The 113,759-nt window shown below is 68.3% G+C and carries 107 protein-coding genes, 1 tRNA gene and 3 pseudogenes (2 of these 111 cut by a window edge); 55 read left to right on the top strand and 56 right to left on the bottom strand.

Features of this window, described 5'->3' with window-relative positions; all coding sequences use genetic code 11:
* A protein-coding gene (locus tag LKD76_RS22615; RefSeq protein ID WP_227983404.1) for a LysR family transcriptional regulator crosses the window boundary here: on the top strand, positions 1–402 show its 3' end. Its footprint begins 504 nt before the window's first position; only the last 402 of its 906 coding nucleotides appear in the window; its start codon lies off the left edge, out of view; it ends in the stop codon at positions 400–402.
* A gap of 50 nt (positions 403–452) precedes the next feature.
* Here the strand turns inward: LKD76_RS22615 and LKD76_RS22610 are convergent, their stop codons facing one another.
* Entirely contained in the window at positions 453–875 is a 423-nt protein-coding gene (locus LKD76_RS22610; protein ID WP_227983403.1) for a VOC family protein, read from the bottom strand.
* 97 nt (positions 876–972) lie between these two features.
* Here LKD76_RS22610 and LKD76_RS22605 point away from each other — a divergent pair, with 97 nt between their 5' ends.
* Positions 973–1,947, top strand: coding sequence for a helix-turn-helix transcriptional regulator (locus LKD76_RS22605; protein WP_227983402.1), 975 nt, complete (start codon positions 973–975; stop codon positions 1,945–1,947).
* Between the two features lie 72 nt (positions 1,948–2,019).
* Here the strand turns inward: LKD76_RS22605 and LKD76_RS22600 are convergent, their stop codons facing one another.
* Positions 2,020–3,015 carry a hypothetical protein gene (locus LKD76_RS22600; protein ID WP_227983401.1) on the bottom strand — a complete coding sequence of 332 codons (996 nt, stop codon included), beginning with the start codon at positions 3,013–3,015 and terminating at the stop codon, positions 2,020–2,022.
* Positions 3,016–3,171: 156 nt separating this feature from the next.
* Here LKD76_RS22600 and LKD76_RS22595 point away from each other — a divergent pair, with 156 nt between their 5' ends.
* Positions 3,172–4,245, top strand: a complete 1,074-nt coding sequence (locus tag LKD76_RS22595; RefSeq protein ID WP_227983400.1) for a nitrilase-related carbon-nitrogen hydrolase — start codon at positions 3,172–3,174, stop codon at positions 4,243–4,245.
* 5 nt (positions 4,246–4,250) lie between these two features.
* Here the strand turns inward: LKD76_RS22595 and casG are convergent, their stop codons facing one another.
* Both casG and LKD76_RS22585 read right to left on the bottom strand, forming a co-directional pair.
* A complete protein-coding gene (casG, locus tag LKD76_RS22590) occupies positions 4,251–5,912 on the bottom strand; it encodes a steroid-24-oyl-CoA synthetase (RefSeq protein WP_227983399.1) in 1,662 nt (553 codons plus the stop codon).
* Positions 5,913–6,006: 94 nt separating this feature from the next.
* Positions 6,007–6,807 (bottom strand): IclR family transcriptional regulator, encoded by an 801-nt coding sequence (locus LKD76_RS22585; RefSeq protein WP_227983398.1) that lies wholly within the window; start codon positions 6,805–6,807, stop codon positions 6,007–6,009.
* Between the two features lie 289 nt (positions 6,808–7,096).
* On the opposite strand from LKD76_RS22585, the pseudogene LKD76_RS22580 reads away from it, so the two are divergent.
* Positions 7,097–7,839: pseudogene (locus LKD76_RS22580) on the top strand (SDR family NAD(P)-dependent oxidoreductase).
* A gap of 4 nt (positions 7,840–7,843) precedes the next feature.
* On the opposite strand, the gene LKD76_RS22575 reads toward LKD76_RS22580, so the two are convergent.
* Positions 7,844–8,938: an FAD-dependent oxidoreductase gene (locus LKD76_RS22575; RefSeq protein WP_227983397.1), complete on the bottom strand. Its 1,095-nt coding sequence runs from the start codon at positions 8,936–8,938 to the stop codon at positions 7,844–7,846.
* A 51-nt stretch (positions 8,939–8,989) separates the two neighbouring features.
* Between LKD76_RS22575 and LKD76_RS22570 the strand changes: the two genes are divergently transcribed.
* The 6 genes from LKD76_RS22570 to LKD76_RS22545 all read left to right on the top strand — a co-directional run bounded on the left by LKD76_RS22570 (position 8,990) and on the right by LKD76_RS22545 (position 11,502).
* Positions 8,990–9,445 (top strand): MarR family winged helix-turn-helix transcriptional regulator, encoded by a 456-nt coding sequence (locus tag LKD76_RS22570; RefSeq protein ID WP_227983396.1) that lies wholly within the window; start codon positions 8,990–8,992, stop codon positions 9,443–9,445.
* Between the two features lie 4 nt (positions 9,446–9,449).
* A complete protein-coding gene (locus LKD76_RS22565) occupies positions 9,450–9,614 on the top strand; it encodes a hypothetical protein (RefSeq protein ID WP_227983395.1) in 165 nt (54 codons plus the stop codon).
* 106 nt (positions 9,615–9,720) lie between these two features.
* A complete protein-coding gene (locus tag LKD76_RS22560; protein ID WP_227983394.1) occupies positions 9,721–9,897 on the top strand; it encodes a ribbon-helix-helix domain-containing protein in 177 nt (58 codons plus the stop codon).
* A 1-nt stretch (position 9,898) separates the two neighbouring features.
* Positions 9,899–10,246 (top strand): VOC family protein, encoded by a 348-nt coding sequence (locus tag LKD76_RS22555; protein WP_227983393.1) that lies wholly within the window; start codon positions 9,899–9,901, stop codon positions 10,244–10,246.
* 38 nt (positions 10,247–10,284) lie between these two features.
* The gene (locus LKD76_RS22550) at positions 10,285–11,097 is read left to right on the top strand and encodes a class I SAM-dependent methyltransferase (RefSeq protein WP_227985368.1); all 813 of its coding nucleotides are present in this window, start codon (positions 10,285–10,287) and stop codon (positions 11,095–11,097) included.
* Positions 11,098–11,127: 30 nt separating this feature from the next.
* Complete coding sequence (locus LKD76_RS22545) at positions 11,128–11,502, top strand: ACT domain-containing protein (RefSeq protein WP_227983392.1); 375 nt, start codon at positions 11,128–11,130, stop codon at positions 11,500–11,502.
* A gap of 4 nt (positions 11,503–11,506) precedes the next feature.
* On the opposite strand, the gene LKD76_RS22540 is transcribed toward LKD76_RS22545, so the two are convergent.
* Positions 11,507–13,147 carry an HNH endonuclease gene (locus LKD76_RS22540; protein ID WP_227983391.1) on the bottom strand — a complete coding sequence of 547 codons (1,641 nt, stop codon included), beginning with the start codon at positions 13,145–13,147 and terminating at the stop codon, positions 11,507–11,509.
* An 89-nt stretch (positions 13,148–13,236) separates the two neighbouring features.
* On the opposite strand from LKD76_RS22540, the gene LKD76_RS22535 reads away from it, so the two are divergent.
* Positions 13,237–13,710, top strand: coding sequence for a hypothetical protein (locus tag LKD76_RS22535; RefSeq protein WP_227983390.1), 474 nt, complete (start codon positions 13,237–13,239; stop codon positions 13,708–13,710).
* Positions 13,711–13,729: 19 nt separating this feature from the next.
* Here LKD76_RS22535 and pabB read toward each other — a convergent pair whose 3' ends face one another.
* The gene (pabB, locus tag LKD76_RS22530; RefSeq protein ID WP_227983389.1) at positions 13,730–15,985 is read right to left on the bottom strand and encodes an aminodeoxychorismate synthase component I; all 2,256 of its coding nucleotides are present in this window, start codon (positions 15,983–15,985) and stop codon (positions 13,730–13,732) included.
* A gap of 77 nt (positions 15,986–16,062) precedes the next feature.
* On the opposite strand from pabB, the gene LKD76_RS22525 reads away from it, so the two are divergent.
* Entirely contained in the window at positions 16,063–17,127 is a 1,065-nt protein-coding gene (locus LKD76_RS22525) for a phosphotransferase family protein (RefSeq protein WP_227983388.1), read from the top strand.
* A 75-nt stretch (positions 17,128–17,202) separates the two neighbouring features.
* On the opposite strand, the gene trpB is transcribed toward LKD76_RS22525, so the two are convergent.
* The 3 genes from trpB to LKD76_RS22510 form a co-directional block, all read right to left on the bottom strand.
* On the bottom strand, positions 17,203–18,450 hold the full coding sequence (trpB, locus tag LKD76_RS22520; RefSeq protein ID WP_227983387.1) for a tryptophan synthase subunit beta: 1,248 nt from the start codon (positions 18,448–18,450) through the stop codon (positions 17,203–17,205).
* A gap of 133 nt (positions 18,451–18,583) precedes the next feature.
* On the bottom strand, positions 18,584–19,774 hold the full coding sequence (locus LKD76_RS22515) for a serine hydrolase domain-containing protein (protein WP_227983386.1): 1,191 nt from the start codon (positions 19,772–19,774) through the stop codon (positions 18,584–18,586).
* 51 nt (positions 19,775–19,825) lie between these two features.
* Positions 19,826–20,596 (bottom strand): alpha/beta fold hydrolase, encoded by a 771-nt coding sequence (locus tag LKD76_RS22510; RefSeq protein WP_227983385.1) that lies wholly within the window; start codon positions 20,594–20,596, stop codon positions 19,826–19,828.
* Positions 20,597–20,641: 45 nt separating this feature from the next.
* Here LKD76_RS22510 and LKD76_RS22505 point away from each other — a divergent pair, with 45 nt between their 5' ends.
* The 3 genes from LKD76_RS22505 (at position 20,642) to LKD76_RS22495 (ending at position 22,546) form a co-directional block, all read left to right on the top strand.
* On the top strand, positions 20,642–21,034 hold the full coding sequence (locus LKD76_RS22505) for a MerR family transcriptional regulator (protein WP_227983384.1): 393 nt from the start codon (positions 20,642–20,644) through the stop codon (positions 21,032–21,034).
* A gap of 54 nt (positions 21,035–21,088) precedes the next feature.
* Positions 21,089–21,922, top strand: coding sequence for a serine hydrolase domain-containing protein (locus LKD76_RS22500; protein ID WP_227983383.1), 834 nt, complete (start codon positions 21,089–21,091; stop codon positions 21,920–21,922).
* 96 nt (positions 21,923–22,018) lie between these two features.
* On the top strand, positions 22,019–22,546 hold the full coding sequence (locus LKD76_RS22495) for a DUF3145 domain-containing protein (RefSeq protein WP_227983382.1): 528 nt from the start codon (positions 22,019–22,021) through the stop codon (positions 22,544–22,546).
* A 2-nt stretch (positions 22,547–22,548) separates the two neighbouring features.
* On the opposite strand, the gene LKD76_RS22490 is transcribed toward LKD76_RS22495, so the two are convergent.
* The 9 genes from LKD76_RS22490 to aceE all read right to left on the bottom strand — a co-directional run bounded on the left by LKD76_RS22490 (position 22,549) and on the right by aceE (position 37,324).
* Positions 22,549–25,941 (bottom strand): WXG100-like domain-containing protein, encoded by a 3,393-nt coding sequence (locus LKD76_RS22490; protein WP_227983381.1) that lies wholly within the window; start codon positions 25,939–25,941, stop codon positions 22,549–22,551.
* A 234-nt stretch (positions 25,942–26,175) separates the two neighbouring features.
* Positions 26,176–26,616: a YbaB/EbfC family nucleoid-associated protein gene (locus LKD76_RS22485; RefSeq protein WP_227983380.1), complete on the bottom strand. Its 441-nt coding sequence runs from the start codon at positions 26,614–26,616 to the stop codon at positions 26,176–26,178.
* Between the two features lie 35 nt (positions 26,617–26,651).
* Positions 26,652–28,289 (bottom strand): WXG100 family type VII secretion target, encoded by a 1,638-nt coding sequence (locus LKD76_RS22480; RefSeq protein ID WP_227983379.1) that lies wholly within the window; start codon positions 28,287–28,289, stop codon positions 26,652–26,654.
* Between the two features lie 251 nt (positions 28,290–28,540).
* Positions 28,541–29,986: an acyl-CoA carboxylase subunit beta gene (locus LKD76_RS22475; RefSeq protein ID WP_227983378.1), complete on the bottom strand. Its 1,446-nt coding sequence runs from the start codon at positions 29,984–29,986 to the stop codon at positions 28,541–28,543.
* Between the two features lie 136 nt (positions 29,987–30,122).
* Positions 30,123–31,373, bottom strand: coding sequence for a KasA/KasB family beta-ketoacyl-ACP synthase (locus LKD76_RS22470; protein ID WP_227983377.1), 1,251 nt, complete (start codon positions 31,371–31,373; stop codon positions 30,123–30,125).
* A gap of 12 nt (positions 31,374–31,385) precedes the next feature.
* On the bottom strand, positions 31,386–31,688 hold the full coding sequence (acpM, locus tag LKD76_RS22465; protein ID WP_227983376.1) for a meromycolate extension acyl carrier protein AcpM: 303 nt from the start codon (positions 31,686–31,688) through the stop codon (positions 31,386–31,388).
* A 129-nt stretch (positions 31,689–31,817) separates the two neighbouring features.
* Positions 31,818–32,732 (bottom strand): ACP S-malonyltransferase, encoded by a 915-nt coding sequence (locus LKD76_RS22460; protein ID WP_227983375.1) that lies wholly within the window; start codon positions 32,730–32,732, stop codon positions 31,818–31,820.
* A 128-nt stretch (positions 32,733–32,860) separates the two neighbouring features.
* Complete coding sequence (locus tag LKD76_RS22455) at positions 32,861–34,126, bottom strand: PucR family transcriptional regulator (protein ID WP_255661939.1); 1,266 nt, start codon at positions 34,124–34,126, stop codon at positions 32,861–32,863.
* Positions 34,127–34,411: 285 nt separating this feature from the next.
* The gene (aceE, locus tag LKD76_RS22450) at positions 34,412–37,324 is read right to left on the bottom strand and encodes a pyruvate dehydrogenase (acetyl-transferring), homodimeric type (RefSeq protein WP_372466005.1); all 2,913 of its coding nucleotides are present in this window, start codon (positions 37,322–37,324) and stop codon (positions 34,412–34,414) included.
* Between the two features lie 246 nt (positions 37,325–37,570).
* Here aceE and LKD76_RS22445 point away from each other — a divergent pair, with 246 nt between their 5' ends.
* The 4 genes from LKD76_RS22445 to LKD76_RS22430 all read left to right on the top strand — a co-directional run bounded on the left by LKD76_RS22445 (position 37,571) and on the right by LKD76_RS22430 (position 39,444).
* The gene (locus LKD76_RS22445; RefSeq protein WP_227983372.1) at positions 37,571–38,128 is read left to right on the top strand and encodes an Rv2240c family protein; all 558 of its coding nucleotides are present in this window, start codon (positions 37,571–37,573) and stop codon (positions 38,126–38,128) included.
* A 198-nt stretch (positions 38,129–38,326) separates the two neighbouring features.
* Positions 38,327–38,749: a DUF3052 domain-containing protein gene (locus LKD76_RS22440; RefSeq protein ID WP_227983371.1), complete on the top strand. Its 423-nt coding sequence runs from the start codon at positions 38,327–38,329 to the stop codon at positions 38,747–38,749.
* A gap of 79 nt (positions 38,750–38,828) precedes the next feature.
* A complete protein-coding gene (locus LKD76_RS22435; protein WP_227983370.1) occupies positions 38,829–39,293 on the top strand; it encodes a peroxiredoxin in 465 nt (154 codons plus the stop codon).
* A 79-nt stretch (positions 39,294–39,372) separates the two neighbouring features.
* Positions 39,373–39,444: transfer RNA gene (locus LKD76_RS22430), tRNA-Val, on the top strand.
* A 183-nt stretch (positions 39,445–39,627) separates the two neighbouring features.
* Here the strand turns inward: LKD76_RS22430 and LKD76_RS22425 are convergent.
* The 4 genes from LKD76_RS22425 to LKD76_RS22410 form a co-directional block, all read right to left on the bottom strand.
* Positions 39,628–40,071, bottom strand: a complete 444-nt coding sequence (locus LKD76_RS22425) for a hypothetical protein (RefSeq protein WP_227983369.1) — start codon at positions 40,069–40,071, stop codon at positions 39,628–39,630.
* A 14-nt stretch (positions 40,072–40,085) separates the two neighbouring features.
* On the bottom strand, positions 40,086–40,583 hold the full coding sequence (locus LKD76_RS22420) for a DUF4232 domain-containing protein (protein ID WP_227985367.1): 498 nt from the start codon (positions 40,581–40,583) through the stop codon (positions 40,086–40,088).
* A 412-nt stretch (positions 40,584–40,995) separates the two neighbouring features.
* Positions 40,996–41,379 carry an Rv0313 family protein gene (locus LKD76_RS22415; RefSeq protein ID WP_227983368.1) on the bottom strand — a complete coding sequence of 128 codons (384 nt, stop codon included), beginning with the start codon at positions 41,377–41,379 and terminating at the stop codon, positions 40,996–40,998.
* A gap of 445 nt (positions 41,380–41,824) precedes the next feature.
* A complete protein-coding gene (locus tag LKD76_RS22410) occupies positions 41,825–42,124 on the bottom strand; it encodes a hypothetical protein (RefSeq protein ID WP_227983367.1) in 300 nt (99 codons plus the stop codon).
* 498 nt (positions 42,125–42,622) lie between these two features.
* Here LKD76_RS22410 and LKD76_RS22405 point away from each other — a divergent pair, with 498 nt between their 5' ends.
* Positions 42,623–43,750 carry an XdhC family protein gene (locus tag LKD76_RS22405; RefSeq protein ID WP_227983366.1) on the top strand — a complete coding sequence of 376 codons (1,128 nt, stop codon included), beginning with the start codon at positions 42,623–42,625 and terminating at the stop codon, positions 43,748–43,750.
* Positions 43,751–43,811: 61 nt separating this feature from the next.
* Here LKD76_RS22405 and LKD76_RS22400 read toward each other — a convergent pair whose 3' ends face one another.
* The 6 genes from LKD76_RS22400 to LKD76_RS22375 form a co-directional block, all read right to left on the bottom strand.
* Complete coding sequence (locus LKD76_RS22400; RefSeq protein WP_227983365.1) at positions 43,812–44,291, bottom strand: nucleoside deaminase; 480 nt, start codon at positions 44,289–44,291, stop codon at positions 43,812–43,814.
* A complete protein-coding gene (locus LKD76_RS22395) occupies positions 44,291–45,379 on the bottom strand; it encodes a hypothetical protein (protein WP_227983364.1) in 1,089 nt (362 codons plus the stop codon). The genes LKD76_RS22400 and LKD76_RS22395 overlap by 1 nt, the downstream gene beginning before the upstream one ends.
* Before the next feature lie 47 nt (positions 45,380–45,426).
* On the bottom strand, positions 45,427–46,398 hold the full coding sequence (locus tag LKD76_RS22390; protein WP_227983363.1) for an antibiotic biosynthesis monooxygenase: 972 nt from the start codon (positions 46,396–46,398) through the stop codon (positions 45,427–45,429).
* 13 nt (positions 46,399–46,411) lie between these two features.
* Complete coding sequence (locus LKD76_RS22385; protein ID WP_227983362.1) at positions 46,412–49,129, bottom strand: molybdopterin-dependent oxidoreductase; 2,718 nt, start codon at positions 49,127–49,129, stop codon at positions 46,412–46,414.
* Positions 49,126–49,944: an FAD binding domain-containing protein gene (locus tag LKD76_RS22380; protein ID WP_227983361.1), complete on the bottom strand. Its 819-nt coding sequence runs from the start codon at positions 49,942–49,944 to the stop codon at positions 49,126–49,128. The genes LKD76_RS22385 and LKD76_RS22380 overlap by 4 nt, the downstream gene beginning before the upstream one ends.
* Before the next feature lie 304 nt (positions 49,945–50,248).
* Positions 50,249–51,391: an FG-GAP repeat domain-containing protein gene (locus LKD76_RS22375; protein WP_227983360.1), complete on the bottom strand. Its 1,143-nt coding sequence runs from the start codon at positions 51,389–51,391 to the stop codon at positions 50,249–50,251.
* A 262-nt stretch (positions 51,392–51,653) separates the two neighbouring features.
* On the opposite strand from LKD76_RS22375, the gene LKD76_RS22370 reads away from it, so the two are divergent.
* From LKD76_RS22370 to LKD76_RS22330, 9 genes and pseudogenes are all read left to right on the top strand, one after another.
* On the top strand, positions 51,654–51,854 hold the full coding sequence (locus LKD76_RS22370) for a hypothetical protein (protein WP_227983359.1): 201 nt from the start codon (positions 51,654–51,656) through the stop codon (positions 51,852–51,854).
* A gap of 128 nt (positions 51,855–51,982) precedes the next feature.
* On the top strand, positions 51,983–54,604 hold the full coding sequence (gene rph / locus LKD76_RS22365; protein ID WP_227983358.1) for a rifamycin-inactivating phosphotransferase: 2,622 nt from the start codon (positions 51,983–51,985) through the stop codon (positions 54,602–54,604).
* 62 nt (positions 54,605–54,666) lie between these two features.
* Positions 54,667–54,798 (top strand): annotated as a pseudogene (locus LKD76_RS22360) (dihydrodipicolinate reductase); the annotation flags it as partial.
* A gap of 93 nt (positions 54,799–54,891) precedes the next feature.
* A complete protein-coding gene (locus LKD76_RS22355) occupies positions 54,892–56,442 on the top strand; it encodes an HD domain-containing phosphohydrolase (RefSeq protein WP_227985366.1) in 1,551 nt (516 codons plus the stop codon).
* Positions 56,443–56,503: 61 nt separating this feature from the next.
* Complete coding sequence (locus LKD76_RS22350; RefSeq protein ID WP_227983357.1) at positions 56,504–57,256, top strand: hypothetical protein; 753 nt, start codon at positions 56,504–56,506, stop codon at positions 57,254–57,256.
* Positions 57,257–57,270: 14 nt separating this feature from the next.
* Positions 57,271–57,525 (top strand): nickel-binding protein, encoded by a 255-nt coding sequence (locus LKD76_RS22345; RefSeq protein WP_227983356.1) that lies wholly within the window; start codon positions 57,271–57,273, stop codon positions 57,523–57,525.
* A 92-nt stretch (positions 57,526–57,617) separates the two neighbouring features.
* Positions 57,618–58,358, top strand: coding sequence for a methanethiol S-methyltransferase (gene mddA / locus LKD76_RS22340; RefSeq protein ID WP_372466004.1), 741 nt, complete (start codon positions 57,618–57,620; stop codon positions 58,356–58,358).
* Positions 58,359–58,477: 119 nt separating this feature from the next.
* On the top strand, positions 58,478–58,738 hold the full coding sequence (locus LKD76_RS22335; RefSeq protein WP_227983354.1) for a hypothetical protein: 261 nt from the start codon (positions 58,478–58,480) through the stop codon (positions 58,736–58,738).
* Positions 58,739–58,847: 109 nt separating this feature from the next.
* Positions 58,848–59,693: a YhjD/YihY/BrkB family envelope integrity protein gene (locus LKD76_RS22330; protein WP_227983353.1), complete on the top strand. Its 846-nt coding sequence runs from the start codon at positions 58,848–58,850 to the stop codon at positions 59,691–59,693.
* 24 nt (positions 59,694–59,717) lie between these two features.
* Here LKD76_RS22330 and LKD76_RS22325 read toward each other — a convergent pair whose 3' ends face one another.
* The 4 genes from LKD76_RS22325 to LKD76_RS22310 are packed head-to-tail and all read right to left on the bottom strand — an operon-like array spanning position 59,718 to position 62,483.
* On the bottom strand, positions 59,718–60,254 hold the full coding sequence (locus tag LKD76_RS22325; protein WP_227983352.1) for an OmpA family protein: 537 nt from the start codon (positions 60,252–60,254) through the stop codon (positions 59,718–59,720).
* Between the two features lie 47 nt (positions 60,255–60,301).
* Positions 60,302–61,696: a hypothetical protein gene (locus tag LKD76_RS22320; protein WP_227983351.1), complete on the bottom strand. Its 1,395-nt coding sequence runs from the start codon at positions 61,694–61,696 to the stop codon at positions 60,302–60,304.
* Between the two features lie 41 nt (positions 61,697–61,737).
* Positions 61,738–62,022, bottom strand: a complete 285-nt coding sequence (locus LKD76_RS22315; RefSeq protein WP_227983350.1) for an SHOCT domain-containing protein — start codon at positions 62,020–62,022, stop codon at positions 61,738–61,740.
* A 35-nt stretch (positions 62,023–62,057) separates the two neighbouring features.
* On the bottom strand, positions 62,058–62,483 hold the full coding sequence (locus LKD76_RS22310) for a DUF6325 family protein (RefSeq protein ID WP_227985365.1): 426 nt from the start codon (positions 62,481–62,483) through the stop codon (positions 62,058–62,060).
* A 471-nt stretch (positions 62,484–62,954) separates the two neighbouring features.
* Here LKD76_RS22310 and LKD76_RS22305 point away from each other — a divergent pair, with 471 nt between their 5' ends.
* Positions 62,955–64,334, top strand: coding sequence for an MFS transporter (locus tag LKD76_RS22305; protein ID WP_227983349.1), 1,380 nt, complete (start codon positions 62,955–62,957; stop codon positions 64,332–64,334).
* 32 nt (positions 64,335–64,366) lie between these two features.
* Positions 64,367–64,903 carry a hypothetical protein gene (locus LKD76_RS22300; protein WP_227983348.1) on the top strand — a complete coding sequence of 179 codons (537 nt, stop codon included), beginning with the start codon at positions 64,367–64,369 and terminating at the stop codon, positions 64,901–64,903.
* 43 nt (positions 64,904–64,946) lie between these two features.
* On the opposite strand, the gene LKD76_RS22295 is transcribed toward LKD76_RS22300, so the two are convergent.
* Complete coding sequence (locus LKD76_RS22295) at positions 64,947–65,369, bottom strand: DUF7144 family membrane protein (RefSeq protein ID WP_227983347.1); 423 nt, start codon at positions 65,367–65,369, stop codon at positions 64,947–64,949.
* A gap of 313 nt (positions 65,370–65,682) precedes the next feature.
* Positions 65,683–66,201: a winged helix-turn-helix transcriptional regulator gene (locus tag LKD76_RS22290; RefSeq protein WP_227983346.1), complete on the bottom strand. Its 519-nt coding sequence runs from the start codon at positions 66,199–66,201 to the stop codon at positions 65,683–65,685.
* A gap of 71 nt (positions 66,202–66,272) precedes the next feature.
* Here LKD76_RS22290 and LKD76_RS22285 point away from each other — a divergent pair, with 71 nt between their 5' ends.
* Positions 66,273–67,040, top strand: coding sequence for a class I SAM-dependent methyltransferase (locus LKD76_RS22285; RefSeq protein ID WP_227983345.1), 768 nt, complete (start codon positions 66,273–66,275; stop codon positions 67,038–67,040).
* Positions 67,041–67,149: 109 nt separating this feature from the next.
* The gene (locus tag LKD76_RS22280; protein WP_227983344.1) at positions 67,150–69,045 is read left to right on the top strand and encodes an alkyl/aryl-sulfatase; all 1,896 of its coding nucleotides are present in this window, start codon (positions 67,150–67,152) and stop codon (positions 69,043–69,045) included.
* A 66-nt stretch (positions 69,046–69,111) separates the two neighbouring features.
* Here the strand turns inward: LKD76_RS22280 and LKD76_RS22275 are convergent, their stop codons facing one another.
* Positions 69,112–70,197 (bottom strand): NAD(P)H-dependent amine dehydrogenase family protein, encoded by a 1,086-nt coding sequence (locus LKD76_RS22275; protein WP_227983343.1) that lies wholly within the window; start codon positions 70,195–70,197, stop codon positions 69,112–69,114.
* Positions 70,198–70,252: 55 nt separating this feature from the next.
* Positions 70,253–71,302 carry a Rieske 2Fe-2S domain-containing protein gene (locus tag LKD76_RS22270; protein ID WP_227983342.1) on the bottom strand — a complete coding sequence of 350 codons (1,050 nt, stop codon included), beginning with the start codon at positions 71,300–71,302 and terminating at the stop codon, positions 70,253–70,255.
* A 171-nt stretch (positions 71,303–71,473) separates the two neighbouring features.
* Between LKD76_RS22270 and LKD76_RS22265 the strand changes: the two genes are divergently transcribed.
* From LKD76_RS22265 to LKD76_RS22250, 4 genes are all read left to right on the top strand, one after another.
* Positions 71,474–72,091, top strand: coding sequence for a TetR/AcrR family transcriptional regulator (locus LKD76_RS22265; protein WP_227983341.1), 618 nt, complete (start codon positions 71,474–71,476; stop codon positions 72,089–72,091).
* 331 nt (positions 72,092–72,422) lie between these two features.
* Positions 72,423–73,649: an esterase/lipase family protein gene (locus LKD76_RS22260; protein ID WP_227983340.1), complete on the top strand. Its 1,227-nt coding sequence runs from the start codon at positions 72,423–72,425 to the stop codon at positions 73,647–73,649.
* A 434-nt stretch (positions 73,650–74,083) separates the two neighbouring features.
* On the top strand, positions 74,084–74,842 hold the full coding sequence (locus LKD76_RS22255; RefSeq protein WP_227983339.1) for a GntR family transcriptional regulator: 759 nt from the start codon (positions 74,084–74,086) through the stop codon (positions 74,840–74,842).
* 124 nt (positions 74,843–74,966) lie between these two features.
* Positions 74,967–75,959: an LLM class F420-dependent oxidoreductase gene (locus tag LKD76_RS22250; protein ID WP_227983338.1), complete on the top strand. Its 993-nt coding sequence runs from the start codon at positions 74,967–74,969 to the stop codon at positions 75,957–75,959.
* A 7-nt stretch (positions 75,960–75,966) separates the two neighbouring features.
* On the opposite strand, the gene LKD76_RS22245 is transcribed toward LKD76_RS22250, so the two are convergent.
* The 3 genes from LKD76_RS22245 to LKD76_RS22235 form a co-directional block, all read right to left on the bottom strand.
* Complete coding sequence (locus LKD76_RS22245) at positions 75,967–76,806, bottom strand: SDR family NAD(P)-dependent oxidoreductase (protein ID WP_227983337.1); 840 nt, start codon at positions 76,804–76,806, stop codon at positions 75,967–75,969.
* 10 nt (positions 76,807–76,816) lie between these two features.
* Positions 76,817–77,320 carry a nuclear transport factor 2 family protein gene (locus tag LKD76_RS22240; RefSeq protein WP_227983336.1) on the bottom strand — a complete coding sequence of 168 codons (504 nt, stop codon included), beginning with the start codon at positions 77,318–77,320 and terminating at the stop codon, positions 76,817–76,819.
* Positions 77,321–77,384: 64 nt separating this feature from the next.
* On the bottom strand, positions 77,385–77,921 hold the full coding sequence (locus LKD76_RS22235) for a hypothetical protein (protein WP_227983335.1): 537 nt from the start codon (positions 77,919–77,921) through the stop codon (positions 77,385–77,387).
* Between the two features lie 126 nt (positions 77,922–78,047).
* On the opposite strand from LKD76_RS22235, the gene LKD76_RS22230 reads away from it, so the two are divergent.
* Positions 78,048–78,596, top strand: a complete 549-nt coding sequence (locus LKD76_RS22230) for a TetR/AcrR family transcriptional regulator (protein WP_227983334.1) — start codon at positions 78,048–78,050, stop codon at positions 78,594–78,596.
* Positions 78,597–78,626: 30 nt separating this feature from the next.
* The gene (locus LKD76_RS22225) at positions 78,627–79,433 is read left to right on the top strand and encodes a methyltransferase domain-containing protein (RefSeq protein ID WP_227983333.1); all 807 of its coding nucleotides are present in this window, start codon (positions 78,627–78,629) and stop codon (positions 79,431–79,433) included.
* A 57-nt stretch (positions 79,434–79,490) separates the two neighbouring features.
* Here the strand turns inward: LKD76_RS22225 and LKD76_RS22220 are convergent, their stop codons facing one another.
* Entirely contained in the window at positions 79,491–80,408 is a 918-nt protein-coding gene (locus LKD76_RS22220; protein WP_227985364.1) for an MSCRAMM family protein, read from the bottom strand.
* Positions 80,400–81,848, bottom strand: a pseudogene (locus tag LKD76_RS22215) (MFS transporter); the annotation flags it as partial. The gene LKD76_RS22220 and the pseudogene LKD76_RS22215, both read right to left, overlap by 9 nt.
* Positions 81,849–82,166: 318 nt before the next feature.
* Between LKD76_RS22215 and LKD76_RS22210 the strand changes: the two are divergent.
* On the top strand, positions 82,167–83,534 hold the full coding sequence (locus tag LKD76_RS22210; protein WP_227983332.1) for a lipase family protein: 1,368 nt from the start codon (positions 82,167–82,169) through the stop codon (positions 83,532–83,534).
* A gap of 17 nt (positions 83,535–83,551) precedes the next feature.
* Here LKD76_RS22210 and LKD76_RS22205 read toward each other — a convergent pair whose 3' ends face one another.
* Positions 83,552–84,895, bottom strand: coding sequence for an LLM class flavin-dependent oxidoreductase (locus LKD76_RS22205; RefSeq protein WP_227983331.1), 1,344 nt, complete (start codon positions 84,893–84,895; stop codon positions 83,552–83,554).
* A gap of 230 nt (positions 84,896–85,125) precedes the next feature.
* On the opposite strand from LKD76_RS22205, the gene LKD76_RS22200 reads away from it, so the two are divergent.
* The 3 genes from LKD76_RS22200 (at position 85,126) to LKD76_RS22190 (ending at position 88,510) form a co-directional block, all read left to right on the top strand.
* Positions 85,126–86,724, top strand: a complete 1,599-nt coding sequence (locus LKD76_RS22200) for an FAD-dependent oxidoreductase (RefSeq protein WP_227983330.1) — start codon at positions 85,126–85,128, stop codon at positions 86,722–86,724.
* Complete coding sequence (locus LKD76_RS22195; protein ID WP_227983329.1) at positions 86,724–87,062, top strand: 4Fe-4S dicluster domain-containing protein; 339 nt, start codon at positions 86,724–86,726, stop codon at positions 87,060–87,062. Before LKD76_RS22200 ends, LKD76_RS22195 begins: the two co-directional genes overlap by 1 nt.
* Before the next feature lie 152 nt (positions 87,063–87,214).
* Entirely contained in the window at positions 87,215–88,510 is a 1,296-nt protein-coding gene (locus tag LKD76_RS22190) for an NtaA/DmoA family FMN-dependent monooxygenase (protein ID WP_227983328.1), read from the top strand.
* An 18-nt stretch (positions 88,511–88,528) separates the two neighbouring features.
* On the opposite strand, the gene LKD76_RS22185 is transcribed toward LKD76_RS22190, so the two are convergent.
* Positions 88,529–89,359 (bottom strand): class I SAM-dependent methyltransferase, encoded by an 831-nt coding sequence (locus tag LKD76_RS22185; protein WP_227983327.1) that lies wholly within the window; start codon positions 89,357–89,359, stop codon positions 88,529–88,531.
* 146 nt (positions 89,360–89,505) lie between these two features.
* Here LKD76_RS22185 and LKD76_RS22180 point away from each other — a divergent pair, with 146 nt between their 5' ends.
* Entirely contained in the window at positions 89,506–90,315 is an 810-nt protein-coding gene (locus LKD76_RS22180) for a nuclear transport factor 2 family protein (RefSeq protein ID WP_227983326.1), read from the top strand.
* Positions 90,316–90,363: 48 nt separating this feature from the next.
* Here the strand turns inward: LKD76_RS22180 and LKD76_RS22175 are convergent, their stop codons facing one another.
* On the bottom strand, positions 90,364–90,993 hold the full coding sequence (locus LKD76_RS22175; protein WP_227983325.1) for a TetR/AcrR family transcriptional regulator: 630 nt from the start codon (positions 90,991–90,993) through the stop codon (positions 90,364–90,366).
* A gap of 146 nt (positions 90,994–91,139) precedes the next feature.
* On the opposite strand from LKD76_RS22175, the gene LKD76_RS22170 reads away from it, so the two are divergent.
* Both LKD76_RS22170 and LKD76_RS22165 read left to right on the top strand, forming a co-directional pair.
* Positions 91,140–92,645, top strand: a complete 1,506-nt coding sequence (locus LKD76_RS22170) for an MFS transporter (protein WP_227983324.1) — start codon at positions 91,140–91,142, stop codon at positions 92,643–92,645.
* Between the two features lie 26 nt (positions 92,646–92,671).
* A complete protein-coding gene (locus tag LKD76_RS22165; RefSeq protein ID WP_227983323.1) occupies positions 92,672–93,322 on the top strand; it encodes a hemerythrin domain-containing protein in 651 nt (216 codons plus the stop codon).
* 463 nt (positions 93,323–93,785) lie between these two features.
* Here LKD76_RS22165 and LKD76_RS22160 read toward each other — a convergent pair whose 3' ends face one another.
* Entirely contained in the window at positions 93,786–95,006 is a 1,221-nt protein-coding gene (locus LKD76_RS22160; protein WP_227983322.1) for a cytochrome P450 family protein, read from the bottom strand.
* A gap of 240 nt (positions 95,007–95,246) precedes the next feature.
* On the opposite strand from LKD76_RS22160, the gene LKD76_RS22155 reads away from it, so the two are divergent.
* Complete coding sequence (locus LKD76_RS22155) at positions 95,247–96,932, top strand: bifunctional metallophosphatase/5'-nucleotidase (protein ID WP_227983321.1); 1,686 nt, start codon at positions 95,247–95,249, stop codon at positions 96,930–96,932.
* Positions 96,933–96,994: 62 nt separating this feature from the next.
* Entirely contained in the window at positions 96,995–98,812 is a 1,818-nt protein-coding gene (locus LKD76_RS22150) for an Eco57I restriction-modification methylase domain-containing protein (RefSeq protein ID WP_227983320.1), read from the top strand.
* Between the two features lie 16 nt (positions 98,813–98,828).
* On the opposite strand, the gene LKD76_RS22145 is transcribed toward LKD76_RS22150, so the two are convergent.
* From LKD76_RS22145 to LKD76_RS22130, 4 genes are all read right to left on the bottom strand, one after another.
* Positions 98,829–99,449: a TetR/AcrR family transcriptional regulator gene (locus LKD76_RS22145; protein ID WP_227983319.1), complete on the bottom strand. Its 621-nt coding sequence runs from the start codon at positions 99,447–99,449 to the stop codon at positions 98,829–98,831.
* A gap of 113 nt (positions 99,450–99,562) precedes the next feature.
* Positions 99,563–99,742 (bottom strand): hypothetical protein, encoded by a 180-nt coding sequence (locus LKD76_RS22140; RefSeq protein WP_227983318.1) that lies wholly within the window; start codon positions 99,740–99,742, stop codon positions 99,563–99,565.
* Between the two features lie 129 nt (positions 99,743–99,871).
* Positions 99,872–100,390, bottom strand: coding sequence for a gamma carbonic anhydrase family protein (locus LKD76_RS22135; RefSeq protein WP_227983317.1), 519 nt, complete (start codon positions 100,388–100,390; stop codon positions 99,872–99,874).
* On the bottom strand, positions 100,371–101,351 hold the full coding sequence (locus tag LKD76_RS22130; protein WP_227983316.1) for a GlxA family transcriptional regulator: 981 nt from the start codon (positions 101,349–101,351) through the stop codon (positions 100,371–100,373). The genes LKD76_RS22135 and LKD76_RS22130 overlap by 20 nt, the downstream gene beginning before the upstream one ends.
* A 71-nt stretch (positions 101,352–101,422) precedes the next feature.
* On the opposite strand from LKD76_RS22130, the gene LKD76_RS22125 reads away from it, so the two are divergent.
* Both LKD76_RS22125 and ald read left to right on the top strand, forming a co-directional pair.
* Positions 101,423–102,190 carry an MBL fold metallo-hydrolase gene (locus LKD76_RS22125; protein ID WP_227983315.1) on the top strand — a complete coding sequence of 256 codons (768 nt, stop codon included), beginning with the start codon at positions 101,423–101,425 and terminating at the stop codon, positions 102,188–102,190.
* A gap of 90 nt (positions 102,191–102,280) precedes the next feature.
* Complete coding sequence (ald, locus tag LKD76_RS22120) at positions 102,281–103,390, top strand: alanine dehydrogenase (RefSeq protein ID WP_227983314.1); 1,110 nt, start codon at positions 102,281–102,283, stop codon at positions 103,388–103,390.
* 40 nt (positions 103,391–103,430) lie between these two features.
* Here ald and sigJ read toward each other — a convergent pair whose 3' ends face one another.
* Positions 103,431–104,360: an RNA polymerase sigma factor SigJ gene (sigJ, locus tag LKD76_RS22115; protein ID WP_227983313.1), complete on the bottom strand. Its 930-nt coding sequence runs from the start codon at positions 104,358–104,360 to the stop codon at positions 103,431–103,433.
* Positions 104,361–104,523: 163 nt separating this feature from the next.
* Here sigJ and LKD76_RS22110 point away from each other — a divergent pair, with 163 nt between their 5' ends.
* A complete protein-coding gene (locus LKD76_RS22110; protein WP_227983312.1) occupies positions 104,524–105,522 on the top strand; it encodes a cobalamin biosynthesis protein in 999 nt (332 codons plus the stop codon).
* Here the strand turns inward: LKD76_RS22110 and LKD76_RS22105 are convergent.
* Together LKD76_RS22105 and LKD76_RS22100 are read right to left on the bottom strand one after the other, a co-directional pair.
* The gene (locus LKD76_RS22105; RefSeq protein ID WP_227983311.1) at positions 105,501–106,544 is read right to left on the bottom strand and encodes an SURF1 family cytochrome oxidase biogenesis protein; all 1,044 of its coding nucleotides are present in this window, start codon (positions 106,542–106,544) and stop codon (positions 105,501–105,503) included. The genes LKD76_RS22110 and LKD76_RS22105 overlap by 22 nt on opposite strands.
* On the bottom strand, positions 106,541–107,041 hold the full coding sequence (locus LKD76_RS22100) for a low molecular weight protein-tyrosine-phosphatase (RefSeq protein ID WP_227983310.1): 501 nt from the start codon (positions 107,039–107,041) through the stop codon (positions 106,541–106,543). Before LKD76_RS22100 ends, LKD76_RS22105 begins: the two co-directional genes overlap by 4 nt.
* A 181-nt stretch (positions 107,042–107,222) precedes the next feature.
* On the opposite strand from LKD76_RS22100, the gene cobC reads away from it, so the two are divergent.
* A complete protein-coding gene (gene cobC / locus LKD76_RS22095) occupies positions 107,223–108,230 on the top strand; it encodes an Rv2231c family histidinol phosphate aminotransferase CobC (protein ID WP_504828452.1) in 1,008 nt (335 codons plus the stop codon).
* 93 nt (positions 108,231–108,323) lie between these two features.
* The gene (locus LKD76_RS22090) at positions 108,324–109,460 is read left to right on the top strand and encodes a Nif3-like dinuclear metal center hexameric protein (protein ID WP_227983309.1); all 1,137 of its coding nucleotides are present in this window, start codon (positions 108,324–108,326) and stop codon (positions 109,458–109,460) included.
* Positions 109,461–109,474: 14 nt separating this feature from the next.
* On the opposite strand, the gene LKD76_RS22085 is transcribed toward LKD76_RS22090, so the two are convergent.
* Positions 109,475–109,918, bottom strand: a complete 444-nt coding sequence (locus tag LKD76_RS22085; protein ID WP_227983308.1) for an OsmC family protein — start codon at positions 109,916–109,918, stop codon at positions 109,475–109,477.
* 228 nt (positions 109,919–110,146) lie between these two features.
* Here LKD76_RS22085 and LKD76_RS22080 point away from each other — a divergent pair, with 228 nt between their 5' ends.
* Positions 110,147–110,884: a zinc ribbon domain-containing protein gene (locus LKD76_RS22080; RefSeq protein ID WP_227983307.1), complete on the top strand. Its 738-nt coding sequence runs from the start codon at positions 110,147–110,149 to the stop codon at positions 110,882–110,884.
* Between the two features lie 11 nt (positions 110,885–110,895).
* On the top strand, positions 110,896–112,155 hold the full coding sequence (locus LKD76_RS22075; RefSeq protein ID WP_227983306.1) for a bifunctional RNase H/acid phosphatase: 1,260 nt from the start codon (positions 110,896–110,898) through the stop codon (positions 112,153–112,155).
* Between the two features lie 47 nt (positions 112,156–112,202).
* On the opposite strand, the gene LKD76_RS22070 is transcribed toward LKD76_RS22075, so the two are convergent.
* Both LKD76_RS22070 and LKD76_RS22065 read right to left on the bottom strand, forming a co-directional pair.
* Entirely contained in the window at positions 112,203–113,090 is an 888-nt protein-coding gene (locus LKD76_RS22070) for an alpha/beta hydrolase (protein ID WP_227983305.1), read from the bottom strand.
* 62 nt (positions 113,091–113,152) lie between these two features.
* Positions 113,153–113,759, bottom strand: the 3' portion of a protein-coding gene (locus LKD76_RS22065) for an alpha-hydroxy-acid oxidizing protein (protein ID WP_227983304.1). Its footprint extends 557 nt past the window's final position; 607 of the gene's 1,164 nt are visible here — the last part of the coding sequence; its start codon lies beyond the right edge, outside the window; the stop codon is at positions 113,153–113,155.

Below are 113,759 nucleotides of genomic sequence, written 5' to 3'. Positions count from 1 at the left end.
CGAGTTCTCGCGGTTCCGGCCGGTCATCCGCTCGCCGCGCGCGACAGCGTCTCGGTCGAGGATCTCGCCTCCGCGCCGTTGATCCTGCCCGAGGGAATTCCCGAAGTCGTGCTCGACGCCCACTTCCCGCGGCACACACCCGCGGGCCGCCCGATTCCGCGCGGCCCGATCGCCGCCGGCTGGCAGGAGATGCTGTCGCTGATCGGCGCGGGCCGAGGGGTCACCCTGACCTGTGACTGGGCCACCGACTACTACGCCCGTCCGGATGTGGCCTTCATCCCGTTCGACGACGCCGGACCCGTCGACCAGGCATTGATCAGGTCGGCGGCCCGCGACACCGTCGCGATCCGAATCTTCACCGACATCGTCCTCGCGCAGGCCGGGACCGACGCGGGTTCCTGACCAGGTGACCCGAGGGTGAGCGAGGATTCCCCCCGCCCACCCGTGCGAACCTAGGCGCTGTAGTCGCTGACCACGTCGAGGACCCAGACGACCCCGAAGCGGTCGCGGACCATTCCGTAGGCGCGCGCCCAACCGGACGGGCCGAGGGGGACCACGACCGTCGAATCGGCGGCGAGCGCGTCCCAGTAGCCGGTGATCTCCTCGACGGTTTCACCGCGCACGGAGACGAACGACGCGTTCCGGCCCTGATCGTAGGGCAGCGACGCGGGCACGTCGTAGGCCATGACGTGGAAGCCGTCGGTGCTGTGGACCTGACCCCACAGCACCTGATCGGCTTCGGACTCCCGGGCGGCGTTTCCGGCGTCGGCGTAGGTGACGACGGCGAGGTCGCCGCCGAAGACGCGACGGTAGAACTCCAGCGCCGCTCGGGCGTCGCCGCGGAAGTTCAGATGGGTCGTGGTCGTGAGGGACACGATCGGCTCCTTGTTCTCGTATCGAATGCCGGACCGGAGTAACGGTCGCAGCGGTAGCGGACAGGAAGTGACCTCTACTTCGGGCAGAATTCGGATCATGCCGAAGACCTCCGCGCGACTGCTGGCCCTGCTGTCGTTGCTGCAGGCGCGCCGGGATTGGCCGGGCGCGCTGCTGGCACAGCGACTCGAGGTCAGCGCGCGCACCGTGCGCCGCGATATCGACCGCCTTCGCGACCTCGGCTATCCGATCGCGACCACCAAGGGACCGGACGGCGGCTACCGGCTGGGGGCGGGCGCCGAGATGCCGCCGTTGCTGTTCGACGATGAGCAGGCCGTCGCCCTCACCGTCGCACTGCGGACCGCCGCGGCGAGCGGCGCCGGGATCGCGGAGGCCGCCGTCCGCGCGCTGAACACGGTCCGCCAGGTCCTGCCCGCGCGGCTGCGCCATCGGGTCGACGTCTTCGACCTCACCGCTGTCGAGCGGCCGCGTCCGCCGGTCGACGCGCAGGTGCTGCTGGTGCTCGGCGCCGCCGTGCACGCGTGCGAGGTGCTGCGCTTCGACTACGAGTCGCCGTCGGGCCCGGCCGGGGCGCCACCGCGCCGAGTCGAACCTCACCACCTCGTGATCCGGGGCGGGCGCTGGTATCTCGTCGCCTGGGATCTCGACCGCGAGGATTGGCGAACCTTTCGCGCCGACCGGCTGGTCCCGCGCATCCCGACCGGACCACGTTTCACCCCGCGCGAGATTCCCGGCGGCGAGGTGGCCGCCTTCGTCGCGGCCCGTTTCCGTGGCGCCGAGGGCACCGGCGACTGGCCCTGTCGCGGTGAGGTGATCGTGGCTGTGCCGGCGGCCGAGGTCGTGCCGTTCGCCGGTGACGGCATCGTCGAGGAACTCGGTGCGCACCGGTGCCGGCTCACCCTCGGTTCCTGGTCGTGGCCGGCGCTGGCGACCGCCATCGGCAGATTCGACGCCGATATCGACGTCGTCGGCCCGCCGGAACTGAGGGATGCGTTCGCCGACCTGGCCCGGCGCTGCGCCCGTGCCGCGACCGGCGAGCACTCGTCGGCGTGATTCAGCGCGAGTAATGCGGCGCCGCAGCGTGATTCGAGCCGACGGCGCCGAGGGATCCGGTACTCGGGAGTCCTACGGTGTCCGGTCCAGTACGAGGTCCGACAGGCGTATCGCGTACATCGACACCAGGACGGCTTCGTCGTAGCCGGGTCCGCCTTGCGGTAGTTGGGCACGGACGGTCTCGGTCTCGGCCATCAGGTCGAGTAGTGCGGCGCGCAGCGCCTCGGGCCGGGGCGAGGTGCCCAGGGTCTGGTAGCTGTGGCGCCAGCGATAGTCGTCGATCAGTCGCGCCAGCCGTTCGGCCTCGACTACATGGTGGTATCGCACCTCCTGGGAGTGCGAATCCAGTGCGACGAGCAGTTGCTCGACTTCGGCCAGCCGGTCGTCGATGTCTACGGGACCGGCGTCGTAGGCGATCTCGCCGGAGTGCAGCACAGCCTCCGCGCACGCGTGCGGCAGCATCCACGGCAACGACAGCTGGGATTCCGATTCCGCCTCCGGCCCCGGCCAGTAGGGGCCCGGGCCGGAGTCCAGCCCGAACAGGACCGCGTAGGGGTACCCCGCGCGGTGCAGTGGCTCGTTGTCGTGCCACGCCGGTTGCCGTGCCACGTAGTCCAGCATCCGGCGGCGCAGCCGATACATCGTGCCCAGCACCAGATAGCGATCTGCCCGGGTCCAGCGGAAACCGTTGGCGGCCAGCTGTCGTCGCACGGTCGCGGTCAGCCGATCCCATCCGGGGCCGTCGGTGCACGCGGCGATTCGAACGGAGTAACCGTTGCCGAACAGGTGGCGAAGAAGCTGGCGCTCTTCCTCGGCCGCCGGTTCGGGAGGTCCGGGCAGCAGTACCGCGCGCAGTGAGCTCGACCCGACGAAGCCGTCGCTACCGACGTGCAGACTGATCCGGCCGCGGATCGCGAGCGCGGCCAGTTGGGCGGCGACGATGCGGCCGTAGCGGGCGGCGCCCTGCTCCTGCATCGTCGTCGCGAACAACATCCCAGCTTGCAGCACGGTCATTCGGGTCGACAGTTGTTCGAACGCCGCCAGCATCGGGGCTGGTTCCGGAGGCATGCGAACCACTCACCTTGTGACGCAGGACAATCAGGTCCGCCACAGTGTAGAGCGCCGTGCGATGTCTAACCACCAATTGCCGGACGCCCGCCTCAGCAACCGACCGGTCCGGTTCTGGTGTAGGTTCGCGGTGCCGATGAGTTTCTAGGAGTGACGATGGTGAAGCCCTATGGCGCGGTGGGATTGGTACCCACGATTCGCGGAGCACATTGCCGGGCTGACATCGGCCGAAATCTCGACCATCTCGAGGATCTCGCGCACGGTGCGTTGTGGCTGTCGGCCCTGGACGTCCCGGTGCGCCTGCTGCTGATCCCGGAGGGCGCGCTGCAGGGGTTCACCGACGAGGCGCTCGACATGGACCCGAAGGAATTCGCGCACGACCATGCGATCGAGATTCCGGGACCGGAAACCGATCGCCTCGCCGCTTTGGCCCGGTCGATGAATGTCTACATCATGGCGCAGGCCAAGGCCCGTCACGAGGACTGGGACGACCTGTTCTTCAACGTGGGAATCGTCATCGATCCGCGCGGCGACATCATCCTCAAGCATTACAAGATGACCGCGCTGGCGGCCTGTGAGCGGTCGACGTCGCCGCACGATCTCTTCGACTGGTGGATCGAGAAGTACGGCCGCACGCTGCAGGCGTTCTGGCCGACGGTCGACACCGAAATCGGTTGTCTCGGTGTGATGATGGCAATGGAGGGCAATTTCCCGGAGAACGGCCGCGGGCTCGCGCTCAACGGCGCCGAGGTCGTATACCGAGCCTCGCTGCCGAATCCGTTCGTGCAGCGTGATGTCCTGGAGATCTCGAGCCGGGCGCGGGCGCTGGAGAACAACTTCTTCGTCCTGAGTCCGAACATCGGCCCGATCTACATGGGCGCCGATTCGACGACTCCGGTCGACGCCGGTGGCGGCAACTCGTTGTTCGTCGATTACATGGGCCGGGTCATCGGCCGCCAGCGCGACAGCAACGGCTCGACCTACATCGGCGCCACCATCGATATCGAGGCGCTTCGCTATCACCGGGAGTCGGCCAAGGTCACCAACTGGGTCAAAGACATTCGCACCGAGGCGGCGCAGCTGATCTACGAGAATCCGATCTATCCGAAGAACCTGTATCTGGACGAGGCGCCGGGCAACCACGAGTGGTACCAGAAGCAGGTGATCGACCAGCAGGTGCGCAAGCTTCAGGACAGCGGGATCTGGCGCCGCTCGGCCTACCGCGACTGACTCGCTCACGCCTCGATCCGCGCGCGGATCAGTTTGCCGGTCACGTTGCGCGGCAACGGTTCCGTGGTGATCCGCCAGCTCTCCGGCACTTTGAAATAGGACAGTCGCGCGCCGGCGAACTCGCGGAGATCGGCCTCCGACACCGTCGATCCGGCGGCGACGACCACGACGGCGGCGACCCGCTGGCCCAGATCGGGATGGGGTTCGCCGACGATCGCGCATTCGACCACATCGGGATGTTCGTCGAGGCACTGCTCGATCTCGACGGGGTAGATGTTCTCGCCACCGCGCAGGATCAGGTCCGAGCGGCGCCCGGTGAGGCGCAGCCGGCCATCCTCCACGACACCGAAATCTCCGGTGCGCAACCAGCGTTCGGCGTCGATCGCGGCGGCGGTGGCCTCCGGATCGCGCCAGTAGCCGAGCATGACGAACGGGCTGCGGACGAAGACCTCGCCCTCGACGCCAGGGGGCACCGGGTGGCCGTCGGCGTCGCGGATCTCCAGTGCGACAGTGATGATCGGCCGGCCGAGGGTGCCGGGCGCCGCGGCGAGATCCATCGGGGTGGCGACGGCGACGGCCGTACTGCATTCGGTGAGTCCGTAGCTGTCGACCAGCGCATCGGCCGCGAACGGAATCTCCTCGCGGAGGCGCTGTTTGAACGCCGGAGACGAGGGCGCCGACGCCAGCGCGAACGCGGTGAGCGAGGAGGTGTCGTAGCGCCGGACATCGCCGTGCTCGAGCAGGCGCGATGCCATGGTCGGTACCGCACCCCAATTGGTCACCCGCTCTCGCTCGATCAGGCGCAGGATCCGGTCGGCGTCGAATCCGCCCTGCGGCATGATCACCGCGCTGCCGGTCGCCAGCCGCGGGACCACCAGATTGTGCAGGCTCGCGATGTGGAACAGGGGAGAGGTGAGCAGGCAGCGCAGATCCAGCGGCGCACCCGCTTCGACCGTCGCGCCGGTGAATGCCGCGGCGAGCGCGTCGGTGTATTCGAAGTATCCGGTGACGGCCAGCAGATTGCGCTGGGAATGTAAGGCCGCCTTGGGTTTTCCGCTGGTTCCGCTGGTGAACAGGATCACCGAGGGGTCGTCCTCGGCGACATCGGGCACCTGTGGTTCGGCGCCGGCGTAGGCCGCGATCAGGCGGGGCAGATCCGCTTCCATGGTCAGAACCGCTGCCGGGGAGTCGATCTCGGCCAGCAGGTTCGCCCGCTTGGCGTCCGCGACGACCACCACCGGTTCGCTCGATCGCAGACCGTAGTCGATTTCCCGCGGGACCCACCAGCCGTTGAGCCCGACCACGATCGCGCCGAGACTCTGCGCCGCCCAGAACGTGACCACCCACTCGATCGTGTTGGCGGCGAGTATCGCGACCCGGTCGCCACGTCCGACACCGAACTCCTCGCGCAGCGCCGCCGCCAAAGCCGCTGCGGCGTGGGCATGTTCGCGATAGGAAAGGCGCCGGTCCTCGGTGACGAGATAGTCCCGATCGCCGAAGGCGACCGATTCGGCGAGCAGCTGGGCGACCGCCCGCCGCCGGTGGCGCAGTACCGGCATCCGGGCGCCGAGCACATCCTCCTCGACGAGTTCGAACCGGCCGCCGGGCCCGGTCAGGCGGTGCGTCACGGCGGCGAGATCGGCGCGGGGATCGGAGGTCGCGGTCATCGGCTGTCCTTCTGTGCGGAGCGTCACAACCTCCGCACACTGTCACGGGCCGCCGAGGCGTACGCCGCCCTTTCCGCTCACCGAGACGAGCGAGTCATGCCGACCGTGGCGAGGATGCGATGGGCCGGGCGAGGGTGCCGCGCTGCCCCGGCACGCCGTGCCGGCGCGCCGCCTCGGGGAACAGAACGCGGGCGGTGCGTGTCGCCGCGTCCGCCACCAGCGGCGCGAGCCGTTCCATGGTGGCGAAATTCGTTTCCCCGCACAGGCAGATCGCCGCCACCGGTCCCTGCGGCCCGCGGATCGCCGTGGCCACACTCGGCAGCATGCGGCCGACCATGATGTTGGTCCATTCGCCCCGGTCGAAGGACAGGCCGCGATTCTGCCGGATCCGGTTCAGTTCCCGATACAGTCCCGCCAGGTCCCAGCCTCGCGCGGTGGCCGGGTTGGCCAGCCGCCGCGCGAGCAGCGACTCGACCTCCTCCGGCGGTAACCACGCCAGCATGGCCCGGCCGCCGGTGGTGTGGTGGGCGAGACTGCGAAATCCCACCCGGGATTCGAGGGTCCGGGCGAACGGGCCACCGAGCTTGTCGAGGTAGATCTCGTCGGCGCCTTCGAGCGCGGCCAGATGGACCACCATGCCGGTCCGCAACTGCAGATCGTGCAGATAGTCGGCGGCCGCTTCGCGGATCTCGCCGTGCTGTCCGTCGTAGCCGCCGAGGCCGAGGGAGCGCCGGCCCAGGCAATATCCCGACGGGGTGTGTTCGAGCCAGTGCAGCTTGACCAGTTGCTCCAGGATGCGATGCGCGGTCGAGCGGGGAAGTCCGCTGTGATTGCAGATCTCCACCAAGCTCAGCCGCGTCGATCGATGCTCGAACATGTCGAGGATGAGCGTCATCCGCTCCACCATCGATGGCGGCAAGGGCCGAGAAGCCGAAGTGGCCAGTGGCATCGATGCCTCCGATCGTGAGTCACTTCCATCCTGCCCGTCGAGACCGGGCGAGGACCGGAATTGAGTCCCGAGTGTAGTGACGGTGGACACATCTCTCTCCCTCTGGTCGGCTGCGCCACGACGTAACCAGAGACATCCGGTGAATCGGGGCCGGTTCCGCTCACTGGAACGAGGCCCGTCGCGGCGTGGTCGAACTGCCACGGTGGGGCGGTCGGCGACTAGGAGAGGAGCGAGTGTGCGGCTCGAAGGAAAGGTTGCGATCGTCACCGGCGGTGCGGGCGGTATCGGCCGCGGTATCGTGCGCGCCTTCGCCAAGGAGGGCGCGCGGATTCTGTTCGTCGACATCGACGACGAATCCGGGCGTGAGCTGGAGCGTGAGCTGGCCGGATCCGGCTCGTATCTGCGCGCGGACATCTCCCGTGCCGACAGTGCCGGACATATCGTGGCCACCGCGATCGACCGGTTGGGCTCGGTGCATGTGCTGGTCAACAACGCCCATGTCGCCGAGCAGGCGTCATTGCTCGACACCACCCAGGAGATGTTCGATCTGTCCTTCGGAACCGGCTTCTATCCGACCGTCCGATTGATGCGTGCTTGCTATCCCCATCTGGCCGGCAATCGTGGCTCGGTGATCAACTTCGCCTCCGGGGCCGGCATCGACGGCCAGCTCCGGAGGCGTCGTACGCGGCGGCCAAGGAGGCCATCCGGGCGATCAGCCGGGTGGCCGCCAACGAATGGGCCGCACAGGACGTCAATGTCAACGTGATCTCGCCGCTGGCCCTGACCGAGGGTGTCGCGGCCTATATCGACGCCAATCCGGGTGTCGAGGAGGCGATGCTGGCGCGGACCCCGCTGCACCGCTTCGGCGATCCGGAGGCGGATATCGGGCGGGTGGCGGTATTCCTCGCCAGCGACGACGCGCGGTATATGACCGGTCAGACGTTGATGGTCGACGGCGGCTCGATCAAACTGCGCTGAGCGGTCAGGACGACCCCCGGTTCCGCGATGCGGCGACCGCGGCGAAACCGTAGTCGAGCATATCGATCTCGTAGGCGCGCACGGCCTCTCGCAGCGATCCGGTCCGCCGGGTGATCGCCCGGCACAGTCGCGCGGCGTCCTTCAGCGCCACCGCGGCGCTGATTCCGGCCGGAATCATGGTGTGGATCGCGTCGCCGGCCAGGGTGACGGGCCCGGTTTCCCAGTGCGGCACCGGATTCGCGGTCCGTATCGTGGTCGCCGCGACACTGGCCGGATCGCCCAGGCCGATGACGGCGGCGATATTCGGATGCCAGTCCGCGACCATCTTCGCGGCCACCTCGAGCAGTGTCCGCCCATCGGCGCGGGTGAGGTCGATGGGGAACATCGGCTTCGGTGCGACCACCACCCACATCACGTAATCCTCACCGCCGGAGCGGAATCGGTGCGCCGCCAGCGGAACGAACCGGCCGTCGTCGCCGACGACGGTGGTGAAGCTGTCCATGGCGGCCGCGGGTGTCAGCGCGCGCACCTCGTCGGTGAGCGGTGTCTTGCCGAAGATCTCCGACTGGCCGGTTTCGATCACCTCGGCGTCGGGCAGCAGGTACGCACGGACGCGCGAGTGAGTGCCGTCGGCGCCGACCAGCAGATCGGCTTCGGTGACGGTGCCGTCGGAGAACCGAACTCGCACCCGTCCGTCGTCGAGCAGTTCGTACCCGGAGAACGCCGCACCGTAGTGAACATCGATGCCGGACAGCATGATCCGGCGCAGCGTCTGCCGATCGACGGTCAGGTGGCGGCCGGTGCGCTCCACATCCGGCGGGTCCGGCACCAGCATCTCGTGCACGACTCGCAGCTGAGGATCCAGCACCCGCACGCCGGAGCCGCGAACGCCGGCGGTGGCGAGTACGCGCTCGTAGAGCTCCGGGGGCAGGCATTCGCGCAGTGCGAGGTCACCTTCCGGTTCCAGGTGGATGCGATAGCCCTGGCTGTGCCGATCCGCCGGCTCGCGTTCGAACAGTGTCGCGGGAAGGCCGGCTTGCCGCAGGCCCTGGGTCAGCAATGCTCCGGCGAGGCCGGCGCCGACTACTGCAATATCCATAATCCAAAACTATCTGAATTCAGACGATCTGTCATCGGTCATAATGGTCGGGTGCGGGAAACCACGGAAGGGCTCGGTGCCCGAATCGGCGGTCAGTTGTATCTGGCGCATCGCTACGCGCGGGCCGCGACCAATGCTGCGCTGCGCGAACACGGGATCGAACTGCGACATCTGGGCGTGCTGTCCGCGCTCGCCGAGGCCGGCCCGATGAATCAGCGGGCGCTGGTGGATCGACTGCAGCTCGACAAGTCGTCGATGGTGTACATCATCGACGAGCTCGAACGTCAGGGGCTGGCCGAACGTCGCCGCGATCCGCACGATCGGCGCAGCTATCTCGTCCACCTCACCGACACCGGCCGCGACCGGCTCGATGCGGCCACCGATGCCGCCGCGGAGGTGATGGATCGCCTGTGCGAACCGTTGTCCGGACCGGAACGTGCGGGGTTGAGTGAGCTGCTGGCTCGATTCATCGGGCACGCGGAGGGGTTGAACGGGCCGCTATCGTGAAGGGATGGGCGTGTTCGGTGAGATGTTCCCCGGCAAGAAGCTGTCCGACGAGAGCGGCGGCGACAGCGACGGGCAGCAGCATCGGCCGCGGTTGGATCTCGATCTCGACGCCGGAGTGATCCGCTTGTCCGGGTCATCGGCCTCCGCGGACGAGGAATCGGCCGAATAGGGCGGTTCGCCCGAGGTCCGTGCGGTCGCGGATCCGACGGTGGATGGTCGCGTACGTGTGCCACGAGATCTAGCAATCTAGATTGCTAGCATGTTAGTGTTCGAGGGTGGGTGCCGAGGAAGTCAAGCAGTTCAACGTGTATCTCCCGGTCGAGTTGATCAAGCAGGTGAAGTACCGGGCGGTCGAATCGGAGATGTCGCTGTCGGCGCTGGTGGCCGAGGCGTTGCGGGCTTACCTGGGCACCGAGTCGTCACGCGGGCCCGAGCCCGAGAAGGAGAAGTGATATGGCCGGCCGAGGTATCGAGGCGATCTTCCTGGAGACGCACAACTGGGGGAAGTCGGCGAAGTTCTTCCAGCAGCTGGGTTTCGAGCTGGAATTCGCCACCGACCACAATTCCGGGCAGCTCCGCAACGGGGACGGACCCTATCTGTTCATCGCCGAGGTCCCCGCGGATCGTGAGCCCGGAATGCGGGTAGTGGTGAAAGTTCCGGATGAGCAGGGCTTTTCGCCCGAATCGCCGGTCGAGGTCGTGACGCCGTTCGCCGACACCCACTACGGGACCCGCGAGATGGCCGTGCGCGATCCCGACGGGCGAGTGTGGACGCTGCAGGCCCCGGGTGGTGCCCGGTGAGCGATACCGGGACCGCCTCGGAACCGGATCAGACGGCGGTGCGGGTGGCGCTGTGGCGCGCACTGCATGTCGAACTCGATCCGCCACCGCATGTGCTCGACGACCAGATCGGGCTGCGATTGGCCGATCCCGCCGACGGCTGGCGCGACCGCGGGGATATGGATCCCGTGGGTACCAGCCGTTTTCGGGCGAGCATCGTGGTGCGGTCGCGCTTCGTGGAGGATCTGCTGGCCGAGCAGGCCGGCCGGGTCGGCCAGTACGTCCTGCTCGGGGCGGGGCTGGAGACCTTCGCGCAGCGCCGGCCCGATATCGCCGAGCGGTACCGCATCTTCGAGGTCGACCAGCCGCGGACCCAGGCCTGGAAACGGCAGCGTCTGGTCGAAACCGGTTACGGCCTGCCCGAATGGTTGCACTCGGTGCCGGTCGATTTCGAAACCGATTCGTGGTGGGAGCGGCTGCGTGCCGCCGGTTTCGACGCCGGGCAACCCGCGGTGGTCGCATCCCTGGGCGTGAGTATGTATCTCACCGATGCGGCCAATCGCGAAACGCTGTCCCTGCTGGCGCGATCGGCGCCCGGTTCGACGGTGGTGATGACCTTTCAGCCACCGATCGAACTGCTCGACGAACAGGACCGCCCGAGCCGGGAGTTCGCGGTGCGGGGCGCGGCGGGGTCGGGCACTCCCTTCCTGAGTTTCTACACTCCCGCGCAGCTCGTCGACATGGCCCGTGCGGCCGGTTTCGTGGCGGCCCGCCACGTTTCGGCGGCGGACCTCAACACGCGATACTTCTCCGGTCGTACCGACGGGCTGCGGACCTCCAACGGCGAGGAGTTGCTCGTGGCGACCACATGAGCCCGAGGGGCGTACGCCTACGATCGGCCGATGACGAAATCCTCGCGGCTGCATATCGTGCCGTCCCGGTTCAGCGTCGAACATGTCGCGACCGCGACCTTCCCCGAGGACGACGAGTGGGTGGCGCTGGTGCGTGCCCCGGAAGGTCTGACGATCGTCCGGGAGGCGCCGCCGTGGGAGCGGGAGCGGTGCTGGGTCGGACTGTATGCCGCCGTCCCGCGTGAGCTCGACGAGTCCGGAATCCTGGTAGCGATACTGGATCCGCTGGCGCGCAACGGTATTCCGGTATTCGTCGCCTCGACCTTCCACGCCGACCTGGTCCTGGTTCCCGAAACCCGGATCGAGGCCGCCACCGACGCTCTCACCGCCGCCGGCTACCAGATCGCGGGTGCCGCGGCCCGGTAGCGGCTCAGATGTGATCGCCCTTGTCGCGATTGCAGCCGCGGCACAGGATCTGCAGATTCGCCGCACTGGTCGCCCCGCCGCGACTGAGCGGGATGATGTGGTCGAATTCCAGATAGTGCGTCGCACCGCATTCCACACATCGGCCACCGTCGCGATGCCACACCTGTGCCTTGATATCCGGGGCGATGGCGCGGCTGTCGCGTTTACCCGGTGCGACCGTGAGCCGCTTGGCCACGCGCAGTGCGCCTTCCACGATCGCGGCCACCAATTCTGGTTCGTCGACCTCGAATTCGACGCCGCCGCGGGCCGAGGTCGCCGCGACCGTCACCAGACCGTCGGTGACCGCCACCGATACCGCCCGGCCCCAGGGGATCTCGATACCGTCTTCGGGCCCGAGAAAGCGCAACTTGGTATTCGAGCAGATCAACCGGCCCGCGATCGCGCGCGACCCACGTCCCGCGCGGCGGATCCGGGTGGCCGTGGTGTCGAGATGGACGCGCTCGTGCGGATCCAGGTGCAGATCGGGTACGGCGATGGCCGGAAGCTCACCCGCGCGCAATCGGGACAGGATCCGCACCCGGCGCAGACTGCGCCGCAGTTCGTCCACCGCGGCGCCGCGCAATTCCAGGGCGGCGACCGTGGCATCGAATCGTTCGAGCTCCGCGGCGCTGACGGTGCCGTCGGCCAGCGCGAACGTGGCCATTCGCTCCAGCTGTGCCGAACCCGGCCCGCGCAGCGCCGCGCGGGCGGCGGCGGGGTCGATACGCCGGTGGCGGATCCGCGCCCACAGCTCGTCCCACTCCGGGCCGCTCGGCCCGGTGGCGGTCAGGGTTCGCAGGGCGCCCGAGCACCAGCGGTCGAGATAGTCCGCGATCTCCGCCGCACAGGTGCGGCACGGGCCGGCGCCGATGAGCCGCCATCCACGCCGCCGCCCACAGCGAGCGCACACCCGCGCGTCGTCGGCATGCCGTGCCGTGGTCTGCTCGGTCCAGCCCGCGCCGTCCCACCAGCGCAGGGTCGCCGGGTCGGCCGGATCGGGGTGCCAGTCGGGGCGTGCGGGCTCCGGCGGCGGAGGAGCGGGTGCGGTGAAGCGGCTGCGCCGCAACGAGATTCGATCGTCCCGCCCGCCACCCGCGGTATCCACCGCGGCGCCGAACTCGGCGAACAGATCGGCTACGTCGTCGCGGCGGACACCGCCGGGGACGAACCACCAGCGCCCCTCGCTCCGCCGGAATTCGGCGAACACCGCCGCCCGCGCGCCCGGTGCCGCGGCGATATCGGCCCGCGCCACCAGCCCCTCGGCATCCTCGACCGAGACAGCGAGCCCCGGCAGGGCGGCCAGCGGCTCGTCGGCGCCGGAACCGGTGATCAGGATGCGGGCGATCTCGGCCTCGGTCCGGGGCAGCGATACCGACAACCGGGCCGTACCAGGCTGCGGATTCTGATCGACGGTCACCGCCTGCGACGGATGTCGCGGCGCGTTGAAATACACGACATCGCGCGCCGAGCGAATGCGCCCGTCGGTGCCGAGCAGGACCGCGTGCGCATCCAGCAGCGCCGTCGACCGCCACGAAACCAGCACCGACAGAAGCGAAGTCGGTACCGGCGTCGCGCCGCCGTCGATGGTGTGCCGGATGGTTGTCATCACCACGAACTATGCCAGGCCGCCCCGACACGAATCCCGGGGTCGCTGCGGAGCTTCCGGTCCATCGCCGGGTGCGGCACAGTGGGAATATGACGAACCCGAAGGGTGACTCCGGGCGTAAGCCCGGCGGGGCGCGGGTGCCGGGTGCGACGGAGATCCTGGCCGCCGCCCAGGCAGCAGCGCAGGCCGCGCAGACCGCGGCGGGTCAGGCGATCGACGCCGCGCAGGTCACCGCCGGTACCGCCTTCGGGACCGCGGTGCGGCTGCCACCGGCCTCGGTGCAGTTGGCCGCCCAGCTTCCCGATCTGATCGAGAACCTGGCCATCGCCATCGACCGGCTCAATTCGACCATCGACCGGCTCGATCGCACCCTGGCCCTCGCCGATCCCGCCTTCGCCGCCTACGACCGGTTGCTACCCCGTCTGGAGGCGGTGATCGCGCTCGGCGAGGACGTCTTCAGCCGGCTGTCGAGACTGCCCGGGATATCGATGCTGGGGCGCCTCGCCGGTCGCGAGGCGGAGCCGCCGCAACCCGAGCCGAAGACGCGCCGCCGACGCACCTAGTTCGCGCCGGCGCCCGCTCTCAGTTCGCGGGCAGGGGCGAGCCGCTGTCGCCGACCGCGATCGGCGCCTCGCTCACGTGGGTCACCGCGCGCAGTGCGGCCGCCGCCTTGAGCACCATCTCGTGGAACTCCGATTCCGCGTCGGAGTCGAGCACGATGGCTCCGCCCGCGCCGACCCGCCAGCCGTTCTCGTCCCGGACCGCGGTGCGAATGACGATATTGAGATCCGCCGTTCCGCCCAGCCCCAGGAATCCGATCGTGCCCGAATAGATTCCCCGCGCATCGGTTTCGAGCGCGTCGATGATCTCCATGGTGCGCAGCTTCGGGGCGCCGGTCATCGAACCGCCCGGGAAACACGCGCGTAGGCAGTCGATGGCGTCGACCTCGGGCCGCAGCCGCCCCCGGACGGTGCTCACCAGCTGGTGCATCGTGGTGTAGGTCTCGGCGACCATGAGTTCGGGGACGTGGACGCTGCCCACCTCGCACACCTGGCCCAGGTCGTTGCGCAGCAGATCGACGATCATCAGGTTCTCGGCTCGGGTCTTGGGATCCAGTTCCAGCGCGCGCCGCAGATTTTCGTCCGCCTCCGAGGTCGCTCCGCGCGGTGCGGTGCCCTTGATGGGCTTGGTCTCCACCATCCGGGTGCGGTCGATCTTGAGGAACCGCTCGGGCGAGGAACAGGCCACCTGCAGCTCGCCGAAGCGCAGATAGGCCGCGTACGGCGCCGGATTACTACGGCGCAGCACCCGATACACGTCGAGACCGGCCGCGGTGGAAGCGAATTCGACGTTGTCGGTGAGGTTCACCTCGTAGGTCTCACCGGCGCGCAACTCGGTGCCGATGGCGGCGATATCGGCCAGATAGCGGTCGCGCCCGCGGGTGAGCCCGGAGATGACCGCGGCTTCGTCGGCGGGCAGCGCGCACGGCTCGGGCATCGACCGATCCGGCAGTGCCGCGACGATCGCCCGCGTCTCGGTCAGCCAGCCACGGTTCTCCGCGGCCGACTCCGCATCGGTCACCGCGATCAGATGGGTGCGGCCGGCGACATGATCGACCACCACGAGCCGATCCGCGAACACCCACTGCGCGTCGGGATACGGCGAGCGGTGCGCCGCGGTCGCGCCGCAGTCGGCCTTGGCCTCGTAGCCGAGATAGCCGACGTAACCGCCCGTGAAGTCGAACGGCACATCCGGGAGTCGGAGGGGCGCCGCAGCCAATCGCGCCGACAGATAGTCCAGAACCGGCCGCGGGTCCGTACGGATCCCGTGCCGATCCTCGATCACGCATCCCGCGCCGACTCGATAACGGACCACTTCCGACAGCGGCCCCGCCGCGTCCCCGACGAAGGAGAACCGGTCCAGGCCGGGCTCGACGTGTGCGCTGTCGAGCCAGAATGCCGTCGCCGAGTCCCGATACAACCGTTGGACAACGGCTTCGGCGTCCACCGCCCGATCGATCACTTCGTGCAGGACGGTGAGTGTCGTGGCCGAACGCCGGGAGGTCGTCACCTCGTGCCGATCGGGGTGGGAGAGCGTGGCGGGCACCTCGCGAACCACGGTCGCATCGCCCGAGCGGGCCCGGCTGGTTCGATCGGCGGGATCGACGCCATGATGCGTCCGCCACTCACGAGTCAGCCGGGCGAAGTTGTGAAGCAGCGCGCGGCCGAATTCGCTCGACACCGATTCCGGATGGAACTGCACGCCCCACTGCGGGCGGTGGCGGTGCCGGACCCCCATCACGACCCCGTCCGGCGCGCTCGCGGTGATGGCCAGCGCGTCGGGGAGCGGCTGCGCCGCGCACAGCGAGTGATAGCGCACGGCCAGGAAATCGGCGGGCACCCCGGCGAAGAGGTCCTGTCCGTCGTGGGTGATGCGATCGGGGTAGCCGTGCCGTGGCGCGGGTGCGGGAACGACCTGCCCGCCGGCCGCCAGCACGATCCCCTGATGGCCGAGGCAGACTCCGAGCAGCGGCAGTCCGGCCTGTTCGATCAGCGGCCGCGAGATGCCGAAATCCCTTGTCACATCGGGACGTCCGGGGCCGGGGGAGATGACGATGTTGTCGAATCGGTCGAGCTCCACCGCGTCGAGGTCGCCGACCTCGTCGTTGCGGAGCACCGTGGGTTCGGCGCCGTTCACCGTGCCGATCAGATGAAAGAGGTTGTAGGTGAACGAGTCGTAGTTGTCGACCAGCAGGGTGCGCAGCGGCGTCGCCGCGCCGGTGCCCACCGCTCGGTCGATAGTGGCCTCGCCCGCGGGCAGAGACCGGGTCGTGCTCATACGCATCACCGTATCGGGCAGGGGAGGCGCCGCAGTGATGGCATATGCCTTCAGTTGTGGGGGGCCGGTGGTGCAGAATGTGGGGCATGTCAGTGGTGCAACCGGCCGAGGTGGAGCGCGAGGTCGTCGATTTCGCGGCCGTCGGCGAGTGGATGGATGGCCAAGGCCTGCCCGGCGGTGGTTTCGAACAGGTGACACCGCTGGGCGGCGGAACTCAGAACATCATGCTGCGATTCCGCCGGGGTGGTCGCGACTTCGTCCTGCGTCGCGGTCCGAAACATCTGCGGCCCAAGAGCAACGAGGTGATTCGGCGTGAATCCCGGCTGCTGGGGGCGCTGGCCGGAACCGGTGTGCGGGCCCCGCGGGTGATCGCCACCGGCGCCGACGAAACGGTGATCGGCGCGGTCTTCTATCTGATGGAACCGATCACCGGTTTCAACCCGCAGACCGAACTCCCCGCACTGCACGCCGGAGATCCGGAGGTACGGCGGCAGATGGGCCTGTCGGCGGTGGAGGCCATCGCGCGACTCGGATCGCTCGACTACGAGGCCCTCGGACTATCCGACTACGGCAAGCCGGACGGATTCCTGGAACGGCAGGTGCCGCGCTGGCTCGGCGAGCTCGATTCCTACAGCGCCAACGACGGATATCCGGGCCCGCGGATTCCGGGCGTGGACCGGGTCGGGGAATGGCTCGACCGCAATCGGCCGGCGCAGTGGCGGCCGGGCATCCTGCACGGTGACTGCCACCTGGCCAACATGATGTTCTCCTACGACGGGCCCGAGGTCGCCGCGATGGTCGACTGGGAGATGTCCACCATCGGCGATCCACTCCTGGATCTGGGCTGGCAGATCGCCACGCGCCCGGAGCCGGGCACCACCGGGGCCGCACTGGTCGGCAAGCTGGGCGCGGCCGGCGGTCTGCCGACTCCGGAGGAGATGATCGCCCACTACGCGAACTTCTCCGATCGCGATCTCGGACATGCCACCTGGTACACCGTGCTGGCCTGCTTCAAGCTCGGGATCGTGCTGGAGGGCACCCATGCGCGCGCCTTCGCCGGGAAAGCGCCGAAGCAGACCGGTGACTTCCTGCACGCGATCACCCTGGAGCTGTTCGAGAAGGCGAACCGGCTCATCGAATGAGCCGGCGGTTGCGTTGAGCCGGCTCAGCCGGCGGTGACGTTGAGCCGGCTCAGCCGGCGGTGACGTTGAGCCGGCTCAGCCGGCGTCGAGCAGTCCGGCGGCGATGGCGAGGTCCTTGTCGCCGCGACCCGACAGGCACAGCAGGATCAGCGCGTCCTCGGCGACCGCGCCGCGCTCGGCCAGCTCGAGCAGATGTCCGACGGCATGCGCGGATTCGAGCGCGGTGATGATGCCCTCCGTACGGCACAGCGTGTGCAACCCGTGCACGGCGACCGCATCGGTGGCCACGGCGTGCTCGATGCGCCCGATGTCCTTGAGATGGCTCAGTTCCGGGCCCACCCCGGGATAGTCCAAACCGGCCGCGATGCTGTGGGTGCGGGCGATCTGCCCGTCGCGATCCTGCAGGACGTAGCTGAAGGATCCGTCCATCTCACCCGGGGAGCCGGCGCTGAGGGTGGCCGCGTGCTGGCCGGTGTCCAGGCCGCGCCCGCCTGCCTCCACACCGATCAGCCGCACATCGGGATCGCCGGTGAACGCGTGGAACATGCCGACCGCATTGCTGCCGCCGCCCACACAGGCGATCACATGATCGGGCAGGCGGCCCGCGGCGGCCAGCAGTTGCGATCGGGCCTCGTCGCCGATCCGGCTCTGATGATCGCGCACCATCCGCGGATACGGCGCCGGACCGGCGGCCGTGCCGAACAGGAAATGCGTGGACTCGGTGTGCGCCACCCAATCCCGCACCGCCTCGGTGACGGCCGCCTTGAGCCGCCGATCGCCGGAGCCGACCGGGCGCACCTCGGCGCCGAGCAGCCGCATGCGAACCACATTGCTCTGCTGCCGCGCCATATCGTCGGCGCCCATGTAGATCACGGCGTCGAGGCCCAGCATCGAGGCCACGGTCGCCACCGCGACACCATGCTGACCGGCGCCGGTCTCCGCGATGAGCCGAGTTTTGCCCATCCGGGCCGCCAGCAGACCCTGGCCGAGTGCGTTGTTGATCTTGTGGGCCCCGGTGTGCGCCATATCCTCGCGCTTCAGATAGACCCGCACCCCCGCGACACCCAAGGTCCGGGCGAGCCTCGGCGCCGAATGCAGCAGGGTCGGGCGGCCCACGCGGTCCCGCAACAATTCGTCGAGTTCCCGATGGAACGCCGGATCGGCCCAGGCGCGGCGATGCGCGGACTCCACCTCGGTGAGGGCCGCCATCAAACCCTCGGGGACGTAGCGGCCGCCGAAGGCACCGAAGCGACCTCGATCGTCGTGGCGCTCGCCGTCCTGCCCGGCCGCCTGCGCCGATGTATATCCGATCACCATTCGCATCGTGCTTTCTCTCCGCCGTCCGGCCCGGACAGTGTGTGCGGCTCGCGCACACGCCAGGCCACCTGCCGACGACGAATGAGTTAACAGCACTGAAGAGCTGATATTCAGTGGTGGTAAATCGGCAGCGATCGGATCAGGCGCAGCGCAGCAGCGCCGCGCGGATGGATCGGGCGCGGGCATCGTCGAGGACGGCCGTCCCGAGACGGTTCATCACATATCCGAAACCGAGACCGGTTGCCGGATCGGCGAAACCGAAGGAGCCGCCGTAACCGGTGGTGCCGTAGGCGCGCTTGTCGCTGCCGAATCGGAAGGTGCCGCACGACTTACGGAAGCCCAGGTGATAGCGACTGCGGGTGAGCAGCACCAGATCGTCGGCGGGGACGTCGTCGACGGTATCGGCGGTGGCCAGCCGATCCAGAATGCCCGGGGCGATGGGCAATTCCCCGGTGCGTCCCGCCGCCGCGCCGTAGACCCGGGCCAGCGACCGCGCGGTGCCCACACCACCGGCGGCCGGACTCTCCACACCCAGGAATTCCCGCCGGGCCGCGCGTTCGGGTGCGCCGGTGCGCGGACTGCTCAAGGCCCGGTAGGTCAGGCCGCGCCGTAGGAACAGCTGGATCCCGATGCGCAACGGCACCTCTCGCTCGTACCGCAGCACATCCAGACCGGAGGTGGATGACAAGGTGGCGATCCGCTCGAGCGGTTCCTTCTCGGGCAGGCCGATGAAGAAGTCCAGATCGAGCGGTCCGGCGAATTCCTCGGCGAAGATGCGCCCGATGGTCCGGTGCTGTGGATCGACCCGCCGCAGCAACTCCCCCTGGTACAGCCCGGCCGTGATCGGGTGGTAGCCCTGGCGGGTTCCCGGGCTCCACAAGGGTTTCTGATCCGCGAGAATCTCCGCGAGCCGATCCTGATCGGCCATATCGCCGAGTCGCACCACCCGATCGAGGACCGGCAGTCCCGCGCGGTGATCCAGTAGCTGCCGCACGGTGATCGCTTCCTTGCCGTGGGCGGCGAATTCGGGCCAGTACTGCGCGACCGGCGCCTGATAGTCCAGGACCCCGCGCGAAACGGCGCCGGCGACGACGAAGGCCGTCATGCCCTTGGTCGAGGAGAACACCGGCACCATGGTGTCGCGCTCCCAGGCCAGCCGGCGGCGCCGATCCCGGAACCCGGCCCACAGATCCACCACCGGCCGGTCCCCGTCGTACACGGCCACCGCCGCCCCGATTTCCCCGGAGCAGGCGAAGTTGCGTCGAAACGCGTCCGCGACCGGTCCGAAACCGGCCGCCACCTCACCGTGAACCTCAGCAACCTCGCCCATAGTGCAACCGATGGTAACGGCCATCGGCGGGCAGCTCGACGGGTGCGGTGATCAGGCGGCGAGGGCGGGATGTTCGGCGAAGTAGCCGAGCACCGCGCGATGCCAGGCGTCCGGGCTCTCGTGCATGAGGACGTGCCCCGCATCGATCTCCACATACCGCGCACCCGGGATCGCGGCGGCGAGTTCGCGGGAGTTGGCGGGATCCACGAGCAGATCGGCGGTGGCGGCGATGATCCGCGTCGGCACCGTGATCGCTGGCAGGTCCGCCCGGGTGTCGACCACCGACACCAGGTCGGCCTGTGCGGCGGTGCCGCCGGGCACGGCCGCCGCGATCTGCGTCAGCAGCCGCGAGCACTCCGTATCGGTGCGGGAGTTGATGAAGGCCGCGCTGTATCCGGACAGCAGCACGATCCGCGCGAAGGCGTCGTGGTCGCCCGCGGCCAGCGCGGTGCGCCACAGGTCCAGAATCAGCCGGGCACGATGGTCGGCCCGCGCGAGTCCGGCGGCCAGTACCAGTCCGCTCACCCGATCGCGATGACGTATCGCGGCCCGCACCGCCACCGCGGTACCCAGCGAGAATCCGATGATCGGGAACCGTCGCGCCCCGGCCGCCACCGCCGCCTCGACCAGCGCGTCGGCGAGGTCGTCCAGATTCAGCACCGTGTCGTCGGCGGGATAGTCCGAGCCGATCACCGTGTGCCGCCGGGCCAGCAGCGGGATCAGCGATCCGAAATTGGCCTCGATGCCGCCGCCGGCGCCGTGCGCGAGCACCACCGCGGGTCCGCTGCCGGTGACCGAGGTGGACAGGGAAATGTTCGTCATGGCCGCGACGTTAGGGCTTGACATGGATGTGAAGGTCAAGCCGATGTGCGGGAGACCACGATGCTGATCGGGGAACTGTCGGCCGCGACCGGAGTGAGCTCGCGCCTGCTGCGCTACTACGAGGAGCAGGGTCTGCTGGCCGCCCGCCGCGACGGCAACGGCTATCGCGTCTACACCGCCGACGCGACCGAACGGGTGCGGCGCATCCGGGAGCTGCTCGCCGCCGGATTGCCGACCGAATCGATCCGCGAACTGCTGCCGTGTGCGACCGCGACCGGCTTCGAACACTGCGACCACAGCCGAAAGATCATGCGCGACGGGCTGTCTCGACTGGATGCCCAGATCGCCGAGTTGATCCGGCGTCGCACGCTGCTCGCCCACCAGGACGGCATCACCGCCGCCGCACCCTACGACCGCGAGGGTCCGCGGTTGGGGTGAGCCGCATCGCCCCTGGGGGCACGGCCGGTGCGGACTTCTCGTAGGCTCGGTGCCGTGCGCGCACTCGAGCAGATTCGCGATTGGCCGGTTCGTCACGCTGCCGCCGGCGTGGTCGATACGCGCGGAGTCGTCGGTACCGAGGGGGATCTCGACCGCGTCTTCGCGCTCGCCTCGGTGACCAAACCCCTTGCGGCCTACGCGGTTCTGGTCGCGGTCGAGGAGGGGGCGATCGAACTGGATCAACCCGCCGGGCCGCCCGGTTCGACCGTCCGCCATCTGCTCGCGCACGCCTCCGGATTGGCTTTCGACACCACGGTGATCCTGTCCGAGCCGGGACAGCGCCGCATCTACTCCAGCGCCGGTTTCGAGGTTCTGGCCGAGTTCCTCACCCGTGAGACCGGAATCGAATTCCCCGACTATCTGCACGAGGCGGTATTCGAGCCACTCGGAATGAAATCCTCGGTATTGACCGGCTCGGCCGGACACGCCGCTCGTTCCACCGTGCACGATCTGTTGCGTTTCGCCGCGGAATTGCTGGAGCCGACACTGCTGTCCGCGGACACCCTCGCCGCGGCGACCGGTGTGCAATTCCCCGGCCTCGGCGGTGTGCTCCCCGGATACGGTTCGCAGCGCCCCAATGATTGGGGTCTGGGATTCGAGATCCGCGATCACAAGACTCCGCATTGGACGGGGGGAGCCAACTCGCCGCGGACCTATGGTCATTTCGGGCAGTCCGGAACCTTCCTGTGGGTGGACCCGCAGATCGGAGTGGCGTGTGTGGCATTGAGCGATGAGAATTTCGGGGATTGGGCTCGTGCGGTGTGGCCGACCTTCAGTGATGCCGTCATCGCGGATCACCAGCGGATTCGCGACACGGGCGAAAAGTAACAGCCGTAACACGGGGCACTCCAGTAAACTCGGGCAACGCCTGCGCTCGGCGGGATGTTGGGGAAGACGTCCCACGTCGAGGCTGGAGGTATACAGGTGCGCGCATCTGATCAGTTCGCGGATGTGACATGTGGTGTGGTGTATATCCACGCGTCACCGGCCGCGCTGTGCCCGCACATCGAATGGACGCTCTCCTCCGCGCTGAAATCACCGGCGTCGCTGCGCTGGACCGCGCAACCCGCCGCCGGTGGACAACTGCGCGCAACCACCGACTGGGTGGGTCCGGTGGGTACCGCCGCGCGAATTGCCAAGGCGTTGCGGGATTGGCCGGTTCTGCACTTCGAAGTGACCGAGGATCCCTCCGAGGGAGTCGACGGCGAACGCTACAGTTTCGTTCCCGGCCTCGGATTGTGGTCGGGCGCGATGAGCGCCAACGGCGATGTCATGGTCGGTGAAATGCGCCTGCGTGAAATAGTCCGCTCCGCCCGCGCCCGCGGCCGGGCCGGCGACATCTCCGCCGATATCGATCGCGCCCTCGGCACCGCCTGGGACGACGAACTGGAACCCTTCCGCACCGGCGGCGAGGGCGCCGAGGTCACCTGGTTGCGTCGCGACGTCGGCTGAGGTCACGTCGCCTCGAACAGTCGGATCGCCTCCTCGACGGACAAGTGACTCGTCGCGACCGATACGTCGATATGCGGGTAGTGCTCTCGGATCGCGGCGGCCAGCCGATTTATCCGGTCCCGGATCACTACGGGATCGGACACGGAGGCTGCGTTCAGATCACTCAATCCGGGTAGGCCGTCGGCCACCAGCGTCGCGCGACGATCCTGGATGATCGTCTCGTAGATCTGGAACTGCACACTCGTGATCTGCGATGTGTCTATGCGACCCGATGCGGTCAGGACGCGGTCGCTCACGCCTTCGAGGAAATTCTTCGCCGAGTGGTCTGCTGCGGGCATCGGGCGAGCCTGGACACTGGAATCGATGCCGAGCACCATGCCCGCCGGATGGAAGCGGTTCAGGCCGTCGCGGACGTCGGTCCAGCGGGTGATCGTGCCATACACGCTCGCGAGATGGGCGCCCTCGGCGCCCGTTTCGCGGTGGGGACCGTCGGCCCCTTCAGTAAGGTAGACGACCTCGCCCACCGAACTGTGCGCCGCGGTCCGGATGTAGCCCTCTGCTTCGGGCGGCTCTCCGAAAGCCCGGGGAAAGATCTGCTCGCACTGCCACAGCCGGGCACCGTTGTAGAAAGGCGCGCGCGGCATCTCCACTCCCTGCGCAACCGGTGCGAGATCGTCGAGGGCCGCGGCCTCGATGTCGCGGTCCGCGGCCCGTGCCGGGGCTTGCAAGTCGGCGAGACCGTCTACGTCGATACCCATGTCGCGCAGGAGCTCCAGATTGATGCCCTCGGCTGCGGGCTTCAGGGCGGTAGGCCGAGCTTCGGCAGGCGCCGGAGGTGCGGCCGGCTCGTCGGACGGTGCGGCTTCGTTCCGACGGAGCTCGAACCAGATCGATTTGCTGCCGTCGCCATGCTCGATGATTCCGGTACCGTGGGACGCCTTGAACCGGATCTCGCCGCCGCGCCCGCTGGATTTGTCGCTCGGCACCGGATTGTTCGGGTCGAATTCCGTTGGTCGCCCGGGAATATGGTCGGTGACCGAGATGCGGAGCCGGGGGCCGTCGGGGCCGGTATCGATCGCGGATCGGTAGATTACCGGTGAGCGGTCCGGTGGGGTGAGTCCGACGGCGTTCTCGTACACCTCGCCGTGGATCAACTGGGCGTTGCCGATATGCGATTCCGGCCAGCCTGCTTGCGTCAATTGCGCGCCGAGCGCACGCCGTTCGATGGACACACGGCGTGTGTAATGGTGACGGGTTGCCTCGGTTCCCTGCACCGACCGATGCGGAAGGGTCGGTTTGCCCTGCGCGTCTACCGTCAGTGGTGGCGGATTCTCGTCGAAATACCACACCGTCATGGACTGGTGGTTCTCATCGACGGTATCGGTGATCGCCAGGCGCAGCGAGCGGTCCGCCGAATTGGGATCGAACGCCATGAACTCGGCGGTGAGGTCGATCGTACCGTCGCCGGATTCTATTGCCCGAGTGACGGTTTCGGCGATCGAGGCGGCGGCGTTGGGTCCGTTCGCCGGCCAATCCCGCAAGAGTGATGCAACTGCCGCCGCAGCGTTTTCCGCGTGCTCGCGATCGCCCGCGGCGAGTGCTCCGAGGGCGACGCGGTCGGGATCGCCGTCCGAAGCCGGTGCCGTGCTCGGTGGGTCGTCCGGCGGGTTGGGGCCGTCCGAACCGTCGGTGCCAAGGTTGTGTCCCTCGCCGGAATCGGTCGGCACACTGTGCGTTTCGACGGCCTCAGGGTGCGGCTCCGGCGGCCCGGCGGGCGTGCCGTCGGCCGGGTTCGGCGGCCGATCCACCGGAGCCGACGTCACCCCGCGTGGTGGTGTGGGACTCGCGGGCGAGTTTGCGCGGGGCTCACCGCTCGTCGCCAGTCGGCTCTGCTCCGTGGTGTTGTGGGCGGCGGATTCGGTCGCATGCGGTGTGCTGCTGTGCGATCCGCGTGCGTCCTGGCGCCCCGACCCTTCGGCAGTATGTTGGGAAGCGACAGTCCAGGCAGTTTCCGATCCCGCGGGGACCGGCTCGGCGGCGTCTGCTCGCTGTGAGACCCCGGCCGGAACCGGCTCGCGCGCAGGGGAATTGGCCGCGCGATGATCGGCGACACTCGTCGACAGGTGTTTCGGCTCGTTGCCCGAGGAGATGAGATCGGCTTTGCCGGGATCCCGGGTGCGGGTAGCCCAAGGCGGTGCCGCGACCGGATCGGTGGCGACCTCGGTGACCGGCCGGGTGCGGAGGGCGGCCTTGTCCGGAGGCACTGTGGTGCTGTAGTCGAACGGGTCCGGATGGGCGGTTCGCCCGGACCCGGTTCCGGGCGCCGCAGGAGCGGGAGGGTCGCGGTAGGTTGACACCACGTTCGCCCGGCCGGGCGGCGAAGCCTCGCTCACCTGAACCGCGTGCGCCCCTGGCGGATCCGGTAGCGGCATGCGCGGCACACCTGCCGGTGTGGGCATCGGCCGGGCGCGCATGGCAGCCCCGGCAGCGCCGAGGAAGCCGCCCGCGAACCCGGGAATTACTCCCTCGGTGAATGCCTGACGAGTGAACGCCTGACCGGTCAATATCAGCGACACCCCGGTGCCGGCCACACCGCCGGCGATGCCACCGGCACCGCCGAGGAACACCGTTCCTCCCAAATGCGCGAGCAATCGCCCCGCCGGGCTCGTGGCGTGGCGGCCGAACAGGGTGGTAATCCTCGGGGCCAGTACATGACCGGTGAGCGCGCCGGCCGCGCCACCCGCGCCACCCGCGATGACGGCCACACGCGCCGAGGTGAGATCGATGCCGTCTCGATTCCCCTCCATGATCTGCACACCCTGGGCGCCGAGATTGACCAGGCCGCCCAGCGTCATACCCACCAGTGCCGACTTCGCGGCCAGCACCAGCAGACTTCGTTCCGCCGCTGCCTTGGCTCCGGCTCCGGCGAGCCACTCGAGCACTCTTTTCCGCAAGGCGGACAGGGTCGCATCGGCCGCGATCCGGTCGGCGACGCCCATCAGCGCACCACCGGCCGCGAAGGCGAGCCCATCGCGTGCCAGCTGTCCGGCCAAGGTCGCCGCGGTGAAAATGCAGACCAGCTTCTGGAATTCGACCCCGGTCGCGCCCTCGTGCAGCTGCCGGGCCATGCTGTCGCAGTAGTTCTGCTGAGCGCGCCAGTTCTCGGCAAAATCGAGATGGCTCCGGGCGAGTTGGTCTACGGCCTCACCCGCTGAAGCGGCTTGTATCGCCCGCGCCGCGACGAGGTGTTGCTCCGCCAAGGGGGCGCACTGCTGGGCGGTATCGGCCCAGACATCCGCGCAGCGGCGCATGGCGGTCTCGTCGCCCTGCGGAAAATGCCCTGCGACGCAGGCCATCACCGGTTCAGGCAGCCACGGTGGCAATGTCAGGGTCACGCGGGGCGCGCCCCGGGTGTCGCCACCGGTTCCGCGGGTCTGCCGGCCGATTCCTCGAACCGCCAGGCCGAGTTCCGGGGATCCACTGAGAGTGACTGGTCCACGCGGATCTCTCCTTGTTCGCATCGCGGCGAGCCGAGTGGTCCGGGAACGAGCTGGTGGAACCGATTCGCACCCCCGGTTTCCGGGCTCCCCTGCCAGGTCGCGTCGTCGGCGCGGGTGGCGCTGCCCGGTCTACTCCGATCCGGTCTCGGGTCGGCCCTGATTCGCGAAGAACGCGCGGATATCGCGCAGACTCGGCGCCTCCGGCAGCACATCCGGCAGATCGCCCATATCGTCCAGCTCGGTGACGATCGGCGCGGTGAGCGCCTCGGCTCGTTGCTGCGCCGCCTGCGCGGCGGCCTGCACGGCTTCCACGATCGAGCTCGCCAGTTTCTCCGGTGTGGAACGCATGGCCGAGGTCGTCAGCCGCAAATCGGTGAGCACCCCACTGCCGTCCACCGTCACCTCGACAGCCTGATCCGGTGAACTGGCCTGCACCCGAAGCGATTCCAGCTGCCGGCACACCTCACCGAGGTGGGGCTGCTGCTGTTCGAACGCATCGAGCAGACTGTCGACCTGCCGGCGCAGCCCGCTGTTGGCCGACCGCAACTCCTCGCGCTCCCAGTGTTCCACCGTGCATACCTTTCTCGTCGTCGGTGGGCATCGGCTCACCCTTGATTCGCGTCGGCCCGTTCGCCTGCCCGCGCGGTGAGTAGCCGATGCAGGACCTTGGCGGGGCCACCGGCCGAGCTACCGGAAAGCTCCACCTCCGCGAAGCCGTGCGCGACGGCCAGATCGGGCGCGAACATGTCGTGGCGCAAGCAATCCGGGCCGAGCTGTTCGCGCCAGCGCCGGTATCCGTCGACGATCTGAGCCAAGGTGTCCCGCTCCGCACCGCTGATGCGGACATATTCGGTGATCAATGCCCGCTGGGCCTCCTTGCGTGCTAGCGATCCGCCGGTCAGATCGAGGACGGCGCCGAGCTCGCGTACGATCGCGGCGAACATCGGCCGCTCCCGGTATACCGCCGGGCGATGCGCCGCATCGGACGCGGCCAGGGAGGCGGGGTCGACCGCCGCCGCCGTTGCGACCACGATCCACGGCTCGACCGCCGATTCCGGTGCCGTACCGCGGTTCTCGACCTGACATGAGGAGCCGGCCGCCGGCCGGATCTCGATTCCACGCAGACCCGCCGGGTAGGTGCCGAGTACCGAATCGAGGGCCTCCGACATCTGCAGCACCGCGTCCACGGTGATGCCGGCCTCCTCGAATCCCGCGATCTCGATGTCGTGCCGCGACGCCATTTCCCGGGCGATCCGCAGTGCCTCGGCATCGGTGACATCGCGCCGCTCGCCGGCCACGGGCTTGTTGCGCCGCGCCGGGCGGTCGGTTTTGTTGTCGCGCTTCTTGTCCGGCTGCTCGGTACCAGGCCCCTTCCGGCGCGGCGGTGAGACGCGCGGTGGCGTCTCGCTCTCGGTGGCGGGCGGCGTGGTCGCGGCCGGTTTCGCCCATGGCGTCGCGGGCGTCGCGGTGGTGCCGCGGGACCAGGGGGTGTCGGCGCGGGCCGCGGTTCGGCCGGTGGCACCGGCGTCCGGCGGTGTAGTGTGCTGCCGGCCTCCGTCCGCCGCGGCGCCGTTCGGCGCATTCGCCGGTGTGGGCGCGGCCGCGGCAGGATCGGTCGCCTCGACCGGAGAGTCGGATGTGGCACTGTTCGGGTCGTACGAGCCATCGGGTGAGTCGGCGCCGTTCGACGGCTGTCCGGCCCGGTCGGCTGTCGGCCGAGTACCGTCGCCGGTTGGTGACTGTGGATTCGGATCGGCGCCGCGCCCGGCATTCGGATCCGGATCGCCGTGGTACGGCGTCGCGGCTGCCGCTGTGCCGGCGGGGGGACTCACCGGCTGGGCTCGAGTGGCATCCGGTGTCGCCACGCTCGGGGTGACGGGATAGCGCGCATCCTGGGGGACGAGGGCATCCATGGCGGTCGGTTCGGTGGAACCGCTGTTGCCGATCCGATTTCCGCCGTCGAGGTCGTGATTATCGAAGTTGTCGGCGGCGCCGGCGGTGTTGGATTGCAGGGCATGCAGATTCGCGGCCAGATTCTCGAGGCCCTCGATCCCGCGATCGGCGCCGGGGACATAGGTCTTCGCGAAGGTCTTGCCCGGATCGTCATCGCCCCAGCACTCGCCTTCGTGGCTCAGCGCCGCGCGTAGCGACGCCACCATTCGCTCGGCGTCCTCGGCCAGCTGCCGCAGCTGTTCCCCTGTGGCCCGCAGCTCTGCCGAGTCCACCGATAACGGCTGGTCCACGCCGAACTCTCCTGGTCGTCTGCCGCCTGCCGGCCTCGGTACTGTCCGTATGCTCCGGCACATCACTGCGACGGATGGCGCGGGCATCACCGGCTCTGAATTGTCCCGCAGCCCACTCGGCTTCGGGACGGCCGCGATTCCCGTCGGTGAGAAGACATGATCGAGCGGATCCGCCGGGTCGGTCCACCGGTCCGAAAACGCCGAACGGGCGATCCATACAGGACCGCCCGTTCGACTCGAAACTGTCTTCGCTACAGCGGAATGTTCTTGTTGTGGCTGGGCCGGGCCGGGGCCGAGGCGAGCGCCGCGGCGATGACGGACCGGGTCTTGGCGGGGTCGATGATCTCGTCGACCACGCCGATCGACAGGGCCCGGCCGACACCGCCGGCGATGGCCTCGTGTTCGGCGGTGAGCCGATCGATCAGCGCCTCACGCTCCGCTTCGGGGGCCTTGGCGATGGCCTTCTTGTGCAGGATGCCGACCGCGGCCTTCGCGCCCATGACAGCGACCTCGGACTCCGGCCAGGCGTAGACCGCCGTGGCGCCCAGCGAGCGGGCGTTCATGGCGATATAGGCTCCGCCATAGATCTTGCGGGTCACCAGGGTCACGCGGGGGACCCGCGCCTCGGCGAAGGCGTGCAGCAGTTTCGCGCCGCGGCGCACCACACCCTCCCACTCCATTCCGACACCGGGCAGATAGCCGGGGACGTCGGTGATGACCACGATCGGAATGCCGAACGAGTTGCACAGTCGCACGAAACGCGCTGCCTTCTCGGCGGATTCACTGGTGAGGCAGCCGCCCATACGCAGCGGGTTGTTGGCCAGCACGCCGACCGTGCGGCCACCGAGACGGCCGAGGCCGGTGACGATGCTGCGGGCGTAACCGCCCTGCATCTCCTCGAACGAGGATTCGTCCTCACCGTCCGGGGAGGGGATCTTGTCGAGCAGTTCGCGCACGACCGGCTTGACATCGTAGGCGCGCTTGGCCGAGGCCGGCAGCATGGCCTTGAGGTCGACATCGCCGTGTGCGGCGGCGGAGAGATCGAATTCGCCCTGCTCGGCGAACATCGACACCAGGCGACGGCCGCGATGCATCGCGTCGTTCTCGTCGTCGGCGACGATGTGGCAGACACCGGACTTCTTGCCGTGGGTCTCCGGGCCACCGAGGGTGGCCATGTCGACGTTCTCGCCGGTGACCGACTTGACCACGTCCGGACCGGTCACGAAGACCCGGCCCTCGGGCGCCATGATGACCACGTCGGTCAGGGCGGGGCCGTACGCGGCGCCGCCGGCGGCGAATCCGACGACCACCGAAATCTGGGGGACCAGGCCCGACGCGCGAACCATGGCCTCGAATACGGTGCCGACCGCGTGCAGCGCCTCGACACCCTCGGCCAGGCGCGCACCGCCCGAGTGCCAGATGCCGACGACGGGGACACGGGAGTCGATCGCGGTATCGATCGCGTTCACGATGTGCTTGCAGCCGTCGACGCCCATCGCGCCGCCCATCACGGTGGCGTCGGAGCAGTAGGCCACGGTGCGCACACCGTCGACCTCGCCGATCGCCGCCAGTACGCCGGACTTGTCGCGCGGGTGCAGCGGCAGGACGGTTCCGGGATCGAAGAAGCGCTGCAACCGTCCCAGCGGATCACGGGGATCGGTCGAGGCATCCGCGTGCGCGGGAGCCAGGATGGTCATCGCGTTGTCTCCTCGAGGGAATGCGGAGTCGCCAAAAGCGGCTGCGAAGAAGAATGAGATCCCGGTGGGGCTTCGGAGGGGGAAAGCCCCACCGGGTTCGCTGAAGTTGTCGACTTACGTTGTCGACCGAGCCGGATCAGTACCGTCCGAAGGTCAGTGCCACGTTGTGGCCACCGAAGCCGAACGAGTTGTTGATCGCGTACTCGATGTCCTGGCGTCGAGCCTCACCGTGCACGACATCCAGGTCGATCTCCGGATCCTGGTTCTCCAGGTTCAGCGTGGGCGGAACGATGCCGTCGCGAATGCTGAGCACTGTGAGTACCGACTCGAGGGCGCCCACGGCACCGATCGAGTGGCCCAGGGCGGACTTGGGCGCGTAGACCGAGGCGTGCTTGCCCACGGCCTTGTGGATCGCGTTCGCTTCCGCGGTGTCCCCGATGGGGGTGGCGGTCGCGTGCGCGTTGATGTGGGTGATGTCGGACCTGGTCAGTCCGGCGGTCCGCATGGCGCGCTCCATGGCGCGCGCCGCACCGGCACCTGTGGGATCCGGGGCGACCAGATGGAAGCCGTCGGAGGTGATGCCGGCACCCAGCAGGCGGGCGTGGATGGTGGCCCCGCGTGCCTTGGCGTGCTCTTCGGTCTCGACGACCATCAGTGCACCGGCCTCGCCGAAGACGAAGCCGTCACGATCCTTGTCGAACGGTCGCGACGCGCCCTTGGGGTCGTCGTTGCGGGTGCTCATCGCGCGCATCATGGAGAACGCCGCGATCGGCACATCGGAGATGTAGCCCTCGACACCGCCGGTGACGACCATGTCGGCATCGCCCATGACGATCATCCGCCACGCGTTGGCGATGCCTTCCGATCCCGACGAACATGCCGAGACCGGGGTGACCACTCCCGCCTTGGCCCCCAATTCGAGGCCCACGACAGCGGACGGCCCGTTCGGCATGACCATCTGAACGGCCAGCGGCGAGATCTTGCGGTAGCCACCGTTCTTCAGCTTGTCCACCGAGTCGATGAGCGCGTCGCCGCCGCCGAGACCGGTGCCGATCGCCACGGCGAGGCGTTCGGGGTCGACTTCGGGGCTGCCGGCGTTCTTCCACACCTCGCGGCCCAGGACCGTGGCCAGCCGCTCGACATAAGCCATGCGGCGGATCTCGACTCGGCTGAGCAAGGTGTCCGGCGAAACCTTCAGGTGACCGCCGATGCGGACCGGGAGGTCGTATTCCTCGATGAAGGAATCCTCGAGAACGTCGATACCGCTCTCGCCGTTGAGGAGTCCCTTCCACGTCGCATCGACGTCACCCGCGATCGACGTGGTCGCCGCGAGACTGGTGACGACTACGTTCGGGAAGTTCCCGTTCAAGGTGGAAGGAGTGGTCACGGTACCGGCCCTTTACTCGGCGTTGCCGAACTTGGCCTTGAGCGCCTCGGCCATCTCGGAGTTCTCGGCCTCGAGCTTCTGGACGTAGGCGACCGCGGAGCCGACGGTCTTCAGGCTGGCGAGGTCCTCGTCCGGAATCTTGACGCCGTACTTGTCTTCCATCTGCACCGCGATTTCGACCATCGACAGCGAGTCGATGTCCAGGTCATCGACGAAAGACTTCTCGATCGTCACCTCTGAGGGCTCGATGCCGGTCACCTCTTCGATGATCTTGCCGAGCTCTTCGACGATCTGTTCCTGGGTCAGAGCGGCCACTTCGTGGCTCCCTTCTTGATCTTCCGTAGGGTCCGATTGATTCGGAGGTCCGTTTATTTCTTCGGTACGAGGTGGGCAAATGTTTCGCCCGCCCGCTCACGGCCGCGTCACTGCGAACCGCGAGGAAAGCTAGCCGGTTGCCGAAAGCTCGACAAACGCGGGGATGTTCTCGGGGGTCTTCAGCGCCAGATTCGGGGTGCCTTTCAGCTCCCGCTTGGCGATGCCGACCAGAGTTCCGGCCGGTGGCAGCTCGGCCACCGCGGCAACTCCTGCCGCGCGAACGGTCTCGGTGCACAGATCCCACCGGACCGGCCGGGTCACCTGTGCGGCGAGCTTTTCGATGGCGTCCTTGCCCGAGGTGACCGGCTTGCCATCGTAGTTCGACAGCAGAGTCCGGGTCGGTTCGCCGGGCACCATCTGGGAGATGGCTTCCGTCACAGCGTCCTGGGCAGGTGCCATGAACGACGTGTGGAAGGCCCCGGCGACGGGCAGGGCACGAACACGCGCCTTCTCGGGCGGGTTCGCGGCGAGTTCCGCCAACGCATCCAGCCGGCCTGCCGCCACGATCTGACCCACCGCGTTGCGGTTGGCCGGAACGAGATCGAGTTCGGCGAGCCGGTCGAGCACGGCGGCTTCGTCACCACCGAGCACGGCGGACATGCCGGTCGGAACCAACGCACAGGCCTTGGCCATCTCCGCACCGCGGATCGCGGCGAGTTTCACCGCGTCATCGGGGGAGATGACGCCGGCGACGGCGGCGGCGGCGAGCTCGCCGACCGAATGTCCGGCGACGATGGTATCGGCCGGAATCGAATCGTGCGGCATCTCCGCGAAAGCCAGCAGCGCGGCGGCCACCACGAGCGGCTGGGTCACCGCGGTATCGGTGATCTCCTCCGCGGTGGCGGTGGTGCCGAGTTGCAGCAGATCCAGGCCGGAAGCCTTGGACCACAATTCGAGACGGTCCCGCGCGCCGGGAAGATCGAGCCATGGCGCGAGCATGCCGGGTGTCTGGGAGCCCTGTCCTGGGGCGAACAACGCGATCACGTCTCTAACAAAACACCGTGAGAGGGCTCCGTGGAGATGTCGACGCCGATGAGGTTTCCGGACCGCTTTTGTGCGGACCCCACAAAAAGCCACGTGGGTTGTCGCGATCGACCGATTCCTGGTATCCGTTACAGTCGATCCTCGGAGAAAGTTACCGATGAGTCGTCTGGGGCGGATGTTGACGTTTCGTTACGGGTTCGTGTCAAACGACCTACTGTGGCCGCGATTCGGAGCACGTAGGCATCACGCGGATTCATCGGATCACGGCCGGTGACTTCGGCGATGCGCTTGAGTCGATAGCGGACCGTATTTGGATGAACGAACAGCTGGCGGGCACATGTCTCGACGGCTCCACCGCAGTCGAGGTAGGCGTCGAGGGTGTCCGACAGGGCCGACCCAGCGGCGGCCAACGGTAGCACAAGATACTCGTTGAGAGCGTCGATCGCAGCCCGGTCACCGAGGAGGGCTCGTTCGGGCAGCAATTCGGCCGCGTGCACCGGTCTCGGCGCCGCCCGCCAGCCGACCACGGCCTCCATTCCGGCCATCGCCTCCACCGCGCTGACGTGCGCCGCGGACAGGGTCCGCATGGTCGGCCCGATGACCACCGGACCGTCGGAGAAGGCCTCGGCGAGCAGATCCATCAGGAACGGTGACGGATACCCGGTATCGCCGAGATTGCCGCTGACCACCATGACCAGCCGCGAGCCCTGCACCACCGCCAGCGCCGCGCGACCGTGCCGGGTGGCGGCGGTGTGCACCGAACTCACCACGGCCACTTGGTCTTTCGGCGGCGTCCCGACCAATACGGTCGCGGCCGCGGTGGCATCCCAGTTGAGCGTGGCGGCGCGGGAGAGCATCTCCGGGCCGGTGTCGCCGCGGACCACCGCGTCGACCACCAGCGCTTCCAGCCGGGTATCCCAGGCGCCACGTGATTCGGCCGCGCTGGCGTACACCGAGGCCGCCGCGAAGCCGAGCTCCCGGCCGTAACGCAGTACCGCCTCGGTGAGCGCCACCAGCTGCCGGTCGTTGCGCGCCAGTGCCGGTAGCCACTGCTCGAAGAACTCCATCGCGACCCGGACCATGTCCACGGTCTGGCGCAGCGTGAGCCGGCGGGCCAGATCCTGTGGGATCACCTGGAAGGCGTCGAGGCTGAATCGGATATCGCTTTCCGGATCCTGCAGCCACTCCAGGAAGTTGACCACCGCGGTCTGCACCAGCATCTGGACACCCGCACGCTGGGCGGCATCGAGATCACCGAAGAACGGTAGCCGGTCCTCCATCGAGGCGATGGCCTCGGTGGACAGCCGCCCGGAGAACTGCTTCACCCTTTTGAGCAGGGTATCCGGCAGCGGATCGCGGGTTTGCCGATTCGGGGACAGGGCCCCGGTCGGCAGGTAGACCTCGTGCTCGGACGACCCCTCGGAGACCCGGCGAGGCCGCGGCGGTTTACGTTCCACTGTTCAATATTCCGTCATCGCGCTGGTGGGAATCCGCAACCCCCCGGTAAGGGCGCGATGTCGCGCCCGAAGTCCCCGCCCGGAGCCGGGGTGCGATCGGCTCCGCCCGGAACCGGGGTGCGATCGGCTCCGCCCGGAGCCGGGGTGCGATCGGCGCGCGGCGGGCCTGGAGGTCACCGTCCGGGCGTGGACGCCCGGTGCCGCCGATCGCGCCCCGGCGGGTCACGCGAGTTGGTCTTCGGTGCTCACCGATTTCGGTGCGGCGTCGACGTCATCGATCCGGTAGCGTGCCGCGGCCTGCGCGACCACCGCCGGATCGATCCCGCCCGTACGTCCCAGGGCCTCCAGAGCCGCGAGAACGATGGATTCGGCGTCGACGTTGAACACCCGCCGGGCCGCCGGGCGAGTATCGGAGAACCCGAATCCGTCGGTGCCCAGTGTGGTGTAGTCACCCGGAACCCACTTGCGGATCTGATCCGGCACCGCCCGCATCCAGTCCGATGCGGCCACGAACGGCCCCTGCGCCTGCGACAGCGCCTGGGTCACGTACGGGAGCTCGGTTCCGGCCTCCGGATGCCGCAGCGCGTGGATCTCCTTGGCCAACGCCTCCCGGCGCAGCTCGCTCCAGGACGTCACCGACCACACGTCCGCCTGCACACCCCAGTCCTGAGCCAGCAGTTCCTGGGCACGCAGGCCGTCCGGCATCGTCACGCCCGCGACCAGGATCTGGGCGCGCACGTCACCGGCACTGCCGCGTCGGTACAGATAGATCCCCTTCAGCAGACCGTCGATATCCAGATCGTCCGGTTCGGCCGGCTGCTGATACGGCTCGTTGTAGAGGGTGATGTAGTAGAAGACGTTCTCGCCGCCGAAGACGTCGTTCTTCAGCACCGGATGGGTTCCGGGCACCTCGGAGGCGAGAGTGCCGCCAGGCCCGAGCTGAGGCTTCCCGCCGCCGTACATCCGGCGCAGGCCGTCACGCACGATGTGCGCGATCTCGAAGGCGAACGCCGGATCGTAGGCGACCACGGCCGGGTTGGTCGAGGCCAGCAGCAACGAGTGACCGTCGTTGTGCTGCAGTCCCTCACCGGTGAGCGTGGTCCGCCCGGCGGTGGCGCCGAGGACGAATCCGCGAGCCAGCTGGTCGGCCGCGGCCCACAGGCCGTCGCCGGTGCGCTGGAAGCCGAACATCGAATAGAAGATGTAGAGCGGGATCATCGGCTCGCCGTGGGTGGCGTAGGAGGTGCCGGCCGCGGTGAACGACGCCGTGGAACCGGCCTCGTTGATGCCCTCGTGCAGGATCTGACCGATCTGGCTCTCCTTGTAGGCCAGCATCAGTTCCGCGTCGACCGAGGTGTAGAGCTGGCCGTTGCGGTTGTAGATCTTCAGCGAGGGGAACCACGAGTCCATGCCGAAGGTACGGGCCTCGTCCGGGATGATGGGGACGATGCGATCGCCGATGTTCTTGTCGCGCAGCAGTTCCTTCATCAGCCGCACGAACGCCATCGTGGTCGCGACGTTCTGCTTACCCGAACCCTTGCGCACGGAGGCGTAGGGCGCGTCGCCGGGCAGCTGCAGCGGCTTGGCCACCGAGCGCCGCTCGGGCAGATAGCCGCCGAGTGTCCGCCGCCGATCGAGCATGTAGCCGATCTCGTGCGACTCCATACCCGGGTGGTAGTACGGGGGCAGATACGGATCGGCCTCGAGCTGGGCGTCGGTGATCGGGATGCGCTGCACATCGCGGAACGCCTTCAGATCGTCCAGGGTCATCTTCTTCATCTGGTGCGTGGCGTTGCGGGCCTCGAAATGCTTGCCCAGGCCGTAACCCTTGATGGTCTTGGCCAGGATCACCGTCGGCTTGCCCTGGTGCGACAGCGCCGCCGCGTAGGCGGCGTAGATCTTGCGATAGTCGTGGCCGCCGCGCTTGAGATTCCAGATCTGCTGATCGGTCAGGCCCTTGACCAGTTCCTTGGTGCGCGGATCGCGACCGAAGAAATGCTCGCGGACGTAGGCGCCGTCGTTGGCCTTGTAGGTCTGGTAGTCACCGTCGGGGGTGGAGTTCATCAGGTTGACCAGCGCACCGTCGCGGTCGGCGCCCAGCAGCGCATCCCACTCACGGCCCCAGATGACCTTGATGACATTCCAGCCGGCGCCGCGGAAGAACGACTCCAGCTCCTGGATGATCTTGCCGTTACCGCGCACCGGGCCGTCGAGGCGCTGCAGATTGCAGTTGATGACGAAGGTCAGATTGTCCAGAGCCTCGTTGGCGGCCACCTGGATCAGGCCGCGCGACTCCGGCTCGTCCATCTCACCGTCACCGAGGAACGCCCACACGTGCTGATCGGAGGTGTCCTTGATACCCCGGTCGTGCAGGTAGTGGTTGAACCGGGCCTGGTAGATGGCGTTCATCGGGCCCAGACCCATCGAGACGGTCGGGAATTCCCAGAAGTCGGGCATCAGCCGCGGATGCGGATACGACGACAGGCCGTGGCCGGGACCGCCGTGGCTGTACTCCTGACGGAACCCGTCGAGCTGCTGCTCGGTCAGCCGGCCCTCGAGGTAGGCGCGGGCGTAGACACCGGGGGAGGCGTGACCCTGGATGAAGATCTGGTCGCCGCCGCCGGGGTGGTCCTTACCGCGGAAGAAGTGGTTGAACCCGACCTCGTAGAGCGCCGCCGACGACGCGTAGGTCGAGATGTGCCCGCCCACACCGATGCCGGGCCGCTGTGCGCGGTGCACCATCACCGCGGCATTCCAGCGGATCCACGCGCGGTACCGGCGCTCGACTTCCTCGTCGCCGGGGAACCAGGGCTCGTTCTCGGTGGGAATGGTGTTGACGTAGTCGGTGGAGGTCAACGCCGGAATGGTGACGTGACGTTCACCGGCGCGCTCGAGCAGGCGCAGCATCAGATAGCGCGCGCGGCCGGGGCCCTCGCGCTCGAGCATCTCGTCGAACGAGTCCAGCCATTCGCTGGTCTCCTCCGGGTCGATGTCCGGTAGGTATGACGCCACCCCCTCGCGGATCACCCGCACACGCGCCCCTGCCGGTCGGGCGTGGGCCGACTGGTCGGCGGAACCGTTGCTGTTCGCGGCCTCGTCGGGATCGGATGCGGAACTTGACGAAATCGGGTGCATCAGGTCGGTCAAAATCAATGCTCCTCGTACAGGGGTGGACAAGCTGATGGCTCTAACCCCGGACGGCCGCGCTGGTGTGCGGGCCATCCGTCGCTCACGGTTTGGGGCGCACCTCACATCCTTGTCGATGATGCGTCCCAGGTCATCATCTCAGCCGTAAATCCAGTACCGTTCGCTAGGCTGTGATGCCCGATGGCCGATCGGCCGAACGACATCTTTTCGACTGCTCGAGAAGCGGGGAGGACGATGAAACTGCTGAACCCACGTGGGTTCGGGCTGATGTGTGCGGCCTTGGCGGTCGGCACCGGGCTGGTGGTGGCGGGATGCTCCACTGCTGTCCAAGGTACTGCGACCGTGAACCAGGCCGACGCCGCGGCGTATCGGACCGAGATGGTCGCCTCCGCGGCCGCGGCCAGCTCGTCGAAGCAGGCCGCCGCCCAGACGAAGGCGGTGGGCGACAACTGCACCCCGTTCCGGGAGACCACCGGCGGAGCGGTGACGAAGTACAACGACTTCGTCGACGCGCACGATGCGAACGCGCCCGACCAGGACGCCAAGCGCGATGCCGCCGCGCAGACGCTCGAGGACGCCGCGCGCACCGTGGAGGGCCGGGTCGGCGGTTCCGGGGAGGCGCTACCGCCCGATCTGGCGCAGAAGCTCACCGAATACGTCAACGCCGCACGCGAATTGGCCACCGAATCGCGCAAGATGACCTATACGGCGCCGGTCGGTTTGCTCAACGACGCCAGCAAGCGGGTCAACGACGCACTCAACGCGGTCCGGACCGCATGCCCCGCGCGATAGCCGTCGCGGTGGGGTCCGGGGAACGGATGAGGGTGCGCCGTCCCCGCTCAGGGGGCTGGACGACGAATCTGCACGGTTCGCCGCGATGCCTTCATCCGCGACATTTCGGAAGTTATTTAGCCGGATCGGCTTGCGTTGCGGCCGATAACCATGTTCGCTTGCAACTATCTGTTGTCGGGAGTTGAGGAGGACACCACCGTGGTCGCCGCGGCGGACGCGCAGAACTACGCTCAGAAGCTTGGCATTTCCCACGGCATGGCGGTTCAGGAGCTGGGCTGGGACGAAGACACGTCGGACGAACTGCGTTCGTCCATCGAGGAAGAGATCGCATCCGAGCTCCTGGATGAGGACACCGACGAGGTGATCGACGTCGTGCTGCTGTGGTGGCGCGACGGTGACGGTGATCTGGTGGACGAGCTGATGGATGCCATCGGCCCGCTCGCCGAGGACGGTGTGGTGTGGGTGCTCACCCCGAAGACCGGTGAGCCCGGCCATGTCGATCCCAGTGAGATCGCCGAGTCCGCCCCCACCGCGGGGCTGACATCGACCACCCCGGTGAGCCTCGGTACCTGGACAGGCACCAAGCTGATGCAGCCGAAGACGCCCTCGAAGCAGCGCTGATCCATCGCGTGACTAAGGTTTCGCAGGGGCGGCCACCGAGTTCGGGAACAGCCCGCCGTCGAAGACAGGAGGACTGCGCATGCCGCTCGAAGTAGGCACGGCCGCACCGGATTTCACGCTCAAGGATCAGAACAATCAGGAAGTGAGCCTCGCCGATTACCGGGGCCACAAGAATGTCCTGATCGTGTTCTACCCGCTGGCGTTCACCGGCATCTGTCAGGGCGAGCTGTGCAAGGTTCGCGACGAGCTGCCGAAGTTCCAGAACGACAACGCCGAGATCCTTGCCATCTCCGTCGGCCCGCCGCCCACCCACAAGATCTGGGCGGCCGAACAGGGCTACACCTTCCCCCTGTTGTCCGACTTCTGGCCGCACGGCGCAGTCACACAGGCCTACGGTGTCTTCAACGACAAGTCCGGTTTCCCCAACCGCGGCACCTTCGTCGTCGACAAGGACGGAATCATCCGTTTCGCGGAGATGAACGGCCCCGGAGAGCCCCGTGACCAGGCGGCTTGGGAGAAAGCGCTCACTGCGTTAGATTCTTAAACCGCCGCGCAAGGTCCCGGTCACCCCGGGATCGCACGGCAGACACCATCTTCACCGCCTTGCCCGGCCGGTGGAGTCCGGGCGTATAGCTCAGTGGTAGAGCACTGGTTTTACACACCAGCGGTCGGGGGTTCGAACCCCTCTGCGCCCACCCAGTTTGTGCAGATCGGATCGCCTGTAATTTGCCCCACGTCGAAATCGCGGGGCATTCATGGGGCTCGCGGCTCAGCCGAGGATGTTCCGGACCTTCTCCCGGTGGCTGTCGGCGAGGCGCGGGTCTGTGTCGACCGGATCGGGGTACCGACCCCACCCGGGGAAGACTCCGCGGACAGGCTCAGCCCGCGGCCAGGGCGCGGTCCATGCGCTCTGCCAGAGTCAGATAGGTGTTGCCCCAGCCGCTGCTGATCGCGATCTCCTGAAGCGCGCCGGTAGGCAGAAACAGCAGGGAAATCTCGCGGACGGCGGACCGGGCCGTCCTGGGGTCGCGGATCCGGTCGATCAGGTCACGCAGTTCGGCCGCCGCCTCTTCGGGGGTGTCGTATCCGGACCAGGTCACGTCGGTGTCCGGCCGCGCGACGATGTCGATCACCTCGGTCAGCACCCGGATCACCTCATCGGCATCGTTGGGGCGCAACGCCTCACACTCCTGTCCGCCTGTCGCGCCGGGCGGATCTGAGCAGGTGTGGGTGATGCCGCCCGGGGTGGATCCATCATGCACGGGGTCCGGCTGTGCTGCCGCGCTCGCCGACGAGTAGATCGCGGCGAACGCGACGCGCACGACCGTGTCGCTGATCAGGCCGGACGCAAGGGACCGATGTAAGTGCCCGGATGGGTGGCGCCGTCTTGGCGCGAGACACTGCCGGCCTGGGGCCACGCCACCTGCAACCGGGCGGTGGTGTCGGGCGGGGTCACGACGATCGTGTGGGGCGTCCAGCCGCCCGGTCCGTCGGCCAGATAGGTGAGTTCGCTGCTCACGGCGGAGCCCGGCGCGACCTCTACGGGCGCGAAACCGGTGTCCTGGCGTGGCAGCGAATAGGTCGGGCCGAACGTCGGATCGTCGGGGCCGGTCAAGTCGATGCTCGGATAGCCCTGCACCAGGCAGCTCTGCGCGGACGTGTTCGCGAGCACGATCCGCAGCTTGTTCTGCCCGGTGGGGGTGGGCGCCCCGTCCTGCTGGGTGGTCGCGTTCAACATACCGGCGGCACATACCGGTGGCTGCGCGGAACCGATCGCCGGAACCACGAACATCGCCGGAATCGCCGCCGCCACCGCCATCGTTCGCTTCATCATCTTCGTCACCGTCGAAGCTCCTTCCCACGCAATATGATTCAGGACTCAAACCGACCGTATGTCATGCGGTGGGTGCGCCGGTCGCGGTCGACGACGAGACGATGCTCACGTCGTTCACCGACAGGCCTCGCGCTGCGGCTGAACATCTCCGCCGAGATGGCGGCCCGGGCGCTTGTGTCGGAGGCATCGCGCTGTGGCCAGCAGTCGCCCAGAGCAACACCCCGACGGTCGGTCCGGCTGAGGCAACGGTTGGCCGAGGTAGAAGCAAAGCTTGTTCGCCCGAACTGACCGAATGAAGCGTTGTCGACAGGTACACGGTCCTGTGGTCCACCACCGGTGCACTGATCGATCGAATACAGGCGGTGGCCTCCGAGTGGACCTGCGCCCTGCCCTGAGTGGCGGGCGGCTCGGGTCAGGGGGTGTCCAGCGCTGTTACCGGGACGCCGTAGGGCAGGAATCGCACTCGCCGGCGCTCATCGGTGTTGTCGCGGTGTGCGCGCAGGGCTTCGAGCTCGCTCGGGAAAACCTGCTCGACCCGGGCCTCGCCGGTGTCGTCGACGCTGTAGATGACCCACACCCCGCTGCCGGTCTGGCCTGTCGTCTCACCTTCCGGCGCCGGGGGCCGCGGACGTGCGGGTTGGACGAACCCACCGAGCAGCGACGACAGTGTCGTCCCGCCGGCGCGGTCGATGTACTCGCCGGCTCGTCCGAGGAGGTCGCGGACGTCGATCCCCGCCTCCCGTAACGCGCGTTCGAATTCTTCCGGGTCGATTCCGAAAGGCCTGTCGGGTGCCATCACATTGCTCCTGAAGACGAATTCGGCGATATGCCTTCAGTGTCCTCGCCAAGCCCCGACTTCGCCACGCCCGACGCTGCGTGAACACGGGGATGAGTGCCGGTGGGCTCTCGGGGGGGAGCCCGCGCACCCGCTCGCCGCATCGCCGGGTGTTTCGAACGCCTCGGGAGAGGTCGTGTGGTCCGGCGATTGTTCTGTGAATCGTGCGAAACTCCGTGTCGCAGAAGACTCGGACGCCCATCGCGGAGAGTTATCTCGCTAGCGGATAACGTGATCGTCAGAGTTTGCCTGCTGCGGCAACTCGACACGGAGATCGACTGTTCTGAATATGGCGAATTTATGGCAATGGACCGTGAATCCGTACTCGCCGGCGCGAAGCGCATCAGCACGCGGGGAGTTGGTCCCGAGAGCCGGCAAGAACGAAGTGGGGTCCGCCGGAGCCGGATCAGGGGGCGGGCTTGGGCTGGGCCAGGTCGCCGATGCCGGTGATCGCGGTGATGATGTTGTCGATGGTGGAGGTGCCCTCGTCGAGGGCCGAGCTGCCGGAGTCGAGCATGGCGGAGCCGGAGGACGATCCCGCAGAACCCGAGGAAGAGCCGGTATCGGCCGAACCCGAGCCCAGGTCCGAGGGGGCGCTCGGAGCCGCGTCGGCGGAGGGTGCGGCAGCGGAGGCCATAGCGACCGGGCCGAAGAACAGGGCGCCGGCGGAGAGGGCGGTGGCGGCAAGGATCTTGCGAGAGACCATGTACTGATTTCCTTTCACAGATGGATAACGACGCCATCACGGCGCACCACCAAATATATGAAGGTGAAATCTGTAAATCCACTTTCGTTACTGTGGGAATGGTCACCGTTAACAACTGGCGAACTCGATATTTTGCCGAGGTAACACGATTTGATCTTCATTTCGATCGAAAATTGAATGATCAAATGTTCAGTTTTCTTCTCCGATACTTCGGATAGGCCTGCGGCGGACCGGATTCCGCATCGGGGCCGGCTGCCCGGCACCGCGCGACCTGGGCTCGCGATGCTGTCGCATGATCGAGTGCCGGTGTCATCAGAAGCCCCAGCGGCATCGGCAGTGCAGGTGAGCCACGCCGGGCCGGCGCTGCGGCGGCACGGGTTCGAGCCCTCGGGGAACCTCCCTCATAACAGCCGCGCACTGTGCCGATGCGGCGCATGATTCAAGAATGCGGTTACCACAGTCGATGGCAGCGGCCACGACCGAAGGGTGCGTGCGGCCGTGCGCGACGTGCTGGCGGAACTGACGTCGATCTGGCGATCGGGTGGCACCGCCGGTGTCGCCACGGTGGTTCGCACGCGGGGGTCGTCGCCGCGACCGGCCGGTGCGGTGATGGTGGTGGCTCCCGACGGCAGCGTCGCAGGGTCGGTGTCGGGTGGTTGTGTGGAAGCGGCCGTCTACGAGCTGGCCGTCGACGTGGCGCGGGGCGGGCGACCGCGATTGGAGAGTTACCGGGCCCGTGACGAGGATCCGTTCGTGGCCGGGCTGACCTGCGGGGGTGAGATCGACATCTTCGCGGAGCCGGTATCGCGGCAGACGTTCCCGCAGTTGCAGGCCGTCGCCGACGATATCGCCGCGGACCGGCCGACCGCGGTGGCCACGGTCATCGCGGCTCCGGAGTCCGGCGGACTGGGCCGGCGGCTGGTCGTCACCCCGGATTCGGTCACCGGATCGCTCGGATCGGCCGGAGTCGACGGTGTCGTCGCGGGCCGGATCCGCGGACTGCTGGACGCCCACCACAGCGGTGTCATCCGCTGTGGTGGGGACGGTCTGTGCCAGGACAGCGGGATGGAGGTGTTCGTCGGCAGTTATGGGCCCCGGGCGCGGATGGTGATCTTCGGAGCGATCGACTTCGCCGCCGCGCTGGCGCACCAGGGCGCGCTGCTGGGATACCGGGTGACGGTCTGCGATGCCCGGCCGAGGTTCACCACTGCGGACCGTTTCCCGGCCGCCGACGAAGTCGTCGTCGACTGGCCGCATCGCTATCTCGCCGGGCAGGCGCGGCAGGGCGCCCTCGATGCCCGCACCGTGATCTGCGTACTGACCCACGACCCGAAGTTCGACGTGCCGGTACTGCGGGTGGCGCTGCGGCTACGCGGGGGCGGCTATGTGGGTGCGATGGGTTCGCGGCGCACCCATGCGGATCGGCTGCGCCGCCTACGCGCCGCGGGACTCACCGATACCGAGCTGGGCCGGCTCCGCGGCCCGATCGGCCTCGACCTCGGTGCGCGCACGCCGCAGGAGACCGCGGTGTCGATCGCCGCGGAGATCATCGCCGGCAACCGTGGCGGCGGCGGTCGCCGGCTGGCCGACATCGAGGGGCGAATCCACCACGACCGCATATCGTGAGCGCCGCCCGGCCAGGGGCGCCCCGCCGCGGGAGTCGAATCCGCGAATCCGCCGCTGGGGGTCACCGCTGGCAATCTCGAAACACCTTGTACACCTCGACGGCGTCCGCGCGGGGTTGGTAGCGCATCGGCAGCCGTCGCTGATTCCACGGCTCGGCGAACTCGGCATAGAAGGTGCTCGGTTCGAAGTACTTGTCCTTGTGGCCGGCCAGGTACGGCGCGGTGTCCTCGCGGGTGGCCAGGAAGACGACTTCGTCCGGCGCGCAGTGATACAACGCCGCCAGGCACATCGGGCAGGGATGGGCGATGGCGTAGACCGAACATCCGGTCAGATACTGCGTGCCCAGCTTCCGGCACGCCTCGCGGATGGCGCGAATCTCGGCGTGATCGGTCGGATCATGAGTCCGGGCAACACAATTGATGCCCTCGGCGAGGATTTCACCGTCCTTGACGATGACGGAACCGAACGGCGGTCCGCCCTCGGCGACACTGCCGCGAGCGATGTCGATGGTGCGCTGGGCGTAATCCGTAGTACCCGGCATCAGCGCACCGGCTCGGGACGGATCGGGCAGCCCGCGACGGCATCCTCCAGCCGCGCCGGGCCGGTTCCCTTATCCGGATCGGTCTTCCACGGCCAGTCGTCGGAACGGAACGGCGCCAGGCTCGGCAGTACGGCTTCCTTTCCGCGCGCGGCCATTTCGCGTTCGATCGCCGCCCGGCCGCCGCCACCGAGGAGTTCGACGTCCATGAGGTAGTAGTCGCGGAAGAAGACCATCCCCAATGAACGGTCGGCGACGATGCGGCCGAGGACGTCGAGCAATTTCTCGGGTGTGGTCTCGAATTCCGTCGTCTCGACGAGCAACAGCCGGTCGCCCATCGCCTCGGTGCCCATGAATTGGACCAGAACGCTGTAGAGGATGTTGTTCTGCCGCGCGACGTACAGCGCGTTGCTCACCGCGTAGGTGCGCTCCCAGTCGTCGCCGAGGGTTGTCTTCCACTCGTCGAGGACCTGCATCCAGTGCCCGACCTGGGCTCCCGAGCCGATGCCGATCGACCGGGCCGAACAGGGTTCGGTCTCGCGGATGAACTTCTCGACGTCGTCGTAGCTGTACCCGCCCCTGGCCAGGCATTCGTCCATGAAGGCCAGATTGCGCCGCAGAATCGTGCGCAGCACCGAGCGATCCTCTTCGGACAGGTCCAGTGCCTCCAGGCTGTCGAACGCGGTCCGATGCTGTGCCCGATACATCTCGAGTGGGGGACGCCACAGCTGATTGGCGTACGCGTTGGACACATACGGCGCCACGATCTCGTAGATCGCCATCGTGCTGTGTCCGACGGACTTGGCCAACTGGTAGACGATCGGCACCGGTGGCGCGATCTCCGGTTCGCGGCCCGGCCGGTACAGGATCATCTGCCCGCCCGCACCGGTGAACAGCGCCAGGATGATCGGCACCTGATCGAGCATGTTCTGCTTGAACTTCTCCAGGGAGCTCTCGTACAGCGTGATCATGGACGCGTTCAGCGCCAGGACCGCCTGTTCGGCGACGGTGCGAGCGCTCGCCGCCGGTTCGTCGGCGACGACCGGCCGCATGAATTCCGGAACTGCGCTGCCGTTGGATGTGGTCGTCATGATCGGTTCTCCTCTCGGGTTGCGGCGTCCTCGTCGTTGTCGGTGTCTCAGGGCAGATGCCAGAACACATCGGTCACCAGCCAGAACAGCACCGCCCAGCACGCCATCACCGCGGCGATCAGCAGGACGCCGCGAATATCGGTCGCCGGCTTCGGCGCATCGGGGGCGGGTTGCAGCCAGCGTTCGAGCAGTGGATTCACATAGCGCGGCATCGTCACGAACGTCATGACGAAGCTGGACAACAGATTTCCGATCAGCATGCCCAGCCACAGCGGCAATCCCGCGGGCGACATCGCCAGCGTGAGCAGCACGACCGTCGGATACAGGCCGACCCACACCGCGATCGACGTCTTCGTCTGTGACGGCGCGCGTGCCGAGCCCCCGTCCTCGTCGAACGCGAACCAGCTGCCGAACGAGTTGTCGATGGTGCGTAACCGGAAGTCGCTGAACCGCTTCCCTTCGTCGAGCAGTTGCTGCCGCTCGCGGGAGGTCAGCCACCGATCCAGGTCGGCGGCGCTGTCGTAGCGGTAGAGCATGGTCCACTCGTCCTGCACACCCTCGATCGGACGGAACAGCTCCGAACCCCGGAAGCCGGGAAACGCGTTCTCCGCCAGCCGAAGGCGTTCCTGCCACGAGAGAAACTCGTCGATCTGGTCGGGGAGGACCCGATGCGTCACCACCGCGGTGACGAGGGTATCCGGGGGTGCGGCCCCGCCGGTGAGGATCTGCTGCGTGGGGGAGCCGTCGAGGTAGCGCCGCCCTTCGGCGAGCCTGTCCTGGCGGGTGGCGCTGTTGATCCACGCGCGCAGATTCGGGATCGAATCGAAGCGGTAGATCAGCGACCACTGCGGCTGCGTGGGAGTCGGCGGATTGATCTCCGCGGCGATGAATCCCGGATACTGTGCCGCCAGGTTGTTGAGCCCGTGCTGCCAGGCCAGGAACGCCTCCTCGCAGCCGGGGCGGACCTTTTCGCCGATGATGACGGTGGCGGCGTGGCCGTCCGGCGTCTCGCGGGTCATCGATCTCTCCGGGTCAGCCGGTCGGGGTGAGCCGGGTCGGTCGCAGCGCCGCGAAGATCCGATCGGGTGTCAGGGGCAGCTCGCGGTACCGGATCCCCGTCGCCTCGTACACGGCGTTGGCCAGTGCGGGCGCGACGGGATTGATACACGACTCGCCGATGCCCTTGGACCGCGCCGGGCCGGCCGAATCGGTGGACTCGACGAGCAGCACCTCGGTGCGCGGGGTGTCGGCGTAGGTGGGGATGCGGTAGTTGCGCAGCGTCGGGTTGATCATGACGCCGTGGTCGTCGACGAGATGGTGTTCGGTCAGCACGAACCCGAGGCCCTGGGCCACGCCGCCTTCGATCTGACCGCGCACCTGCGCCGGATTGATGACGACCCCGGCATCGTCGGCCTGCACGCTGTAGAGGATGCGGATCTCGCCGGTCACGCGGTGCACGGCCACCCGGAAGCCGTGCGCGTTGCAGGACAGGCTGCGGGGCGAGCCGTACGCCTTGCGTGATTCGGTCAGCCGCACACCCCGCTCGCGGGCGGCGGCCGCGACCTCGACCAGCGGAATGCGGTGGTCGCCGCAGCGCACGGCATCGTCGTCGAGAGCGCAGGATGTCAGGGCGACGCCGGAATGCGCCGCGGCGAAACGCAGGATCCGTTCGCGCAGGGCGGCCGCGGTCCGCTGAACGGCATTACCGGCGACGAACAGTCCCGCACTGGCGAAGGCCCCGGTGTCGAAACCGGTGCGGTCGGTATCGGATTGCACGAGCCGGACGCGTGCCGGGGTAGTGCCCAGCTCCGCCGCGGCGATCTGGACATGCGCCGTCGATGTTCCCTCGCCGAATTCCACAGTGCCCACGGCGATCTCGTAGCCGCCGTCGTCGCCGAGGGCGGCCAGCCCGACCGAGATGTGCTCGGTGGGCGGTGCGGTCTCGTGGATCGAGGCAGCGGCGCCGGTGCCGATCAGCCAGTTCTCGTCGAACGCCTGCCCGTCGGGATGGGCACGCAGCGCGGCGTCGACCCGATCGATACACGCCGTCAGCGCGTCCTCGGTGAACGCCACGTCGTCGGGCTCGTCATGAATCGACAACAGCGAATCACCGGGCCGGATGATGTTGCGGCGGCGCAGTTCCAGCGGATCCATGCCGAGCGCGACGGCCAGTTCGTGCATGGCCGATTCCACCGCGAAGACCGGCTGGGTCATGCCGTAGCCGCGCAACGCCCCGCTGGGCACGGTGTTGGTGTAGACCGAGTAGCCGTCGAACTTCTTGTTGGGACAGCGGTACGCCGCGATCGCGGAGCCGCCGGCGAACAGGGTCTCGGCGCCGTGGTTGCCGTATGCGCCGGTATTGGAGACGTTGCGGAACTGCACCGCGGTCAGGGTGCCGTCGGAGCGCGCTCCGAGCTTGACCGTGATCTTCATCGGATGTCTGGGGGAGGCGGTGGTGAACTCCTCTTCGCGGGTGTACTCGAAACAGGTCGGGCGTCCGGTGTCCAGGGTTGCCAGCGCCACCAGGTCCTCGCTGATCACCTCCTGCTTACCGCCGAAACCGCCGCCGACGCGTTCGCAGAACACCCGGATCTGATCGGGGCGCAGGTCGAACAGGTGCGCCAGTTTTCCCTTCGCGATCCACGGGGACTGCGAACTGGTCCGCACATGTAACCGGCCCTCGTGCATCCAGGCGATCGACCCGTGCGTCTCCAGATGCGCGTGCTGCACCCGAGGTGAGAAGTACGTGCCTTCGTGGATGACGTCCGCCTCGGCGAAACCCCGCGCCACCGAACCGATTTCGCCGTGCAGCTCGATGAGGACGTTGTGCACCGGATCCTGCACGAACGGGTCGTCGGAGCCGTGCAGCTGTGGCGCGCCGATATGCATCGCCTGCTCGGGATCGAAGACCGCGGGCAGCACCTCGTACTCGACCGTGACCCTGCGGCAGCCCTCCTCCGCGGTGCCGATCGATTCGGCGAGCACCGCTACCACACGCTGGCCGGCGAAGCGCACCACGTTGTCCAGGATGTAGGTGTCGTCCGGGTCGACCAGATGATCGGTGTGGATCGCGGTGTTGAACAGCTTGTGGGGCACGTCTTTCCAGCTGTAGACACGGTGCACACCGGGCACGGCCAGGGCCGCTGCGGTGTCGATGGAGACGATGCGCGCATGGGCGTGCGGTGAGTGCAGCACCTTCAGATGGAGCATGCCCTCCGGCGCGGTGTCCATCGTGTATTCGGCGCGCCCGGTGACCACTTCGGTTCCCGCGGGCGCGCCGACACTCGTGCCGATCGCCCGGCCCGGTTCCGCCACCTCGATCGCGGAAACGCCGTTGACCGCGTCCTCGATCGCCCGGTAACCGGTGCAGCGGCAGAGATTTCCCTTCAACGCCTGCGGCAGGTCCCGCTTCTGCTCATCGGTGAGAGCGCACGTCGTCATGATCATGCCGGCGGTGCAGAAGCCGCACTGGAAGCCGGGGGCGTCGCGGAACTGCCGCTGCACCGGGTGCGGGTTCTCGGGGGAGCCGAGCCCCTCGATCGTGGTCACCTCGTGCCCGTCGGCCCGGAACGCCGGTGTGACGCAGCTGTGCACCGGGCGTCCGTCGAGCCAGACCGTGCACGCGCCGCAATCGCCGGCGTCGCAGCCCTTCTTCACCCCGAACCAGCCCAGATGCCGCAGGAAGGTCCGCAGGCATTGACCGGGGCGTGGCTCCTGCGAGAACGTCTTGCCGTTGACGGTGTAGCTCATCGCGCGCTCCCGAGTTCGGCGCGGATCTCCTCGGCATAGTGCCCGGCGAGATGCCTGCGATGCTCCGGCGTGCCGTTGGGGTCGGCGAACCAGACCTCCGCCGGGATCGCGTCGATGTGGTCGCGCAGGGTCCCGGCATCGGGCGCGGTGTCGAATCGCAGGACGATCGGATACGTGGTGCCCGCGGTGATGGTGAGCGTGAGATCGCCGGCGCCCGGCGTCCGGGTCCCGATGAGAAATATCGTTGACCGGCCGAGTTTGGTCAGCGTGAATCGGCGATATGCGTGGAATTTTCGCAACGCGCTACCGGGAATATGAATACTGCGCAGTATTTCTCCGGGGCGCAATACATTTCGATGATCGCCGATCACGAAATCCCTCGCCGCGATCGTTCTCTCGGTTCCGTCCGCGGCCCACAACCGATAGGCGGCCTCGAGTGCCACGGTCAGGGTGATCATCGGCCCGGCGGGCAGCGACATGCAGATGTTGCCACCCACCGTCGCCGCATTCCATATCTTGAACGAGGCGAGGAATGCCTCGCAACTGGTTCGCAACAGGGCGGCGGCGAGCCAGCCGTCCGGCGGCACGAACTCGTACAGCTCTCGGATCGTGCAGGTCGCGCCGATATCGAGACCCTCGCCCGGGGTGAGCGCGGGCCAGTCGAGCGCGGTGAGGTCCACCAGCCGGCGAATCGAGAGCTGCGGCTCGGAGAACAGCCACGTCCCTCCGGCCAGCCACGCGTCTCCCGTGTGCCAGTGCGCACCCGGCCGATCGGAGGGCCGGCGGACGACGTCGGTGACGGTGTTCAGATCCATACGAGCCTCCAACGACTCGCAGACGGACTCTGCTGGGATATATCGACTGTAGAGTTCCGCGCCGCCTCGGGTGGCATTTCCGGGCATTTCGTGTTCGCCGGACGATCGACTTATGACGGCGGAGAGTTTTCGTCCCGGTCATTCGCGCGGTGAAATTTCCGGCGACGTTGTCGTGTCGTATCGCCGTCGTAGCCGGGACGACGCTCGCCGGGTGACGAGCGTCGTCCGGCACCGAGGCGGGGGAGGTTGGCCGGGACGTCCCGTCGGCAGCGATTCGAGGGCCGCCCGGCCACGGTCCGCCGGATCAGGACGCGTAGTCGACGGCGTCGCCGAACGTGCCGTCACCGTGGCCGTATCGCAATGTGATGTTGCCGGTCGCGGTGTTCCCGACGACGGTGTCGAGCGCGCCGTCGCCGTTGAAATCGGCAAGCACGGGTGTCGACAGGGGAACCAGCCCTCCGGACGAATAGGTCCGAGACGGTCCGAATGTGCCACTGCCCGTTCCCATCAAGACTGTGAGACTCGACGTACCGGCGTTCGCGACCACCAGATCGAGTGTGCCATCACCGTCGAGATCGGCCACATCGAAGCATTGCGGCAGGATGCCACCGGTGTCGTAGGCGGCGGCCGCGGCGAAGGTTCCGTCCCCGTGGTTCATCAGGACCGACACTGTCGCGGTGACGAGGTTGGAGAAGAGGATGTCCGGCTTGCCGTCGCCGTTGACATCGCGTGCCATTCCGTACCATGCGGTCGTCGCTCCGTCGGTGAGGGTGACCGGAGCGGCGAAGGTGCCGTCACTGCGACCGCGGTAGATCTGGATGGTGCTGTTGACATAGTTGCCGCGCAGCAGGTCGAGGTTACCGTCGCCGTCGAAGTCGGCGATATCCGCAGAACCGGAACCGATCCCGCCTTCCGTCGAGATCCTCCGCTCGGGCAGGAAGGTCCCGTCTCCCCGTCCGAACAGGATCGACCAGGACGGCGCCTGGTTGGAGGTGGCCAGATCGATGGTGCCGTTATGGTCGAAGTCGCGGGCCACTACCGCGCCGGGAGCGAGGTCGGTAGGGTAGCCGACTGCCGGAGCGAAGGTGCCGTCGCCGTTGCCGATCAGGATGGACACATCGCTCGAGGTGAAATTGGTGACCGCGAGATCGAGCACGCCATTGCGATCGAAGTCGGCGATCGCGACGTAGTCGGCTTGCGCGCCGGTCGCATAGCGTACTGCCGGTCGGAAGCCGCCTCCGGGCTTGCCCAGGAAGACCGAGACTCCGCCACCCAGCAGGAAGTTGCTGAACACGACATCGGGGATGCTGTCGTTGTTGAGATCGGCCACCGCGGGCACAGCCGGTCCGGTCAGATTCGGAACAGGATCCGCGGCCGCTCGGCCTGCTGAAACGCTGGGTATCGCCAGCGCTGCTCCCATCGTCAACGATGCGATCACGCCTACCATGGGCCTGATGAACGACACGTGCTCTCCCGCCGTAGAATTGTCGGGAGCAGTCTATTGAGCTCCCACGGATGAGAGCCCTTGTGCGAGTTCGGCTTCCGCCTGGTCGATGATTCGTGTTGCGCGGCGACCTGTGGCCGGCGCTCGCGGCGGCCACCGTGCTGCGACCGACTCGGGGGCAGCAAGCGTGTGCGCGACATCGATCTCACGACGTGCGGTTGTCCGGCGAGCAGCGGTGCGATGGCGCAATCTATAGCCTGGAGGTATGGCCTTCGTCGTATACCTTGCCGATTCGAGCGTGGTGAATTACGGATCGGGTTACAGCTACAGTTTCGGTCCCAGCGGGGTCCTCGCGGTGAGTTTCTCCGGAGTCGCCAGGTTCTATGCGCCGGGCTATTGGACTCAGGTCGACGAGTACACCACCGACGAGCCACCGGGCCGGGATTCGAGCGAACTGCGGGCCTGAATCGGGATATACCCCCGCTAACCCCTTCCCCTTTCAGTTTATACACGATCCGGGCTGCTCATGAGGCCTCGATTTGTGGTTCATAATCGCCCGCGGACGACAGGAACCGACAGGTGAGGAGCGGCGGAGTGGGTTATGTGCTGGGCTTCGACGAGATCGATCGGACACGGGTCGGGATCGTCGGCGGGAAGGGCGCGAACCTCGGAGAGCTGTCGCGGATCGAGGGTATCGGTGTTCCGGACGGTTTCTGTGTGACGACGGACGCCTTCTCGCGGGTCATGGCAGATGTGCCGGCGATCGGCGATCGGCTCGATCGGCTGGCGCGGCTCGCCCCGGACGACCGGGAGGAGATTCGCGGGCAGAGCGCGGCGATTCGCCGAGCGATCGAGGAGTGTGCCGTACCGGACGAGATGGCGGCGGCGATCGGCGCGGCCCTGGCCGGGCTCGGGAACGACCACGCGTACGCGGTCCGTTCCAGTGCGACGGCCGAGGATCTGCCGACCGCCTCGTTCGCCGGTCAGCAGGACACCTATCTGAACGTCGTCGGCGAAGTGGAGATACTGCGGCATATCGGCCGATGCTGGGCGTCGCTGTTCACCGAGCGGGCCGTCACCTACCGGCTGCGCAACGGCTTCGACCACAGCGGGATTCGGATGGCGGTGGTGGTGCAGCGGATGGTGTTCCCGCGTGCGGCCGGAATTCTGGTCACCGCCGACCCCATCACCTCCAACCGCAAGGTCGCGTCGGTGGATGCCGGATTCGGTCTCGGTGAGGCCCTGGTCTCGGGTCTGGTGAACGCCGACGTGTACAAGGTGCGCGACGGTAGGGTCGTCGACCGGACCATCGCCGTCAAACAGCGCGCGGTCGTGGCCGCGCCGGAAGGCGGCACCGGCGTGGTGGACATCGAGCCGTCGCGTCGCGACGAGCCGGTGCTGACCGATGCGCAGGTCGTGCGGTTGGTGGATCTGGGCCGGCGGATCGAGGCGCATTTCGGATGCCCCCAGGACATCGAATGGTGTTGGGCCGAAGGCGATTTCCGCATCGTGCAGAGCCGGCCGATCACCACTCTGTTCCCGATTCCCGAGGCTGCCGACGAGGACCCCCATCTCTACATCTCCGTCGGTCATCAGCAGATGATGACCGATGCGATGCGGCCCCTGGGCCTGTCGTTCTGGCAACTGACCAGCCCGGCGCCTATGCGCGACGCGGGCGGGCGATTGTTCGTCGATGCCACCGCGCGACTGGCGACACCGCAGGGCCGTGCGGCTCTCGTCGAGGGTTTCGTCAAATCCGACCCGCTGACCGGGGATGCGCTCCGGACGGCTCTCGACCGCGCCGACTTCGTGTTGCCGTCGCCGGACCCGGCCGCGGGCGGGCCCGGCCGCGCACCGGCCGGGGCGGCCGCTCCCGCGCCGATCGAGACCGATCCGGCCATCGTGGCCGAATTGATCGCGCAGAGCGAGGAATCCGTCGGCACCCTGACCCGCGATATTCGCGCCGAGTCCGGAACGGCACTGCTCGACTTCATCGCGGCCGATATCGGGGAACTGCGGCGGATCCTGTTCTCGCCGCGCAGCCACCAGGCGATCATGGCCGGGATGGAGGCGACCTGGTGGCTCAACGATCAGCTCGAAGCGTGGCTCGGCGAAAAGAACGCGGCCGACACTCTGACCCTGTCTGTCCCGCACAACGTCACCTCGGAGATGGGGCTGGCGTTGCTGGAGGTCGCCGACGCGATGCGTCCCTATCCGGAGGTGGTGGCCTTTCTGCAGCGGGTCGACGACGAGGGATGCGAGGACGCGCACTTTCTGAACGAGCTCGGGGAGCGGACCGGAGGGCCCGCGGCGCGTGCGGCATTGGAGAGGTACCTCGACCGGTACGGCATGCGTTGCGGCGGCGAGATCGACATCACGAGGCCGCGGTGGAGTGAGCAACCCACCACGCTCGTGCCCGCGATCCTGGGCAATATCAAGAACTTCGAGCCGGGCGCGGGCGCCCGCCGCTTCGAGGAGGGCCGGGCCGAGGCCGAGAAGAAGCGGCAGGAGCTGCTCGAGCGGCTGCGTGTCCTGCCGGACGGTGCGCGCAAGGCCGAGGAGACCGACCGGATGATCGAGCGGGTACGCACCTTCGCGGGCTATCGGGAGTATCCGAAGTACGGCATGGTCAGTCGCTACTTCGTCTACAAACAAGCCCTGCTGGGTGAGGCCGAGCGGCTGGTGGCGGCGGGTGTGCTGCGGCGGCCGCACGACATCTTCTATCTCAGGTTCGAGGAGTTGCGTGAGGTCGTGCGCAGCCAGCGGGCATCCGAACAGCTCATTCGGGAGCGGCGGGATGCGTTCCGCTCGTACCGGGGGCTCACCCCACCGCGTGTGTTGACCTCCGATGGCGAGACGTTCACCGGGACGTATCGGCGCGCGGATGTTCCGGACGCGGCGCTGGCCGGTATGGCGGTGTCGGCGGGGACCGTCGAGGGGCGGGCTCGCGTCGTTTCCGAGATGGCGCAGGCCGATCTGGAACCGGGCGACATCCTGGTGACCGCCTACACCGATCCGAGCTGGACGCCCCTGTTCGTCGCGATCACCGGCCTGGTGACCGAGGTGGGCGGACTGATGACCCACGGGGCGGTGATCGCGCGGGAGTACGGTCTGCCGGCCGTGGTGGGGGTGGAGGATGCCACCCGGCTGATTCGAGACGGGCAGCGTATCCGGGTGCACGGAACGGAGGGATACGTCGAGATCCTGTCCGAATGAGACCTGCGTGCGGTGATCGGATCGCGGTGTTCCCGGAATCACCCTGTGACCCTGGAAACATGGTCCTCGGCCACATCATGACGGCCATGCCACCGATCCATGCCATACCCGCCGTCGTGGCCGCCGCGCCCGGTATCGCGACCTACAACGACCTGCCGCTCCTCGCGCCGCGCGGCATCCTGCGCGGGCGGTAGCCCCGAATACCGGATCCAGGGCGTCTGCGCTGGTCGAAGCCGTCACGTCGGGCGGCGTGCGGCGTAATCTACGCATAGGTGCGGCGACAGGAGATGCTCGTGGCGGCCGTGGTATCGCGTAGGGAGGTGCTCGGGGCACTGTCGCTTGCGATCGACCTGGGGCTGGGCCAGCCGATGGAGCATATGGTGCGCTCCGCGGTCATCGGCACCAGACTGGCCCGGCGGCTGGGACTGGACGACCGGGAGCGCGCGGCCGTCTTCTACGTCTCGCTGCTGATCTGGATCGGCTGTTTCGCCGATTCGCACGAATACTCGCGGTGGTTCGGCGACGATATCGCGGTCCGGCACGACAGCTATCAGCTCGACTGGTCGGGGCTGCCATATCTGCGCTTCCTCTTGGGCAACGTGGGGCGCGGCATGCCGCTGGCCAAGCGTGCTCGGATCGGTGCCGCGCTGTTCGTCGACACCCGGGGCAATCTGGCTCGCCTGGCCCGCTCGCACTGCGCCTCCGCCGAGATGCTCGCCGAACGGTTCGACCTGGACGAACGGGTCTGTTCCGCACTGCCTTTCACCTTCGAACGCTGGGACGGGGGCGGGCTGCCGAACGGGGTTTCCGGTGCCGCCATCCCCGCGGTGATGCGGGTGGTTCAGCTCGCCGACGTCGTCGAGGTGCACCATCGCACCGGCGGTATCGATGCGGCGATCGCGGTGGCCACCGGTCGCGGCGGTGGCCAGCTCGATCCGGACGTGGTAGCCGCCTTCGTGAGCTCCGCGCCCGAACTGCTCGCCGCGACCGACGACGCGTGGTCGACCGCGGTCGCGACGCTGGCCGAACCGGACCGGGTACTCGGCGACGCCGAACTGGACCTGCTCCTGCGGGCGCTCGGTGACTTCGTCGACCTGAAATGCCCCTTCACGCTTGGTCATTCGCGTGGAGTGGCCGACCTGGTACACGCCGCCGCCGGATGTATCGGCCTGGGCGGCGCGGACGCGGATCTGCTGCGCCGGGCCGGATATGTTCACGACCTGGGCCGGATCGGGGTCTCCAACCTCATCTGGGAGAAGACCGGTGAGCTCACGATGCCCGAATGGGAACGGGTGCGGATGCATCCCTACCTGACCGGGCGGATCCTGAGCCGGGTCGGAGGACTCGACGAGGTGCGCGTGATCTGCGAGCGCCATCACGAACAGCTGGACGGTTCCGGATATCCGAACGGTCTGACCGGCAGCGCTCTGAGCGTGCACGATCGGCTGCTCGCGGCGGCCGCCCGATACCACGGTTCGCTCGAGCCGCGACCGTACCGGGCCGCGCTGGATCCGGAGCAGGCCGCTCGCCGGCTGCGCGTCGACGCGGCGGCCGGTCGCCTCGAACCCGCCGCGGTCGAGGCGGTGCTCGAGGCCGCCGGACACCGGCGCTCCCGCCGGCCCGTCCATCCGTCCGGATTGACCCCGCGCGAGGCCGAGGTGCTCATCAACGTCGCCTACGGCCGATCGAATCGCGAGATCGCGAATGAGCTCCGTGTGTCGGAGAAGACGGTCCGCAACCATGTCGAGCACATCTACGCCAAGATCGGCGTCACCAACCGGGTCGGCGCGAGCTTGTTCGCGGCTCATCACGGCATGGTCGCCCCGCTGTCGAATTGATCCCGGGAAATGGGGCGGATGCCTCATGACCCGGACAGCGACCTGAACGACGATCGATGTCATGGCGATCGACACCCCACGGGACGCGGCACAGGCGGTCATCGATCGGCCGGTGCTGTGGTCCGGAACCGACGAGCGAATGGCCGGGTACGGGATCATGGGCCAGCCGTTCGACAGCGGTCACTATCTGGCTCTACGGCACTTTCCCGCGACCTCCCTCGGCGCCGGGTATCGCTCGGTGTGGCATCGGAATCCGGCCGGGGAGTGGACCTTCTACGCCACCTCGGCGGCGGAGCGCAGTTGTTCACGCTACTTCTCCGCGGCCGCGCAGGCGGCCACCCGCACACCCGTCGAGCTCGACTGGGACGGCCCCTACGCACTGCGGGTGCGGATTCCCGATGTCCTGGAATGGCGGATCGAGCTGGCGTCCAGCGGCTTCACCCGAGTGTTCAACCGGGTGGGCCCCCATATCCCGGTGGCGGCGTGGCGCAGCGATCGGCTGCAGGCGCTCATGGGGCGCGCGGTGGGGCCGATGCTGCGGGCAGGGCAGGTGCGGATGAGCGGAACCGTTCCGAACGGGCAGCACTTCGCGGCCGGACCCCGCCTGATGTGGCTGGTCTCCGACAGCCGGGCGCGGCTGCACGGCGCCGATCTCGGAAAACCCGCACCGCTGCCGCGACAGCAGCGGCTCGGAGATTTCCGGTTGCCGCAACGCGGCATGTTCGTCGTCGCCAATGCCGTATTCGAAGCCTTCGACCCCACCCGGCACCGGTCCGTCGCCCTGTCGCCGGCCGTCCATCCGACCGCCCACTGAACCGAGGAATTCTGATGGCCCTGTTCATCGATGTCCACGAACACCTGCCCGAGGGCACGACGGCACAGGACGTGGCCGCCGCCCATGCCGCCGACCTGGCTATCCAGGGTGATTACGGCGTGACCTACCAGCGTTACTGGGTCGACGAGGCGAGCCATACGGCGTTCTGCCTGGTCGATGCGCCGGACGCCGAAACCGCCGTGACCGTGCATCGCGAGGCGCACGGCCTCGTCCCCGACAAGATCTACCCGGTCGTCGAGGGCGCCTGACCGATACCACCACTCGAAACGAGGCGATCATGTCCACCACCCAGCCCGGCCCTCCGGCCACCAGGCGCGATCGGCGCAGTACGGCCGTGCTGATGGCGGCCTACGGGGTGGTCGCCTACGTGCTCTTTCTCGTCGTATTCCTCTACGCGATCGGCTGGGTCGAGGGTCTGGTCGTACCGCGCGACATCAACGAGGGCCCCGAGGCGTCGACCGCGGTGGCGATCGTGGTCGACCTGGTCCTGCTGTCGATATTCGCGGTTCAGCATTCGGTGATGGCCCGGCCCGCGTTCAAACGGGTGTGGACCCGCATCGTCCCGGAACCGATCGAACGCTCGACCTACGTACTGGCAGCCACCGCGGCGCTGGCGCTGATCATGTGGCTGTGGCGTCCGCTGCCCGCGGAGATCTGGCACGTGTCGGCCACCCCGGCCCGGGTCGTGCTGTACGCGATCTCGCTGGCGGGCTGGGCCCTGGTGCTGATCGCGACCTTCGCCATCGATCACTTCGACCTCTTCGGCGTGCGGCAGGTCCTTCGCAACCTGGCCGGAAAGCCCGCCGCCGCCCCGGATTTTCGTACCCCCGGCCTGTACCGGACGGTCCGGCATCCGCTCTACCTGGGCTTCGTGATCGCTTTCTGGGCGGCACCGACGATGACCGCCGGGCGACTGCTGTTCGCGGCTGTCACGACCGGCTACATCCTCACCGCCATTCGCTTCGAGGAGCACGACCTCATCGGTGTCTTCGGTGATCGCTACCGCACCTATCGGCGGCAGGTGCCGATGCTCGTCCCGCATCCGCATCGGCGGGGCCGCGCGCACCCGGTCGAGCCGTGACGGGCGTCACGATATCGGGTCACATACGTAGGTGAAGTACGTAGTTTCACGGTCGCCGATCGTCGGAGCGTCGAGCAAGCTGTATGCGACCCGTTTCACACTATCGCCCGAGGTCGCGGATGAATCGACAGCGAAGATACGCCGGCTCGGCGCCGACAGCGGCCGGGCCCGCGGCGCATCCGGCACGCGGTGACGTGCACCTGCGGATCTGGCTGAACGGAACCGCCTTCGACTATCGGGCCGCCGCGGGCGCGATCCACAATCTGATCCGCGATTGGCAGCGCAAGCGGTGGTGCGCGATCGAGATCGTCGAGCACACCATCGAGGACATGCTGCCCGAAACCAGATTGCCCAACGAACGGCTGTTCATCGGACCCTGACCCGGGTCCGTCGCGGCGCACCCCGGGATCGGCACGTCCTTGTCTCCGATCGGCATCGGCGGGTTCGGAACCGGCGACAGTCACCCGGTGGCGGAGTTGAATCGACCGTATGCGGTCGATGAAGCCGCGTGCCGCGCTGGCCGAGGCACTAGCCGCACGCATGGAATCGGTGAGTGCTCGCGCGGGGGCCCTCCGGCGGATCGTCGACGGGTTCGCCGAGATCGAGATCTTCGACCGATCGATGACGTTGGCCGCCAAGATCTTCACCTGTGTCCTGCCCGTCCTCATCGCCGGATCGGTCGTCTCCCACCTGGATCTCGCGGTCCGCGCGATCGACGATCAGCTCGGCCTGGACCGGACCACATTCCTGTCCGGCGTCGGCGTCCTGGCGGCCGGCGATCCGACCTTCGCGGCCTTCGGTGTGGTCGGGTTTCTGATGGTGGTGATCAGTGGCACCTCCTTCGCCAAGACGCTGGCCCGGATCTACGGCAAGCTCTGGGACGTGCCGGCGATCGGCATCCGCGATATGTGGCGCTGGCCGGTGGTGCTGCTGACCGTGGCCTTCTCGGCGGTGAGCATCGGGGCGGTTCGCGAACTCGCCGGGGTGCGCTATGTCGGCTTGCCGGTCACCGTCGGCGGCGAGGTGCTGATCTGGATGGTCGTGTGGACCCTCAGCGCCTTTCTGCTCACGATGGGCAGGCTGCGAGGCCGGGCGCTGTGGACGACGGGTGCGCTCACGGCCGCCGGCCTGACGCTCGTGCGGGCGGCGGGGCGGTGGGTGCTGCCGGGGATCACGGCATCCGCGCAGGCGAAGTTCGGTCTGCTGGGCCCGGTGTTCACCGCGATCAGCTGGCTTTTCGTGCTGTCGATGGTGGTGGTCGGGGCGGCCACCGTCACCAGGGTGCTGCTGCCGGCCGACAGCACTCGCCCCGGGCCCTCCCCGGTCGGCGAGTAGGCCCGAGACGACCGCCTGGTTCGGCTACTTGCTGGTTTTGACGGTGATCGTCGCCTGATCGACCTGCACGTTGCTCTCACTCGGGTTGCCGGTGGCCTCCACGCTGATTCGGGCCTTGTCGATACCTTCGTTCTCGAGTGCGGTGACGACGTTGGTGGCCCGGGCCTCGGCGAGTGAATCGGCCGCCGCGGTATTCGAATCGGTGGCGTAGGTCTCGACCTTGATCGTGGTGTCGTTGCCCTTGAGCGGGATGGCCACCGCCTTGATGGTGGCGGAGTCGACCGTGCTGAGATCGGAGCTGCCCTGTTCGAAGGTGATCGGGGCCGCGGCCAGCACGCTGTTGATCGCGTTCTGGACCGCCTGCTCCGCCGAGTTGAGCGCGGAGCCCACGACCGAGGACGCGGTGGTGGCGAGGCTGCTTCGCAGATCGGTGTGCTCACCGCCCGATGTGGTGGTGGTCGTGACCGCGGCCGGGCCGTTGTCGTCGGAGGAACATCCCGCGATCGGAATCAGTGCCGCCGCACCGGCCGCGAGTACTGCTACCGCCTGCACGAGCTTCATGCTGCCTCTCCTGTCTTCGAACGGATCCACCGACGGTGTCGGTGAGGTCAACTGCTCGCCGCCGGATGTCCGGCGGACGGTGAATCGTTTGCGGCCGAGCCGGTTCCGGTGGTCGGCGCGGGTCGTGCGATCACCTCGATGACCAGCAGCACTACCCCTGCGACCAGCACGATCCCGATGACGACCAGACCGGTGGGGTAGGACCACAGCACCAGGGCGAGTACGGCGCCGGCGAGTACCGCCAAGCGCAACGGAATCCGGTACCGCGCGACGAAGACCTCGACGGCATTGGGCGCGCCGGTGCGGCGCCGGCGAACGACGGTGAACAGCCGGCCGTAGCCGGATCGCACCGATCGGGCCGAATGCGACGGGCCGGCCAGATATCCGGCCGCGGCCACCACCAGGCTCACCACCGCGACCGCGCGCAGCGACACTCGCAGTGGATGGACCACGGTGTCGAACAGCGTCGAGGCGGCCGGCGCCGACAACGTCTCGGGCGGAACGGAGTCGAGGTAGACGCTGCGGCCGATGAGGACGGCGAGAGCCAGGATCACCATCGCGACCACACCGCTGACACCGACCAGGGCGAGGGCCCGCAGGCGCCGCCCGCCGGGAGCGAGCCAGACCGCTCCGGCCGCGGTCGCCAGGGCGATCCACGGCAGTATGTTCGCGGTGCGGTCCAGGGCGCGCAGCCACTTCTGATACTTCGGCAGTTCGGTCGCGTGGAAGAGCACGAAGTGCGCGTCGAGGTCGGGGATGCGGTCGGCGACGGTGAATCCGCGCGCGTCGAGCTTTTCCTTCAGCGTCGCCAGCACCGGCTGCAGCGAGATGCTGATGGTGCCGTCGTCGCTGACCTCGACACCCGGCCGGGTCTTGCCGTCGACCACGCGCACCAGCGTCTGATGTGCGCGCCGGTTGGCGGCGTCCCACGCCTCGGCGAATTCGTTGCTGGTCACCAGTTCCGTTGCGGCCCGGTGGATGTAGTCCTGCGCCTGGGTGGCCACCAGGGCGGGCAGACTGCTCAGGGCGGCGGTGACCCGCGGGCGGTCCGAGAGCTGCCCGACATTGTCGGTGAGCGCGGCGACCGCGTCCGCGGTGAGCGCCTTGATGTCGATGCGGGTGACGACGGCATCGGTGATCTTGTCGGCCAGTTCGTGCTGTATCGCCGGATCGGTCGCCAGTGGTGCGACGGTGGTGACATAGCGGTCGGTATCGAAGATTTCGGAGCGGGCGAAGCGGGCGGCGACCGATCCGAGGATCAGCATCCCGGTGAGTACGAGCAGGACCGCGACCCCGGTCCACCGCAACGCGTGACCGCGTCGATGAGAACGGTCCGACCGGGCCGCGACAGCGGCCCGCAACCGTTCCAGTTCCGCGCGCTCGTCGTTCGACAGCGTGTCACCCGGCACCCGAGGGCGGGTGTCATCGTCATCGCTGGACATGACTTCTCATCACGCTCGGGCACCTCCGATGGGCGCGGCCGTCAGGACGCGAGGATGCGCGCCTTCTCCGATTCGAACTCGGCCTCGGTGAGGACGCCCTGGGCTTTCAACTCGCCCAGCTGTTTCAGAGCGGCGATCCGATCGACGCCACCGCCGCCAGTCGGCTGGGCCGGCGGGGGCGGGGGCGGGGGCGGCGCGGGCTGTCGCTCGTACTGCTCCTGTGCTGCCCAGCGCCGGCCCTGACGACGCGAGACGCGGTTCGATACGGAGGTGGCCGTTCCGGCGATCACCGCGGTCCGGGCGACCCCGCGCAGTAATCCGGGCATCGAATTCTCCTTTCCTCACTCCTGCGGGATTCGGGTCAGGTCTCGGCGTCGAGGGCGTCGAGGGTCGAGATGATGGCTTGCACCGGGATCCGCCCCGAGGCGACGAGTTCGGCGCCGTTGCGTCGCAGCGTGACCGCCAGCGGTGCGGCCCACGTGTTCTCGTAGAGCAGGACCGCGGCGGAGTGACCGGGCTGCAGTGCGCCACCGGCCTCCCGTAGATCGCTCTCGTCGAGCAGTCCGGTCGCCGCCTCGGCGAACAGGGTGACATCCAGTTCGCCGGCCAGGCCGACATCGGCGATGCTGATTCCGGTCAGGGCGCCGTCGGTCTCCTTCCGGACGAAGGCCAGGTCCAGCACGCGGATGATGCCGCGGTCCACCAGGTCCCGGAGCATCGGCAGTGCCGATCCGTCCGGCTGGCGATCGGCGGGGAATTCGATGACGAGATAGTCGATCGGGCCCATCTCATCGATATCGGCAGCAGCGTTCACCGGGGGCACCTCATTTCTCGGACGCCGTGAGCCTCTGACAGTGGACAACACCGAAACCCAGGTCCGAGCGGGTCGGCGACAGCGCGAGCGTGGCCAGCGAGACGACCTGACACTGAAGATTCGGTGCCGCCGCCCTCGCGGATACCTCTGCCGCCGCGGTGGTGTCGGCGATCGGGGATTGATTTCCCGACCGCGTGACATGCTGTTTGCTGGAACATTGCCAGAGTATTCCTCCGGCGGGTGTCGCGGGCGCACAATGAGAGACGAAACAGGTATCCGGCTCCGACGCTGTGGCCGGATCGCATCCGAGGTCGACACCCTGCCCGGCGTGCCGATGCGCCTCCGTCGCCGACCGTGCACTCGCGGGTGATTCGCAGGCCACGGCGGTGACGGCGGGCGGCGAACCCTGCCGTCCGGAATCCGGCTCCGGAAGGGGGTGAGGTGATGGGCGAGCGCAGTGCTCCGGCCCGCCCGCGCGGCATGCTGGTGCCGCTGGCACTCGCGCAGTTCAGCTGTGGCTTCGCGGTCACCAGTACGGCGGTGCTGATCGCCGATATCTGCGACGACCTGAACACCGGCGTGGCCGGGGTGCAGCTGGTGATCACCATGTTCCTGCTGATCACGGCGGCGGTGACGATTCCGGCCGGAAGGCTCGCCGAACGTTACGGCCGCAAACGCTGTTTCACCGTGGGGCTCTCGCTCTACGGTGCCGGCGCCGTCGTGAGCGCCCTCGCGCCCGGCGTCGGCGTGCTGGTACTGGGCGCCTCCGTGCTCGCGGGGGTGGGCGCGGCGCTCCTGATCCCCCCGGTCTACATTCTGACCGCCCTGCTGTTCTCCGAAAACAGTTCGCGCGCAATGGCATTCGGTGTGCTGCTGACTGCGGGCGGGGCCGGAGCCGCGGCCGGACCGCTGCTGGGCGGACTGATCGCCTTCGGCCCGGGCTGGCGGGCCGCCTTCGCCTTCCAGGCCCTGGTGATCGCGGCCGTCCTGGTCTGCACCCGCCGGATGCGCGACCCGATTCCGGCGGACCCGGCGCGCACCCTCGATGTGGTCGGCGCGGTGTTGTCGGCGGGCGGGCTGGCGTTGCTCGTGCTCGGAATCCTGGCCGCCGACAACGACCTACGGTGGAGTGCCGTACTGATCGCGCTCGCGGCCCTCGTCCTGACCGGATTCCTCGTGCGCGTGCGCGCCACCGAGACGGCGGGCGGAGATCCGCTGATCTCGACGAGTCTGTTCCGCAGCAAGGTCGGGAATATCGGTCTGGCCACCAGATTGCTGCAGTGGCTGATTCTGATGGGCGCCGTGTTCGTGGTGTCGGCCTATCTCCAGGTGGTGCGTGGGCACGATCCGATCGGCACCGGCCTGATCGTCACCGCCGCTACCGCGGGCCTGCTCGTCTCGTCGCTGGCGGCCGGCCGGGTGGGCAGGGGATTGCCGCGGCGCACCCTGATCATGGCTGGATTCGGTGCGGTCGTGGTCGGCGCCGTGACGCTGATCGTGCTGGCCGGAACCACGGTGCCCGCGTGGGCGATCGCCCCGGAGCTGCTGTTGATCGGGCTCGGCGTGGGCTCGATGCTGACACCGTCGGTGGATGTCGTGCAGTCGGCGTTCGGTGAGGATCGGCAAGGTGAGATCTCCGGACTGTCCCGGTGCGTGTCGACCCTCGGATCGTCGCTCGGCATCGCGATCGCCGGTACCGTCCTCGTCGCCGGACTCAGCAGCCACACATACGCGTTCGCCATGCTCACCCTCGCCGGGGCCGGTGCTCTCGGGCTGTTCGCCTCGGCGGAACTGCCATCCCGAACGCCCCTCGGGCAACCGTAGCCGTGCCCCCGACGACCGGAACCGGGAGACTCATGGACAACAGCAGCCACGCACTGCTTCACGGCCCGTTGTTCTCCCGCCGGGTACCGCTGGACCGCGATAACGCCGCCCGCCGGATCAGCGCCTACGTCTACGGCAACATCCTGATTCTCGCCGCGCTCATCCCGGTGACCACGACCGATGAACACGTCGGCATTCTGGTGGTGCTGGGAACCGCGCTGTCCACCTTCGTCGCTCACGTCTTCGCCGAAGGAGTGGGGGAGGCCGTTCGGGAGAGCAAGTCGCTGACCTCGGGCCAGCGGTGGGCTGATCTGCGCGATTCGGTGCCGATTCTGAGCTCGGCCGTCCTGCCCGCGGTGATCCTGGCCGTCGCCGCGATCGGCTGGCTCGAACCTCGCACGGCCCAGATCGCCGCGGAGGTGGCCATGCTCGTGCGGATCGGCGGCATCGTCTTCGTCATCGAGCGATTGAAAGGGGCGCGTCCCGGTCGGTCGACGCTGTTGGCGGCCCTGTTGCTCACCGCGGTCGCGACCGCGATCGTCGTGGTCAAGGTGGTGCTCACACATTGATCGGACCGGGATCCTCGCGCCCGGTCCGATCGACGTGCGGTTGTCAGACGCGTTTGGGATCCCAGGTGGCGATGGCCCAGATCACCACGATGTCGAGTGCGATGATCAGGATCGACCACCACGGGTAGTAGGGCAGCCACAGGAAATTGGCGAGGATGGACAGGCTCAGCAGTCCGATCGCCAGTACTCGCCCCCAGGTCGCACCGGTGAACAGACCGGCCGCGGCGGCCACGAGCAGGATGCCGAGGATGAGATGAATCCATCCCCAGCCGCTGGTGTTCCACTGGTAGGTGTAATTCGGTCCGGAGATGTAGATGTCGTCCTTGGCGATGGCCGAGATGCCTTGGAAGATCGAGACGATTCCGGTGACGACCAGCAGGGCCGCGGCGCCGAGCGAGGTGCCCGCCGCCACCGCCTGCCGAGTAGTGGATCGTTCACCGTGTGTGCTGTGTTCCGTAGCCGTCACGACGGCTCACCCCTCTTCGTGGACGTCGCCGACGAAGGACCGACGGCGCGTACCGACATGAGTCGGATGTGGTGGGTTCTGAAAGCGGCCCGAGCGCTGCCTCCTGACCAGCCGCCGCCTGCGTGGGTTGTGGTCCCGGCTCGCTCACCGACCCGGTACGCGGTATCGACACGACTCGGTGAGCCACCCGGGCACCAACGGATTCGTCACCGGGCGATCCGCGGATCACGATGGATCGACATACCGCGCGATCGCGACCGAAGCGTGACCGAATCCGCCTTCGCGGGTGGTGGGGAGGGGTTTCGCCGGCGGGCTAACTCGGTGATCCGGGTGGTTGCCGTGCCGCGAGGAGAGGGCCGATCACCTGCGTGCCCGGACCGACTCGCCCGCCCGGTCCGGGCAGTTGGGTGGTGTTGTCGACGGTGAGTGCGTGGCCGCAGTGTTCGCAGGTGGTCACCGGTTCGGTGTCGTGCCCGCATTCGGTGTGGTGGATACGCACCGGCGGGCCGGATTCCGCACTGCGCCAACGGTCACCCCATCGCATCAGGGCAAGCAGGACCGGATAGAGCTCCTTACCCTTCGGGGTGGCGAGGTAGTGCTCGCGGGGCGGGTGGTCCTGGTACCGCTCGCGAGCGAGTACATCCTCTTCGACCAACCGCGAGAGCCTGGCGGCCAGCACCTTCCGGGAGATGCCCAGGTCGCGGGCGAGGTCGTCGAACCGATTCACGCCCAGCAGGACGTCGCGCATGATCAGCGCCGTCCATGCGTCCGCGAACAGATCCGTCGCGCGGGCGATGGAGCACGCGACGTCGGCCAGCGATGTTCGGGTCACCCGATCAGCCTACTCGAGTTCCCTCAGGAGACTAATATGAGTTCCCTCGAGGAACTCAACTGGAGGACATCATGGCTCCGATCATCGAACTCGACTCGCCCACCCCCGGCGCGATCGACGGCCGGCATATCCGCGCGATCAGCTTCCAGGAGGTCCGGCTGACCTATGTGGTGTCGACCCTGCGCCGTCTCGGCATCGATCCGGCCGGGTGTAGCGCGCTGGTCATCGGCAGCGGGCGCGGTCTGTTGGCGCGGGGGCTGGCCGGACTCGGCTGCCGAGTCGTGGCCCTCGATCCCTCGGCCGAGGCCACCGGCCTGGCGCGAGAGGCCGCCCGCGGCGAGGCCGTCGAGTACGCGACGGCCTCCGCCGAACAGCCGGGCCGCTACGGTGAAACCTTCGATATCGTCTACTGCGCAGACACTTTCGAGATCACCGATGACCTCGACGGCGTCCTCGCGCAGGTGTCGCGCCTGCTGCGACCGGACGGCGTCCTGTGCTACGACACGGTCAACCGCACACCGATCTCGCGGCTGGTCTATCTGGTGGCTTTCCAGTCGCTGCCGTTCACCCGCATCATGCCCCGCGGCCGCTACACCGCCGCCCGGCTGCGCACTCCCGGAGAGGTCGCGGCCACGCTCACCGCACATGGCCTGCGCGGCGACAATATCTGTTCTTTCAAGCCCGGCAAGATCCGTGACCTCGTCCGGGCCGTCCGCGCCCGCCGGCGCGGGACGATCACCGATCCGGAGATCCCCGCGCTGACCGGCTTCGTCCTCGAACCCGAGGGCAAGCCCGTGGTCACCTATCTCGGCTGTGCCCGCCATCGCGAAGCGCCGTGAGCGACCGGGTCGCTTCACCCGCCTCGGGTGAGGTCCGGATCGGCGATCGATGGCAGCGTCGGGGTCGAACCGACAATCAGCCCGTCGACGGCCTGAAGGGGTGCGTGCAATGACCGGTGTCAGCGACGTTTCGGGGAAGATCGAATCGCAGAATCAAGGTGCGGTGCAAGCGCTTCCGTTCGGCGACGAGCAGGATTTCGAGGACGCTCGGCGGGGCTTCGTCGCGGCTTTGGAGCCGGGTGTGGTGCGCAACGCGGCCGGGGACACGGTGTGGGACAGCGACGGGTACGCGTTCCTGGACGAGGACTGCCCGGCCACCGTGCACCCGAGCCTGTGGCGGCAGTCGCGATTGTGCGCGATGCAGGGGCTGTTCGAGGTCACCGAGGGGATCTATCAGATCCGCGGTCTCGATCTGTCGAATATGACCCTGGTCGAAGGCTCGACCGGGGTGATCGTGATCGATCCGCTGATTTCGGAGGAGACCGCCGCGGCCGGGCTCGCGCTGTATCGGGCCCATCGCGGCGACCGTCCGGTCACCGCGGTGATCTACACCCATTCGCATATCGACCACTTCGGCGGTGTCAAGGGTGTCACGACGGCCGAGCAGGTCGCGGCGGGGAAGTGCCCGATTCTGGCGCCGGTCGGTTTCGTCGAGCACGCGGTGGAGGAGAACGTCTACGCCGGCACCGCGATGGCGCGGCGCGCGGCCTACATGTACGGGGCGGCGCTTCCCCGGGGGCCGCGCGGCGCGGTGGGTGCGGGACTGGGGCCCACGACCTCGACGGGTACGCCGACGCTGATCACACCGACGGTGAACATCACCCATACCGGGCAGAGCGAGGTGGTCGACGGGGTGCGCATCGATTTCCAGATGACGCCGGGCACCGAGGCACCGTCGGAAATGAATTTCCATTTCCCCGAGCGCCGAGCGTTGTGTATGGCGGAGAACGCGACGCACACCCTGCACAATCTGCTGACCCTGCGCGGCGCGCTGGTACGCGATCCGCATGTGTGGGCGAAGTATCTGACGGAGTCGATCAACCGTTTCGCCGCGCGATCGGATGTGGTCTTCGCATCCCACCACTGGCCCACCTGGGGGACCGAGCGATTGACGGAATTCCTGTCGCTGCAACGAGATCTGTACGGCTATCTGCACGATCAGACCTTGCGCTCGTTGAACCAGGGAGCGACCGGGATCGAGATCGCCGAGGGCATCCAACTGCCGCCGGCGCTGGAGGCGGCGTGGCACACCCACGGGTACTACGGTTCGGTCAGCCACAACGTGAAGGCCATCTACCAGCGGTACATGGGCTGGTTCGACGGCAATCCGGCCACTCTGTGGCAGCATCCGCCTACCGAGTCGGCGAAGCGGCATCTGGACTTCATGGGTGGTGCCGACGCGGTGGTGGCCAAGGCCCGCGATTCCTATGCCGAGGGTGATTTCCGCTGGGTGGCACAGGTGCTGAACTATGTGATCTTCGCCGAACCGGAGCACACCCAGGCACGCGTGCTGCAGGCCGATGCTTTGGAACAGTTGGGGTTCGGCTCGGAGAACGGGACCTGGCGCAACTTCTTCCTGATGGGCGCCTACGAGTTGCGCAACGGTGCGGTCGGCACACCCACCGCCACGGCGGCCCCCGATATCGCCGCGGCGTTGTCGGTGGAGCAGCTGTTCGACGCGATCGCGCTGCGGGTCGACGGGCCGAGGTCGTGGTCGGCCGACATCGTCATCGACTGGCGCATCTCCGACCAGGATCTCGTGCACCGCGTCCACCTCCGCAACGGTGTGCTCGTGCACTTCGATCTGGACGGTGATGGCGGCGGCGCCGCCGCGACCTTCACCCTCACCGGCGACGATCTGCATCTCGCATTGTTGGGAGGCAAGGATATTCAGCAGATGATCGCCGACGGCGCGATCACCGTCGAGGGCGATCCGGCCGCTCTGGCCGAACTGGTCGGCTATCTGGACGAACCGGATCCGGATTTCGCCATCGTGACCCCGTAGGCGAACGATATCGACGGGCCCGCGGCGCGACCGCCGCGGGCCCGTCGATGGTCGCCCGGCGCCGCCTCAGCGGGTGAAACGACCCGCGAAGCTGCGCAGCGGCAGATCGGCGCTGGTGATGATGCCCGGCCGGGCCGCCACGACGGACCTGATGGCATTCAGCGCCGGCAGGCCGGTGACGGTCATGCCGATGGAGGCGAAGTTCTTCGGGTCGGACAGGTCGAAGCCCTTGCGCGGGAAGATCATGTGCTTGCTGTAGATGCTCGGGTCACCGGTGACCTGAGTGATGTAGCAGCCCTTGATATTCCACGCGGGATCGGTGTGCGGGGTCATCTGCCATTCGAGGTGGGATTCCACCCGTGCCACCCCGTCGACCATGCCCTGGTACTTGATGTAGTTGGCGCCCAGTGACCCCTTGGGCAGGAAGTACCAGCCGAGGTCGACGTCCTTGGTGCAGGCGCCGAGTTCGTAACCGAAGGTGACCTCGTCGAGTTCGAGGCCGAAGGCGTCGGCCATGAGGTAGACCGAATCGGCGAAGACGGCGGTGTACTTGTGCAGTGAATCCGGGATGGTCGGATCGTCGATCGGGCGACCGTAGCCCACGGCCTTCCAGGTGTCGACCGAGTGATGGCAGGACACGTCGACCGATTCGGTGACGGTGACGTTCTCGATCTCGGCCACATCGGCGGTGTGCACGATGCCGAGGATCTGGCACAGGCCGGGATTCATGCCTGTGCCGTAGAACGTCGAATTGCCACGCTGACAAGCGGATTCGATTACTTCACTGACCTTGCGGCCGGACGGATGCGGATGGTTGGTGTCGCGGTGGTGGCCGGTGATCCAGTCGGCGGTCGTCACCACATCGATACCCGCTTCGAGCACCTTCTCGTACAGATCCTCATCGGGGAAGACGCCGTGGAAGGTGAGGACGTCGGGGCGCGCGGCGATGATCTCCTCGATCGAACCGGTGGCGGTGACGCCGATCGGGCCGATTCCGACGATCTCGCCCGCGTCCCGGCCGATCTTGTCGGGGGTGTAACAGTGCAGGCCGGCCAGTTCGAGGTCGGGGTGATCGCGGATGCGGCCGATCATCTCGGTGCCGAGATTGCCGGTCGCGACCTGGAAGACCCGGATCTTGTCGGGAATGCTCATCGTGTGCGGCCTTTCTGCGGGAAGCTGCTGTTCGAACGGAAATCGGTTGGCGCGTTCAGAGTTCGGCCGAAGCCGGTCGCACCGCGCCGCTGTACGGCCGTTGCGGATCGGCGCCGGCCGGGCCCCCGTCGGGATAGAACTGTTCGGCCCAGTTCCGCAGCGCGGTGAAGCCCTGGAATTCCTTGCGCGACAACGCCGGAGGGTCGGAATAGCGCTGATGCGACCAGATCTCGATATCGGCCTCGAACTGCTCGATCACGAAGTCGGCCATGGTCTTTCCGTACCGGGTGAGCTCCGGGGAGTCGTCACCGTGTTTGCGGCCGATCCAGACGGTGAACCGGACATCGGCGGTCCGATCGTCGACCGGGGTCACCGCGGGCATGGTGCGGTTGTCGACCATGCCCCAGCTCTTGGTGATCGAACAGCCCAATCCGGCATTGATCGATTCCACGCCGCTGTTGATCTGGTCCTCGCGCACACCCTCGTCGAAGGCGATGGTGAAGTCGACATAGGACACCGGGCCGGAGAAGTCGTGACGGGTGAATTCCGGGACGAACGGCGTTTTGTGCACGAATGTGAAGTGCGCGAAGTCGACGCCGTTCTCCATCACGTACTGCGGATGCAATTCCAGCCCGGGCCGGTAGATCGTGGCCGCGGGCACCGGCGGGTAGTAGTCGGCGGCGGTCTTACCGTCGCCGAAGGCCGCGAAGATATCCGGCACCTCGAAATACGGTGGGCGCCCGCCGATATCGAACCAGATCCATACGGCCTCGTTGCGTTCCGCGACCGGATAGCTGTGGATGCGGCGCCCCTTGTTGGGGTGACTCTCGTAGGGGATGCACACATTGCGGCCCTCGCGATTCCACTCCCAGCCGTGGAACGGGCACACCAGATTCTCGCCCTCGACATGGCCGCCGTAGCCCAGGTGGGCGCCCAGATGTTCACAGTAGGCGTCGAAGACCGCGACCCGGCCCGAGGCCGCGCGCCAGGCCACCATCTCGCGTCCGAAGTACTTCATCTTGTGGACGGCCCCGGCCGCGATCTCGTCGCACCAGGCCACTTGGAACCAGCCCGTCGGCTCCATCGACAGGGGTGGTTTGGCCATCTCGGTCCTCCCGTGTGTGACGCGTCCGGGCCGCGTGTGGCGCGCGAGCTCTGCGGCGTTCGTGGCGTCGATCACATGCGGCGCTCATTACCGTAGAACCCTCTTTGAAATAATGCAAGAGGGTTAGTTGAAACTGGAGTAGGCAGGTCAGGGCCATTACACTCGGATCTCGTGACGGAGGCGGCGGTAGGCGGGCGACGCGCGAACCGGCGCGGCATCGAATCTCGGGATGCCATGCTGGAGGCGGCGATCACCTCCCTGGCCACGGGCGATCCCGCGGCGGTGTCGGGCAACCGCATCGCGCGCGATATCGGGGCCACCTGGGGCGTGATCAAGTATCAGTTCGGCGATATCGACGGGCTGTGGGCGGCGGTGCTGCGTCGCACCGCCGACAAGCGCGGTGATCTGCCCGCCGGCGTCAAACCCGGTGGCACGCTGCACGAGCGGGTAGCCGCGCTGATACACACGATGGCGGTCGGACTGCGCCGGCCCGAATCCCTGGCGATCGAAACCCTGCGCGCGGCGCTACCGCGCGATCACGCCGAACTCGAGCGGGAGTACCCTCGCACCGCCGCCGAATTGGCGTCGTGGAAACCGAATTGGGATCAGGCCTGCGAACGGGCGTTCGCCGATCTGGGGCTCGAACCGGTGAAGGTGCGCCGGGTCGCCGCCCTGATCCCCGCGGCGATGCGCGGCATCACCTCGGAACGAACGTTGGGCACCTACGGCGATCTCGACGACGCGCTCGAGGCGCTCATCGGTGGCATCGTCGCGTATCTCGAGAAGTGACACCGTAATTCGCCGAGCCGAATGCGGGAGTTCCCCGATCGGCCGAATTCCCGGATTCGGCCTTCCTGCTCGTTTTCTGCTCGCCTTTTCCCGGTAGCGGCCGATTGCCGGGCATCATGCCTGGTCGCGCCGAATACGTCGGCGGTATGGGCGTTCACCCGGACCACTGTGCAGATTCATGGTGCGCTCGGGCGCATTTCGTGAACCCGTGAAGACTTCGCCGACGGCGGACCCGCAGCCCTCGGCGGAACCGTAGCGTCGCTTCCCGAATTCCGGACGGGCGCAATGGATCGTCTGCCGGGCAGTCATTTCACCAATGGTTAGGGACGTTATGAAACGAAGCGCTCGCCGTAGTTGTCTGAGTGCAGCGGTCGTCGCGGGGGTCTCACTGCTGACGATCGGGCTGGCCGGAGCCGGCGCCGGGGCGGATCCCGGTGCGTCGCCGGGTGATCAGGCGCAGGAGCAGCAGTTGGCGGAGTTGATCACGCGTGGTTTGAAGGATCCGGCTGCGCGTGCGGTGGCGGATTCGGGGAGTTCGGGGACGGGGTCGGCGTGTACGTCGGGTAGTGGTGCGGGGTCGGGGAACGGGTCGGGGGATTGTTATGGGGGGTCGGGGTCGAGTTCGGGGTCGTCGGGTGGGATGTCGAGTGACACGGTGGGGTTCGGGCCGGGGCAGTCGTCGTTCTTGGCGGCGTTCGGGTATGGGTTGTTGCATCCGGATGTGGCGCCTCCGGGGGCCAATGATTGGAATTGTAAGCCGAGTGCGGCGCATCCGGAGCCGGTGGTGTTGGTGCATGGTACGTGGGAGAACGCGTATGACAATTTTTCGTTTGTGTCGCAGCCGATCAAGGATGCGGGTTATTGCGTGTTCACGTTCAATTATGGTAGGTCGAATGTGATTCAGGGGGGTGGTTTGGGTTCGGTGTTGCCGGGGGCGAACGGGACGGGGTATATCCAGGATTCGTCGAAGCAGTTGGCGGAGTTCGTGGATCGGGTGTTGGCGGCGACGGGGTCGGGGAAGGTGGATATCGTGGCGCATTCGCAGGGGGGTGCGATGTCGCGGTGGTATCTGAAGTTCGATGGTGGTGCGGGGAAGGTGCGTCGTGAGATCACGTTCGGTGCGACGAATCATGGGACGTCGTTGGACGGGATCGGTGCGTTGGGTCGTGCGGTGAATAATTTCGGGATCGATGTGCTGGGTTTGGTGGAGATCTTCGTGGGTCATTCGGGGATTCAGCAGACGATCGGTTCGGATTTTGTGAATCAGTTGAATGCGGGTGGGGATACGGTGCCGGGTGTGGATTACACGGTGGTGGGGAGTCGGTACGACGAGGTGACGAATCCGTATGATTTGACGTTTTTGAAGGCGGGGCCGGGGGCGACGGTGAGGAATATTACGATGCAGGACGGGTGTGAGCAGGATTTGTCGGATCATTTGACGATGATGTATTCGCCGCGTTCGTTGTCGATTATTTTGAATGCGTTGGATCCGGTGGCGTCTCCGGGTTTGGTGTGCACGTTCAATCCGTGGTTGCTGGGTGGTGGTGGGAAGCTGTGACCCTGACGATGTTCTGACCCTCGAACCTGCCCGCCGGCGTGTGGCGAACCGGACCTCTGAGCACGTCGGCGGGCACCGGCCCGCTGGGTGGTGTCCGGAACCGTCCGGCTGTGGGCGTGCTCCCGGGATTCGAGGACGAAGCCGGCGCAGTGCCGCCATCGGACGACCTGTGCCCGGGTCCGCATCGTCATCGGGCCGACGGCCGCGACCATGTCGTACACGGTGCCCAGGCCACGCGCGGGTTCACCGACCGGTTCGCATCGGTGCACCCCGTGCACGTAGGACGTGGAGAAGCGATGGTCGTTCCGGAATTCCGAGGTGACAGCGATAGGTGTGGCGCATCGAGCGATCGCTCGGGCGGTGATCCTCGAATCCGGCTGCTCGCCGGATCGGAATTGATACCCTTTCTCTTCGGTAGTGCACCGGGGGCCGCGATGCCTCCCGGTCGCGGCGGAAGAGGGTTTTTCGTGGCAGTGCCATCGGCGGTCCGGTCGGGTCCCGGCCTTTCGCGACGTAAGCTGCCGTTACCGCAGCAGATCGCTCACCACATTCGCGGTTGGATCATGTCCGGCACGATCAAGCCGGACGAGTTCATCCGCTTGGACGAGGTCGCGGAGAAGCTCGACGTCAGCGTGACCCCGGTCCGGGAGGCGCTGCTCACCCTGTCGGGGGAGGGGGTCGTGCGGGTGCTGCCCCGGCGCGGTTTCACCGTTGTCCGGCTGAGTCGCGATGATGTCGCCGACATCTTCTGGGTGCAGGCCCAGTTGGGAAACAGGTTGGCGCAGCGGGCCGCTCGCCGGCTCGACCCGTCCGGGATCGTGATGCTGGAGCAGAGTGTGGACCGGCTCGAGGCGGCTGTGCGTCGAGGTGAGGTCGACGCCATCGCCGAATGCGAGTTCGAGTTCCATCGCACCCTCAACCGTGCCGCCGGATCACCGCAATTGGCGTCATTCCAATGGAAGATGGGCTGGTACGCGCCCTATCGGCTGTACGCGGCCGATCAGAACTGGGCCGAGTTCGCGATCGACTGCCATCGGCGCCTGGTCACCGCGTTGCGCGACGGTGACAGTGAGCGCGTCGCCGCCGAGAGCCGGCGCCTGTACGAGGATGCGGGCCGGCGCCTGATCGCCCACCTGGAACGATCCGGAGTCTGGGATGAGGCGGAAGCCGGCGTGGTGCGAGCCGGCGGCTGAATCCGGGGCCTGTCCGGGATCGGCACAGGCGAATTGGACGCGCCGAGCGCGGAACCCTTGCTCGTGATCGAGCGAATCGGAAGAGTGACGGCCGGATCCTGTTCTCTCACCGAGGAGGCGCACCGTGCGTTTCGGCATCTTCGTTCCCCAGGGCTGGCGACTGGACCTGGTCGGCATCGATCCGGCCCGGCAGTGGCCGGTGATGCGCGACCTCGCCCGTCGCGCCGATGATGCCGGGGTGTGGGAGTCGCTGTGGGTCTACGACCACTTCCACACCGTCCCGGTGCCCACCGAGGAGGCGACGCACGAGGCGTGGACGCTGATGTCGGCCTTCGCGGCCACCACCGAGCGTATTCGGCTCGGCCAGATGTGCACCGCCGTCGCCTACCGTAATCCGGCCTATCTGGCCAAGGTCGCCGCGACCGTGGATCTGATCTCCGGCGGCCGGGCCGAGATGGGTATCGGCGCCGGCTGGTACGAGCACGAATGGCGGGCCTACGGATACGGCTTCCCCACTGCCGGGCAACGATTGGCGAAACTGGACGAAGGGGTGCAGATCCTGCGTCAGGCGTGGACCACCGGAACCGCGACGCTGGCGGGTGAGCACTATCAAGTCGACGGCGCGATCGTGCGCCCGCTTCCGTTGCAGGACGGCGGTATTCCGCTCTGGATCGCGGGCGGCGGCGAGAAGGTCACCCTGCGGATCGCCGCGAAATACGCGCAGTACACCAACTTCTCGGGCGATCCGCAGACCTTCGCGCACAAGTCCGACCTGCTGCGTGAGCATTGCGTCGCGGTCGGATCGGACTTCGAGGCGATCACCCGCAGTGCGAATTTCAACACCGTGGTGGGTGCCACCGAGGCCGAGGTCGCCGAGCGGATCGCCGCGCTGGCCGCTCGATTGGCGCCGGTGCTGGGCGCCGAGGCGGCGGAGAACCAGCTGGGCAATCTCTTCCGTGATTCCCCGGCCGTGGGCACGCCGGAGCAGATCGTCGAAAAGCTGTCGCGGATCCGCGATCTCGGTCTCGGTTACGCGATTCACAATTTCCCGGAGTCGGCCTACGACACCTCGGGCGTGGAGCTGTTCGAACGTGAGGTGATCCCCGCGCTGCGCTGAGCCGGCCTCAGCGGATGTCGGCGCCGAAGATCGGCCCACCGCCGAAAGCGGCCCGGTGCGAGGGCGGTTGGCCGCCGTCGATATCGGTGATCCCGTAGTCGACGGCTGCCTCGGCGGTGATGATCGTCTGTCCGCTGCGCGCGCCGATCTGCGGATCGGCGGCGAGTGCGGCCACCACCCGGCCGACGAATTCCGGTGTCTCGGCGTGTGCGATCGGGAATCCCTCGATATCGTCGACGCCCAGCGCCAGCACCTTCTCGGTGCGGACCACGCCCGGCCACAGCGACAGTGTGGTGACACCGGTTCCGCGCAGTTCGACGGCCAGATCGAAGGCCATCTTGTCTAGTCCGGCCTTCGACATCCCGTACAGCACCGAATGCAGATAGCCGCGGGTGCCGAACGAGGAGATGTTGGCGATGACACCGCTGCCACGCGCGACCATCAGCCGCGCGGCGTGCACCGCGGCGACGTAGTGGGCGCGCAGTCCGACCCCGATGAGGCTGTCCCAATCGTCGAGCGGGCGCTGCCAGCAGGGTTCGGCGAAACCGGTGAAACCGTCGGGGTTGGACCAGACGTTGTTGACCAGCAGATCCAGCCGGCCGTCCCGGTCGCCGGCGATCCGCGCGAACACCTCGGCGATCATGGCGTCATCGCGGTGATCGCAGCGCAGTGCGATGCCGGTTCCGCCGCGTTCGCCGATCTCCGCGACGGTGCGATCCAGTGGCCCGTCGCTGCCGGGCTCGCCGCGGCCGGTGACATAGACCGTCCAGCCGGCCGCGCCGAGCGCGGTGGCGATGCCCTTGCCGACGCCGCGCCCGGCGCCGGTCACCAAGGCGATTCGTGTCATCGTCGCGCCCCTACCCGGTGATCCGGCAGTCGGCGTCGATCGGCCGGGTGATCGACCAGTTCCGGCGGAAGCGGCACGCCGACATCTTCCATTGCCCATCGCGGCGCAGATAGTCGTCGTCGTACTCACCGCTGGTGACGGTCTCGGTGTTGTCGATCAGGTTCACCTGCCGGAATCGCAGGGTCCACCGCCCGGTGGCGGTGGACTCGTCGTGCACGTCGATGGTGGCGTGCATGCCGTGGTGCATATCGAGGATCACGTCGCGGCCCTCCACCTGCCGCAATGCGATGGATTCGAAGACCGCGGCCATACCCTCGGCGTCGGTGCTGCCCAGATCGCCGTAGTCGACGGGTGCGCCCACGATGAAGCAATCGCGAAAGCCCTGGGGATCCTTGGCATCACAGGCTCGGAAGTACCGGTGTTTGAGCGCCTTGATCTGCTCGACGGCTTCCCAGCGGGCGAGGCGTCTCGCCAGTTCGGCGATATCGGTAGCGGCCGGCGACGGATCGGACATGCAACCTCCTCCGAGGGCCGGTGCCGCCCGGACGGCGAGTACCGCACCTCGCGGGTGAACCTACCTATCCGGACCGATCGGCCGGCAGCGACCTTCCCACCCACCGGGACGATGCGGGACCGGACTCGGTTGTCCGCCCGGCATGTTCGAGCAGTGATCGGACGAAGGCGAGATGTCCGGGCACGACCGGGAACCACGCATCGGGTGCGCGGGTGCCCTCCATCGCGACGAAGGTGGCGATCTGCACCGCGCCGTCGCTGACGTCGACCACGAGCTCACCGCGGAAGCCGAGGCTCGAATCGGCGCGCAGCACAACGCATTCGGGTGCGGCGAAACCGATCCGCCAGCCCGCGACCGTATCCGGTGCGCCGGGGTGGAGGTCGAGTTCGATGCCGGCCCAGGCGGCGGTCAGGCGCGCGCGCACGGTGTCGGAGACCTGCTCCATGATGGCGCGCGCCCACTGCTCGGCGGTGCGCGTGGTGGCGGCGGGGGTGTCGAGGACATGGCAGTCGACGTAGACCACATCGGCCAGGGTGGTGAGTGCGAGGAGGTCGTCCGCTATTCCGCGTTGGCGAACGACGGGGGGAGTATGCACGGGCATGGCGAGAACCTTCCGGTTTCGAAACCATTCGATAGATACAGAACAGTACTGTATCTATTGTGGGGTGATCTAATCAAGAGGCCCGCGACCACCGGCGAGAACCGGGCCCGTCGACTAGGAGAAGTGATGGCACCACCTGTGCGCACCCCGCGGCAGGCGTGGATCGATGCCGGGTTGTCCGTACTGGAGCACAAGGGGCCCGACGCCGTCCGGGTGGAAGCGCTGGCAGCGCGGCTCGGGGTCACCCGAGGCGGGTTCTACCGGCAGTTTCGCGGCCGGGACGAACTGCTGGGGGCGATGCTCGACGAGTGGGAGCGCCGGGCCGTCGACGACGTCCAGGAACAGGTGGAACGTGAGGGCGGGGATCCGAAGTACAAGATCCGCCGGGCCGGCACGCTCACCTTCGCCGAGGATCTGACCCACCTGGATCTCGCGATCCGGGCCTGGGCCCGGCACGACCCCGAGGTCGCCGCGCGGTTGCGGAAGGTGGACAACGCCCGGATGGAATATCTGCGGACGCTGCTCACCTCCTCCGGCGTCGCGCCGCAGGATGTGGAAGCCGTTGCGCTCCTGGCATTCTCCGTGGTGATCGCCAACCATCTGATCAAGGCCGACCATCCCGGGCACAGTCGTGGCGAGGTCCTGGACCGGGCCGCCCGGATGCTGTTCGACTGAGCTCTCGCAAGCGCGCGGCATACTGGCTGGGTGAGCGATCAGAGCAGCGTTCCGTCCTTCCACATCGATCAGGTGCATCATCCCGAACAGGAGCTGATCGTCCGGGTGCTCGACGATCAGGCCCGCTTACCCGGTGTCGTGCGAATGCGCCGCTGGGCTCGCGACGCACTGGCCGTGCGGCCCGGGCAGACGGCGCTGGATCTGGGCTCGGGGACGGGCACCGAGGTCGTCGAACTGGCCGGGCTGGTGGGCGATGCGGGCCGGGCGGTCGGCGTCGATCCGAATCCGGGCATGCTCGCCGTCGCACGGGAACGCTCGGCCGGGGTGAAAGCCGAATTCCTCGAGGGCTCGGCCTACGATCTGCCGCTGCCGGACGCCTCCGTCGACGTGGTGCGCTGCGAACGGGTCTATCAGCACCTCGACGATCCGGCGAAGGCCACCGCGGAGATCGCCCGGGTCCTGCGCCCGGGTGGCCGCGTGGTGCTGATCGACAGCGACTGGTCGACCGCGATCTATCACCCCGGTGATCCCGAACTCATCGAGATCCTGAGCCGCCGGATGGCGTCGACCAGCCCGAATCGCAACTCCGGCAGGCGGTTACGCGGGTTCCTGGCCGACGCGGGCTTCGTGATCGACGATATCGGATCCGAGGCGGTCGTCTGGGAACCGGATATGGTGCTGCCCATGTACACCGCCATCACCGAACGCGGTGTGGCGGAAGGAATCATCACCGAGGCGCAGCGCGACACCCTGCTCGCCGAGACACAGCGGGGTGTGGCGGCGGGCGACTACCACTTCTCGGTGACCATGTTCGCTGTCGTGGCGCACAAGCCCTGATGTGGTGGTGGGCTGCCCGGCGGTCGGCGCCGACCGCCGGGCAGCGCCGCGGTCGAACTAGTTCTCGCTCGAGTGCCGGGCCGCGACCGGGCCGGCATCGATCTCGGTGGCGGTCGAGACCCCGTGTCCCAGTTCGATATCGAGATCGCGGCCCTGATCCCGGACGACCACCGAGTTGTGCACGGGAGCGTAGCCGGAGGCGACCAGGGTGTAGGTGCCCTCGTCCAGATCGGCGAAGGCGTAGCTGCCGTCGGGGCCGGTGATCAGGGAGTCGACCACGTTGCCGACCCAGTCGGTGAGGGTCACCCGGGCATCCGGCAGCGGGCGGCCGTCGGAGCCCTGCACCACACCGCGAACGCGGGCGCTGGGGTGCAGCGTGATCGCCAGCCGGGCGGTGTCGCTGCCGCTCGCGCGCACCGAGACCGCGCTCGGGTGGAAGCCGGCGGCGCTGATCGCGACGGTGACATCACCTTCGGGCAGTTCGGGCAGCCCGAATTCGCCGTCGCCGTCGGTGGCCGCCGAGGCCAGGACGTCGCCGTGATTGTCGAGTGCGGAGACGCGGGCGTCGGGCACCGGCGCGCCGTCGTCGTCCCGGGTGACGATTCCGGTCAGTCCGGCCATCGCGGTCAGCACCACATCGCAGGGCACCGGAAGCGCGCCCAGTGCCACGGTGGAGGCGCCGGGCCGGCGGCCCTCGGTCGAGGCGATCAGCACATAGGAGCCGGGTTCGGGTGCGGTCAGTTCGAAATAGCCGTCGGCGGCCGACGTCGTGCGGCCGATCTGGCGGCCCGTGGTGGAGATCAGCGTCAGCACGGTGTCCGGCAGGGCGGCACCGCGAGTGTCGCGCACGCGTCCGAAGGCCACCGGGCCGGCGACCGTCGGCTGTGGCAATGATTCGACGACCGTCTCGGCTGCGGTGTGCGCGACCGCCCCATCGTGGCCGGCGTGGGCCGGCTCGGCGTCGTGGTGACGCATCGGTGTCGCGGGCTCGCTGGATTCGGCCACCACCGGGGCGGCGGACGCCGGACGCATCGCCGGAATGAACGTGGCGACGGCCGCACCCACGACGGCCACACCGCATCCGATCAGCAATGAGACCCGGAAGCCGTTCTCGCTGGTGATCGCGTGTCCGCCGAGCGAGATGGTGAGCTGTGCCAGCACCGCGCCGACCACGGCCGCCGCCACCGAGGTGCCGATCGAGCGCATCAGGGTGTTGAAGCTGTTGGCGGCGGCGGTCTCCGATTGCGGTACCGCGGCCATCACCAGGGCCGGCATGGCGCCGTAGGCGAAGCCGACACCGGTATTGATGATGAGGGTCACGATCAGCAGGCCCCAGGTGGTGCCCATCAGCGCGAGCGACGACCCGTATCCCACGGCGATGACGAGGCAGCCGGTGATGAGCGTGATCTTGGGTCCGCTGCGGGCCGACAGCTTGGCGCCGACAGGGGAGACCAGCATCATCATCAGACCGGCGGGAGCCATCCACAGGCCCATCGCCATCATCGACTGACCCAGGCCGTAGCCGGTGGCCTTCGGCAACTGCAGCAGTTGCGGCACCACCAGCGACTGGGCGTACATCGCCATACCGATCACCATCGAGGCGCCGTTGGTCAGCAACACCTGCGGCCGGGCGGTCACCCGGAGATCGACGAGCGGATTGCGGGCCGCCAGTTCCCACCAGCCCCACAGCAGCAGGACCACCACGGCCGCGACGAACAGTGCGATGGTGAGCCCGCTGCCCCAGCCCCAGCTCGATCCCTTGGAGACGGCCAGCAGCAGGCAGATCAGTCCCGCGCCCAGCCCCAGCGCGCCGAGTACGTCGAACCGGCCGGCGGAGGCGCTGGGTGGGGTCGCCGGAATCAGCAGGAAGATCAGCGCGCAGACCACCACCGCCAGCGCGGCCATGCCCCAGAACAACACCCGCCAGTTGGAGTACTGGATCACCGCGGCGGCCAGTGGCAGGCCGAGGGCGCCGCCGATTCCGAGCGAGGAGCTGATCAGCGCGATACCGGACCCGAGTCGTTCCCTGGGCAGCAGATCGCGCAGCGCGGCGATGCCCACGGGCACGATACCGGCGCTCATGCCCTGCAGCCCGCGGCCGATGATCATCGGCCACAGCGAGGACGAGAGCGCGCAGATCACCGATCCGGCCAGCAGTGGCACCGTCGAGGTCAGCAGGACGAGGCGTTTACCGTAGAGATCGCCCAGCCGCCCCGATACCGGGGTGGTGACCGCGGCGGCCAGCAGGCTCGCGGTGACGACCCAGGTGGCATTGGACGCGCTGGTGTCCAGCAGTTGCGGTAACTGCCCGAGCAGGGGCACCACCAATGTCTGTGTCAGCGACGCGACGATACCGGCGAATGCCAGCACCGCCAGGATGCCGCCGGAATGGCCGGCGGATCGCGCTTTCTCCACGCCCTTGCTCCCTCGGATGACGACTTCTCGTTGTTTGCATAATACATATTAGATGCATGATGCACATTCGGTGTGGTGCGCCGGGCGCCGGCGTTGTGGCATGCACCGACTTCGGCGGGGCTGGTTGGTGAGGTCTGTGCAAACCTGCCCGCAACGATTCGCCGCCGTCGCGGGCGGTTCTAGGGTGAGCGTGCTTCGGGACAGTCATTCGCGAAGGGGCACAGTGAATTTCAGCGTGGTTGCTTATCTCGATCCGAATTTCGGCTCCAGTCACTACCGGCCCGGCACCGGCCTGGTGGATCTGTTGTGGAGGGTGCGATGACACCGGCCCGGATCTGGACCTTCGTCGTGCTGATGAGCTGCGCGCTGGCATCGACGACGGTGTATCCGGCGGCCCGAGCGGACGACCCTGCGCCGGCCGATACCACCGAATGGCAGCAGTGGATCGACCGCGCGATTCCGGCACCGGGCGTGCCACCCGCACCGTCACCGCCCGGCGCCGAGCTGCCCCCGGAACTCGCCGGGCTGTGGCGGGCGGTGCAGTCGCCGCCCGCCGGTGATCCACTGTTCGATCAGTGGCCCGCCGGACTCGACGCGCTGCATCCCGGTGACCTGATCGAGGTGCGCGATGTGACCGCCACGGCCGCGCCGATCGCTGTCGTGCCCATCGCCCGCGCGCTGCTGCTGAAATTCCGCTCCACCGGCGCGGCCGGCGCGCCGTCGTTCGGCACCGCGACCCTGCTCGTTCCCGCCGCGCGGTGGACCGGGCCCGGGACGCGCCCGGTGCTGGTGAACGCGATCCCGATCAATTCGCTGGGGTTGCGCTGCACCCCCGGATACGCCATGGCACACGGCGTGCACGCGAAATTCAGTGTGGGAGACATCTTCCCGCCCGCCACCGGGTGGGCGCTGGCCCACGGCTACGGAGTGCTCGTGCCCGATCACGAGGGGCCGCGGATGTCCTATGCCGAACCCCGGGTAGCCGGTCGGGTGGTACTCGACGCGATCCGCGCGGTGCGGGCGGTGGAGCCGAAGACCTTGGGAGACAGCCGATTCGCGATCGGCGGCTACTCCGGCGGAGCTATCGCCGCCTATGCCGCGGATATGCTGCTCGGCGAGTACGCCCCCGAGCTGTCGCAGGTGCTGGCCGGGGTGGCCGTGGGCGGTCTGGTCACCGACTATCGGGAGGTGGCGCATCGATTCGACGGCAATATCGCCTCGGGCATTCTGATGGTCGTGGCGCTGGCCTTCGCACGCGAACATCCGGAGCTGCTGCGGCAGACCAATCATCTGGGCCGCTGGCTGGCCACCTCACCGGTCAACGACACCTGTGGCAACAGCAACGGCCCCCTGGGCGTGACGGGTGTGCCGATCGAAGTGGCGACCGACAACGCCCATCCGCTCGACACCGGCGCCGCGCGCGAGATCTTCGCGGCCTCGGACCTGCGCGACCGGAAATCCGGTGCGCCGCTGTACATCTACCACGGCGGGCTCGATATCTGGATTCCCGAGGCGGATTCGCGCGAGCTGTTCGGAACCCAGTGCGCCCGAGGGGTGGCGGCGGTGTACCGCGACGTTCCCGGCGAACACTCCATCGCGATGATGGCCGGATTCCCGGGGGCCGTCGACTGGCTCGACCAGCGCCTGCGCGCCGTCCCCGCACCCGACGAATGCCCGCCGCGTTGACGAGCCGGTGCCGAGAGTCAGTTCGGTGCGATCAGCGGGCCGGTGCCGCCCCGCGGCCGGGGCAATCCGAAGTGATCGCGCAAGGTGGTGCCGGTGTATTCCTCGCGGAACAGCCCGCGGCCGCGCAGGATCGGTACCACCGTCGAGGTGAACACCTCGAGGCCGCCCGGATAGTACGGCGGCATGACATTGAATCCGTCGGCGGCGCCGTGGCGGAACCACTCCTCGATGGTGTCGGCGATCTGCTGGGGTGTTCCGGCGACCACACGGTGACCGCGCGCACCGGCGAGCCGATGCAGCAGGCCCCGCAGCGTGGGCCGATCACGCGCCACGATTCCGGCGACCACCTGACGGCGGCTGGCCGCGTTGTCGGTGACATCGCCCGCGTCGGAGAACAAGTCGGCCGGCACCGGTTCGTCGAGGGCCAGGTGCCGCAGTCGCTGTCCGGTGATGCTCTCCAGCTGGCCGAGCCCGTATTCGGGCACCGTGAGCTCGTCGAACTCGCGCTGCAGCCGCTGGGCCGCCTCCTCGGTGCCGGCGATGAACGGGCTGATTCCGGGCAGGATCTTCAGATGCTGGGGATCGCGGCCGAAACCGCGTGCCCGGCGCTTGATATCGGAGTAGAAGCTCTGGGCATCCTCGAGCCGCTGATGGGCGGTGAAGATCGCCTCGGCGTAGCGGGCCGCGAAGGCCCGGCCATCGTTGGACGCCCCGGCCTGCACCAGCACGGGATGCCCCTGCGGTGTGCGGGCGGCGTTGAACGGCCCACGCACGCGCAGATATTCGCCGTCGAAGTCGATGCGACGGATCTTGGCCGGATCGGCGTAGATCCCGGCGGCGCGGTCGAGCAGGACCGCGTCGTCGTCCCAGCTGTTCCACAGCCCGACCACCGCGTCGACGAATTCTCGCGCCCGCGCGTACCGCTCGGCGTGATCGGGGTGGCGGTCGAGGCCGAAATTGGCCGCGGCGAGGTCGGTACCCGTGGTGACGATGTTCCATCCCGCACGCCCGCCGGAGATGTGATCGAGCGAGGAGAACAGCCGCGCCAGATTGTAGGGCTCGTAATAGGTCGTCGAGGCCGTCGCGATCAGCCCCAGCCGGGTGGTGGCCGACGCGATCGCGGTGAGCAGGGTGATCGGCTCCAGACCGGGTGCGGCGTTGTAGCGCACATCGGTGCGCAGCGCCGGGCCGTCGGCGAAGAAGACCGCGTCCAAGGCGGCCGCCTCCGCGGTGCGGGCGATCTCCTGGTAGTAGGTGATGTCGTAGATGCGGTCCGGCCGGCTTTCGGGGTGGCGCCACGCGGCCTCGTGGTGGCCCGCGGGATAGATGAAGGCGTTCAGATGTAATTGCCGTTCACTCATGCGAGCGCACCTCGTCCGATAGTCGCGATCCACCGCCGTCGGGGAGCGGTGGCTTCGGCAGTCAACCAGGGCCGCCCGATCGCGTGAACCGTTTGTGTATGCGTGATTCGAATTCCGTGGGATCCGGGGCCGCCGAACGGAATCCGGGTGATCGTAAGGATTCTCCGCATCGCCGGCCGGCGGCGAGGATGCCTATCGGGTGCACATCGGCATGTCGAAGGAGAGCGGCGATGAGCGAGACATGGCAGATCGACACCGATGTGCTGGTGATCGGCGGCGGCCCGGCGGCGTGCTGGGCCGCGGTGGCCGCCCGGGAGGCCGGTGCGGAGGTGGTCCTGGTCGACAAGGGGTACTGCGGTACCAGCGGCGCGACCGCGCCCGCGGGCACCGGGGTCTGGTACGTGGCGCCGGATACGGCGGCGCGCGCGGCGGCCAAGGCGAGCCGGGAGGAACTGGGCGGCTATCTCGCCGACCATCAATGGATGGACCGAGTCCTCGACCGGACATACATCAATATGGATCGCCTCGCGCTCGAGGGCCGCTATCCGTTCCCGGTCGATCCGCGCACCGGCGCTCAGATCCGCACCGGTGTCCAAGGGCCGGAGTACATGCGGCGCATGCGTGCCTGGGTGCGGCGGCTGGGTGTGCGCATCGTCGATCACGCCCCCGCCCTGGAGCTGCTGGTGGACGGTGACGGCGTGGTGCGGGGCGCGGCCGGATACCTGGTGCGCGAAGACCGCGACTACCGGGTGCGCGCCGGTGCGGTGGTGCTGGCGACCGGTGGTTGCGCCTTCCTGTCGCGCGCACTGGGCACCAACGTCGACACCGGCGACGGTACGTTGATGGCGGCCGAGGTCGGTGCGCGATTCTCCGGCATGGAGTTCTCCAACGCCTACGGCATCGCCGCGAAGGGATCGACGGTCACCAAGACCGCCTACTACCGCTACGCCACCTTCTTCCACGAGGACGGCAGCGTTCTGGAGGATGCCGGTTCGGTGCGCGGCCGATCGGTGATCGCCCGAACCCTGTTGCGGGAAAAGGTATTCGCCCAGCTCGATCGTGCCGACGCGGTGACCGCGGAGCAGATGCGACGGGGACAGCCGAACTTCTTCCTGCAATTCGACCGCCGCGGCATCGATCCGTTCCGGCAGCGTTTCGAGGTGGATCTGCTGGCCGAGGGCACGGTCCGGGGCACCGGTGGTATCGAGGTCGTGAACGACGACTGCGCCACCTCGGTCGCCGGACTCTTCGCCGCCGGCGACGCGGCGACGCGCGAGCGCATCTGCGGCGGCTTCACCGGCGGCGGCAGCCACAACGCGGCCTGGGCGACCTCGTCGGGAACGTGGGCGGGCCGCGGTGCCGCCGCGTTCGCCCGTCGCGGCACGAGGCGTCAGGCGCCGCTGACCGGTGCCGGGCGAACGGGATTGCGGCCCAGTGGATCCGGTCGGGTGAGCCCCGCGGCGGTACTGGCCGCGGCCCGGGGTGAACTGTTGCCGGTGGAGAAGAACTACCTGCGCCATGGTGACCGGATCCGCCCGGCACTGGCCACCCTGGACGCGGTGTGGTCGGAGGCGACCGCGGCGCTGGGCGTGCACGGCGGAGCCGCACGGGTGCGAGCCCGGGAGGCCGCCGCGATCACCGCGGTCGGCCGGCTGATGTACCGGTCAGCGCTGGCCCGCACCGAATCTCGCGGCATGAGCAAACGCGCCGACCATCCGGAGCTGGATCCGGCTCAGCATCATCACATCCTCAGCGGCGGACTCGACGAGGTGTGGACCGCGGCCGCGGCACTGCGCTCCGGCTCCGGGTTGCCGGCGGCGGTGGCGTGATGATCGAGTTGGTTCACGCCCCCGCCTGCATCGCCTGCGACAAGTGCGTCGACGTCTGCCCGACGAACGTCTTCGACCGCGGCGACGACGGAATCCCCGTGATCGCACGGCAATCCGACTGTCAGACCTGTTTCATGTGCGAGGCGTACTGCCCGGCCGACGCGCTCTACGTCGATCCAGAATCGGTCCCGCTGGCTGCCGGACAGGTGGTGCCGCGGCAGCACATCGGCGCGTATCGGCGCGAAATCGGCTGGGGGCAGGGGCGCCGGCCCGGCAGCCTGTCCGCGGTCGGCCCCGAACTCCCTGCCGGTCCGCCGCCCCGGGTGCCCGGAGCCTGAACGGCGGACAGTACTCGGCCGCGAGTGATGAGGCGTGGCCGAGTCGTCCGTCCGTGGCCGGGTCGCCCGATGCGGTGATCCGGCTGCGGACGGTAGCGATCTGCTCGAGTGCAATCGGTGGGATCCGGGCCGGCTACCGATACCGTCGGGGGATGGGTAGCAGGACCGGTCGGCGACCGCTGAAAATCGTTACCGGGGTGAGTGGTTCACCAAAGATCTACGATGCGGCGATCGATCCGCGGCGTTCGACGCTCGACGATGCGCTCGCCATCGCCCGGCTCGCCGAACAGCACCGCTTCGACGCGCTGTTCGCGGCGGATCTGCTGAGTTTCGGCGCGCAGGGCGCGATCGGCGCGCAGGAACCGCTGATCTTCCTGTCCGCGCTCAGTGCCGTCACCGAACATGTCGGCCTGATCGCCACTGTGACAACGACTTTCCACCACCCCTACAATCTGGCCCGGCTGTTCGGGACCCTCGACCACATCAGCAACGGCCGATCGGCCTGGAATGCGGTCACCTCGTCGGTGGGAGAGGAGAACTACGGAGCGGGGGAGCTGCCGAGCCCGGAGGAGCGCTACGCCCGCGCGGGTGAGGTACTCGAGGTGGTGAACGCGCTGTTCGACAGCTGGCAACCGGGTGCGCTGACCGCGGACGGTCGCGGGGGCGCGGTTGTGCACGCCGAGCTGGTGCGGCCCATCGATCACATCGGGCGCCATTTCACCGTGCGCGGCCCGCTGAACATTCCACCGCTGCCGCAGCGGCGTCCCGTGCAGTTCCAGGCCGGACAGTCCGAGGGCGGAGTGGAATTGGGGGCTCGATACGCCGAGGTGGTGTTCACCTCGCTGGCGACCCTCGACGATGCCCTGACCTACGCGAAGAAGATCAGGACCCGCGCCGCGGATCTGGGCCGCGCCCAGGGGCTGCCGCTGATCTTCAGTTCCCTGCACACCACCTACGGCGCCACCGAGGCCGAGGTTCGGCGGCTGGTCCGGGAGCGGGCGGAGGCCGCCGATTTCGAGGCGGGCCGCCACGCGCTGGCCGATATGCTCGGCGGCGGGGTGGATCTGTCGGAGCTGCCCCTGGACCGGCCGATTCCGGAATCGGTACTGCCGCAGGTGCATTCGGTGAACCGGCGCCGCGGCCGGGTGGAGATCTTCACCGCTCTCGCCCGATCCGGGAAGACACTGCGCGAGCTGATCGTGGCAGCCGAGGACACCGGCCACTGGGCGGCCGCCGGCACCCCCGAACAACTCGCCGACGCGATCGAGGAACGCTACGACGCCGGAGTGCTCGATGTGATCGGCCTGGGCGGCCTCGACGCTCCGCGCGAGCGTGACTTCCTGCTCAACGGCCTGCTCCCCGAATTGCGCCGCCGTGGCATCGTCGGCGCGGACTACGCCGGAACGACCTTCCGAGAGAACCTGGAACTGCCACCGCCGGCCGGATGAACCGGCCGCCGGGACCGCTCAGCTCGTGCGACGGGTCGCGGCGCGCACCAGGTGCGGGCCCGAAATACTCACCGCGGCCGCCGATTCGCGCGAATACGTCCGCACCGCGTCCGCCGCGGCCAGGTCGTCGATCTCGGTGAAGCCGGCCGTCTCCAGTTCGGCGCGCATCTGTTCGGCGGTGAAGAAGCTGATCCACGGTTCACCGACGGCGGCAACGCGTTTCGCGCGCGCTCGCTGTCCGGCATCGGGCGGGTAGGAATAGTCGAGGACCGCGATCGCGGCCTCGCCCTGCCCTCCGATATACCGCAGTGTCTCGGCGATGGCGGCCGGTTCGAGATAGACCACCACACCCAGCCAGACGAAGACCGCGGCGGCGTCGCGATCGAGCCCCGCTCGTGCCAGCGCGGCGGCGAGGGAATCCCGCGCGAAATCGACGGGGACGAACGACAACGACGGTGGTACCGCGATGTCGGCCTCGGCCAGCCGGTTTCGCTTCCATTGCTGGGTATCGGGATGGTCGACCTCGAAATACCGCACCCGCGGATGTGGATTGCGGTAGGCGGAGGTGTCCATCCCCGCGCCCAGGATCACCACCTGCCGGGTGCCCGCGGCGATCGCGTCGGCGACGGTGTCCTCGGCGAAGCGGCTGCGCGCGGCCAGGAACAGGCGGCGCCGGCGCACCAGATCCGGATCCACCCCCCGATCGAAGGGATTGTCGCGAGCCGCTTGTTCGCCGACCATGCGTACCGCCAGCGGATCGGTGAAGATCCGCGGTTCGTCGGCGAGTTGGTGGTATGCCCTGGCCTGCGCGGTGGCCATCGCGGTTCTACTGGGTTGCCCGACCTGCATGCCGGTCACGCTACGCCCGTGCTGGCGTGAGCGCCGCCGAGGCCGGGCCGCGCCCGGTGCGCCGATGCCGGTCTTGCCGGGATGTCCGGACGAAAACTGAAACAGGTTATAGATTGGTGGGACAGTCCAGAAGTCCGGGAGGAATGATGTCCGCGAACGCGTCGGCGGCCGAACTGCTCGCCACGGTGGAACGATCGCCGCAGGCGGTGGCGGTGCACGATCGCGATGCCTGGGTCGGCCTGTTCGCCCCGGACGGCCGGGTGGAGGACCCGGTGGGTTCGCGCCCGCACATCGGCCGCGCCGCGATCGAACGGTTCTACGACACCTTCATCGGCCCCAATGGCATCGCCTTCCGCATCGATCACGATGTGGTGTGCGGAACGACGGTCTATCGCGATCTGGCCATCGAAACCACCATGTCCACCGGCGTCACCCTGCGCGTGCCCATGCATCTGCGCTACGACCTGGACCGGATCGGTGACGACTGGCGAATCGGCCGCTTGTGCGCGCACTGGGAACTGCCGGTGATGGTGGGCCAGTTGCTGACCGCCGGCGGTCGCGGACTCGGTGCCGCCGCGAAACTCGCGCCGCAACTGCTGGGAAATCAGGGCATCGGCGGCGCGCTGGGTTTCGCGCGGGGATTCGTCCGGGTCGGGGCGGCGGGTAAACGGGCCGCGACCGGGCTGCTGGTGGCGGCCGCGAGCGGGGACGTGGCGGGCGTGCGTGCGGTCCTGAGCCCGGACGCGGTGGTGGAGTGGCCGGTCGGTGATCCGGTCGGGCATGCCGAATTCGTGAATCGTGTTCGGGGACTGGAGATCAGCAAGCCGATCGCGGCGGGACGGTTCGTCACGGTGAGCGTGCGGACGCCGGATGAACGCGGTGTCGCGGAAGTGGAAGTGAAGGGCCGCCGCGTGGTGGCGTTGCGAGGATTCGTCGGCGCGGCCGGGGATCACTGAGTCGCGGGCCGGGCGGGCGACGTGGATCGTGCTCTCCCGCCTCGATCCTCACCCGGCGGTGTCGCCGCGGCCCCGGCCGGCGTGCAGCCGCAGCGCGTCGTCGACGACCGTGTCCACGTACCTCGCACCGATATCGCGACCCCCCAACAGGCGGCGGAAGAACAGCGGGCCGGCCAGCTGCTCGATCATGAGCGACACATCGGTGCCGGCCGGCAGGTCGCCGCGTTCCTGCGCACCGCGCAGGATCGCCCGGAAACCGGCCGAACCCGCTTGATACAGCGCCTCTTTCAGGTCGGCGAAGGCCGGATCGAAGGGTGCGCGGTCGAGGACCGCGCGCATTCCGTTCTCGCCGACCGGGTCGTGTAGCAGCCGCCGCAGGCCGTTCAACTCGCTGATCAGGTCGGTGCGCAGATCGCCGGTCGGCGCCGCGTGATTGCGATCGATCTGTTCGACGATCACCTCCTCGAGCAGCGCCGCGACATCGGGCCAGTGTCGATACAGGGTGGTGCGGCCGACTCCGCTGCGGGCGGCGACCGCGACATGGGTGACGCCCGTGCGGCCCTGCTCGGCCAGAAGGTCTCGAGCGGCGTTCAGCGCGGCCTGCCGACTGCGCACCACCCGCGGGTCGGGCCCGCGATCGGCCGGGCTCGCGGCCGCCCATTCCCGGACGTCGTCCACCTGTCACTCCCTTCGCCGAACCACATCTGTCCTATGGGACATCTTGCACCACAGTTAGATGTGGTACATGATGTCCCATATCTACGGAACAAGATGTTTCATAAATATCGGAAGGGAGACCGATGCCAGGGGAACGGGGAGCGGTGATGAGTAGCGAAGTGGGTACTGTCCGGAACGCGTGGGCGCGACTCGGCAGCGACCGGAAGATGTTGGCGCTGGCCGTCATCGCGGTCGCGCAGCTGACCGTCGTGCTGGACGTGTCGATCGTCAATGTCGCACTACCCTCGATTCAGCAGGATCTGGGCTTCTCCACTACCGGCCTGGAATGGGTGGTCAACGCCTATGCGCTGGCCTTCGGCAGTCTGCTGCTGCTGGGTGGGCGGATCGCCGACGTCCTCGGTCGGCGCCGGATCCTGATGGCGGGCCTGGCGCTGCTCGTCGTCGCATCCCTGGGGGGCGGGCTGGCGCCCGGGCCGGGCTGGCTGATCGCCGCCCGGGTCGCCCAGGGGGTGGCGGGCGCGATGATCGCCCCGGCCGCCCTGTCGCTGATCGCGACCACCTTCGCGCAGGGCGCCGAACGCAATCGCGCCATGGGCGTCTACGCGGGCATGTCCGGAGCGGGCGGTGCGCTCGGCAACCTGCTCGGCGGCGTGCTCACCGACGGATTGAGCTGGCGCTGGGTGCTTTTCGTCAATGTGCCGATCGGCATCCTCGCATTGCTGCTGTCGCCCAGGGCATTTCGTCCTTCGGTGCGCTCGGGCGGGCGCATCGACACCATCGGCGCGCTGACCGCCACGGGCGGTATGTCGCTGATCGTCTTCGGGCTCATGCACGCCGCATCGGATTCGTGGGGTAGTGCCGCGACCGTCCGGTCCCTGGTCGCCGGTGTCGCCGCGCTGGTGGCGTTCGTGATCGTGGAGGCTCGGCAGCGGGAACCGTTGATGGCGTTGCGTATCTGGTCCGATCGCAACCGGGCCGGTGGCTACATCGTCATGCTGGTGGTCGGCGCGGCGATCATCGCGGTGTTCTACTTCCTCACGCTGTTCATGCAGATCGTGCTCGGATTCAGCGCGATGCGAACAGGTTTCGGCTTCCTGGCGTTCGCGGTCGGCGCCGGAATCACCGCGAGCGCGAGCGGGCGGCTGATCGGGCGTACGGGGCCCCGACCGCTGCTGGGAATCGGGATGACCGCGCTGGCGGCGGGCCTGTTCTGGTTGTCGATGCTCGATGCCGACGCCCGGTACTTCCCCGATCTCGCGGGCCCGCTGGTGCTGGCGGGGTGTGGTGTCGGTCTGTGCTTCGTGCCGCTGACCCTCGCGGCGGTGGTGCGGGTGGATGCCGACGTGGCGGGGGTGTCCTCGGCGCTGCTCAATACCTGCCAGCAGCTGGGATCGGCGCTGGGGCTGGCGGTATTCGGCACCATCGCCGCGACCGCCACCCGTCATCGGCTCGGCGCCGCGGCGAGCGGGCACGACGCGGTCGGCGGGCCGATGCCGCCGCAAGCGCGGCGGATGCTCGGTGAGGCGCTGGCGCACGGCTACGCCCTGGCCTACCTCGTCGCCGCGGCGACCGTGGCGGTCGCGTGCGTGATCGCGGTGGTCGCCGTGCGCGAAGTCGCCGACGAAGCCGACGGCGTCCCCGTGGCGGGATGAAAATGCTTGCGGGAAAGGATGATTCAATGGAGAAACCCGATGTGACCATGATGATCCTGGTGCACGACGCCTTCCGCCGGGACGTGCGCCGGCTGCGGGCGGTCGCGGGACAGGCCGCCGGTGATCCGGCCGTGTTCGATGCCCTGTGCGCGGGGTGGGATACCTTCCGCCGGTATCTGATCGTGCACCACACCGCCGAGGACGATGTGCTCTGGCCCGTGCTGCGTGCCGAACTCGCCGACCGTCCGGATCGTGGGCCCCTGCTCGACGCGATGGTCGACGAGCATGCGCAATTGGATCCGATCATGGCCGAGATCGACGCGGCGCTGTCACAGCGTTCCGTCGCGGATCTGGTCGCCCGATTCGACGCGCTCGGCCGGGTCCTGGTGTTCCATCTCGACCACGAGGAGGTCGAGGTGCTGCCTCTCGTGCGGGACACGCTGACCCCGTCGGAGTGGAAGGTCTTCGGCGACGATCAGCGCCGTCGCGTCGGATTGCGCGGCGGGAGCCGGTTCTTCCCGTGGTTGCTCGACGGCGCGTCCCCGGAGGGGGTCGCTCACGCCCTGGCCCTGCTGCCCCCGCCGCTGCGGTTGGTCTATCGATTCGTCTGGCGTCCCCGGTACGAACGCCGTTCGCCGTGGCCGTGGCAGTTCCTGTCGCCGTCGGGAGCCGGATAGGGGACCGCGGGGAGGGCTGTGGCGGATATCGGCCGACGGAATTTTTCCCTCACGGGATAATATTGATCTTCTCGATCTTGTCCGAGAAGCCGCGTCACCGGATTCCGGCGACGCGGTCTACTGGGACGACTTCTACGTGCTCAGCCGGGGCGACGATATCGACCGCGCGTTGAGCGACTGGGCGACCTACTCGTCCTCGCGCGGGCCGATCTTCGAGATCATCAAGGCCGGTATCGAGATTCCGCCGGGCACCCTGCTCATGGAGGATCCGCCCGCCCACGACATCCATCGCGCACTGCTCGAGCGAGTGTTCACGCCCCGACGGGTGATGTCGCTGGAGCCGCAGATCCGCGAACTGTGCACGCGCTCGCTGGATCGGCTCGCCGGCCTCGATCGGTTCGACCTCATGACGTCGTTCGCGAACGAAGTGCCCATGCGGGTGAACCGGCAGCACCGGCTGGGATCAGAAGCGCACGGGCAACGTCTCCAAGGTGCTGGAGGTGATTCCGGGGCGCCAGGTGAGTTCGTCCATCCCGACGGCGAGCGCGATATCCGGCATGCGCCGCAGCACTGTGCTCAGGCCGACCGATGCTTCCAGGCGAGCCAGCGGGGCGCCCAGGCAGAAGTGCATGCCCTTGCCGAAGCCCAGGTGGCGCTGCCCGTCCTCGCGCCGGATATCGAAGGTCGCCGCATCCGGGAAACGCGATTCGTCGCGGTTGGCCGAGGTGACGCACAGATAGATGTGATCGCCCTTCTTCAGCTGCTGCCCTTGATATTCGAAATCCTCGGCCACCCAGCGGTCGTTGGCGTTCATCAGCGGACCGCGGTAGCGGATGACCTCCTCGATCGCCTGCTTCAGCAGTGCGGGATCGCTCTTCACCGCCTCCGCCTGTTCCGGATGCTGGAAGAATGTCAGCATCGCGCTGCCGAGCAAGGAGGTCGTGGTCTCGTTACCCGCCAGGATCAGTAGCTGGGTCATGCCGATGATTTCCTTGCGGGACAGGCGATCTCCCTCCATCTCCACCTGCAGCAGACGACTCAGCAGATCATCGGCGGGCTGCTGCCGTTTGGCCTCGAGCAGTGCGTGCAGGTAGTGCAGGAACTCCTGCATCTCGTCCTTGATCTGCATCGCGGCCGCCGGGTTGCCCATGGCGTCGACATACAGATTGGACCAGATCCGGAACTTCTCCTGATCCGCGCTGGGTACGCCCAGGATTTCCGAGATCACCCGCATGGGCAGTGGGAAGGCGATCTCCTGCACGAAGTCGATCTCACCGTGTTCGGGTAGCCGGTCGATCAGGGCATCGGTGATCTGCTGAATGCGTGGCTGCCAGGTCTCGATGAATCGCGGGGTGAACGACGCGCTGACCAGTCGGCGCAGGCGCGTGTGGGTGACCGGGTCGCTCTGGAAGATCACCGAATGCAACAGCGCGTCGGAGAATTCGCCGTGCGGAAACACCATGGCGAGAACCTCGGGCGGATACACATCGGCCGGGTTGTTGGTCAGGCGGGAGTCACGAAAGAACGCCTCGACGTCGTCGTAGCGGGTGACCAGCCAGCCGGATTCGCCGCCGGGCAGCGCTATCTTCGCTATCGGTGAGTTCTTGCGCAGGTCGGCGAGGATTTCGAAGGGGGCGTGTTTGAACGCCGGTGATGTGATATCGAAGGATTCGGTTGTCGACATCGGGACTCCGTTCTCAACGGGCTGCACGCGGAGCGGTGCGATGCCCGCCGATATTGAATACGATCCGTTTCACCGAGTACGCGGCTCTCGCTCCCAGGCGTGGGAAGTGTTCTCGCCCAGTCGATTCGGATACCGCGGGCAGGTGGCGGCCTGGCCGCGAGACCGTGGAAGCGCTGCGGTGGAGCGGAATTCACCGCGATGTTGCCCGCCGGCGGTGTCGATCTGCCAGAGTCGGACGATATGAGTTCTGCGCGTCGCCTCGCGGCCGGTTGTGCCGTGCTGACGAGTCTGGTGATGGTGGCGGGATGCGGGGGAACGGATACCGCGACGCCCGGACCACGCGATGCGGTCGCGCTGATCTCCACGTCGGATCTCGCCCCCGCGCAACCCGGCGAGGTGCATCTGTTCGGATTCAACGATCTGCACGGCAATCTCGAACCGCCGCAGGCGAGTAACGGGCGGGTCGGGCCGTACACGGCTGGGGGCGCGGCCTATCTGGCGACGCATCTGAAGCGGTTGCGTGCCGCTTACCCCGACAGTGCGGTGGTGTCGGCGGGAGACAATATCGGCGCGAGTCCATTGGTGTCGTCGCTGTTTCACGACGAGCCGACGATGGCATTCCTCGACCAGGTGGGTGTCGCCGCGTCCGCGGTCGGCAATCACGAACTCGATCACGGGCTTTCGGAGCTGGCCCGGCTGCGTGGCGGCGGCTGCGCGCCGGACGGCTGTTCGCCGGGGGCGCCGTTCACCGGCGCGCGTGTCGATTTCCTGGCCGCCAATCTCACCGACGCGCACGGCGGTTTCCCGCCGGGCGTGCGGCCGTGGACCGTGCTGACGGTCGGCGGGCACCGGATCGGGGTCGTCGGCGTGGTCACCCCGGATACGGTGAATCTCGTCTTCCCCCAGGGGATTCGCGGTTACACCTTCGGAGACGAGGCGCAGGCGATCAACAGCTCCGTACCGGCCGTGAAACAGGCCGGCGCGGAGACGGTGATCGCGCTGGTGCACGACGGGGGAGCGCAGGCCACGCCGGCCGCGAGCACCGACTACAACGGCTGCGCGGGGATCGGCCCCGAGGTGACGGCGCTGGCGGCCCGTACCGATCCGGCCGTCCAGGTGTTGTTCACCGCGCACAGCCACCAGTCCTACAACTGTGAGCTGGGCGGCAAGGTGGTCACCCAGGCCGCCTCGTTCGGCCGCCTGATCACCGATGTGACGCTGCGGTTCCGCGACGGCACCGTCTCCGCGCACGCGGTGAACCGGGTGGTCACCCGCGATGTCGAACCGGATCCGGCGGCCGAGGCGCTGATCGCCTACTTCTCCGGCCAGGCCGCCCCGCGCGCGCAGCGAGTAGTCGGCACCGCCACCGCACCGCTGTCGCGGGCCGGCCGCGCCGGTGGCGACTCCGCGCTCGGCGCCGTGATCGCCGACGCGATGCTCGATGTCACGCACGACTCGGCGCGGGCGGTCGCGGCATTCATGAATCCCGGTGGGGTGCGCGCCGATATCGGGCCCGGGCCGATCACCTACGGCGGCATCTACGAGACCCAGCCGTTCGGCAATCAGATCGTCACCGTCACTCTCACCGGCAGCCAGATCCTGGATCTGCTGGAACAGCAGTGGAGCAACAGCAGCACACCGGCGGTGCTGGCGGTCGCCGGAATCTCCTACACCTACGACGACAAGGCCGTCGCGGGCCACAAGGTGGTCGCCGACTCGGTCCGGATCGGCGGCGCACCGCTGAACGCGGTGGCGACCTACCGGGTGACCACCAACAATTTCCTGGCCGCCGGCGGTGACGGCTTCTCGGTCTTCACCCACAGCGCCGATACCACGGTCGGCCCGACCGATCTGGACGCGCTGGAGACCTATCTGAGCGGCCGCGGCCCGGTCGGCCCGCCGCCCGAGCGCGTCCGGCGCCGTTGAGCTCGAGCACTCGATGCCCGCAGTTCACCCACATCCGGCCGCGCAGCGGGCAGAATGCGAGGATGCGCGGCCGGGGAGGGCAGCCAGTAGACCGTCGGGCGGGCCGGGAGCCGGGCGGTGATGGCCCGCGCAAACGCCACGGCCGCCATTACACCCCGCCGAGGCTGGCGGAGTTCCTCGCCGAGCGCATGCTGGACCACCTCCGGCCTCGGGATGAGTTGTCGGTGCTCGATCCGGCCTGTGGTGACGGTGAGCTCCTGCTGGCGGTGGCCGGGGTCGCGGCACACCGGTTGCCGTCCGTCGCGCTGCGTCTGGTCGGCTACGACCTCGACTCCGACGCGGTGCGGGTGGCGCGGACGCGGAGCGCGGCGGTCGACGGTCGACGCTTCGGGGGTGCGACCGAGGACGCGGCTCCCCGGTCGCCGCGATCGGGGCCGCGCGTCGAGTTCGAATGGCGCGACGGCGACTTTCTCCACGCCGTGCAGGCGTCGAACGACCCTGTCTTCGATGGGGTGATCACCAATCCGCCCTATGTGCGGACCCAGCAGCTGGGCGGGCAGACCGCGCAGCTGTTGAGCCGGCGCTTCGGACTCTCGGGCCGGATCGATCTGACCCATCCGTTCGTGGCCGCGGTGCCGCGGCTGCTGCGACCGGGCGGCGTACTCGCCTTGCTGTGTGCCAACCGATTTCTCAGCACCAAGGCCGGTGCGAATCTGCGCACCTTGCTGTACTCGGAATTGACGCCGATCGAACTCTACGATCTGGGGGATACGCGGCTGTTCGAGGCCGCGGTGCTGCCGGCGGTGACGATCGCCGTCCGCGGTCGCGCCGAACGGACCTGTCGTTTCGCCACGGCCTACGAGTCCGATCTCGAGCCGAGCAGCGACGCGGATCTGTTCGACGCGTTGCGGCAGTCACGGAGTTCGGTGGTCGAACACGCGGGCCGCCGGATCGCGATCGAAGTCGGGGCCCTGTGGACCGGCGATCTGCCGAGTCCGCGCGCGGCACCGGATCCGGTCGAATCGGCCACTCCCACCTTCGATCCGGCGACTCCGTGGCGTATGTCGCGCCCCGGCACCGACGCCTGGCTGCGCCGGGTCGGTGCGGGCACCTGGCGCACCTTCGGCCAGGTCGCGCCGATCCGGGTGGGTATCAAGACCACGGCCGATCGGGTGTTCATCTCCGAGCGCTGGGATGAGATGCCGCACCGTCCGGAGGCCGAACTGCTGCGGATTCTGCTGACCCACAACGATATCGAGCCCTGGTGCATCGACCGCGAACACGACACCAGGGTGCTGTATCCCTACGACGTGTCGCAGAGCTGCCGCACACCGGTGGATCTCGACGAATTTCCCTGTGCCCAGGCATATCTGGAGACCCATCGGGGAGCGCTGTCGGCCCGCGGCTACCTGGTCGGCAGCGGGCGGCAGTGGTTCGAGATCTGGGTGCCGCAGCGGCCGCATCTGTGGGGGCGTCCGAAGGTGGTGTTCCCGGATATCAGTGTGCAGCCGCGCTTCGCCCTCGATCGCAGCGGCGCGGTGGTCAACGGCGACTGCTATTGGATGTCGCTGGCCGATATCGGCGACGAGCGCATCGCCTATCTGCTGATGGGAGTGGCCAATTCGACGCTCGGCCTGCACTTCTACGACGCCGTCTGCGGTAATCGGCTCTATGCGGGGCGACGGCGGTGGATCACCCAGTACGTGACCCGGCTACCGATCCCCGACCCGGGCACCGCGGCGGCCCGGTCGCTGATCGCACTGGCTCGTGACTTCGCCGACGGAGTCACCGCACCCGATACCGATCTGCTCGACGAACGCGTCGCCGCGGCATTCGGCCTCGGCGCGGGCGACGGTCTCCGTCCACCGGGGCCGGCCTGACGACCGCGCCCCGGCGTCAGACGGAATGCACCCCGACCATCGGCAACAGCGTGCGCCGGGCGAAGGCACGGGCGGCCTGTTCGTCCGACAACGGAATCAAACCGTCGGGGGTGAGCGCCAGCGACTGTGCCAGGCGGGCCATGATCTCCGCGATCAGGTCGGCGTCGAAACCCGGGTCCGCGTCGGCCTGGGGCAGGCCGCGCAGTTTATCGGCCAGATACACCCGGCCGACCTCGAGAATCGGCCCGGCCTCGGTGGTCAGCCGCGGCAGGATCAGCTCGGGCTCGGTGCGCAACAGCCGCCGCAGCAGTTCGTTGTGCGCCAGCGAGGTGATGAAGACGACGAAGATCTCCACCAGTTGATCCTCGTTGTCGGCGATACTGCCCACGCGCTGTTCGATGTCGGTGACGAACCGCTGTGCCTCGCGCACGCTGACCGCTTCGACCAGATCGTTCTTCGATTCGAATCGGCGATACAGGGTCGCGGGGCTGATGCCGGCCCGTCGTGCGATCTCACCCATGCTGGTGCGCTTGATCCCGAAGTCCAGGAACGCCGACAGGGCGCTCTCGAGCAGCTGCTCGCCGTCGGCGCGCGGCTTCTCGAGGATGCGGCTCAGGATGGATGGGACAGGGGGCATGGGGTCTCCAGTCGAATCGGCGTAGGACCGCGTCGATGCGGAAGGCGGACGTTTATTATCTCATCGCCTACCGTCGCGATCACCGGCCCGGACCGGGACCCCGCTGCCGGTGCTCAGCGCAGGTTCAACGCGGTCATTTCCTGCTCGATCGCATTCGCCGCGAAGTCGCTTCCGCTGCTTCGTAATTCGTGGACCCGGCGCTGAAGCGCCTCGATACCCCCGGGTTGGGCCGCGATATCGGCCACGCTGATCCGCCCCTTGGGTCGGTGCATACCGGACTGCTCGTACGCCACCGTATAACCTCCTGCACAAACGCTTCGCAGTCCGCTGACCGAGACTGTGACTCGGTGTCGCGAACCACGATCATGCAGGGCCGATGCTACCAAGAGATCAACCTGGACGCTCGACCAGTGTGTGCTGTCTCACATCTGGATCCCGCTGTCGCGGTGGGCTTTCATATTGTGCAGGTAGACCGCCGCGTTGAGTTTGATGTGATCGCGTTCGGCCTCGCCGAGTTCGCGCCGCACCTTGCCGGGAACACCGGCGACCAGGGAGCCCGGCGGGATCACCGCACCCTCGGGAATCAGGGCGTTGGCGGCGATGAGGCAGCCTTCGCCGATCACCGCGCCGTTGAGCACGGTCGCGCCCATGCCGACCAGTACATCGTCACCGATCGTGCAGCCGTGCAGGATCGCGTTGTGGCCCACCGAAACTCCACTGCCCACGCGCAACGCGAAGCCGGGATCGGCGTGCAGGACACAACCGTCCTGAATATTGGTGCCGGTGCCGACGTCGATGTCCTCCAGGTCGCCGCGCAGCACCGCGCCGTACCAGATGCTGACCTGCTCACCGAGGCGCACCCGGCCGATCACCGTGGCCGTCGGCGCCACCCACGCGGTGTCGTCGATCTGCGGCTCGTGCTCACCCAGCTTGATCATCATGCAGGTCAACATAGCTGGCCCGGAACTGTGCGCGGTGCGCGCCCGGTGGCAGCCCGAGAGCGCGGTGGAAATGGTGGCGCAGATTCATCGCCGTGCCCAGACCGGAGTCCGCGGCGATGCGGTCCATCGTGTCGTCGGTGGATTCCAGGAGCAGCCGCGCCCGGTCGATGCGCTGTTCGAGGAGCCAGCGCTGAGGGCTGGAGCCGGTGCGTTCGCGGAAGCGCCGGGTGAAGGTGCGCCGCGACATCAGAGCCGTGCGCGCCCAGCCGTCCAGATCGATCGGATGATCCACATGCGTGCGCGCCCAGACCATCGCGTGCTCGATGGGATCGGCGTCATCGGCATCGGGTACCGCGAGCGGAATGTACTGCGCCTGCGATCCGGCCCGGTACGGAGCCAGCACCAGCACGCGCGCCAGTTCGGTCGCCGCGCGGGCGCCGTGATCGGTACGCACCAGATGCAGGCAACAGTCCAGTGCGGCAGCCACTCCCGCGGAGGTGACCACATCGCCGAGATCGGTCCACAGGCGGTCGGCGCGGACCGTGACCGCCGGAAAGGTGCGCGCCAGGTCGGCGGCCAGACCCCAGTGGGTGGTGACCTCGCGGCCGTCGGCCAGTCCGATCGCGGCGACGACCCAGGAGCCGCGGCACAATCCGACGATGCGCGCTCCGCGATCGTGGGCGCGCCGCAGTGCCGCCGCGATCGTCTCGGGCACCTCGAGCGCCGGATCCCAGCTGGGGATCACGACCGTGCCGGCCTGCTCGATCACCTCCGGTCCGTGGCGCACGCGCAGATCGAAATCCCCCGGGGTGCGCAGGATTCCGGGAACGGCCGCGCAGGTGCGCACCTCATAGGGCGCGGTGTGCGCCACGCTGGTGCCGATACGGCCGAACACCATTCCCGGTACCGAGAGGTGGAACGGGGAGATGCCGTCGAAGGCGAGGACCGCGACCACATGCATGGCCCGATTTTATCGAAGCATGGCCTGTGGGCCACTGTCGGTGTGGCCGAATGCGGGCCAAGATTTCTCCCATGACGAACACGCTCTCCACCACGGTCGAACTGCTGCACATCGGTGGCCCCACGGTCCGCTTCACCTACGGCGGGCTGACCTGGCTGACCGATCCGACCTTCGACGAGCCCGGCGACTACACCGCCGGCGCGCTCACCCTGCACAAATTGACCGGCCCCGCGATTTCCGCGGACCGGGTTGGCCCGGTGGATGTCGTGCTGCTGTCGCACGATCAGCATCCGGACAACCTCGATTCGGCCGGGCGGGAGGTCCTGGCGGGCGTGGCGACGGTCCTGTCCACACCCGAGGCCGCCGGACGGATGGAAGGTGTTCGGGGACTGCGGGTCTGGGAGACCGTGACGATCGGCGCGGTCACCGTCACCGCGGTGCCGGCCCTGCACGGACCGGAGGGCGCCGAGGCGTTGAGCGGCACCGTCACCGGATTCGTGCTGACCGCCGCCGGGCTGCCGACGGTCTACATATCCGGGGACAACGCCTCCGTCGACTACGTCGAACGGATCGTGGCGCATGTCGGCCGCATCGACCTGGCCCTGCTGAATGTCGGCGCCGCCAATGTCGGCCGGTTCGACGATCGGGACGTCACCCTCAACGCGCGCACCGCACTGGAGGCCGCCCGCGTGCTCGGCGATGCGGTGGTGGTGCCGGTGCACGCCGAGGGCTGGGCGCACTTCACCGAGACGCTCGATCACCTGCGCCGCACCTTCGGATACGGCGGCCGGGAGGCGCAGCTGCGGATCCCGCCGCTCGGGGAGCCGATCACCGTCTGAGCCGCGCACCGATCGCCGATTGATCGCCATTCTGTGAATCGCCGCCGCGTCGGCCTGGCACCGCACCCGGTTCCGGGCCACGATGGCGGTATGAGAATCGGGGTTGTCCGCGAGATGAAACCGCAGGAGAGCCGGGTCGCCCTCGCCCCGGCCGGCGCCGGTGAGCTCGGCCGGCACGGGCATCGGGTACTCGTCGAGTCCGGCGCCGGGGTGGGGTCGGGGTTCACCGACGCCGACTACGTAGCCGCGGGGGCGTTCATCGGCAGCTCCGCCGACGCGGTCTGGGACGAGGCCGAGCTGATGCTGAAGGTGAAAGAGCCGGTGGCAGCCGAATATTCACGTCTGCGCCCCGGGCAGGTGCTGTTCACCTTCCTGCATCTGGCGGCCTCGCGGGAATGTACCGATGCCGTCCTGGCCTCCGGCATCACCGCGATCGCCTACGAGACCGTGCGCGGCCCCGACCGCACCCTGCCGCTGCTGACGCCGATGAGTGAGATCGCGGGCAAACTCGGCACGCAGGTCGGCGCCTATCACCTGATGGCCCCCCAAGGCGGCGCCGGTGTGTTGCTGAGTGGAGTGCCCGGGGTGCGCCCGGCGGAGGTGGTGGTGATCGGCGGGGGCGTCGCGGGTTCGAACGCCGCGGCGGTCGCGGTGGGTATGGGCGCGCGGGTGAGCGTGCTGGACATCAGCCCGGCCCGGTTGCGGGAACTCGACCACCAGTTCGCGGGGCGCCTCACCACCCTCGCGTCCACCGCCGCCGATATCGAGGAATCGGTGGTCGCGGCCGATCTGGTGATCGGCTCGGTGCTGGTGCCGGGAGCCCGTGCGCCACAACTGGTTCCCGACACTCTCGTCCAGCGGATGCGCCCCGGGTCGGTCCTGGTCGACATCGCCATCGACCAGGGCGGCTGCTTCCAGAGCTCACATCCCACCACGCACGCCGAACCGACCTTCCCGGTAGCGAATTCGCTGTTCTACTGCGTCGCCAATATGCCCGGTGCGGTCCCGCACACCGCCACCGTGGCACTGACCACCGCCACGCTGCCGTATGTGCGTCTCATCGCAGATCTCGGCTGGCGGGCCGCCTGCGATGCCGACCCCGGGCTGGCCGCAGGGCTCACCGCCGATGCCGGACAGCTGTATTCGGCCGAGGTGGCGCAGGCGCACGGCCTGCTCGCGGCGGGCCGCGGCGCGAGCTAGCTGCCGGGCGCGCGCCCGGCGGCCGGCGATCCGCCGAGGGTCAGAAGGTCCAATCGGGGTCGCCCTCGGGCAGATCGCGCAACTTCTCCGGATTGCGGACGATGGCGATCGAGGTGACCCGGTCCTGTTCGACGGTGAAGGCCATGACCCCGAGGTGGTTGCCGTCGAACACCATGAGTCCGGGGCTGCCGTTGACCTGCACCATCCGCACCCAGGCGCCGCGTCCGGCGCGGTACCAGCCGAAGTACAGCTTGGCCACCAGCTCGGCGCCCCGCACCGGCTGCATGATCGCGGGCACCCGGCCGCCGCCGTCAGCGGTCAGAGTGACGTTCTCGTCGAGCACCCCGAGCAGTGCGCTCAGATCGCCGGAGCGCCAGGCCACAGCGAAGGCGGAGACCACCTTCTCGTGCTCGTCACGGCTGGCGGGGAAGCGCGGCGTGCCGTCCTCGACGTGTTTGCGGGCGCGCGAGGCCAGCTGTCGCACCGCGGCGGGGGTCCGGCCGACCACATCGGCCACCTCCGGACCGGTCATGCCGAAGATGTCCTGCAGCACGAAAGCGGTGCGTTCGGCCGGGGACAGCGATTCCAGCACCACCAGCAGCGCGGTGGTGACCCGTTCGTCCTGCGAGACCCGATCGGCGGGATCGTCCCAGGACGTCACCTCCGGTTCCGGAAGCCATTCGCCCACGTACTCCTCGCGGCGGGCCCGCGCCGAACCCAGCTGATCCAGTGCCAGCCTGCCGGTGACCGTGGTGAGCCACGCGCGCAGATTGTCGATCTGCTCACCGGGCGTACGGTTTTCGTACCAGCGCTGCAGACGCAGCCACGCGTCCTGCACCACATCGTCGGCATCGCTGAGGCTGCCCAGCGTGCTGTAGGCCACCCGGCGCAGATACAGGCGATGCTCCTCGAACCGGCGGGCCAGTTCTGCCTGATCGATGTCGTCGGGTCCGATCGTCACTGCTGCCATCCTCGTATCGTTCGTCCGCACCCGGATCGTCCGGTCGCCGTGCACGGCAGTTCTACCCCGGTCGGTGCCGCTCACCATGGGTGACGATGCCACCGACACGAGTGTGACATCGAGGCCGGTGCCACGCGGTCGCGGCCCTCGGCGCTGCCGATAGTCTCGCCCGGTGCGATATGGAACGGCACGGGCGGCGGGACTGCTGCTCGGATTCGCGGCGGATCGGATCTTCGGCGATCCGCGGCGCGGGCATCCGGTGGCGCTGTTCGGTTCCGCGGCGGCCGCGGCCGAATCGGCCTGCTACCGCGATGCGCGGGGACCCGGGATCGGCTACACGGCGGCGCTCGTCGGCGGTGTCGTGATCCTGGGTGGTGTCGCCGAGCGGCTGGCGCGTCCGGCCGGTCGCCCGGCCCGTGCGGCGGGCCCCGCCACGATCGTGGTGACCGGTGCGGCGACCTGGACCGCACTGGGCGGCACCACCCTGGCGCGAACCGGGCACCGGATGGCCGATCGGCTCGGCGCCGGCGACCTCGCCGGTGCGCGCGAGATACTGCCCGCGCTGTGCGGCCGCGATCCGTACGCTCTCGATGCCGACGGATTGGCCCGCGCCGCAGTCGAATCCATTGCCGAGAACACCTCCGACGCCACGGTCGCCCCACTGATATGGGGTGCGATCGCCGGCGTTCCGGGCATCCTCGGCTACCGCGCGATCAACACCCTCGACGCCATGGTCGGCTACCGCAACGAGCGCTACCGTCACTTCGGCTGGGCCGCCGCCCGCACCGACGATGTCGCGAATCTGGTGCCCGCCCGGATCAGTGGCATCCTCACCGTCGCGCTGGCGCCGCTGATCGGTGGCCGTCGCGCCGACGCCCGGCGGGCCTGGCGCCGCGACGCGCGCTCGCATCCGAGCCCCAACGCCGGGGTCGCCGAGGCCACGATGGCCGGAGCGCTGGGCGTCACCCTGGGCGGGCGGACCGAGTACGGGCACGGCGTCGAGATGCGACCGGAACTGGGGGACGGTCGCGCACCGGTCGTCGCCGATCTGCGCCGGGCGGTGCGGTTGTCGGCAGGGGTGCAGGTGGGGGCCGCGGTGGTGGCCGCGGTCGTCGCTTATGCGCTCGGCCGCCGATCGCCGGCCCGCGCTCAGCGGCGGGTGGTGCCGTAGCGGTCGGCGAGGCGATCGGCAGTAGTCCGGGGTGGCGCCGCCTCCGCGGTCGCGGACCGCGCGCTGTCCACCGTCGAGGCGGGCTCGGGGGCCGGATCGTCGGTCAGTGTCGAAGTCGAGGTGGGCGCGGCCGACTCAGCTCCCGAGGCCGCACTGCCGGCGGATTCGGGGGCCGCGACCGTGAGCGGGGCATCGACCGGCTCGGTCGTGGCCGGCTCGCCGGCGGCGGCAGCGCGGTCGCGGCGGCGCTCACGGAGTTCGGCGAAGACGAAGTAGCCGAGACCCAGCGGCGCCATGACGCCGAAGGCGATCCATTGCAAGCCGTAGGACAGATACGGTCCGGCGTCGAGCTGGGGCAGTGGCTGTGGGGTGAACGCGCCGGGCTGCCCGGCATCCAACTGCAGATATCCGCCGTGCTCTCCGGTGGCGAAGGTGGTCAGTGGCGTCGCGAGCACCGTCGACAGCTGGGTGGTGTCGACCGAGTAGACCTGTCGCAGCCCGTCGCGCACCATCGGATCCTTACCCGGGATGGCGCCCTCGGACCTACGGACACGTCCCTCGATCCGTTGCGGGCCCGTGGGCGGTTCGGCGATCGTCGGCAGCTGCGAACCGTCGACCGCCGCGACGAGGCCGCGATCCACGAGCACGATCCGGCCGTCGTCGAGCCGGAAGGCGGCCAGCACACCGTAGGCGGGCTGATCGTCGAGTCGCTGCAGACGTTCGACCACCGTGGAATCCGGTACGTAGCGACCGCTCGCGGTGATGCGCCGCCATTCGGTGTCGGCGGGATTCGTTCCGCTCGGCGCGGTCCCCTCGGCGGTGTTCAGCAGGCTTGCCGCCGCCACCGGCTCGGCGTTGACCGAATCGGCGATCAGATCGTTGCGGTGGGAGGTGGAGGTGTTCTTGCCCAGCTGCCACGGGGCCAGCACGGTGAAGCACAGATAGGCGAAGGCGACCACGACGACCGCCAGGATCGCCCAGCTCGGCCGCAGCAGGAAGGTCAGCCGCCGGAGCACGGTCATGGCCGCGGTCCGGTCGTCGTGGTGGCGGGCTCACCGAGCTGTTCGCGCACCCAGTCCAGCAGGGCCGGCACGGCCGCCTCGATCTGTGCGCGGACCAGCTCGAAATCGGTGTCGTCACCGTAGTACGGGTCGGGCACGTCGTGATCGTCGGCGGCGGGATCGAAGCTGCGCAGCAACCGCCGGCGATCCTGCGGGATCCGCAATCGGGTCAGTTCCCGGTCGTGTGAGGAATCGAGAGCGACCAGCAGGTCGGCGCCGAGATGGTCGGGCCCGACGATGGCCGCGACATGACCGATCGGATAGCCGTGGCGCGACAGCAGCGCGGTGGTGCGCGGATCGGCGTCCGAGCCCACGTGCCAGGCGGTGGTGCCGGCGCTGCTCACGCGCACCCGATCGGCCAGTCCGGCCCGATCGATATGCGCGGCGAAGATCTTCTCGGCCATCGGCGACCGGCAGATGTTGCCGGTGCAGATGAAGGTTACGTGCAGCTCGCCCACGAACCCATTGTGGCCGGTCGGCGTGGGCGGCGGCCACGTAGGGTAGGTGGCTGTGCCCGAGGACACCGTCACGACCGCCGAGACCGCCGCCGCGCCCGCACCGGATGCGGCCGTGGCGGCCACGCCGACGTCGCGGGCCGGCGGCGGTGCGGACCCCTCCGGCGGGTTCGAGCGGGCGGCACTGCGGCATCACGGCGACGCGGACCTGCGACCGGGGATGCTGGATTTCGCGGTGAACGTGCAGAGCGCCGCACCCCCGGACTGGCTGCGGCGGCGGCTCGCGGACCGGCTGCCCGAACTGGGCCGCTATCCCTCCGAATCGGAGGCCGCGGCGGTGCGGGCGCTCGTCGCCGCCCGGCACGGCCGCACCGCCGGGGAGGTCCTGCTGCTGGCGGGTGCGGCCGAGGGATTCGCCCTGCTGCCCCGGCTGGCGTCGCGGCTGGCGGCGGTGATCCACCCGTCGTTCACCGAACCCGAATTGGCGCTGCGCGAGGCGGATATTCCGGTGACCCGCGTGGTCCTGGCGCCGCCCTACGACTTGCGCGCGGCGTCGGTACCGGAGGCGGCCGATCTGGTCGTCCTCGGCAATCCGACCAATCCGACCTCGATGCTGCATCCGCGTGCGGTGATCGAATCGCTGCGCCGGCCCGGCCGGATCGTCGTGGTCGACGAGGCCTTCGCCGATGCCGTGCCGGGGGAGCCGGAATCACTTGCGGGACAGTCGTACCCGGATGTCGTGGTGGTGCGGAGCCTGACCAAGACCTGGGCGCTGGCCGGGTTGCGCTGTGGCTATCTGCTGGGCTCGCCGGATGTGCTGGCCCGTCTGCGTCACGGCCGCGCCCACTGGGCGCTGGGCACTCTCCAGCTGGAAGCGATCGCCGCGGTCAGCACGCCCGCCGCGATCGCCGAGGCCGCGGCCGGCGCCGCCCGCATCGCGGCCGATCGCGCGGCGATGATTCCCCGCCTGCGGGCGCTCGGCATCGAGGTGCAGGAACCGGCCGCGGGCCCGTTCCTGCTGATCCGGGTGCCCGATGCCGAGCTGTTGCGAAAACGATTGGCGGACAAGGATATCGCGGTCCGGCGCGGAGATACCTTTCCCGGGCTCGATCATCGATTCCTGCGTCTCGCGGTGCGGAGCCCGGACGCGGTGGACCGGCTGGTGGCCGCGATCGACGATGTCGGGTTGTGAGCGGGCGGCCCGATGGATCGGCGCCGGACCGCGTCCGGGAACAGCGCCGGGTATGGATAATGACCGGACGGGCGAAATGGTGGAGGTGCGCTGGTGACGGATGAGACTGTGGCACTGGGGGATCTGATCGCGGTACTGGACGGCGCGTATCCGCCCCGGCTGGCCGAATCCTGGGATTCGGTGGGGCTGGTCTGCGGTGATCCGCAGGCCCCGGTATCGCGGGCGCTGTTCGCGGTCGACGCCACCGCCGCGGTCGTCGACGAGGCGATCGCCTGGGGCGCACAGGCTTTGGTGGTCCACCACCCGCTGCTGCTGCGCGGAGTCGACACGGTGGCCGCGAGTACGCCGAAGGGCGCGCTGCTGCATCGTCTCATCCGCAACGACTGCGCACTGTTCACCGCCCACACCAACGCCGACTCCGCCGATCCCGGCGTCTCGGATGCGCTCGCCCGGGCGTTGGGGCTCACGGTGACCGGTCCGCTGGAACCGAAACCGGCTGCGCCGGTGGATACCTGGGTGGTCTTCGTCCCACGCACCCACACCGACACCGTGCTCGCCGCCTTGTTCGGCGCGGGAGCGGGCGGCGCCGGGGCCTATCGCGAATGCGGCTGGCGGGTGCCGGGGACCGGGCAGTTCCGTCCCATGGCGGGGGCGAATCCGGCCATCGGCACGGTCGGCGATCTGGAGTTCGTCGACGAGGACCGTATCGAGGTGGTGGCGCCGCCGTCGGCCCGCGCCGAGGTGCTCGCCGCTCTGCGCGCCGCCCATCCCTACGAGGAACCCGCCTACGACCTCACCGAGCGCGCGGCCCTGCCGTCCGGGCTCGGCTTGGGGCGCGTCGGCGTCCTGCCCGCACCGGAAACATTGCGCGAGTTCACCGGCCGCGTCCGGGGTGCGCTCCCGGCCACCGCGTGGGGCGTGCGGGCGGCCGGTGACCCCGATCGCGAGATCCGCACCGTCGCGGTCTGCGGCGGCGCCGGTGACTCGTTCCTCGGCGCGGCGTCGCGCCTCGGTGTGGACGCCTACGTCACCGCCGATCTGCGCCATCACCCGGCCGACGAGCACCTGCGCGCGGTCGGGCCCGCCTTGATCGACGTGGCCCACTGGGCCAGCGAATTTCCTTGGTGCGCGCAGGCCGACGGCCTGGTACGGGCGGCGCTACCGGGAGTGGCGACCCGGGTCAGCACGGTCCGCACCGACCCCTGGACGCTCGGCGCGGCCGACGGGTGAGGCCGGATCCGGCCTCACCCGACCCGGATATCCGGTTCGTGGCCGACCGGGAAGTTGACCGAGTTCGCGATGAAGCAGCGTTCGTGTGCCCGCGCGTGCAGGGCGCGGGCCGGCTCGGTCCGGGCGGGGTCGGTGATGGTGACACGCGGGTGCAGCGTGACCTGCTCGAACCGGCGCTCGTTCATCACGCCCTCGGCCTGGTCGAGATAGTCGACCACCACGATCCCGGCCTCGGTGCACAGATGCAGATACCACAGCATGTGGCATTCCGACAGGGACGCGACCAGCAGTTGTTCGGGGTTCCAGCGGGTCGGATCGCCGCGTCCGACGACCGGATCCGCGGACGCGGCCAGTGGCGGGCGGCCCTTCGCGAGTACCTCGTGATTGCGTGAATACGAGCGGTAGTCGGTGGTCGAGCCCGTCCACACCACATCCACCCGATAGCGATGTTCGGCCATACCGTGAGCCTGGCACAGTGCGCGCCCGCCCGCACCCGAGTTCCGGTCAGGGCCCGGTCCGGGCCCTGCCGTGCCGCCGCCCGCCCGCCGTGGCGGAGCGGGGTCGTGGCGGGCAGGACGGGCTCGAGGCGAAACCGGGCGCGGGCAGAGTACGGTTGAGCACCGGCGTCGCGCACCCGCTGTGCGCCGCCTCGCAACCGTCCATAGTGTCGAGGAGTACGTCCCGCGTTGAATGTCGAACCATCGATCCAGGCCAAACTGCTCGACCTCGCGGCTGTCGACGCGGAGTTGACGCGGATCGCCCATCGTCGTCGGGTGCTGCCCGAGCAGCAGGAGGTGGAGCGGCTGGAAGCCGAACGCACCGATCGCAAGGACGCCGCGGTCAAGGTCGAAATCCAGCTCGACGATCTCGATCGCGACATCCGCAAACTCGAGGGCGAGATCGATGCCGTGCGCAAACGCGAGGAACGCGACCGCGGCATGCTCGAGGGCGGCACCATCGGCGCCAAGCAGCTGTCGGAACTGCAGCACGAACTGGGCAGCCTGGAGCGCCGCCGCGGTGTGCTCGAGGACGAGCTGCTCGAGGTGATGGAGCGACGTGAGGCGGCCGAGGCCGATCATCAGCACGCGGGGGCGAATCTGTCGCGGGCCGAAGCGGATCTGACCCTCGCGCAGAGCCGGCGCGACGATGCGGTCGCCGATCTGGACGTGGCCGCCCAGCGGTGCGACACCGACCGGGAACAACTGGTCACCGCGTTCCCCGGCGAACTGCTGGCCGTGTACGACAAGCAGCGCGATCAGCACGGCGTGGGCGCGGCGTTGCTACAGGCCCGCCGGTGCGGCGCCTGCCGGATCGAACTCGATCGCGGTGAGATCGCGCGGATCGCCAAGACCGAGCCCGAGGTCGTGGTCCGCTGCCCCGAGTGCGGCGCGATCATGGTGCGCACCAAACAGTCCGGGTTGTGACGGTGCCGGCGATGACGGAGCGCAGTGTGATCGTCGAGGCCGACGGCGGGTCCCGGGGCAATCCCGGACCGGCCGGTTACGGTGCGGTGATCTGGGATTCCGACCGCGAAACGGTACTGGCGGAACGTCGCGAGTATCTCGGCGTCACCACCAACAACGTCGCCGAATATCGCGGCCTGATCGCGGGTTTGGCCGCCGCGGCCGAGTTGGGTGCGCGCACCGTGGATGTGCGCATGGACTCCAAACTCGTCGTCGAGCAGATGTCGGGCCGGTGGAAGGTCAAGCACGCGGCCATGATTCCGCTCGCCGAGCGGGCGCGGCAGCTGGTCGCCGGTTTCGATCGCGTGGGCTTCCAATGGATCCCGCGGGAGCAGAATTCCCACGCCGATCGGCTCGCGAACGAGGCCATGGACGATGCCGTGCTGGTCGCGGAGGTCCGTGACGCCGATTCCGGTCGTACCGCGACCGCCGACGACGGTGCGGCCGGACCGGATTCCTCCGCGCCGGGGGCGTCCGCCGTCGGCGCGGCGCGGGGCGCCGAGGCCGACCTTTCCAGCTGGATCGACGAGGCCGCGGACGCTCGTGCGGCGCAACCGGATCCGCGAGCCGACCTCGCCGCGGCTCCGGCCGATGCGGGCCCGGGCTGGACCGGCGCCCGGGGCCGCCCGACGCGGCTGTTGCTGCTGCGCCACGGACAGACCGCATTGTCGGTCGAACGCCGCTACTCCGGCCGGGGCAATCCGGAGCTCACCGAACTCGGCCGCGAGCAGGCCTCGCGGGCCGCGAAATATCTTGCCGCCAAGGGAGATATCGCCGCGGTCGTCACCTCGCCGCTGGGGCGGGCGCGGGAAACCGCCCAGGCCGCGGCACAAGCGCTCGACGTTCCGGTCCGGGTGCTGGACACACTGACCGAGACCGATTTCGGTGAGTGGGAGGGCCTCACCTTCGGCGAAGCGGCCCAGCGTGATCCGGAACTGCATCTGCGGTGGCTGGGTGATCCGGCCCTGCCGGCGCCGGGCGGGGAGAGCTTCGACGAGGTGCGTGAGCGCGTCGAGAGCGCGCGCCGCGATCTGGTGGCGCTGTATCCCGGGCAGAACGTGGTGGTGGTCAGCCATGTGACGCCGATCAAGACATTGCTGCAACTGGCGCTCGAGGTCGGGCCCTCGCTGCTGTACCGGTTGCACCTGGATCTGGCGTCGCTGTCGATCGTCGAGTTCTATCCCGATGGGGGATCGTCGGTCCGGCTGGTCAACGACACGTCGTATCTGTGACGCCGGGCGGCCGCGCGGGAGGGAAGCGGGCGCGGCCGTGGCCGGGCTCAGGGGCGCAGGACCGAGACCAGGAATTCGGTCTGGTCGTAGACCGCCTTCTCGAACCAGTCGTCGAAGTAGATGTCGAAATGCCCGATGGGGTAGCGCTTGACGACACTGTGCTTGGTACGTTCGGCGGCCTTCAGGGTCGGCCGTACCGGTGCCACCGAGTCGTTGTCGCACACCGCGTACATCACCGGGACCTTGATTGCCTTGGTGCGCCGCCACGGTGAGTCGAACAGCACCGAGATGCCCACGCGGGCAGCTACTTTCGGTTGATACTGTTCGCTCTCCTCGGCCAGGCGGCCGAAACCCTCGGGCACGTCGGACGCGCTCATCAGGGCCGCCGACCGTTTCCGTCCCGCCAGCCGGACGCCGATCGGCTTGCGGCGGATCGGCCCGAACACGATGTCGGTGAGCGCCAGGGTGCCGGTCTTGGTCAGGCTGATCGGCCCCTTCGCCATCGCCGAGGACCAGCCGCTGGTGAAGGGGCACTGGGCGACGACCGCGGCCAGATAGTCGTCCTCGTGCGCGATCGAGAGTACGTGGCCGCCGCCGAACGAACTGCCCCACAGCGCGATTCGGGTCGCGTCGAATCCCTTGAGCGTGCGGGCGAAGGCGATCGCGGCCCGCCAGTCGTCTCGTTGGCGGGCGATAGTGATCAGCTGGCGGGGATTACCTCCGCTGGCCCCGAAATGCCGGTAATCGAAGACCAGCACGCCCATTCCGGCCGCGGAGAACCGGCGCGCATAACGATCCAGGCCCATTTCCCGGTTCGCGCCCAGTCCGTGCCCCATGATCACCAATGGCCGTGGTTTGGGCGGGCCGTCCGGAAGATAGAGCCACGCTGCACACTGTTCGTTTCCCGAACCGAACCCCACCTCGACACGCTCCATGGGCGAATACCGTACTGTGTCGCGCCCGCGGCCGCTGACGTGGATCCCCGGTCACGGCCGCTTCACGGGTGAACGGAACGCAAACATTCGCGAGTCAGATCCCGTCGTCCGGGATAACCGTCGACGGCCATGATCAGGTCGGCTTCGGCGAGCAAAGTCCGTAGTACGTGCACGATTCCGTCGGCTCCGCCGAGTGCCAGGCCGTAGGCGTAGGGCCGGCCGACACCGACGGCGGTGGCGCCGAGTGCGAGGGCCTTGACGATATCGGCGCCGCTGCGGACACCGGAATCGAAGAGCACCGGCAGCCCGTCCGCGGCATCGACGACCTCGGGCAGCATATCCAGGGCGGGCAGCCCGCCATTGGCTTGGCGGCCACCGTGATTGGAGCAGTAGATACCGTCCACCCCGCCGTCGCGGGCGCGACGGACATCATCGGGATGGCAGATTCCCTTGACGATCAACGGCAGGTCGGTCAGCGAGCGTAACCAGCTCAGATCCTCCCAGCGCAGCGGATTTCCGAACAGCTGCACCCAGCGCAGCACCGCGCTCATCGGATCCTCCTCGGGGGAGCGCTGCAGGCCGGAGAGGAAGACCGGGTCGGTGAAATAGTTCGCCAGGCAGTGCCCGCGCAACTGGGGGAAGTTGCCGGTGGCCAGATCGCGCGGCCGC

This window comes from Nocardia spumae (assembly GCF_020733635.1).
GTDB lineage: Bacteria > Actinomycetota > Actinomycetes > Mycobacteriales > Mycobacteriaceae > Nocardia > Nocardia spumae.
The sequence above is the reverse complement of the archived record's forward strand: the minus strand, read 5'-3'. Positions and strand labels throughout refer to the sequence as shown.

Bases quoted from the DNA above. Each gene is read 5' to 3' on its own strand.
- LKD76_RS22150 (WP_227983320.1), top strand. From the start codon at position 96,995: ATGCGCGGCCGGGGAGGGCAGCCAGTAGACCGTCGGGCGGGCCGGGAG.
- LKD76_RS22420 (WP_227985367.1), bottom strand. From the start codon at position 40,583: ATGATGAAGCGAACGATGGCGGTGGCGGCGGCGATTCCGGCGATGTTC.
- LKD76_RS22380 (WP_227983361.1), bottom strand. From the start codon at position 49,944: ATGGATCTGAACACCGTCACCGACGTCGTCCGCCGGCCCTCCGATCGG.
- LKD76_RS22350 (WP_227983357.1), top strand. From the start codon at position 56,504: ATGGCGATCGACACCCCACGGGACGCGGCACAGGCGGTCATCGATCGG.
- LKD76_RS22275 (WP_227983343.1), bottom strand. From the start codon at position 70,197: ATGAGCATTCCCGACAAGATCCGGGTCTTCCAGGTCGCGACCGGCAAT.
- LKD76_RS22240 (WP_227983336.1), bottom strand. From the start codon at position 77,320: ATGTCCGATCCGTCGCCGGCCGCTACCGATATCGCCGAACTGGCGAGA.
- LKD76_RS22135 (WP_227983317.1), bottom strand. From the start codon at position 100,390: ATGATGATCAAGCTGGGTGAGCACGAGCCGCAGATCGACGACACCGCG.
- LKD76_RS22305 (WP_227983349.1), top strand. From the start codon at position 62,955: ATGGGCGAGCGCAGTGCTCCGGCCCGCCCGCGCGGCATGCTGGTGCCG.
- mddA (WP_372466004.1), top strand. From the start codon at position 57,618: ATGGCGGCCTACGGGGTGGTCGCCTACGTGCTCTTTCTCGTCGTATTC.
- LKD76_RS22605 (WP_227983402.1), top strand. From the start codon at position 973: ATGCCGAAGACCTCCGCGCGACTGCTGGCCCTGCTGTCGTTGCTGCAG.
- LKD76_RS22185 (WP_227983327.1), bottom strand. From the start codon at position 89,359: ATGCAGGTCGGGCAACCCAGTAGAACCGCGATGGCCACCGCGCAGGCC.
- LKD76_RS22125 (WP_227983315.1), top strand. From the start codon at position 101,423: ATGACGAACACGCTCTCCACCACGGTCGAACTGCTGCACATCGGTGGC.
- LKD76_RS22245 (WP_227983337.1), bottom strand. From the start codon at position 76,806: ATGACACGAATCGCCTTGGTGACCGGCGCCGGGCGCGGCGTCGGCAAG.
- LKD76_RS22170 (WP_227983324.1), top strand. From the start codon at position 91,140: ATGAGTAGCGAAGTGGGTACTGTCCGGAACGCGTGGGCGCGACTCGGC.
- LKD76_RS22445 (WP_227983372.1), top strand. From the start codon at position 37,571: ATGAAACTGCTGAACCCACGTGGGTTCGGGCTGATGTGTGCGGCCTTG.
- LKD76_RS22325 (WP_227983352.1), bottom strand. From the start codon at position 60,254: ATGAAGCTCGTGCAGGCGGTAGCAGTACTCGCGGCCGGTGCGGCGGCA.
- casG (WP_227983399.1), bottom strand. From the start codon at position 5,912: ATGACCGCGACCTCCGATCCCCGCGCCGATCTCGCCGCCGTGACGCAC.
- LKD76_RS22600 (WP_227983401.1), bottom strand. From the start codon at position 3,015: ATGCCTCCGGAACCAGCCCCGATGCTGGCGGCGTTCGAACAACTGTCG.
- LKD76_RS22410 (WP_227983367.1), bottom strand. From the start codon at position 42,124: ATGGTCTCTCGCAAGATCCTTGCCGCCACCGCCCTCTCCGCCGGCGCC.
- pabB (WP_227983389.1), bottom strand. From the start codon at position 15,985: ATGAGCACGACCCGGTCTCTGCCCGCGGGCGAGGCCACTATCGACCGA.
- LKD76_RS22190 (WP_227983328.1), top strand. From the start codon at position 87,215: ATGGGTAGCAGGACCGGTCGGCGACCGCTGAAAATCGTTACCGGGGTG.
- LKD76_RS22220 (WP_227985364.1), bottom strand. From the start codon at position 80,408: ATGCGTCACCACGACGCCGAGCCGGCCCACGCCGGCCACGATGGGGCG.
- LKD76_RS22385 (WP_227983362.1), bottom strand. From the start codon at position 49,129: ATGAGCTACACCGTCAACGGCAAGACGTTCTCGCAGGAGCCACGCCCC.
- LKD76_RS22395 (WP_227983364.1), bottom strand. From the start codon at position 45,379: ATGACGACCACATCCAACGGCAGCGCAGTTCCGGAATTCATGCGGCCG.
- LKD76_RS22555 (WP_227983393.1), top strand. From the start codon at position 9,899: ATGGCCGGCCGAGGTATCGAGGCGATCTTCCTGGAGACGCACAACTGG.
- LKD76_RS22235 (WP_227983335.1), bottom strand. From the start codon at position 77,921: ATGCCCGTGCATACTCCCCCCGTCGTTCGCCAACGCGGAATAGCGGAC.
- sigJ (WP_227983313.1), bottom strand. From the start codon at position 104,360: ATGGCAGCAGTGACGATCGGACCCGACGACATCGATCAGGCAGAACTG.
- LKD76_RS22535 (WP_227983390.1), top strand. From the start codon at position 13,237: ATGACGAACCCGAAGGGTGACTCCGGGCGTAAGCCCGGCGGGGCGCGG.
- LKD76_RS22390 (WP_227983363.1), bottom strand. From the start codon at position 46,398: ATGACCCGCGAGACGCCGGACGGCCACGCCGCCACCGTCATCATCGGC.
- LKD76_RS22230 (WP_227983334.1), top strand. From the start codon at position 78,048: ATGGCACCACCTGTGCGCACCCCGCGGCAGGCGTGGATCGATGCCGGG.
- LKD76_RS22255 (WP_227983339.1), top strand. From the start codon at position 74,084: ATGCCTCCCGGTCGCGGCGGAAGAGGGTTTTTCGTGGCAGTGCCATCG.
- LKD76_RS22515 (WP_227983386.1), bottom strand. From the start codon at position 19,774: ATGGGCGAGGTTGCTGAGGTTCACGGTGAGGTGGCGGCCGGTTTCGGA.
- LKD76_RS22210 (WP_227983332.1), top strand. From the start codon at position 82,167: ATGACACCGGCCCGGATCTGGACCTTCGTCGTGCTGATGAGCTGCGCG.
- LKD76_RS22375 (WP_227983360.1), bottom strand. From the start codon at position 51,391: ATGGTAGGCGTGATCGCATCGTTGACGATGGGAGCAGCGCTGGCGATA.
- LKD76_RS22315 (WP_227983350.1), bottom strand. From the start codon at position 62,022: ATGCCCGGATTACTGCGCGGGGTCGCCCGGACCGCGGTGATCGCCGGA.
- LKD76_RS22355 (WP_227985366.1), top strand. From the start codon at position 54,892: ATGCTCGTGGCGGCCGTGGTATCGCGTAGGGAGGTGCTCGGGGCACTG.
- LKD76_RS22300 (WP_227983348.1), top strand. From the start codon at position 64,367: ATGGACAACAGCAGCCACGCACTGCTTCACGGCCCGTTGTTCTCCCGC.
- LKD76_RS22075 (WP_227983306.1), top strand. From the start codon at position 110,896: ATGACGGAGCGCAGTGTGATCGTCGAGGCCGACGGCGGGTCCCGGGGC.
- LKD76_RS22510 (WP_227983385.1), bottom strand. From the start codon at position 20,596: ATGACGAACATTTCCCTGTCCACCTCGGTCACCGGCAGCGGACCCGCG.
- LKD76_RS22180 (WP_227983326.1), top strand. From the start codon at position 89,506: ATGTCCGCGAACGCGTCGGCGGCCGAACTGCTCGCCACGGTGGAACGA.
- LKD76_RS22155 (WP_227983321.1), top strand. From the start codon at position 95,247: ATGAGTTCTGCGCGTCGCCTCGCGGCCGGTTGTGCCGTGCTGACGAGT.
- LKD76_RS22085 (WP_227983308.1), bottom strand. From the start codon at position 109,918: ATGGCCGAACATCGCTATCGGGTGGATGTGGTGTGGACGGGCTCGACC.
- LKD76_RS22415 (WP_227983368.1), bottom strand. From the start codon at position 41,379: ATGGCACCCGACAGGCCTTTCGGAATCGACCCGGAAGAATTCGAACGC.
- LKD76_RS22345 (WP_227983356.1), top strand. From the start codon at position 57,271: ATGGCCCTGTTCATCGATGTCCACGAACACCTGCCCGAGGGCACGACG.
- LKD76_RS22475 (WP_227983378.1), bottom strand. From the start codon at position 29,986: ATGACCATCCTGGCTCCCGCGCACGCGGATGCCTCGACCGATCCCCGT.
- trpB (WP_227983387.1), bottom strand. From the start codon at position 18,450: ATGCGAATGGTGATCGGATATACATCGGCGCAGGCGGCCGGGCAGGAC.
- LKD76_RS22195 (WP_227983329.1), top strand. From the start codon at position 86,724: ATGATCGAGTTGGTTCACGCCCCCGCCTGCATCGCCTGCGACAAGTGC.
- LKD76_RS22145 (WP_227983319.1), bottom strand. From the start codon at position 99,449: ATGCCCCCTGTCCCATCCATCCTGAGCCGCATCCTCGAGAAGCCGCGC.
- LKD76_RS22310 (WP_227985365.1), bottom strand. From the start codon at position 62,483: ATGGGCCCGATCGACTATCTCGTCATCGAATTCCCCGCCGATCGCCAG.
- LKD76_RS22575 (WP_227983397.1), bottom strand. From the start codon at position 8,938: ATGGATATTGCAGTAGTCGGCGCCGGCCTCGCCGGAGCATTGCTGACC.
- LKD76_RS22525 (WP_227983388.1), top strand. From the start codon at position 16,063: ATGTGGGGCATGTCAGTGGTGCAACCGGCCGAGGTGGAGCGCGAGGTC.
- LKD76_RS22160 (WP_227983322.1), bottom strand. From the start codon at position 95,006: ATGTCGACAACCGAATCCTTCGATATCACATCACCGGCGTTCAAACAC.
- LKD76_RS22565 (WP_227983395.1), top strand. From the start codon at position 9,450: ATGGGCGTGTTCGGTGAGATGTTCCCCGGCAAGAAGCTGTCCGACGAG.
- LKD76_RS22200 (WP_227983330.1), top strand. From the start codon at position 85,126: ATGAGCGAGACATGGCAGATCGACACCGATGTGCTGGTGATCGGCGGC.
- LKD76_RS22165 (WP_227983323.1), top strand. From the start codon at position 92,672: ATGGAGAAACCCGATGTGACCATGATGATCCTGGTGCACGACGCCTTC.
- ald (WP_227983314.1), top strand. From the start codon at position 102,281: ATGAGAATCGGGGTTGTCCGCGAGATGAAACCGCAGGAGAGCCGGGTC.
- LKD76_RS22400 (WP_227983365.1), bottom strand. From the start codon at position 44,291: ATGCCGGGTACTACGGATTACGCCCAGCGCACCATCGACATCGCTCGC.
- aceE (WP_372466005.1), bottom strand. From the start codon at position 37,324: ATGCACCCGATTTCGTCAAGTTCCGCATCCGATCCCGACGAGGCCGCG.
- LKD76_RS22205 (WP_227983331.1), bottom strand. From the start codon at position 84,895: ATGAGTGAACGGCAATTACATCTGAACGCCTTCATCTATCCCGCGGGC.
- LKD76_RS22285 (WP_227983345.1), top strand. From the start codon at position 66,273: ATGGCTCCGATCATCGAACTCGACTCGCCCACCCCCGGCGCGATCGAC.
- LKD76_RS22335 (WP_227983354.1), top strand. From the start codon at position 58,478: ATGAATCGACAGCGAAGATACGCCGGCTCGGCGCCGACAGCGGCCGGG.
- LKD76_RS22330 (WP_227983353.1), top strand. From the start codon at position 58,848: ATGCGGTCGATGAAGCCGCGTGCCGCGCTGGCCGAGGCACTAGCCGCA.
- LKD76_RS22105 (WP_227983311.1), bottom strand. From the start codon at position 106,544: ATGACCGTGCTCCGGCGGCTGACCTTCCTGCTGCGGCCGAGCTGGGCG.
- LKD76_RS22595 (WP_227983400.1), top strand. From the start codon at position 3,172: ATGGTGAAGCCCTATGGCGCGGTGGGATTGGTACCCACGATTCGCGGA.
- LKD76_RS22070 (WP_227983305.1), bottom strand. From the start codon at position 113,090: ATGGAGCGTGTCGAGGTGGGGTTCGGTTCGGGAAACGAACAGTGTGCA.
- LKD76_RS22130 (WP_227983316.1), bottom strand. From the start codon at position 101,351: ATGCATGTGGTCGCGGTCCTCGCCTTCGACGGCATCTCCCCGTTCCAC.
- LKD76_RS22435 (WP_227983370.1), top strand. From the start codon at position 38,829: ATGCCGCTCGAAGTAGGCACGGCCGCACCGGATTTCACGCTCAAGGAT.
- LKD76_RS22260 (WP_227983340.1), top strand. From the start codon at position 72,423: ATGAAACGAAGCGCTCGCCGTAGTTGTCTGAGTGCAGCGGTCGTCGCG.
- LKD76_RS22270 (WP_227983342.1), bottom strand. From the start codon at position 71,302: ATGGCCAAACCACCCCTGTCGATGGAGCCGACGGGCTGGTTCCAAGTG.
- LKD76_RS22585 (WP_227983398.1), bottom strand. From the start codon at position 6,807: ATGACGCTCATCCTCGACATGTTCGAGCATCGATCGACGCGGCTGAGC.
- LKD76_RS22540 (WP_227983391.1), bottom strand. From the start codon at position 13,147: ATGACAACCATCCGGCACACCATCGACGGCGGCGCGACGCCGGTACCG.
- LKD76_RS22545 (WP_227983392.1), top strand. From the start codon at position 11,128: ATGACGAAATCCTCGCGGCTGCATATCGTGCCGTCCCGGTTCAGCGTC.
- LKD76_RS22370 (WP_227983359.1), top strand. From the start codon at position 51,654: ATGGCCTTCGTCGTATACCTTGCCGATTCGAGCGTGGTGAATTACGGA.
- LKD76_RS22280 (WP_227983344.1), top strand. From the start codon at position 67,150: ATGACCGGTGTCAGCGACGTTTCGGGGAAGATCGAATCGCAGAATCAA.
- LKD76_RS22320 (WP_227983351.1), bottom strand. From the start codon at position 61,696: ATGTCCAGCGATGACGATGACACCCGCCCTCGGGTGCCGGGTGACACG.